The 115,343-nt window shown below is 50.2% G+C and carries 98 protein-coding genes (1 of these 98 running past the window's edge); 34 read left to right on the top strand and 64 right to left on the bottom strand.

Going from position 1 to position 115,343, the window contains the following annotated elements:
• The 7 genes in view from hisD to hisIE are tightly spaced (at most 5 nt apart) and all read left to right on the top strand, a layout consistent with a single transcriptional unit that may run on beyond the window.
• Positions 1-804, top strand: partial view of a histidinol dehydrogenase gene (gene hisD / locus NHG65_RS08100; RefSeq protein WP_499183143.1) — the 3' portion only. The gene continues 504 nt to the left of window position 1, outside the view; only the last 804 of its 1,308 coding nucleotides appear in the window; its start codon lies off the left edge, out of view; its stop codon occupies positions 802-804.
• On the top strand, positions 801-1,889 hold the full coding sequence (gene hisC / locus NHG65_RS08095) for a histidinol-phosphate transaminase (protein ID WP_499183142.1): 1,089 nt from the start codon (positions 801-803) through the stop codon (positions 1,887-1,889). The genes hisD and hisC overlap by 4 nt, the downstream gene beginning before the upstream one ends.
• Entirely contained in the window at positions 1,886-2,953 is a 1,068-nt protein-coding gene (hisB, locus tag NHG65_RS08090) for a bifunctional histidinol-phosphatase/imidazoleglycerol-phosphate dehydratase HisB (protein ID WP_099064155.1), read from the top strand. The genes hisC and hisB overlap by 4 nt, the downstream gene beginning before the upstream one ends.
• Complete coding sequence (hisH, locus tag NHG65_RS08085) at positions 2,953-3,543, top strand: imidazole glycerol phosphate synthase subunit HisH (protein ID WP_099064154.1); 591 nt, start codon at positions 2,953-2,955, stop codon at positions 3,541-3,543. The genes hisB and hisH overlap by 1 nt, the downstream gene beginning before the upstream one ends.
• Positions 3,544-3,548: 5 nt before the next feature.
• Positions 3,549-4,286 carry a 1-(5-phosphoribosyl)-5-[(5-phosphoribosylamino)methylideneamino]imidazole-4-carboxamide isomerase gene (gene hisA / locus NHG65_RS08080; protein ID WP_099064153.1) on the top strand — a complete coding sequence of 246 codons (738 nt, stop codon included), beginning with the start codon at positions 3,549-3,551 and terminating at the stop codon, positions 4,284-4,286.
• Positions 4,268-5,044 carry an imidazole glycerol phosphate synthase subunit HisF gene (gene hisF / locus NHG65_RS08075; protein WP_085115985.1) on the top strand — a complete coding sequence of 259 codons (777 nt, stop codon included), beginning with the start codon at positions 4,268-4,270 and terminating at the stop codon, positions 5,042-5,044. Before hisA ends, hisF begins: the two co-directional genes overlap by 19 nt.
• The gene (hisIE, locus tag NHG65_RS08070) at positions 5,038-5,652 is read left to right on the top strand and encodes a bifunctional phosphoribosyl-AMP cyclohydrolase/phosphoribosyl-ATP diphosphatase HisIE (protein WP_099064152.1); all 615 of its coding nucleotides are present in this window, start codon (positions 5,038-5,040) and stop codon (positions 5,650-5,652) included. The genes hisF and hisIE overlap by 7 nt, the downstream gene beginning before the upstream one ends.
• Positions 5,653-5,726: 74 nt before the next feature.
• On the opposite strand, the gene gnd is transcribed toward hisIE, so the two are convergent.
• The 15 genes from gnd to NHG65_RS07995 all read right to left on the bottom strand — a co-directional run bounded on the left by gnd (position 5,727) and on the right by NHG65_RS07995 (position 29,330).
• Positions 5,727-7,133 (bottom strand): NADP-dependent phosphogluconate dehydrogenase, encoded by a 1,407-nt coding sequence (gnd, locus tag NHG65_RS08065; RefSeq protein WP_085115982.1) that lies wholly within the window; start codon positions 7,131-7,133, stop codon positions 5,727-5,729.
• A 240-nt stretch (positions 7,134-7,373) separates the two neighbouring features.
• A complete protein-coding gene (locus NHG65_RS08060) occupies positions 7,374-10,886 on the bottom strand; it encodes a GT99 family glycosyltransferase N-terminal domain-containing protein (protein ID WP_207975667.1) in 3,513 nt (1,170 codons plus the stop codon).
• Between the two features lie 4 nt (positions 10,887-10,890).
• Positions 10,891-12,210, bottom strand: a complete 1,320-nt coding sequence (locus NHG65_RS08055) for an ABC transporter ATP-binding protein (RefSeq protein ID WP_207975669.1) — start codon at positions 12,208-12,210, stop codon at positions 10,891-10,893.
• Positions 12,200-13,033: an ABC transporter permease gene (locus NHG65_RS08050; protein ID WP_207975671.1), complete on the bottom strand. Its 834-nt coding sequence runs from the start codon at positions 13,031-13,033 to the stop codon at positions 12,200-12,202. Before NHG65_RS08050 ends, NHG65_RS08055 begins: the two co-directional genes overlap by 11 nt.
• Before the next feature lie 106 nt (positions 13,034-13,139).
• On the bottom strand, positions 13,140-13,982 hold the full coding sequence (locus NHG65_RS08045; RefSeq protein WP_207975673.1) for a glycosyltransferase family 2 protein: 843 nt from the start codon (positions 13,980-13,982) through the stop codon (positions 13,140-13,142).
• Positions 13,983-14,152: 170 nt separating this feature from the next.
• Entirely contained in the window at positions 14,153-15,019 is an 867-nt protein-coding gene (rfbD, locus tag NHG65_RS08040; RefSeq protein WP_207975675.1) for a dTDP-4-dehydrorhamnose reductase, read from the bottom strand.
• Positions 15,019-15,552 carry a dTDP-4-dehydrorhamnose 3,5-epimerase gene (gene rfbC / locus NHG65_RS08035; RefSeq protein ID WP_207975677.1) on the bottom strand — a complete coding sequence of 178 codons (534 nt, stop codon included), beginning with the start codon at positions 15,550-15,552 and terminating at the stop codon, positions 15,019-15,021. The genes rfbD and rfbC overlap by 1 nt, the downstream gene beginning before the upstream one ends.
• Positions 15,553-15,950: 398 nt before the next feature.
• On the bottom strand, positions 15,951-16,967 hold the full coding sequence (galE, locus tag NHG65_RS08030) for a UDP-glucose 4-epimerase GalE (RefSeq protein ID WP_207975679.1): 1,017 nt from the start codon (positions 16,965-16,967) through the stop codon (positions 15,951-15,953).
• A 257-nt stretch (positions 16,968-17,224) separates the two neighbouring features.
• Entirely contained in the window at positions 17,225-18,622 is a 1,398-nt protein-coding gene (wcaJ, locus tag NHG65_RS08025; protein WP_207975681.1) for an undecaprenyl-phosphate glucose phosphotransferase, read from the bottom strand.
• Positions 18,623-18,696: 74 nt separating this feature from the next.
• A complete protein-coding gene (cpsG, locus tag NHG65_RS08020) occupies positions 18,697-20,064 on the bottom strand; it encodes a phosphomannomutase CpsG (protein WP_207975683.1) in 1,368 nt (455 codons plus the stop codon).
• 15 nt (positions 20,065-20,079) lie between these two features.
• Positions 20,080-21,504, bottom strand: coding sequence for a mannose-1-phosphate guanylyltransferase/mannose-6-phosphate isomerase (locus NHG65_RS08015; RefSeq protein ID WP_207975685.1), 1,425 nt, complete (start codon positions 21,502-21,504; stop codon positions 20,080-20,082).
• 300 nt (positions 21,505-21,804) lie between these two features.
• Positions 21,805-23,181, bottom strand: coding sequence for a TolC family outer membrane protein (locus NHG65_RS08010; protein ID WP_207975687.1), 1,377 nt, complete (start codon positions 23,179-23,181; stop codon positions 21,805-21,807).
• Between the two features lie 2 nt (positions 23,182-23,183).
• Positions 23,184-24,515 carry an HlyD family type I secretion periplasmic adaptor subunit gene (locus NHG65_RS08005; RefSeq protein WP_207975690.1) on the bottom strand — a complete coding sequence of 444 codons (1,332 nt, stop codon included), beginning with the start codon at positions 24,513-24,515 and terminating at the stop codon, positions 23,184-23,186.
• A 54-nt stretch (positions 24,516-24,569) separates the two neighbouring features.
• Positions 24,570-26,339: a type I secretion system permease/ATPase gene (locus tag NHG65_RS08000; RefSeq protein ID WP_207975692.1), complete on the bottom strand. Its 1,770-nt coding sequence runs from the start codon at positions 26,337-26,339 to the stop codon at positions 24,570-24,572.
• A gap of 384 nt (positions 26,340-26,723) precedes the next feature.
• Complete coding sequence (locus NHG65_RS07995) at positions 26,724-29,330, bottom strand: beta strand repeat-containing protein (protein ID WP_207975694.1); 2,607 nt, start codon at positions 29,328-29,330, stop codon at positions 26,724-26,726.
• A gap of 664 nt (positions 29,331-29,994) precedes the next feature.
• On the opposite strand from NHG65_RS07995, the gene NHG65_RS07990 reads away from it, so the two are divergent.
• Entirely contained in the window at positions 29,995-31,023 is a 1,029-nt protein-coding gene (locus NHG65_RS07990) for a glycosyltransferase family 4 protein (RefSeq protein ID WP_337249667.1), read from the top strand.
• A gap of 40 nt (positions 31,024-31,063) precedes the next feature.
• Here the strand turns inward: NHG65_RS07990 and NHG65_RS07985 are convergent, their stop codons facing one another.
• The 14 genes from NHG65_RS07985 to galU form a co-directional block, all read right to left on the bottom strand.
• A complete protein-coding gene (locus NHG65_RS07985; RefSeq protein WP_207975698.1) occupies positions 31,064-32,068 on the bottom strand; it encodes an acyltransferase family protein in 1,005 nt (334 codons plus the stop codon).
• A gap of 198 nt (positions 32,069-32,266) precedes the next feature.
• The gene (locus tag NHG65_RS07980; protein WP_207976463.1) at positions 32,267-33,409 is read right to left on the bottom strand and encodes a glycosyltransferase family 4 protein; all 1,143 of its coding nucleotides are present in this window, start codon (positions 33,407-33,409) and stop codon (positions 32,267-32,269) included.
• A gap of 24 nt (positions 33,410-33,433) precedes the next feature.
• Positions 33,434-34,624, bottom strand: coding sequence for a cellulase family glycosylhydrolase (locus NHG65_RS07975; RefSeq protein WP_207975700.1), 1,191 nt, complete (start codon positions 34,622-34,624; stop codon positions 33,434-33,436).
• 7 nt (positions 34,625-34,631) lie between these two features.
• Positions 34,632-35,636: a glycosyltransferase family 2 protein gene (locus tag NHG65_RS07970; RefSeq protein ID WP_207975702.1), complete on the bottom strand. Its 1,005-nt coding sequence runs from the start codon at positions 35,634-35,636 to the stop codon at positions 34,632-34,634.
• Entirely contained in the window at positions 35,626-36,588 is a 963-nt protein-coding gene (locus tag NHG65_RS07965; RefSeq protein ID WP_337249668.1) for a polysaccharide pyruvyl transferase family protein, read from the bottom strand. The genes NHG65_RS07970 and NHG65_RS07965 overlap by 11 nt, the downstream gene beginning before the upstream one ends.
• Positions 36,589-36,598: 10 nt before the next feature.
• A complete protein-coding gene (locus tag NHG65_RS07960) occupies positions 36,599-38,056 on the bottom strand; it encodes an MOP flippase family protein (RefSeq protein WP_207975704.1) in 1,458 nt (485 codons plus the stop codon).
• A 4-nt stretch (positions 38,057-38,060) separates the two neighbouring features.
• The gene (locus NHG65_RS07955; protein WP_499183141.1) at positions 38,061-39,050 is read right to left on the bottom strand and encodes a glycosyltransferase family 4 protein; all 990 of its coding nucleotides are present in this window, start codon (positions 39,048-39,050) and stop codon (positions 38,061-38,063) included.
• A 37-nt stretch (positions 39,051-39,087) separates the two neighbouring features.
• Complete coding sequence (locus NHG65_RS07950; RefSeq protein WP_207975708.1) at positions 39,088-40,302, bottom strand: EpsG family protein; 1,215 nt, start codon at positions 40,300-40,302, stop codon at positions 39,088-39,090.
• 116 nt (positions 40,303-40,418) lie between these two features.
• Complete coding sequence (locus NHG65_RS07945) at positions 40,419-41,528, bottom strand: glycosyltransferase (RefSeq protein WP_207975710.1); 1,110 nt, start codon at positions 41,526-41,528, stop codon at positions 40,419-40,421.
• Positions 41,529-41,588: 60 nt separating this feature from the next.
• Positions 41,589-43,784 carry a polysaccharide biosynthesis tyrosine autokinase gene (locus NHG65_RS07940; protein WP_207975712.1) on the bottom strand — a complete coding sequence of 732 codons (2,196 nt, stop codon included), beginning with the start codon at positions 43,782-43,784 and terminating at the stop codon, positions 41,589-41,591.
• A 15-nt stretch (positions 43,785-43,799) separates the two neighbouring features.
• On the bottom strand, positions 43,800-44,234 hold the full coding sequence (locus NHG65_RS07935; RefSeq protein ID WP_198642553.1) for an arsenate reductase/protein-tyrosine-phosphatase family protein: 435 nt from the start codon (positions 44,232-44,234) through the stop codon (positions 43,800-43,802).
• 19 nt (positions 44,235-44,253) lie between these two features.
• Positions 44,254-45,390 carry a polysaccharide export protein gene (locus NHG65_RS07930; protein ID WP_207975714.1) on the bottom strand — a complete coding sequence of 379 codons (1,137 nt, stop codon included), beginning with the start codon at positions 45,388-45,390 and terminating at the stop codon, positions 44,254-44,256.
• A gap of 293 nt (positions 45,391-45,683) precedes the next feature.
• Complete coding sequence (locus NHG65_RS07925; protein ID WP_207975715.1) at positions 45,684-46,577, bottom strand: sugar phosphate nucleotidyltransferase; 894 nt, start codon at positions 46,575-46,577, stop codon at positions 45,684-45,686.
• Between the two features lie 44 nt (positions 46,578-46,621).
• Positions 46,622-47,521 (bottom strand): UTP--glucose-1-phosphate uridylyltransferase GalU, encoded by a 900-nt coding sequence (galU, locus tag NHG65_RS07920; protein ID WP_207975717.1) that lies wholly within the window; start codon positions 47,519-47,521, stop codon positions 46,622-46,624.
• Positions 47,522-48,193: 672 nt separating this feature from the next.
• On the opposite strand from galU, the gene NHG65_RS07915 reads away from it, so the two are divergent.
• A complete protein-coding gene (locus NHG65_RS07915; protein WP_207975720.1) occupies positions 48,194-49,780 on the top strand; it encodes a TerC family protein in 1,587 nt (528 codons plus the stop codon).
• Positions 49,781-49,811: 31 nt separating this feature from the next.
• Here NHG65_RS07915 and dcuC read toward each other — a convergent pair whose 3' ends face one another.
• From dcuC to udk, 4 genes are all read right to left on the bottom strand, one after another.
• Positions 49,812-51,170, bottom strand: a complete 1,359-nt coding sequence (gene dcuC, locus NHG65_RS07910) for an anaerobic C4-dicarboxylate transporter DcuC (RefSeq protein ID WP_207975722.1) — start codon at positions 51,168-51,170, stop codon at positions 49,812-49,814.
• Between the two features lie 195 nt (positions 51,171-51,365).
• The gene (asmA, locus tag NHG65_RS07905) at positions 51,366-53,201 is read right to left on the bottom strand and encodes an outer membrane assembly protein AsmA (protein ID WP_207975724.1); all 1,836 of its coding nucleotides are present in this window, start codon (positions 53,199-53,201) and stop codon (positions 51,366-51,368) included.
• A 44-nt stretch (positions 53,202-53,245) separates the two neighbouring features.
• Positions 53,246-53,827, bottom strand: a complete 582-nt coding sequence (dcd, locus tag NHG65_RS07900) for a dCTP deaminase (RefSeq protein WP_012006010.1) — start codon at positions 53,825-53,827, stop codon at positions 53,246-53,248.
• A gap of 125 nt (positions 53,828-53,952) precedes the next feature.
• A complete protein-coding gene (udk, locus tag NHG65_RS07895; protein WP_012006009.1) occupies positions 53,953-54,594 on the bottom strand; it encodes a uridine kinase in 642 nt (213 codons plus the stop codon).
• Positions 54,595-54,839: 245 nt separating this feature from the next.
• Here udk and NHG65_RS07890 point away from each other — a divergent pair, with 245 nt between their 5' ends.
• On the top strand, positions 54,840-55,469 hold the full coding sequence (locus NHG65_RS07890) for a phosphatase PAP2 family protein (protein ID WP_414070009.1): 630 nt from the start codon (positions 54,840-54,842) through the stop codon (positions 55,467-55,469).
• A 54-nt stretch (positions 55,470-55,523) separates the two neighbouring features.
• Here the strand turns inward: NHG65_RS07890 and apbC are convergent, their stop codons facing one another.
• Positions 55,524-56,636, bottom strand: coding sequence for an iron-sulfur cluster carrier protein ApbC (gene apbC / locus NHG65_RS07885; protein WP_099064119.1), 1,113 nt, complete (start codon positions 56,634-56,636; stop codon positions 55,524-55,526).
• Between the two features lie 159 nt (positions 56,637-56,795).
• Here apbC and metG point away from each other — a divergent pair, with 159 nt between their 5' ends.
• The gene (gene metG, locus NHG65_RS07880; RefSeq protein ID WP_207975734.1) at positions 56,796-58,823 is read left to right on the top strand and encodes a methionine--tRNA ligase; all 2,028 of its coding nucleotides are present in this window, start codon (positions 56,796-56,798) and stop codon (positions 58,821-58,823) included.
• Positions 58,824-58,844: 21 nt separating this feature from the next.
• Here the strand turns inward: metG and NHG65_RS07875 are convergent, their stop codons facing one another.
• Positions 58,845-59,297, bottom strand: coding sequence for an endonuclease domain-containing protein (locus NHG65_RS07875; protein ID WP_318438353.1), 453 nt, complete (start codon positions 59,295-59,297; stop codon positions 58,845-58,847).
• A gap of 235 nt (positions 59,298-59,532) precedes the next feature.
• On the opposite strand from NHG65_RS07875, the gene NHG65_RS07870 reads away from it, so the two are divergent.
• From NHG65_RS07870 to sanA, 6 genes are all read left to right on the top strand, one after another.
• Positions 59,533-60,756: an MFS transporter gene (locus tag NHG65_RS07870; RefSeq protein WP_207975739.1), complete on the top strand. Its 1,224-nt coding sequence runs from the start codon at positions 59,533-59,535 to the stop codon at positions 60,754-60,756.
• 136 nt (positions 60,757-60,892) lie between these two features.
• Entirely contained in the window at positions 60,893-61,300 is a 408-nt protein-coding gene (locus NHG65_RS07865) for a CidA/LrgA family protein (protein WP_099064116.1), read from the top strand.
• Complete coding sequence (locus NHG65_RS07860; protein WP_207975741.1) at positions 61,297-61,992, top strand: CidB/LrgB family autolysis modulator; 696 nt, start codon at positions 61,297-61,299, stop codon at positions 61,990-61,992. The genes NHG65_RS07865 and NHG65_RS07860 overlap by 4 nt, the downstream gene beginning before the upstream one ends.
• A gap of 137 nt (positions 61,993-62,129) precedes the next feature.
• Entirely contained in the window at positions 62,130-63,014 is an 885-nt protein-coding gene (gene cdd / locus NHG65_RS07855) for a cytidine deaminase (RefSeq protein WP_099064114.1), read from the top strand.
• A gap of 221 nt (positions 63,015-63,235) precedes the next feature.
• Positions 63,236-64,933, top strand: a complete 1,698-nt coding sequence (locus NHG65_RS07850) for an NAD-dependent malic enzyme (protein WP_207975743.1) — start codon at positions 63,236-63,238, stop codon at positions 64,931-64,933.
• Positions 64,934-65,103: 170 nt separating this feature from the next.
• Entirely contained in the window at positions 65,104-65,847 is a 744-nt protein-coding gene (sanA, locus tag NHG65_RS07845; RefSeq protein ID WP_085115933.1) for an outer membrane permeability protein SanA, read from the top strand.
• Positions 65,848-66,136: 289 nt separating this feature from the next.
• Here sanA and mglC read toward each other — a convergent pair whose 3' ends face one another.
• The 7 genes from mglC to NHG65_RS07810 all read right to left on the bottom strand — a co-directional run bounded on the left by mglC (position 66,137) and on the right by NHG65_RS07810 (position 74,512).
• Positions 66,137-67,147, bottom strand: coding sequence for a galactose/methyl galactoside ABC transporter permease MglC (mglC, locus tag NHG65_RS07840; protein WP_499183140.1), 1,011 nt, complete (start codon positions 67,145-67,147; stop codon positions 66,137-66,139).
• Positions 67,148-67,158: 11 nt separating this feature from the next.
• Positions 67,159-68,667 carry a galactose/methyl galactoside ABC transporter ATP-binding protein MglA gene (gene mglA / locus NHG65_RS07835; protein ID WP_085115932.1) on the bottom strand — a complete coding sequence of 503 codons (1,509 nt, stop codon included), beginning with the start codon at positions 68,665-68,667 and terminating at the stop codon, positions 67,159-67,161.
• 105 nt (positions 68,668-68,772) lie between these two features.
• Positions 68,773-69,765: a galactose/glucose ABC transporter substrate-binding protein MglB gene (gene mglB / locus NHG65_RS07830; RefSeq protein ID WP_414069898.1), complete on the bottom strand. Its 993-nt coding sequence runs from the start codon at positions 69,763-69,765 to the stop codon at positions 68,773-68,775.
• Positions 69,766-70,021: 256 nt separating this feature from the next.
• Positions 70,022-71,062 carry an HTH-type transcriptional regulator GalS gene (galS, locus tag NHG65_RS07825; RefSeq protein ID WP_499183139.1) on the bottom strand — a complete coding sequence of 347 codons (1,041 nt, stop codon included), beginning with the start codon at positions 71,060-71,062 and terminating at the stop codon, positions 70,022-70,024.
• A 129-nt stretch (positions 71,063-71,191) separates the two neighbouring features.
• Complete coding sequence (gene yeiB / locus NHG65_RS07820; protein WP_499183138.1) at positions 71,192-72,373, bottom strand: DUF418 domain-containing protein YeiB; 1,182 nt, start codon at positions 72,371-72,373, stop codon at positions 71,192-71,194.
• A gap of 68 nt (positions 72,374-72,441) precedes the next feature.
• Positions 72,442-73,107, bottom strand: a complete 666-nt coding sequence (folE, locus tag NHG65_RS07815; protein WP_012005993.1) for a GTP cyclohydrolase I FolE — start codon at positions 73,105-73,107, stop codon at positions 72,442-72,444.
• A gap of 247 nt (positions 73,108-73,354) precedes the next feature.
• The gene (locus tag NHG65_RS07810) at positions 73,355-74,512 is read right to left on the bottom strand and encodes a YbfB/YjiJ family MFS transporter (protein WP_207975745.1); all 1,158 of its coding nucleotides are present in this window, start codon (positions 74,510-74,512) and stop codon (positions 73,355-73,357) included.
• 106 nt (positions 74,513-74,618) lie between these two features.
• Between NHG65_RS07810 and ptrR the strand changes: the two genes are divergently transcribed.
• The 3 genes from ptrR to fghA are packed head-to-tail and all read left to right on the top strand — an operon-like array spanning position 74,619 to position 77,548.
• Positions 74,619-75,536 carry a putrescine utilization regulator PtrR gene (ptrR, locus tag NHG65_RS07805; RefSeq protein ID WP_099064108.1) on the top strand — a complete coding sequence of 306 codons (918 nt, stop codon included), beginning with the start codon at positions 74,619-74,621 and terminating at the stop codon, positions 75,534-75,536.
• 27 nt (positions 75,537-75,563) lie between these two features.
• On the top strand, positions 75,564-76,691 hold the full coding sequence (locus NHG65_RS07800; protein WP_198404463.1) for an S-(hydroxymethyl)glutathione dehydrogenase/class III alcohol dehydrogenase: 1,128 nt from the start codon (positions 75,564-75,566) through the stop codon (positions 76,689-76,691).
• Between the two features lie 14 nt (positions 76,692-76,705).
• Entirely contained in the window at positions 76,706-77,548 is an 843-nt protein-coding gene (fghA, locus tag NHG65_RS07795; protein WP_099064107.1) for an S-formylglutathione hydrolase, read from the top strand.
• Positions 77,549-77,585: 37 nt separating this feature from the next.
• Here the strand turns inward: fghA and NHG65_RS07790 are convergent, their stop codons facing one another.
• The 8 genes from NHG65_RS07790 to NHG65_RS07755 all read right to left on the bottom strand — a co-directional run bounded on the left by NHG65_RS07790 (position 77,586) and on the right by NHG65_RS07755 (position 85,923).
• Positions 77,586-77,900 (bottom strand): CcdB family protein, encoded by a 315-nt coding sequence (locus NHG65_RS07790; RefSeq protein WP_207975747.1) that lies wholly within the window; start codon positions 77,898-77,900, stop codon positions 77,586-77,588.
• A gap of 2 nt (positions 77,901-77,902) precedes the next feature.
• Complete coding sequence (locus NHG65_RS07785) at positions 77,903-78,139, bottom strand: type II toxin-antitoxin system CcdA family antitoxin (protein WP_012005987.1); 237 nt, start codon at positions 78,137-78,139, stop codon at positions 77,903-77,905.
• Between the two features lie 600 nt (positions 78,140-78,739).
• Positions 78,740-79,648 (bottom strand): glutathione ABC transporter permease GsiD, encoded by a 909-nt coding sequence (gsiD, locus tag NHG65_RS07780; protein WP_099064104.1) that lies wholly within the window; start codon positions 79,646-79,648, stop codon positions 78,740-78,742.
• 9 nt (positions 79,649-79,657) lie between these two features.
• Positions 79,658-80,578, bottom strand: coding sequence for a glutathione ABC transporter permease GsiC (gsiC, locus tag NHG65_RS07775; protein WP_099064103.1), 921 nt, complete (start codon positions 80,576-80,578; stop codon positions 79,658-79,660).
• Between the two features lie 50 nt (positions 80,579-80,628).
• Positions 80,629-82,167 (bottom strand): glutathione ABC transporter substrate-binding protein GsiB, encoded by a 1,539-nt coding sequence (gene gsiB / locus NHG65_RS07770; RefSeq protein ID WP_414069900.1) that lies wholly within the window; start codon positions 82,165-82,167, stop codon positions 80,629-80,631.
• Positions 82,168-82,190: 23 nt separating this feature from the next.
• Positions 82,191-84,068, bottom strand: coding sequence for a dipeptide ABC transporter ATP-binding protein (locus NHG65_RS07765; protein WP_414069901.1), 1,878 nt, complete (start codon positions 84,066-84,068; stop codon positions 82,191-82,193).
• A 19-nt stretch (positions 84,069-84,087) separates the two neighbouring features.
• Positions 84,088-85,032, bottom strand: a complete 945-nt coding sequence (locus NHG65_RS07760) for an isoaspartyl peptidase/L-asparaginase family protein (protein ID WP_283602862.1) — start codon at positions 85,030-85,032, stop codon at positions 84,088-84,090.
• A gap of 354 nt (positions 85,033-85,386) precedes the next feature.
• The gene (locus NHG65_RS07755) at positions 85,387-85,923 is read right to left on the bottom strand and encodes a DUF924 family protein (RefSeq protein ID WP_099064099.1); all 537 of its coding nucleotides are present in this window, start codon (positions 85,921-85,923) and stop codon (positions 85,387-85,389) included.
• A 93-nt stretch (positions 85,924-86,016) separates the two neighbouring features.
• Here NHG65_RS07755 and moeA point away from each other — a divergent pair, with 93 nt between their 5' ends.
• Together moeA and moeB are read left to right on the top strand one after the other, a co-directional pair.
• Positions 86,017-87,255 (top strand): molybdopterin molybdotransferase MoeA, encoded by a 1,239-nt coding sequence (gene moeA / locus NHG65_RS07750; protein ID WP_499183137.1) that lies wholly within the window; start codon positions 86,017-86,019, stop codon positions 87,253-87,255.
• A 2-nt stretch (positions 87,256-87,257) separates the two neighbouring features.
• Positions 87,258-88,013 (top strand): molybdopterin-synthase adenylyltransferase MoeB, encoded by a 756-nt coding sequence (moeB, locus tag NHG65_RS07745; protein WP_499183136.1) that lies wholly within the window; start codon positions 87,258-87,260, stop codon positions 88,011-88,013.
• Positions 88,014-88,099: 86 nt separating this feature from the next.
• Here the strand turns inward: moeB and NHG65_RS07740 are convergent, their stop codons facing one another.
• The 3 genes from NHG65_RS07740 to cynR form a co-directional block, all read right to left on the bottom strand.
• Positions 88,100-89,692 (bottom strand): ABC-F family ATPase, encoded by a 1,593-nt coding sequence (locus NHG65_RS07740; RefSeq protein ID WP_099064096.1) that lies wholly within the window; start codon positions 89,690-89,692, stop codon positions 88,100-88,102.
• Between the two features lie 191 nt (positions 89,693-89,883).
• Positions 89,884-90,300 carry an MchS3 family protein gene (mchS3, locus tag NHG65_RS07735; RefSeq protein ID WP_099064095.1) on the bottom strand — a complete coding sequence of 139 codons (417 nt, stop codon included), beginning with the start codon at positions 90,298-90,300 and terminating at the stop codon, positions 89,884-89,886.
• 24 nt (positions 90,301-90,324) lie between these two features.
• The gene (gene cynR, locus NHG65_RS07730; RefSeq protein WP_261427031.1) at positions 90,325-91,227 is read right to left on the bottom strand and encodes a transcriptional regulator CynR; all 903 of its coding nucleotides are present in this window, start codon (positions 91,225-91,227) and stop codon (positions 90,325-90,327) included.
• A 114-nt stretch (positions 91,228-91,341) separates the two neighbouring features.
• Between cynR and NHG65_RS07725 the strand changes: the two genes are divergently transcribed.
• Both NHG65_RS07725 and cynS read left to right on the top strand, forming a co-directional pair.
• Complete coding sequence (locus NHG65_RS07725) at positions 91,342-91,995, top strand: carbonic anhydrase (RefSeq protein WP_499183135.1); 654 nt, start codon at positions 91,342-91,344, stop codon at positions 91,993-91,995.
• 22 nt (positions 91,996-92,017) lie between these two features.
• A complete protein-coding gene (cynS, locus tag NHG65_RS07720; RefSeq protein WP_499183134.1) occupies positions 92,018-92,488 on the top strand; it encodes a cyanase in 471 nt (156 codons plus the stop codon).
• A gap of 59 nt (positions 92,489-92,547) precedes the next feature.
• Here the strand turns inward: cynS and NHG65_RS07715 are convergent, their stop codons facing one another.
• The 3 genes from NHG65_RS07715 to NHG65_RS07705 form a co-directional block, all read right to left on the bottom strand.
• Positions 92,548-93,039 carry a P-loop nucleotide/nucleoside kinase family protein gene (locus NHG65_RS07715; RefSeq protein ID WP_207975759.1) on the bottom strand — a complete coding sequence of 164 codons (492 nt, stop codon included), beginning with the start codon at positions 93,037-93,039 and terminating at the stop codon, positions 92,548-92,550.
• Positions 93,040-93,213: 174 nt separating this feature from the next.
• A complete protein-coding gene (locus tag NHG65_RS07710) occupies positions 93,214-93,561 on the bottom strand; it encodes an antibiotic biosynthesis monooxygenase family protein (protein WP_085115906.1) in 348 nt (115 codons plus the stop codon).
• Complete coding sequence (locus tag NHG65_RS07705; RefSeq protein WP_499183133.1) at positions 93,558-94,622, bottom strand: cytochrome P450; 1,065 nt, start codon at positions 94,620-94,622, stop codon at positions 93,558-93,560. Before NHG65_RS07705 ends, NHG65_RS07710 begins: the two co-directional genes overlap by 4 nt.
• Positions 94,623-94,703: 81 nt before the next feature.
• On the opposite strand from NHG65_RS07705, the gene NHG65_RS07700 reads away from it, so the two are divergent.
• The 4 genes from NHG65_RS07700 (at position 94,704) to NHG65_RS07685 (ending at position 98,239) form a co-directional block, all read left to right on the top strand.
• Positions 94,704-95,387, top strand: coding sequence for an ArsR/SmtB family transcription factor (locus NHG65_RS07700; RefSeq protein WP_099064089.1), 684 nt, complete (start codon positions 94,704-94,706; stop codon positions 95,385-95,387).
• A gap of 63 nt (positions 95,388-95,450) precedes the next feature.
• A complete protein-coding gene (locus tag NHG65_RS07695; protein ID WP_207975763.1) occupies positions 95,451-96,158 on the top strand; it encodes a glutathione S-transferase N-terminal domain-containing protein in 708 nt (235 codons plus the stop codon).
• A gap of 140 nt (positions 96,159-96,298) precedes the next feature.
• Complete coding sequence (gene phoA / locus NHG65_RS07690) at positions 96,299-97,726, top strand: alkaline phosphatase (RefSeq protein WP_099064087.1); 1,428 nt, start codon at positions 96,299-96,301, stop codon at positions 97,724-97,726.
• 129 nt (positions 97,727-97,855) lie between these two features.
• Positions 97,856-98,239, top strand: coding sequence for a hypothetical protein (locus NHG65_RS07685; RefSeq protein ID WP_499183132.1), 384 nt, complete (start codon positions 97,856-97,858; stop codon positions 98,237-98,239).
• A 19-nt stretch (positions 98,240-98,258) separates the two neighbouring features.
• Here NHG65_RS07685 and NHG65_RS07680 read toward each other — a convergent pair whose 3' ends face one another.
• Positions 98,259-98,885, bottom strand: a complete 627-nt coding sequence (locus tag NHG65_RS07680; RefSeq protein WP_262261056.1) for a TetR/AcrR family transcriptional regulator — start codon at positions 98,883-98,885, stop codon at positions 98,259-98,261.
• A 93-nt stretch (positions 98,886-98,978) separates the two neighbouring features.
• Between NHG65_RS07680 and NHG65_RS07675 the strand changes: the two genes are divergently transcribed.
• The 3 genes from NHG65_RS07675 to NHG65_RS07665 all read left to right on the top strand — a co-directional run bounded on the left by NHG65_RS07675 (position 98,979) and on the right by NHG65_RS07665 (position 102,487).
• Positions 98,979-99,818, top strand: coding sequence for an NmrA family NAD(P)-binding protein (locus NHG65_RS07675; protein WP_499183131.1), 840 nt, complete (start codon positions 98,979-98,981; stop codon positions 99,816-99,818).
• Between the two features lie 433 nt (positions 99,819-100,251).
• The gene (mqo, locus tag NHG65_RS07670; protein WP_413502547.1) at positions 100,252-101,829 is read left to right on the top strand and encodes a malate dehydrogenase (quinone); all 1,578 of its coding nucleotides are present in this window, start codon (positions 100,252-100,254) and stop codon (positions 101,827-101,829) included.
• Positions 101,830-102,031: 202 nt separating this feature from the next.
• The gene (locus tag NHG65_RS07665) at positions 102,032-102,487 is read left to right on the top strand and encodes a helix-turn-helix domain-containing protein (RefSeq protein ID WP_099064083.1); all 456 of its coding nucleotides are present in this window, start codon (positions 102,032-102,034) and stop codon (positions 102,485-102,487) included.
• A gap of 87 nt (positions 102,488-102,574) precedes the next feature.
• Here NHG65_RS07665 and NHG65_RS07660 read toward each other — a convergent pair whose 3' ends face one another.
• The 4 genes from NHG65_RS07660 to NHG65_RS07645 are packed head-to-tail and all read right to left on the bottom strand — an operon-like array spanning position 102,575 to position 107,539.
• Positions 102,575-103,648 (bottom strand): fimbrial protein, encoded by a 1,074-nt coding sequence (locus tag NHG65_RS07660; RefSeq protein ID WP_099064082.1) that lies wholly within the window; start codon positions 103,646-103,648, stop codon positions 102,575-102,577.
• An 8-nt stretch (positions 103,649-103,656) separates the two neighbouring features.
• On the bottom strand, positions 103,657-106,221 hold the full coding sequence (locus tag NHG65_RS07655; RefSeq protein WP_499183130.1) for a fimbria/pilus outer membrane usher protein: 2,565 nt from the start codon (positions 106,219-106,221) through the stop codon (positions 103,657-103,659).
• Between the two features lie 42 nt (positions 106,222-106,263).
• Positions 106,264-106,950: a fimbrial biogenesis chaperone gene (locus tag NHG65_RS07650; protein WP_099064080.1), complete on the bottom strand. Its 687-nt coding sequence runs from the start codon at positions 106,948-106,950 to the stop codon at positions 106,264-106,266.
• A 49-nt stretch (positions 106,951-106,999) separates the two neighbouring features.
• Positions 107,000-107,539, bottom strand: a complete 540-nt coding sequence (locus NHG65_RS07645) for a fimbrial protein (protein ID WP_099064187.1) — start codon at positions 107,537-107,539, stop codon at positions 107,000-107,002.
• 515 nt (positions 107,540-108,054) lie between these two features.
• Here NHG65_RS07645 and NHG65_RS07640 point away from each other — a divergent pair.
• The 3 genes from NHG65_RS07640 (at position 108,055) to NHG65_RS07630 (ending at position 111,179) form a co-directional block, all read left to right on the top strand.
• Positions 108,055-108,771 (top strand): EAL domain-containing protein, encoded by a 717-nt coding sequence (locus NHG65_RS07640; protein ID WP_207975772.1) that lies wholly within the window; start codon positions 108,055-108,057, stop codon positions 108,769-108,771.
• Positions 108,772-108,793: 22 nt separating this feature from the next.
• On the top strand, positions 108,794-109,384 hold the full coding sequence (locus tag NHG65_RS07635) for a LuxR family transcriptional regulator (RefSeq protein WP_061807054.1): 591 nt from the start codon (positions 108,794-108,796) through the stop codon (positions 109,382-109,384).
• 172 nt (positions 109,385-109,556) lie between these two features.
• On the top strand, positions 109,557-111,179 hold the full coding sequence (locus tag NHG65_RS07630; RefSeq protein WP_207975774.1) for an FMN-binding glutamate synthase family protein: 1,623 nt from the start codon (positions 109,557-109,559) through the stop codon (positions 111,177-111,179).
• Positions 111,180-111,335: 156 nt separating this feature from the next.
• Here the strand turns inward: NHG65_RS07630 and betA are convergent, their stop codons facing one another.
• From betA to betI, 3 genes are all read right to left on the bottom strand, one after another.
• The gene (gene betA, locus NHG65_RS07625) at positions 111,336-113,003 is read right to left on the bottom strand and encodes a choline dehydrogenase (RefSeq protein WP_112348235.1); all 1,668 of its coding nucleotides are present in this window, start codon (positions 113,001-113,003) and stop codon (positions 111,336-111,338) included.
• A gap of 66 nt (positions 113,004-113,069) precedes the next feature.
• On the bottom strand, positions 113,070-114,542 hold the full coding sequence (betB, locus tag NHG65_RS07620; protein ID WP_499183129.1) for a betaine-aldehyde dehydrogenase: 1,473 nt from the start codon (positions 114,540-114,542) through the stop codon (positions 113,070-113,072).
• 20 nt (positions 114,543-114,562) lie between these two features.
• A complete protein-coding gene (gene betI / locus NHG65_RS07615; protein ID WP_414069916.1) occupies positions 114,563-115,159 on the bottom strand; it encodes a transcriptional regulator BetI in 597 nt (198 codons plus the stop codon).
• Between the last annotated feature and the right edge of the window lie 184 nt (positions 115,160-115,343).

Below are 115,343 nucleotides of genomic sequence, written 5' to 3'. Positions count from 1 at the left end.
GAAATTCTGTATGCCGCGCAACTGTGCGGTGTGAAAGAGGTGTTTCAGGCTGGCGGTGCACAGGCGATTGCCGCCATGGCGTTCGGCACCGACTCTGTACCGCGCGTGGCGAAAATCTTCGGGCCGGGCAATGCCTTTGTCACCGAAGCCAAACGCCAAATCAGCCAACGGCTGGACGGTGCGGCCATCGACATGCCGGCCGGCCCTTCCGAAGTGCTGGTGATCGCCGACGCCGGTGCCACGCCGGCATTCGTCGCCTCGGATCTGCTGTCGCAGGCGGAACACGGCCCGGACTCGCAGGTGATCCTGTTGACACCGGACGCCGCCATGGCACAGGCGGTAGCCGAAGCGGTAGAGCAGCAACTGGCACAGTTGCCACGCGCCGAAACCGCCCGTCAGGCGCTGGCCAGCAGCCGACTGATCGTCGCCAAAGACTTGACCGAATGCGTGGCCATCAGCAACCAGTACGGCCCGGAGCACCTGATCATTCAGACCCGCAATGCCCGTGAGCTGGTCGACAGCATCACCAGTGCCGGTTCGGTGTTTCTTGGCGACTGGTCGCCGGAGTCTGCCGGTGATTATGCGTCCGGCACCAACCACGTGTTGCCGACCTACGGTTATACCGCCACCTGTTCCAGCCTGGGCCTGGCGGATTTCCAAAAGCGCATGACGGTGCAAGAGCTGACGCCGCAGGGCTTTATGAATCTGGCCGCCACCATTGAAACCCTGGCCGCCGCCGAGCAGTTGATTGCCCACAAAAACGCCGTGACCCTGCGCGTTGCCGCCCTGAAGGAGCAAGCATGAGCATTGAAAATCTGGCACGCACCAACGTTCGCGATCTGACCCCTTATCAGTCGGCACGCCGTCTGGGCGGCAACGGCGACGTGTGGCTAAACGCCAACGAATACCCGATTGCCCCCGAGTTCCAACTGACCGCTCAAACCTTTAACCGTTACCCGGAGTGCCAGCCGGCGCTGGTGATCGAACGCTACGCCGATTACGCCGGGGTTAAGAAGGAGCAGGTACTGGTCAGCCGCGGTGCGGACGAAGGAATCGAACTGCTGATCCGCGCATTCTGTGAGCCAGGCAAAGACGCCATCCTGTTCTGCCCGCCGACCTACGGCATGTATGCCGTCAGCGCAGAAACCTTTGGCGTGGAGCGCCGTACCGTGGCGGCCAAACAGGACTGGCAGTTGGATTTACCGGCCATCGCCGACAGCCTGGACAACGTGAAGCTGATTTACGTCTGCAGCCCCAACAACCCGACCGGCAACCTGATCGATGCCAACGACCTGCGCGCCGTGCTCGAAATGGCCAAAGGCAAGGCGATCGTCGTGGTTGACGAGGCCTATATCGAATTCTGCCCGCAGGCAAGCGTAGCCGGCTGGCTGAACGACTACCCGCATCTGGCGGTGCTGCGCACCCTGTCCAAAGCCTTTGCGCTGGCCGGGCTGCGCTGTGGTTTTACCCTCGGTAACGAAGGACTGATCGCCCTGCTGCTGAAGGTGATCGCCCCTTATCCGCTGTCCACCCCGGTCGCCGATATCGCCGCTCAGGCGCTCAGCACCGAAGGGATCCGCGTGATGCGTCAACGGGTTACCGAGATTGCCGCCAACCGCAGTTGGTTGCAGCAGGCGCTGCAAAACTGTGCCTGCGTTGAACAGGTTTTCACCAGTGACAGCAATTACCTGCTGGCACGATTCACTGCTTCCAGTAATGTGTTTAAAACCTTATGGGATCAGGGCATTATCTTAAGAGACCAAAATAAACAACCTGGGTTGTCCGGCTGCCTGCGCATCACCATAGGCACCCGTGACGAATGCCAGCGCGTGGTTGACGCGCTGTCTGCCCTGCCCGGTGCAACCGAGACTCGCCAGGAGCCAATGTGAGCCAGAAATTCCTCTTTATTGACCGTGACGGCACGCTGATTGCTGAACCGCCGGAAGACTTCCAGGTCGATCGCCTGGACAAGCTGGCGCTGGAGCCGGACGTGATCCCTTGCCTGCTGAGTTTGCAGCAAGCGGGTTATCAACTGGTGATGATCACCAATCAGGATGGCCTCGGCACCGCCAGTTTCCCGCAGGAAACCTTCGATCCGCCGCACGACCTGATGATGCAGATCCTCAGTTCTCAGGGCATCCACTTTGAAGATATCCTGATCTGCCCGCACCTGCCGGCGGACAACTGCGACTGCCGCAAGCCGAAGACCGCACTGGTCAAAGGCTATCTGGAGCCCGGCGTGATGGATACCGTTCACAGTTACGTGATCGGCGATCGTCCAACCGATGTGCAACTGGCGGATAACATGGGTATTAAGGGGCTGCGCTATCAGCGCGACACCCTGGGCTGGAAAGAAATTACGCGCCAACTGACCCAGCGCGATCGCCATGCCCAGGTTAACCGCGTGACCAAAGAAACGCAGATCGACGTCAACGTCTGGCTGGATCGCGAAGGCGGCAGCAAGATCAAGACCGGCGTGGGCTTCTTCGATCACATGCTGGATCAGATCGCCACCCACGGCGGCTTCCGCATGGACATCAACGTGAAAGGCGATCTGTATATCGACGATCACCACACGGTGGAAGACACTGGCCTGGCACTGGGCGAAGCGCTGAACAAGGCGCTCGGCGACAAACGCGGCATCGCACGCTTCGGCTTTGTGCTGCCGATGGACGAGTGCCTGGCACGCTGCGCGCTGGATATCTCCGGCCGTCCGCACCTGGAATACAAAGCAGAATTCAACTATCAGCGTGTCGGCGATCTGAGCACCGAAATGGTCGAACACTTCTTCCGTTCGCTGTCCTACACCATGGGCTGCACCCTGCACCTGAAAACCAAGGGTAAAAACGACCACCACCGTGTCGAAAGCCTGTTCAAAGTGTTTGGCCGCACGCTGCGCCAGGCGATCCGCGTTGAGGGCAACACCCTCCCGAGCTCGAAAGGAGTGCTGTGATGGACGTGGTGATTCTGGACACCGGCTGCGCCAACCTCGCCTCTGTCACCTACGCGGTGCAGCGTCTGGGCTATCAGCCGGAGGTAAGCCGTGACCCGGAGATCGTCCTGCGCGCCGACAAGCTGTTCCTGCCGGGCGTTGGCACCGCGCAGGCGGCGATGGACCAGTTGCAACAGCGTGAGCTGATTGAGCTGATCAAGGCCTGTACCCAGCCGGTGCTGGGGATTTGCCTCGGTATGCAGTTGTTGGCCAAGAGCAGTGAAGAGAACGGCGGTATCGATACGCTGGGCATTATCGATACCCCGGTAACCCAGATGACCGACTTCGGCCTGCCGTTGCCGCACATGGGCTGGAATCAGGTATCTGCCCAGGCGGGTCATCACCTGTTCCGCGGCATCGAGGACGGTGCCTACTTCTACTTCGTTCACAGCTATGCGATGCCGATATGCCCAAGCACCATCGCCCAGGCGAACTACGGCGAGCCCTTCACCGCCGCCGTGCAAAAAGACAATTTCTTCGGCGTGCAGTTTCATCCAGAGCGATCTGGCGCGGCCGGTGCGCAACTGTTGAAAAACTTTCTGGAGATGTAGGCAGCATGATTATTCCAGCTTTGGATTTGATCGACGGCACCGTGGTGCGTTTGCATCAGGGCGATTACGGCCAGCAGCGCGACTATGGCAACGATCCGCTGCTGCGCCTGCAGGACTATCAGCAACAGGGTGCTCAGGTATTGCACCTGGTCGATCTGACCGGTGCCAAAGACCCCACCGCGCGCCAGATCCCCCTGCTGCGCAAGCTGCTGGCGGGAGTTAACGTGCCGGTCCAGGTCGGTGGCGGCATTCGCAATGAGCAAGACGTTGTTGCCCTGCTGGAGGCCGGTGCGACCCGCGTGGTGATCGGCTCCACCGCGGTAAAACAGCCGCAGTTGGTACAGGGCTGGTTCGAACGCTACGGCGCCGATGCCATGGTGCTGGCGCTGGACGTGCGCATTGATGTGGACGGCACCAAGCGTGTGGCCATCAGTGGTTGGCAAGAAAACTCGGACGCTACGCTGGAACAGGTGGTGGAGCAATTCCTGCCTTATGGCCTGAAACACGTGCTGTGCACCGACATTTCCCGTGACGGCACGCTGGCCGGTTCCAACGTGGCGCTGTATCAGGAAATCAGCCAACGCTATCCGCAGATCGCCTTCCAGGCGTCTGGCGGCATCGGCAATCTGGATGATATCGCCCAGTTGCGCGGCAGTGGCGTTGAAGGTGTGATTGTGGGGCGTGCCCTGCTGGAAGGTAAGTTTAGCGTTGAGGAGGCGATCGCATGCTGGCAAAACGGATAATCCCGTGCCTGGATGTTAAAGACGGGCAGGTAGTGAAAGGCGTGCAGTTCCGCAACCATGAGATTATCGGCGATATCGTGCCGCTGGCACAGCGCTATGCACAGGAAGGCGCAGACGAACTGGTGTTTTACGATATCACCGCGTCAAGCGATGGTCGGGTGGTAGATAAAAGCTGGGTATCGCGCGTGGCAGAGGTGATCGACATCCCCTTCTGCGTCGCCGGTGGGATTAAAAGCCCGGAAGACGCTAGCCAGATCCTCTCCTTCGGTGCCGACAAGATTTCCATCAACTCCCCGGCGCTGGCAGACCCTACGCTGATTAGCCGCCTGGCGGATCGCTTTGGCGTGCAGTGTATTGTGGTCGGCATTGATACCTGGTTCGACAGTGAAACCGGCAAATATCACGTAAACCAGTACACCGGAGACGAAAGCCGCACCCGAGTCACCCAGTGGGAAACCCTGGATTGGGTGAAAGAAGTGCAAACGCGCGGCGCCGGCGAAATTGTGCTGAACATGATGAATCAGGACGGCGTACGCAACGGTTACGATCTGGAGCAACTGCAGCGAGTGCGTGAAGTGTGCAAGGTACCATTGATCGCCTCCGGCGGCGCGGGCACCATGGAACACTTCCTGGAGGCGTTCCGCGATGCGGACGTCGATGGCGCGCTGGCCGCTTCGGTGTTCCACAAGCAAATCATTAATATCGGCGACCTGAAAAGGTTCTTGTCCGAACAAGGTGTGGAGATCCGCCTGTGTTAACAGAACAGCAAAGAAACCAGCTCGACTGGGAAAAAACTGACCACCTGCTGCCAGTGATCGTCCAGCACGCCGTATCCGGCGAAGTGCTGATGCTCGGCTATATGAACCAGGAAGCGCTGGCCGTCACCGAACAGAGCGGCAAGGTCACCTTTTTCTCACGCACCAAACAGCGCCTGTGGACCAAGGGCGAAAGCTCTGGCCACTTCCTTAACGTGGTTAGCATCACCCCGGACTGCGACAACGACACGCTGTTGATTCTGGCCAATCCAATCGGCCCGACTTGCCACCTGGGTAACACCAGCTGCTTCCACCCGGCCAGCAGCGATTGGGGTTTTCTGTATCAGTTGGAACAACTGCTGGCGGAACGCAAGACGGCCAGTCCCGACAGCTCTTACACCGCCAGCCTGTACGCCAGTGGCACCAAGCGTATCGCACAGAAAGTCGGTGAAGAAGGCGTGGAAACCGCCCTGGCCGCCACGGTGAACGATCGCGAAGAGTTGACCAACGAAGCTTCTGATCTGATTTATCACCTGTTGGTGTTGCTGCAGGATCAGGATTTGGACTTGAGCAAAGTGATTGGCCGGCTGCGCGAACGGCACCAGAAATAACCCTGTTTTACAGGCAATAAAAAAGCCGCCGGGCGTAAACCTCGGCGGCTTTTTTTATACTTCAAACGTTGGGGTTATTCCATCCATTCGGTATGGAATACGCCTTCTTTATCGATACGTTTGTAAGTGTGAGCACCGAAGTAGTCGCGCTGCGCCTGGATCAGGTTGGCAGGCAGAACCGCTGAACGGTAGCTGTCGTAGTAGGCAATCGCCGCAGAGAAGGTCGGCGTAGGGATGCCGTTTTGCACCGCGTAGGACACCACATCACGCAGCGCCTGCTGGTATTCATCAGCAATCTGCTTGAAGTATGGCGCCAGCAACAGGTTGGCAATATCTGCGTCGTGTGCGTAAGCGTCGGTGATTTTCTGCAGGAACTGAGCGCGAATGATACAGCCGGCACGGAAGATCTTGGCGATATCGCCGTAGTGCAGATCCCAGTTGTTTTCTTTGGAAGCCGCTTTCAGCTGAGAGAAGCCCTGTGCATAGGAAACGATTTTACCCAGGTACAGTGCACGACGCACTTTCTCAATGAATTCAGCTTTGTCACCGCTCACTGGAGTCGCTTTAGGACCGGTCAGCACTTTAGACGCGGCAACACGCTGGTCTTTCAGTGAGGACAGGTAACGCGCGAACACCGACTCGGTGATCAACGACAGTGGCTCGCCCAGATCCAGAGAGCTCTGGCTGGTCCATTTGCCGGTGCCTTTGTTGGCTGCTTCGTCCAGGATCACGTCAACCAGGTAGGTACCTTCTTCATCTTTCTTGGTGAAGATATCTTTGGTGATGTCGATCAGGTAGCTGTTCAGTTCGCCCTTGTTCCACTCGGCGAAGGTTTCAGCCAGCTGTTCGTTGCTCAGGTTCAGCGCCTGCTTCAACAGGGAGTAAGCTTCTGCAATCAGCTGCATGTCGCCGTACTCGATGCCGTTGTGCACCATCTTCACGTAGTGACCGGCACCATCAGCACCGATATAGGTCACGCAAGGCTCGCCTTCCGCTACCGCAGCGATTTTTTTCAGGATTGGCGCCACCAGCTCATAAGCTTCTTTCTGGCCACCAGGCATGATTGAAGGGCCTTTCAATGCGCCCTCTTCACCACCGGAAACGCCAGTGCCGATGAAGTTGAAACCTTGGTCAGACAGTTCGCGGTTACGACGGATGGTGTCCTGATAGTAGGTGTTACCACCGTCGATCAGAATGTCACCTTTATCCAGATGCGGAGTCAGGGAAGCAATGGTCTTGTCAGTCGCTTCGCCCGCTTTCACCATCAGCAAAATGCGGCGTGGTTTTTCCAGAGATTCAACAAACTCTTCAACGGTGTAGTGCGGCACCAGGTTTTTACCCGGATTCTCTGCAATAACTTCGTCGGTTTTGTCGCCTGAACGGTTAAAGATCGAAACGGTGTAACCACGGCTTTCGATGTTCAGTGCCAGATTGCGGCCCATTACCGCCATGCCGACAACGCCGATTTGTTGCTTGGACATTGAGGAACTCCTGTCTGAGGATGACCCTGTTAACAACTTTAGCCAACAGGTTTTGTGATGTGGCACACATGTTAACTCAGGATTGAACCGCGTGGGTAGTGATTGGTGCGATAGGTCACATAATGAGTTTCAAGAGATTGAATTGTAGTCTAAAACTTTCAGCTATCTGAGCTCATAAGAAAAAAACCGGCCAGTAGACTGGCCGGTCGTTTTTTACCTATCAACCTGATGAAAGCATCTTTATGAACCGGTAGTTTCGGCCTGTCGCGCCTTGAATACCTTAACCTTCTCAGCCAGCATGAGTTCACTATTGCGTATCATGTCGGTGTATTGTGTATTAACAAAACCCCACAACGTTGAATATTGATCTTCGGCGTAACCCACCATAAATGGCAATGTCGTCACCACAGTCAATCCTGGAGCTGACTCAAGATAGCGATCGATAGTGTTGTTCTGGGAGTCGATGTTTTTCTCATCCCACTGACTGATAAGTTCAATGCCACGGCGGGAATAAATGTTCATTACCATGCTAGTCATGCGGTTGATGTAGACATATTCAATACCGTCTATTTCTTTAACCGCCAGAATGCTGGTGTCTTCGTGTAAATGCGCAATAATGCCGGCAAACACATGCCAATCCCACTCGGTTTCCCGTAAATGCCCGACGATCTTTTCGAGTCGAATGTCAAAATCAGCCGGGAATAGCACGTCATCTTCGCAAATTATTGCCATTTCAGTTTTACGATCGGCCAGTGTCGACAGCATATACTTATAGCTCATGCCGCAGCCAATCCAACCAATACGATGACGTACGCCTTCAATCAACTGAAAGCCATGCGTCGGTTTACTAAGAAATGCCTGTTTACGCACTGGAGTTTCAGTCAGTGACAGACACAACTTCGGAATATCTACCCCATTGTGCGGAATAAAGTCGACACTGTTTTTGTAAACCTGGAAGTCAATCAGATCGTTAGCCAGTAAATAACGTTTGAAGTAGGCGTCAAACTGTGTATCCAAGCGAGAAAAATCAGCTATATCCTGACGACGACGCGTATAGAAGTTGTCATCAGACAACAGACGCTTAATTTTATCAGCCATAGCGTCAATGTCGCCCACCGGTGCAAAATCGATCACGTTAACCAGATTGTCATGATGATGAATATCAGAACTTGTTTCGCTGACAATCGGCGTGCCGAGTGACAGCGTTTCATAGAGTCGCGTAGTCTCCAGCAAGGCATCTTCATAATAATGAATATTGACGATCAATTTCGCACGCTGTACCAATCGGGTCAGATCCTGGCCAAATACCTCTGAGGCAATATGGACATTGAAACGTTGACTTAACTGGCTCAGATAATTTTGTCGACGTTCACAGTTAGGATCGCCATAAAACAAAACATCAATCGGTGTCTCATCTTTAATCGGCTGCAAATTATAACCAGTTTGGCTCAAATGCTCAGCATAGTTATGATAGGACGATACTGGCATGTAGAACAGCTTTTGATATGGCACACCGTGCTGCAACAGATATTCAATATTGGTCAATGAGTAGTCAAAGACCGCAATTGCACGCTCCAGAATGGCAAAGTACTCAGTCGTAAACCAACGAGGGTTAATTGACTGTTCCATTTGGAAAGCCACAAAGTTCTTCGGTAATTCAGGGAACATCTGCGGGCAAATAACGATATGCATTTGTCCGCTGTCGGCAATTGAGGAATAAGCATGGATTATCGTTACCCCTAACCCAATATCGGCCAGCGATTTTTGCACTCGATGAGCCACATACAGAGTGTGTCTGGAAGCGAGAATTACCACATGCTGGGTATCAATATGCGTCAGTGGCATCGGCGCATCTGCGGTATTCTTCGCGGTTCGGCGTAAACTCGACTTCAATTCGGAAAAGCGGCCTTTGGCCACCAGGCCTAAAGCCGTTTTCGCCTTGCGACCCAATGCACGATATGGCTGCGGATGGCTTCGGAACGCGTACCAGACCTTGGCAGTCAAGGAACGGTTACTGGAAAACTTATGCGTAAAGTAGTGGTGAGTAAAGTCGCGTATAACACCAAATTCACCACGAACTACACGACCAACCATCCTCACAGGCATAGTCAACTTCCATGACAAACTATTGCGCATTCGAGCCATTACAGAATACTGCTGTTCTAGAACACCTTCTTTTTGGCTAAGCGCAGAGTGCAACGCATAAATTTCATGCGTTTTGCTCCCAACTTCTGACTGTAGAACTTTGAGTTCTTGTTCCAGTTCTTGGGCGCTCTTATTTTCTTCTACGACTTTCAGTTGCAATAATGCTTCTTCATGTTGTCGCTGTTTTTGCTGCAACGACTTTTGCAGATGCAATAAAGCTTCTTCATGCTGTTGCTGTTTTTGCTGCAACGACTCTTGAAGATCCTGGTTCTCCTCCAACTGCATCCGCAACTGCGTTTTTCTCTGTTGCAATTGGTCTTCCAACAACGCGATCAATTGGTGCTTTTCTTCAATCCTTTGTTTTTGCTCTTCAATAATACGGAAAACCTCTGCACGAACGTCGTTATCACGCTTAACACGGTCAGAGATCAACTCACCGATATCCATCCCTTTCATGCTTGTCAACTCGTCAGCTCCAGCTGAATAAAAGTTCAAGTGGTATCGTACTATATCGATTTCCGCTGGTTCAGACAGACGAAAATGCAAATAGTCCGTATCGAATATCAGATCAAATGGCACGAGATAAGCAAACAGATAGAATGCCATTCTGTTGGCGCACTCAGATTCATCACCCGCTTCATTGATAAAACTGTAAGAACTGTCACCCAAGACTTGCACTTCACTTTTCAGCAACAAACCTTCCAACCCAACACTCGAATTTATTGTCACGATCTTCTGACAACGATTCAGGAACTCAAGGCTATTAGGTGAATGATCAATTTCAGATTGCACATTTTGCAGTTGAAAACGACTGCCGGGGTGAAGTCGAATCAATAAGTTGTCGCTGGAACACAACGTTTGTGCATAGGACAACAATGATAAATTATTAAAACCGTTACTGTAGGCAATAATGTTCGAGTCATCTTCGACCTGCATGACCAACCCAATCTCGAACTCAGCGTCACCCTTCTGCGGCAGTAACGCTTCTGCAAAAAATTGGTGTAGTTCACCCATGGTTAGCTGAACCTTGCAATCTTGCGCCACCTGCAGGTAGCGAGCTTGCGCCTCAGTATTTCCATTAACGCCGCTGAAATCAATATAGCCAGTTCCCAAATACATTGGTGCACGCAGAGGACCAACCTCAAAGTGGAGCACAGGGATCGACAATTCCTTCGCTACATTTTCCAACGACGGGCAGTTGCAGATACTGAGTATCGCCTTAATTCCAAGTTTTTTCTTATCCAGCAATACGCTACGTAACTCAGACTCCAATTCCGGAATGCTCTGCGTTAGGAACGCTTGGAATACTGCCATTGGATTATGGTGGTGTTCATTCAATAACCTAGTAAACAGCTCTTCATCAAGCAGGCTGAATTCATGCTGGTTGAACCTGTCTTGGTCCGGCAGCGTATAGCCCAAATTACGCATCGTAGGCTCATCGAATTCCCAACGCTCTTGTTCGCGCCACTCAAGCGGATCTCGTAGGTAATCACTGCCAGTAATAAAGAGACTTTTTTCCTTCAACGTACTGAGTAGACGATAAAACACCCACAGATAAGGTGCTTTTACACCTCGGAAAGAATAAGGCGGTAAAAAAATAGCCAGCATAGCGTTACTCCTCCTCCAGCAAAATTTTTACCGGAGCATGAATAACACCACCCAACTCGCGCGATGACCAGAACTTCAACCTCATCATCGGGCGACGCTGATCAAGCTCTTCCCGCTCCCCCTTGCCTACCCGCGCCAATCCGCAGTGCACCAAATAGTCACCGGAATTTATCGGCAGCTTGACCTTATATACAATGTGCTGCTCGCCGGGCTTCAGGGTAATAGGAACGCCAGCACCAATATTGCTGTCCCCCCAAATATCCCCCCCTTGCGCCTTGGAAATTGAGACACCAAGTGCGATGTCCTCAATGATCTCTGAAGACAATAGAGTATAGTCAAAAGTCAACTCTTCACCAGCTCGCACCAATGGTTTTTCCGACAATGGAGTGCCATCCGCTTTATAGATCTGCAGATTCTCAATTATTGCCCGCGCGGTGCCAAAACGCTTTTCACCGATTTCAACATTGGTCTGTTCAGATTGAATCGCCTGGAGTGTCGCCACATCTTTGATGGCAGAGCCATCGACATGTTGGCGCTTTTCTTTAGGCGCGGCCTGGGTCAGCAACATGCCTTTTTCATAAGCGAGAACCGCGGCTAATACGTCATGAGTATCTCCGACCAACTGCCCATCGTTCATTACCAAACAGCGATCAGCATACTCCAGAATGCTACCGGTGGAATGGGTGACCATAATAATAGTTACCCCTTGGGCTCGCAGTGCTTCCATACGTTTATAGCATTTATACTGAAATCCGATGTCCCCCACCGCCAGCGCCTCATCGACGATCAGTATCTCTGGCTCAACACAAGCCTGAACGGCAAATGCCAAACGGACATACATCCCGCTGGAGTAAGTTTTTACCGGTTGATCAATAAACTCACCAATATCCGCAAAATCAATAATTTCCTGGAAACGCGCGTCAATTTGCTCACGCGAGAACCCCAAAACGGAGCCATTGAGATAGACGTTGTCACGGCCGGTGAATTCCGGATTAAATCCGGCACCCAGTTCTAACAAAGCAGCAATTCGGCCGTTAACCTGAACCTCACCTGCTGTAGGAGTCAAAGTGCCGCAAATCATCTGCAGCAGGGTTGATTTCCCCGCACCATTACGCCCGATAATTCCAACAGTTTCCCCTTTCTTTATGCTGAAAGAGACATCTCTAAGCGCCCAAAACTCGCGAAAGTAACGTCGAGACTCACGGCGAACAGCTCGCTGCAATTTAGGTGCAAAAAATTGCTTCAGGCGATCGCGTGGACGATCATAAATCTGATAGCATTTGCTTAATCCTTTGACTTCAATTGCAATTTCATTAGAGGACATCGGCAAACCCCTTTCTGGTTTTTTGGAAGAATACATAGCCTAGCCAAGCTACTACAGTTGCAGCCAGCGTATATATCACCAACCCTTGCCAATCAGGAAAACGCCCCCAAATCAATACACTTCGAGCTTGTTCGATAATAAAAGTCAGCGGATTGAGCATGATCCAGATACGATATTTTTCCGGCAGCGCAGTGACTGGGAAGAAGACCGGGGACAAAAACATCATTACCGTGGTAATAATCACTGTCGTCTGACTCACATCACGGATAAACACGCCCAGAGAGGCCAGGATCCAACCTAACCCAAGGCAAAAAATCACTAGTGGCAAAAATACCAGCGGGATAAATACCACTGTCCAATGTAGAAAACCGTTAAAAATGAAAAAGGCGCACAGTAGAACTACCAGGCTAATCAACGTATGGAACAACGCAGCACAAAGACCAATCACTGGCAGAGTTTCCAATGGGAAGACCACCTTTTTGACATAGTTCGTGTTGCCCAAAATAATTTGCGGCGCGCGATTGATCACTTCGGCAAAGAAGCCATGAACTATCATACCGACAAACAAAATAACGGCAAATTGCGTACGGCTCTCATCGCCCCCTACTGACCAGCGGGCTTTAAAAACTACTGAAAATACAAAAGTGTAGACAACCAACATGAACAGAGGATTCAAAAAAGACCAGGCCAACCCCATCGTTGACCCTTTGTACCGACCAACAACTTCTCTCTTGGTCATTTGTAAAATCAGTGACTTGAATCCCCATAATGCGCTTACCAGCGCTAGCGGAGTTAACGGCATTTTTTTATGAGGGTTATTCATTTACCAACCTCCGCGGAGTTATCAGCGACGCACACTATGCGTTCATCATCAACATAAACAAACATAATCAACACCTTAGGTTCAATTTAACGTTTACAGCAAGGCCTTAGTGACCATCACGCGTTGGGGCCATCGGGATCGTTTTTAAATACTTTTGGTTGTAATTGCAGCGATCACTATCAAAAAACCAACCCCACTTGTTAAAGTACAATATGGCTGAATGAATATGATATCGCAATAAAATCAAACTCTTATACGACCCCTTACCGAATGCATGTGTGATTGTCGTTCCCGAAAAATAAACAATATTCGTCAACTTCAAAGCCCGGCGACAAAGATCCACATCCTCCAAATACATAAAATATCGCTCATCGAAGCCGTCCAGCCGGCTCAGTAACTCGGATTTCAGCAACATAAAACAGCCGGAAACCGAAGGGACCGCAAAAATTTTATCGTAGTCAGCCTTCTGTAATTCGTAATCAACATCTATCTTCGCACCCCATTTCGGCAGGAAACGACGGAGGAAAAGATTTGCTGGTGTTGGCAACAGCCTACAACTATATTGAAAGCGACCATCGCTATAACGAATACGTGGGGAGACGAATTGGTGCCCGCTCACGCAGGCAAAATGATGTAACTGTGCCAATGCGCCAACTTCAAAACTGATATCTGGATTACAAATAAGAAAATAATCGCAACTATCGAGATAACGCTTCATGGACAGATTGTGGCCATAGCCAAAACCGCCGTTTACCGCAGAATGGATGTAACTAATCCGCTCATTTCCCAGGGAAGCAGCCCAGTCAGCCCCACCATTGTTGATTAAAACAATTTTGCCAACGCAATGCTCGTTGAGGAGTGAAGTCAGCGTGGCCTCCACTTGCTCATAGCTGTGGTTAAATAAAACGATAGATGCAACTATCTGAAATCTCTCTTTTTCTACAGCCATGCAGTATCTAATTCCTCAACCCTTAATTTATTGCAGTAACTAAAAGCCCTGCAATCAGGGTGGCTATAAGGCTCAATGCCGATCGTGACAAGTGGCAGTGATTTACCTATAAACAGAAATGCTAAAGGGGATAACATTATCCCCTTTAATCTCATCCAATTGAAGGACCACTACTGCGATAATATCTTATGGAGTACAATTTTAAGCTGTTGTTTCCATGGGCTTGGCCTAAGGTTTAAGGCACAGATCTTGTCAGTACTGAGAATCGAGTAAGCAGGCCGAGATGCCGGAGTTGGATACTCATGACTAGCAATAGGATTAACTTTCACTTGGTGCGGATACAGCTCACAAGCTTGTGCTTCCTTGAAAATCGATTGCGCAAAGTCAAACCAGGAAACTGCAGTATCACCACAATAGTGATAGATACCATATGACAGCTGCGGTTTTGAAAGCATTGCAATGATGACAGCCGCAATGTCACCAGCATAAGTTGGACAACCATACTGATCACTCACCACACCAAGTTCAGCTCGTTGAGCCCCTACCCGTAGCATGGTTTTAACAAAGTTATTGCCGTACTCGCTAAAAACCCAAGCCGTTCTGATCACAACAGTTTTAGGGTTAGCTTTCAGTGCCGCAATTTCACCGTCAAGCTTGGTTTGACCATAGATACTTTTAGGTGAGCATGGGGTATGTTCGCAGTAGGGTTCTGAAGCGGTGCCATCAAAAACATAATCGGTTGAAATATGCACGAAGGGAATATCCAGCTTTGCCGCAGCTGCTGCCAAAAAACCTGGCCCATCTACATTAATAGCTTTGGCCTTCTCCGGCTCCGATTCCGCCTTATCCACTGCAGTGTAAGCTGCGGCGTTGACGATGGCTTCCGGCATAAACTGAGCCACTACTGCTGACACAGCAACAGGATCAGTGATATCCAATTGCTGACTGTCGGTTGCCATCAGGATCCAATCAGCAGGAAAGCGGTCGATAAAACAGCGCCCCAATTGCCCTGCTGCACCAGTCAAAAGTACACGCATTAGAAAAGCTCTCTAAATAGTTTTCCCTGCAAATCCTTCGGCGACAGCAGCGGTTCGCTAACTGGCCATTCGACACCGACTTCTGGATCATTCCAAAGCAGACATCCCTCATTACTCGGATCATAGTAATCTGTGCATTTATATTCAAAATCAGCGGAGTCTGAAACTACAACAAAGCCATGAGCCAGACCCGGTGGTACCCAAAGCTGGTTCTTGTTGTCCTCTGACAGATAAACTCCAACCCATTTCTTGAAGGTAGGCGAATCGGGACGGATATCAACAACCACGTCGTAAACCTCACCACGAACACAGCGTACCAATTTACCCTGTGGCTTGGCTGTCTGAAAATGCAATCCGCGCAAAACCCCCTGCGAAGAACGGGAGTGGTTATCTTGTACAAATTCAGCATCAATACCGAGTAGCTCTTGATAGCGACTCTTTCGAAAAGTTTCAATAAAAAAACCGCGGTGATCACCGAAAACCTTGGGTTCAATCAGCTTTACACCTGCGACCTGCGTTTCTATTACTCTCATTAGGAACCTGCTCACAAAAAACTTTAACCCAGAGACCTCGAATTATGCTTAAGAACGCACGTTATCACTGAGTCTACATGTCACCTTTAAGACAATTATGAATGAACCTTAAACAAACTCACGTACATGTGACACAAAATAATATAGGGTCTGCGAAGGCCAGAAAGACTAGCACAATTTGCAAAAACATCCGACATCGTTACGTAAAAAAATACATCATGCATCCCACCACCCTGCGTGACAGATTCATTAACCATATGTTTTTACTTTATTTATTTTAATTCATTGATAATTTCCATACTTAGTCGGCATGTGTGGTTACATTTCATACGATAAAATTTACTAATTACCCGTTAAACCTCGGACTTATCCGCCGTAGTACAGACCCGTTTCTTCAATCAGCGTTGATAGCCCTGCGGGTTATTTTTTTGCCAATTCCAGGTATCACGCATCATTTCATCGATGCCCCTGCTCACCTCCCAACCCAGCTCTTTCTTAGCCAATTTAGCATCGGACCAGAAAGCAGGCAGATCGCCATCACGACGTGGAAGAATCTGATAAGGTATGGGAACACCCGATGCTCTTTCAAAAGCCTGAACCATAGCTAATACGGAGTAACCTATGCCAGCCCCAAGATTGTAAGCTTTAAAACCTTGAATCTGATTCAGATGATCCATTGCTTTCAGATGCCCTTCAGCAAGATCCATAACATGAATATAATCACGCACCCCCGTACCGTCGTCCGTAGGATAATCGCCGCCGAAAATGCCCAGCTTATCCAGTTTGCCAATCGCTACCTGAGAGATATAGGGCAACAGATTGTTCGGGATCCCATTTGGATCTTCACCAATTAATCCAGACTCATGAGCACCTACAGGATTGAAGTAACGCAGGGCAATGATGGAAAACTGAGGCTCAGCCTTGGCAAAGTCCTGCAAAACCTGCTCCACCATCAACTTTGAAGTCCCATATGGGCTGGTAGTTCCACCAATAGGTGTAGTTTCCACATAGGGAACAGGAGAGTTAGCACCATAAACAGTAGCGGAAGAGCTAAAGATAAATTGGTAAACACCTGCACGGCGCATTTCATCCAGTAACACCAGCGTCCCGGCAACATTGTTTTGATAGTACTCAAGTGGCTTGCGAGTTGATTCGCCCACCGCTTTCAGACCGGCAAAATGGATAACCGAATCTATCGAATGAGCTTCAAAAATGCGCTTCAGGCATTCATTATCCTGAATATCCCCCTGGTAAAACGCAGCCGCTTTTCCCGTCAACTTTTCTACACGGTGCAAGGACTCTTCCGAAGAGTTCGACAGGTTATCCAATACCACCACATCCTCACCACGTTCCAGCAAAGCCAGAACGCTATGAGAACCGATGTAACCGGCTCCGCCGGTGACTAAAATGGTCATGTAAGATCCTTATGTAATGTGCACCTGAGCTGCAAATCTTAGAAAGAAACCATAGTAACTGACTGAGCCCAAATGAAAATAAGAATTAAGCTAATACCGCCTCCTTAACTCTATAAAGTCTAAGTAAAACGGGGAAATGGGGGAAGTAATTATCTATGCAAATAACGTAATGGCTAAGACACTTACCCCAGGTAGAATGGCGACTGCTTATACAGTCACCAATAAACATACAAAAAAATAGCAAAATCTGATTATTTTTAATATGCGGATTTGTTTATAAAACCTTTAAAAACAGTTAGGAATATTATTTTAATATCAAGCCAAATACTCCAATCCCGGATATACTCAAGATCATACTCGACACGTTTTTGCATTTTATCCAATGTATCTGTTTCTCCACGCCAGCCGTTAATCTGTGCCCATCCGGTGATCCCTGGCTTAACTTTATGTCTAAGCATATAACCTTCAATAAGGCTTCTATATTGCTCATTATGAGCCACGGCATGTGGTCTAGGCCCGACAATTGACATGCCACCAAGCAGAACATTGAAAAACTGCGGCAACTCATCCAAAGAAGTTCGGCGTAAAAAAGCGCCAACCTTTGTCACCCTCATATCACCTTTTTTCGCTTGTGTAACAACACCATCATTTTCCATAACAGTCATTGAGCGAAACTTCCACACCATTATAGGTTTCCCATCCATACCATACCGTGTTTGTCGAAAAATGACTGGACCATCAGAAGAAAACTTAACGATACCGGCAATTAATAATAACACAGGGGATATAAAAATCAGTATCATGATAGATAGTAAAATATCTTCAACTCTCTTGAAAATTTTATTAACACCATTCAAAGGAGTATCAAATAGAGGAACAACTGGCACGCCATTAACTTCTTCAGACCTTGACTGCAGTATATTAAAAGTAAAAACATCAGGAATGAACATGACAGAGCAAGTGGTATCAGTTAATTGACTGAGGATTTTTTTAAATTTATATTCCTCACTCATTTTCATTGCTATATATACGTAATCTAAGCGCCCCTGTCGAGCATCATCGATCAACTTATCTAGATTTCCAGAATACTTTATCGCACTATCATTATAGCTCGGAACATCATCATAAATTCCCTCAACGACAAAACCCAGCCACGGGTCATCCTGAAAACTCTTTAATAATTTAATACCAACAGGCATTGAACCGGCCACAGCAACCTTTCGTGTATTATACCCATAATTACGCACTAAACCGGCCAAAAATCGAATTGACGAACGACAAAATGTAAAACCAATACAAACAGCGAAATACCAATACAAAAAAACTTCAAATGTGAAGTTAGAGTTAGGCATAAACGAAGTTATTCCAGCAGTAACGATCAGACTTAACGTCCAATTTTTGAGTATCAACCTCAACTCTGTAGAGAATTTACCGCCGCGCCAAGAACGATAAAAGTCAGTTATACCACCAATCATTTGAAATACGACCAGAGCTATGAGCGCCACTAATACATGTTCATAATTGAAGCTATGCCCATTTATTTTACTTGTGATGAACCCGCCCAAGAAAATAATAAAAATATCAGAAAAACGCTGCACCATAGAGATTATTGATGCATTTGCTTTGGAATGCGCTCGCTGATGTTGTATTTTCATAAAAACCACTCTTATTAAAAAGGTGCGTCACACTTTTTTATTTTACCTATAAAATACAGGACGCACATTTTATATTATAAATTCAATAAATTAAGAATTTCCTTAACTTTTTCTTCCATCATAGCTTTATTGTTTCTAGACTCCACATTAAGTCTAACAACAGGCTCAGTGTTTGAAGATCGAAGATTAAAACGCCACTCTGGGAACTCGATGCTTATGCCATCAGTAAAGTCAACCTCACAATTCTGTGAGATATAGTGCTGTTTTACACTTTCAATTGAAGACTCAGGACGTAATAACTTAATATTAATTTCCCCGGAAGATGGGTAAGCTGCAATGCGATCCTGCACCAGTTGTCCCAAGGTATGCCCCTTAACACACACCAATTCAGCCACAAGTAGCCACGGAATCATGCCACTATCGCAATAGGCGAAATCACGGAAATAATGGTGAGCACTCATTTCTCCGCCATAAATAGCATCTTCAGAACGCATCCGTTCCTTAATAAAGGCATGTCCAGTCTTCGACATAACCGGAATCCCTCCAGCTTCACTCACCACATCGATGGTGTTCCAGCTCAGACGAGGATCATGAATAATTTTTGCGCCCGGCTGTTTTTGCAGGAAAGCCTCTGCTAGCAAGCCGACGATATAATATCCCTCAATAAAGTCGCCTTTTTCGTCAAACAGGAAGCAGCGATCAAAATCGCCATCGAATGCAATCCCCATATCCGCACCATGTTTACGCACTGCATTGGCGGTATCTGCACGACATTCTGGTAATAGCGGGTTAGGGATGCCATTCGGGAACATGCCATCCGGTTGATGATGTACTTTGATAAACTCCAATGGAACGTTCAAAGCTTTAAGGGACGCTTCAATGGCATCGATTACATGTCCAGCAGCGCCATTACCAGAGTTGATAACCAACTTCAGTGGCTTAAAGTTTTCCATCTCTACATAGGACAGTACATGTTGAACATAATCAGCTAACACATCCTGACGAACATAGCTTCCGCGTGTAACGGCAACCGCCGGGAACTGGTTTTTCTCTGCCAGTTCCTGAATAGCCCGTAACCCTGTATCTCCACTTATAGGGCGCGAACCTTCACGCACCAACTTCATTCCGTTGTAGTCGATCGGGTTATGGCTGGCCGTCACTTCTACGCCACCATCTGCTTTCAGATGTGAAGTGGCGAAATAGACTTCTTCGGTCCCAGTCATGCCAATGTCAATCACGTCGCTACCGGCATCCTGTAAGCCTTTTGCCAGGGACAACTTCAAGCCCTCGCTGGTTAGGCGCGCATCGCTACCCAACACTACAGTCTTTGGCTTCAGAAACTCGCCATAAGCGCGGCCAATGCGGTAGGCAATATCATCATTCAGCTCTTCACCTAATTTACCGCGGACATCATAAGCTTTAAAACACGTTAACTTTTCCATCACCAAACCCTTTAATTAAACTCTGCCGTACCGATCGTGTAAACGCTCAATATCATCTTCTCCCAGGTAAAAACCAGATCTAACCTCAATAATTTCAAGATCGATTTTCCCTGGATTTTCCAGCGTATGCACACTGCCTGCAGGAATGAATGTAGATTGGTTTTCTGATAAGAAAAACACTTTATCTTCCACATTGACTTTGGCCGTACCGGTGACCACCACCCAATGTTCTGCACGATGAAGATGGCGCTGAACCGATAACCCTTCGCCAGGACGAACAATGATTTTTTTTACCTGGAAGTGTTCGCCCTTATCGATATCACATATTTTTCCCCACGGACGATAGGAGGAAGAATGTTGGCGAAAGTGATGAAGATTGCGTTTTTTTAGCTCTTCAACCACTTTCTTAACGTCCTGCACTCTATCCTTTGTTGAAATCAACAACGCATCGTTGGTATTAATTACTATCAGATCGTCCAAACCGATAGTAGCAACTAACGCGGTATCCGATGAGATATAATTATTGTTTGAATCAATCGAAATAATCTCACCAACGTTCACATTCCCTAAAGCATCTTTTTCGGAGACTTCCCACAGTGATGACCACGAACCCACATCGCTCCAACCGGCATCAATGGGGATCACTACCGCATCATTAGTTTTTTCCATCACCGCATAGTCAATAGAATCACTTGGGCAGTGCTTGAATATTTCTTGATCAACACGGATGAAATTCATATCACGCTGGCTTTCAGCCACTGACTGCTGCGTTGTTATGAAGATCTCTGGGCTAAACTGTTGTAACTCGTTCAAGAATTTGGCTGTTTTAAACATAAACAAGCCACTGTTCCAGCTAAACTCACCACTCGCCAGATATTCAACAGCCTTATCCAGACAAGGTTTCTCCACAAAAGCATCAACTTTGAAACACGCGTTAGAGAGCTCCCTACCACGCTTGATATAACCGTACCCCGTTTCCGGATGCCCAGGAATAATACCGAAAGTCACCAAGTTGTTTTGTGTGGCATGCTGGATAGCTGTTTTTATTGCCGAGTGGAAATTATCCACTTTTTTAATCAAATGATCGGCAGCCAACACCAGCAGTATACTGTCTTCATCTTCCTCTGCAGCTAGATGTGCGGCCAACGCTACAGCAGGAGCAGTGTTACGCCCGACAGGTTCTAAAATAATATTGGTCGCAAGCTGATCAATTTCACGTAGTTGTTCTGCAACCAAGAAACGATGATTTTCATTGCAGATAACCAAAGGTGCCGCGACTTCTACGCCATCCAATCCTGACAAACGTTGCAAAGTTTGTTGCAGCAGGCTAAATCCGCTGCCATCAATAGATAAGAATTGCTTAGGGAACGATTCACGCGACAGTGGCCACAATCGGCTACCAGTGCCACCGGCCATTACCACAGGAATTAGTTTTGACATTCATTAACCCTTTACTCAGTTGTATTTATCATATGAAAGTGCAGCTTACCGCCAACTTACCCACATCAACAAAAGTTACAAAAAACACATAAGATCACACAAAAAGCTGCAAAATTCGAAAGCTACCAAGCGCTCAAATATAAATTGCGAATCAGGTACGCCGAAAATGAAGCTTATCGGGTAGCCAAACAGAATGCGCTATTCTCTGCTAACATAGCGTATTCATGCAAAAAAGAGCAGCTTCGCACTGCTCTTTCAGATTAATACTTAGAGTGAAATGACTATTTGTCGCATTATTGTTCAACGCTTCATGGAAAAATACTGAGCCACCCGTTTTACATCACTTTCATCAAGCGTGCCTGAGTCACTCAGCAGTGTGATCCAGGATTTTATGTAGGTGTATTTGGCCGACGCCAGGTCACGTTGAGCACTGTACAACTGTTGTTCGGCATTCAGCACATCCACGTTGACACGCTGCCCCGCCAGCACACTTTGCCGGGTTGCCGTTACCTGAGTTGTCGCCGACTTCACGGCCAGTTCGTACGCGGCCAGCTTGGCGCGACTGCTGATACAAAGGTTATACTGCTTGCGCAGATCGTTCAGCGTGGTGCCGACCTGTGCATCCATTTCATACATCGCCTGCCCATATCGTGACGCCGCCTGGCGAGTCGATGCCGAAACGCCACCGCCAGCGTAGATCGGCACGCTTACCTGCACACCAATGCTGTCAGTACGATACTTTTGGTTAACCGTGTTATCGCTGCTCGAATCATTCTCCGAGTGCGAAGCATAGAGCTGTACCTGAGGCATAAAGCCGGCACGGTTTCTCTCCACTTCATATTTCGCCGCATCAACGCCGTGGCGTGAAGCTGCCAACATCGGATTATTCTCGATAGCAATTTTTTGCCACTCTTCAAATTTGGAAGGGATCAACGGCGCCACCTGGAATTTACCAGGACGCAACAGCTGTACGTCATCCAGTTGATTGAGTGGTATACCAATAATGACCTCGAGCTCACGCTGAGCCGCATCCAACGCATCACGCGCCTCAATCTCCTGCGCCTCTGCCAGGCTGTAACGCGCCTGAGTCTCAGAAACGTCGGTAATGGTGCCTTCCCCCGCACTCATTAAACGATCGTTCAGCGACAGCTGCTCTTTATAAGCCGCCTTTTGTGCCGAAGCCAATGCGATCTGGTCTTTGGAGTACGCCACCTCAACATAGGCGGAGATCACCCTCACGGCCAGATCGAGATACTTACTGCGGTAACGCTCATCCGACATCAACGTCTGCGCTACGCCGGCCTTGTAGCGTGCATAAGCCTCATAATCGAACAGCGGTTGTGTCAGCGTTACCGAGCTGGAATAGCTGCGATACTGCTGCCGCTTGGTGGTTTCGGTCACGTTGCCAAAGAAATCGCTTTGCGGATACTTTTGCGTTTGCCAGTTTCTTGGCGAGTTCTGGTAATTGAGCGATACCTTCGGCAGCAGCCCCGCCCTGCCGATGTTCTCGTTTTCATCTCCCGCCTCTTTCTCTTTTATAGCCGCCCGGAAGGTCGGATCTTTTTCAAGTGCCAGCGAATATGCGTCTATAATCCCTATCGAATGAACCGGCGCAGCTATCGCAAACAAGAGGGTACTGATAGCAAGGCCAGCAACCTGTCGTTTAAATTGAATCAAAATTATTCCTCGGTTAATGAAGTATGAGCGCGATCCAAAATAGGTTTAAACAGATAACTCAACAGTGAGCGCGAGCCGGTCTTCACAAACACCTCAACAGGCATACCCGGTTTGATGTCTTCGCCACTGAGCAATTTCATGCCCTCAGGAGAAACCGTGACCTGCATTTGGTAGTAGGGTTCGCCATTAGCCTTGTCAACCAAGCGGTCGGCAGAAACCAACGTCACCGTCCCCGGTATTTTCGGGGTCTTGTTTTGGTTGAAGGCGGTAAACATCAAATCCACCGGCAACCCGTCGTACACTTTATCAATCAGCTCTACCTTAAGGCGTGAATCCACCACCAACGTAGCCTGGCTGGGTACAACGTCCATCAGGTGGTCACCCGCTCCCACGACGCCCCCCTGAGTAAAGATATTCAGTCCTACGACTGTGCCATCCACCGGCGAAGTGATGGCGGTGTTACCGAGGTCAAAGTTCGCCATTTCCAACTTGTTTCTAAACTCGCTGGCATCCATCTGAGTCTGTGCCAATTGGGTCCTGACTTCACGCTGATAGTCGGCAAAGCGTTGGTCGATCCGTTGCTGAGACTCCAGTAACTGTTTTTGTACCTGACCAATTCGGCCGACGGTTTCATCGATGCTGCTGTTCACTTCCGCAAACTGACGCTGCACTTCCAGATAGCGGTTACGCGGTAAATAACCGTCAGCCGCCAGTTGCTTCATGCTGTTCATCTGTTCGCGCAGGCTTGAAAGCTGGATTTGCTTGTTGACCCTTGAGTCCTGCAAGCCTTTTAGCTGGAATCGCATGCCGTCCATTGACTGTTTATAACCGTCAACTTCGCTTTGTAATCCCTGGCGACGTGAAGAGAATAACTGTGTTTGCAAAGCGATGATTTCAGCCACCCGCGGCTGAGCCTGGATGGTTTGAAAAACAGGAGAAAAAGTGACTTTACCTAATCCATCACGCTCAGCCAGTAAACGGCCTTCGCTGGCCAGCGTGGTGTAATATTGGTCGCGAAGCGAGTCAACCTGAGCCTGGGCTTGCACCTGACTCAGTTGCACCAGCACCTCACCCGCTTTAACTTTGTCGCCTTCTTTAACCGTAATACTTTTTATGATGCCGCTAGCCGGTGCCTGTACGGTTTTACGGTTGCCAGAAACGGTAACCGAACCTGGTGCCGCGACCCCTTTATCCAAAGGCGCAAATGCGGCCCAGGCGAAGAAGCCAAACAGGCCAATCCCAACCACTAACCACCCCATGCGGGTAAAACGCCGCTCATCCTGTGGGATCTGTTCTGAATACGAGTCTTGCGGCTCGCCAATGTGCGTAGACATACCAACTCCTTTGACTGCAGGCGACGTTTTGACGTCGCCTGGCAAGTTCACAGCTTAATTAATTTGAGTTTTTGGGATATTGCCTTCGTCCGGCTCAGAGTTGACCGCACGTACCGCTTGCTGTGGGGTTTGCGCCTTCTGCTGCGCATTTGCCAGCGCCTGCAGCACCTGCTGCGTTGGGCCAAACGCATTGACGGTACCGTTCACCAACAGCAGCAGCTTGGTGGTCATCGACAACAGGTTGGTTCGATGGGTAATCAGGATCACCGTTTTATTTCGCTGTTTAAGGAACAGAATCGCCTGATTCAGCGCTTTTTCACCGGCATCATCCAGATTGGAGTTGGGTTCATCTAATACGATCAGGGAAGGATCACCATACAACGCTCGTGCCAGGCCAATACGTTGTTTTTGCCCACCAGACAAACCCGCCCCGCCGTTGCCAATGATCGAATCATAACCATTAGGGAATCGCAGGATCAGCTCATGGACACCGGCCAATTTGGCGGCTTCAATCACTTTCTCTGAATCAATATCGTTGAAACGAGCGATATTCTCGGCGATGGTGCCGGCGAACAGTTCGATATCCTGCGGCAAATAGCCAATGTAAGGCCCCAGTTCATCTTTGTTCCATTGGTAAATATCGGCGTTATCAAGCCGCACAATACCTTCACTGACCGGCCAGATACCCACCAACAAACGCGCCAACGTGGATTTACCGGAAGCACTTGGCCCAATAATCCCCAGCACGTCTCCTGGCTGGATCGCGAAGCTGACATTATGCAATACCGCATCACCTTTGGAGCCTGGTGGCGTGGCCGTCACACCCTCGACAGAAATGACACCTTCAGGGCGAGGTAAAGACATGCCCATACCGCGAGGTGGATGTTTATCCAGTAATTTCACCAGGCGTTGATAGGAGAGTTTGGCAGAGCTCCAGCTCTTCCAGACGTTAATCACCTGCTCGATAGGTGCCAGCGTACGCCCCATCAGAATTGAGCCGGCAATCATCATGCCGGGGGTGATATGGCCATCAATCGCCAGCCAACCGCCGAGCCCCAGAACCAACGACTGCAGTGAAAGACGTACGAATTTGGTGATTGAACTAACGGTAGTAGCACGCTCGCTGGCCACGCGTTGGCTATTCAGAAATCTCTGATGTAAGCCAAACCAACGTCGTTTTAGATTAGGTAACATGCCCAACGCTTCGATCACTTCAGCATTACGCAAATTTGTACTCGCCAGACTGCTGGACATGATCGATAGCTTGCTCGCCTCGCCCAGAGGTTTCTTGGAAACCATTTCGTTGACCACGGCCAACGCAACCAGCAGTAGTGACCCTACCAGGGCGAACAACCCTAACCATGGGTTAAACAGGAAAATCACCAGCAGGTAGATCGGGAACCAGGGTGCATCGAAGAATGCAAACAATGCGCTACCGGTCAGGAACTGCCGTACGGTGGTCAAATCACCCAGCATCTGGCCCGCATCGGAGGAACCATTTTTTAGATTGGATTCATAGGCGGCAGTGTAAACACGCGTATTCAAACGCATATCCAACTGACTGCCGATGCGGATAACAACCATGCTACGGACGTACTCCAGCAACGCCATCATGCCGAACATTCCGAGCATAATCAGCGTTAACATCAGCAAGGTTATTTCATTACGTGAAGGAAGCACCCTGTCGTAGACCTGCAACATATAGACAGATGGAACTAACATTAATAAATTGATAAATGCGGTGAATATGCCAACGGTCCAGAAAATTTTACTGCGTGTCCGTATAACATCCGCAATTTCATTACGCGGTATAAATTGATTCACTTTCTGCCCTTACATCATGTGCACTGTCAGTCCAATCCGCATTGATTTCTTCTAAGGAAAATCCTAAAAAAAATAGAAATAAAGAAAATCCTAAAGAAGCCCCCTCAAACATGCTCGAGACTGCAGATACTTTTTTTTAACTATAGGTAGAGAAAGTACAAACCAGCAAGGCGGAACCCAAAAAAAACTCGGGGACTCAACTCCATCAAAATCAGGGAAAACAAAAGGATGAAAGACATGAAAAATACAAGGGGATTATTGAGAGAAAGAATAAGTTAAAGATGATGACACCGATCACAAAATAAAATACGGGGAGGTTAACCTCCCCGTATTATTTAGCAGCTAACAGTTTCAATAGAAACTATTTCGCAGTAAAGCTTACACTCACGCGTAATGCAGAGTATCCAACAGTTGCTGATGATTTTGGCCAGTCAGGTAAACTACACTGTCGGCGATATCCAATGTGTGGTTATTGTTGTTATCAATAATCACATAAGAGCTGGCATTATCACCTGATCCACCGAACACCACAGAGGCCACGCCGACTTTTGCAGTCAACGCGTTACTGCTACCCAGACCAAGAATACCGCCCAACAAGCCGACAACACCATTGGTCAGGCCGCCCACCAAAGTCCCCAGCAGAGCATCCAGAGTGTCAGAAGCACGGGTGCCGTAATCTGCCACCGCAGTACCGGCGGCATCACCAGAGATGGTCAAAGCAGAAGCTGCGTCAACAATTTTATCTTTGGTACTGTCAAAATCAGTGATGGTAACACCAGCCTGAGTGTTACTGGACTTCAACTCATAGGTGTTCACACCGTTGCCACCGGCCAACGTGGTGTTACCCAGAACATTGAAGCTATCTGCAGCGCTGCTACCTTCGACTGTCAATTGGTAACCGTTCAGACCCAAAGTGGTCAGTACTGGTGCCAACAACGCGGTTGTTATCGCACTCAATGGCAGAATATTCAGCAACTGGACAATAATACCGTCACCAGTACCGGCATGGTTAGAGTTCAGGTCCAGGCCACCAGTATTAGCTGATGCGTTAATATCTCGCACATTGCTAAAACCACTGCCTAAAGTCAGATCCAGTAAGTGATCGCCTGTAACAGCAATGTTTTGCACCTGTGAGTTTGTGCCAGTCAGTGACAAAATATTGTCAAAACTACCGGTACCACCAGATGCAATATTCAGCGTGCTCAGCACGGTCGGTAACAATACGCTGCTGCTGCTGTTCAGTGCCAGGGAGCCGGCATTCACATCGGTTGAACTGACGGCATCGAAAGTGACGTTAAAGTGATTAGTGGCATTCTGCAGGAAAGTAATTTCCACGCTGCTTGCCGCCGTCGCATTTCCGGTCACTTCCAACTGCGCGGAGTTACCGCCGGCAGCATTAATAACTTTCACTGCCTCGGCCAAACCAGACAACACAAAACCTTGTGAGCCTATATTAGACGTTGCAGCCTGAACGACGTTGTTGGTCAGGCCGGTAGTGCTGGACTCAGAGACCGCATTGCCAGTTAACACACCAAAGTCAAAGGTATGGTTGGCGGCAGTTGAGCCACTACTTACTGTCCCTTTACCGATGTAACCAGCCAGATCAATTTTCTCAAAGTTGCTGAACTGGGCAGAGTTACTGGTAATAGTCGCAGTGCGGATAATCGCGTTACCGGACATCACCACGTTTTTGGTAATGAAGTTGGCAGAGATGGTATCAATGCCATTCCCCCCGTTAGCCTGCACGTTGGCACTAACGGTATTTGCACCACCAACGACAGCATTCCCCAACCATTTCAGGCTGTCATTACCTTCGCCGAGGTTAAACTTAGCGGTAGCCGTTGCAACGTTCGCCGCCGTGGTCACTAATACATCATCAGCACCTGAGCTGGCATTCAGGATAATGTTACCGTTATTTACGGTAACATCAACACCTGGGTTCACGCCGTTGTCCGACAGGTTTACCGTTGCTGCGCTGGTGCCGTTAATGGTCAGGTTTGCCAGATGATCGGCAAACTTCAGGTTAACAACAGTAGCTGCGTTGGCGTTCAACTGCACATTGGTCAGAACTGCTGTTTCAGCATTGCTGATCTGGTGTGAGCCGCCCGTATTCACTGTTCCGGTAGCATTACCGCCAGCTGCGGTGGTACTCAGTGAAGCCGCAGTCTTGTACAGCAAGCTGGTACCAATATCGAATTCAAATCCGTGCTGCTGGGTAACGGTGGCAGCATCAGTAGCTGTAGAACTTCTCAAGTTATTAATAATAGCCGATGTAATCGCTATCTTATCAGTCAAGCCACTATAGAGTGCTATTTCTTGCGCTGTAGGCTGCTCACCATAGACACCCAAATAAACATGCTTAATAAAATCCTCGCCTGTCAATTGAGCACCTTTTCTCTGGAACTCAACAGAACCAAGTAAGTTTTTTATCAATAGGTCAAACGATTTACCAGGTTGAAGTAAATAACTTGTCCATGAGTCCAAACCCAAAGCATCGATACCTCGATATGGAACAGCGAGATAAACTGATGCAACTTGTTCTTGTGACGCAAGTGCTGATGACCATTGGTCCCATGCAGCCGTACCATAGGATTTAAAAATAATTGGCTCTACATGCGAGTCGAGAGTTAACTGATTTTGTAACGTCCCGGAGTCAAGACCTTGATAATTAAGAAGAGAGTCAATGGCATTAAAAATGGCATCATTCAATGAAGTATTGTTCAGTATTTCCTGTAAATCGTTGGTTGCTGGTGAAGAACCGTAAACCTTTTCATAGATAGATTGCAAAATCTGGACTTCAGATTGAGTACCATAAAGAGCTTGACCAGCAGTGGATGTAAGCAGACTATCTATATATGATTGAAATGTAAGCTGCCCTTTACCTATTTTTAGAGCCGCATCATCAAACGCAACAACACCGGTGTAAGTTTCTTTGCCCAATACGGCATAGAGTATTGAGGCAACTTCCTTCTGGTATACTAGAGAAGCCATAATCGTATCCTTAGGATAAACGTTTAACTAAATAGTTAAAAATCAAACGAAAACATCACGCAAGGTGAGATCCTGTTCTCATTCAATAACAAAAACATGCGAAGCATGCCTGAGTAAGAAAAGTCCATAAAAAAAAAACTGTCAACCCAAAAGAGAAAAATGTCGAAAAAAAAACAAAAAGTAGCATGAAAAAACACACAAAAAAAAATCAAAGACATTAAATCCATTCTTCAACAAAAGAGTGCAGATAGTAGATTAGGCATCAATTTCTAAGCGCGAAAAGTGTAAAGGAGCGCTATAATAGGGATATGTATGCGTAATTAAACTAAGAATCAAGGATACGATCGTCCGCCATGCAAGCAATAATTACCATCAAACAAAATTAATAACAGGCTAATAAATATGCAGAGTAATGCACATGCGTGAAAATTTCTACCAAGACAAATATCCGATACTATTATTTCATGTCGATGATTTGGATTTAAAAATATAGAGTTATAACACATGAATGAAATATCATAAAGACCAAAAAGCGGACCTAAGTGCCTTATATAATAAACAACAAAAAATATAAAAATCCACAGCAAAGACCTTGCCTAAAATTTACAAGATACAATGTGAGATCTTTATGATATATGTTAACGCTCGATTTCTTACACAAGAGATGACAGGTGTACAAAGATTTGCAGAAATGATATCCTTACAGTTAAATAAAAAGATAGATGATATAATATTTCTTTGTCCACCAGGTGTTATCCGAGAGTCAATTGCTAAAGAACTGAATGCAAAACAGATAGGCTGGCGGAACGGGCATCTATGGGAACAATTGGAGCTTCCATTATACTTGGCAAAGCATGGCTTCCCCCTGCTTATAAATCTAGGTAGCACAGGCCCAGTGTTTTATACAAATAAAATAGTCACACATCATGATATAACTTATTTAAAATATCCAGAGAGTTACTCCAAGTCCTTCCTTGTTTTTTACAAAATAATAATTCCACTTATACTTAAGACATCCAAACACCTACTCACTGTAAGTCATTTCTCAAAAAAAGAAATAACAAGGACTTATAACTATCCAGATAAAAAAACATCAGTAATATATAACGCTGCTGGTGAAAACTTCAAACCAAAATGTATATCAAACCCACAAACATATTTACTTGCAGTATCCTCTCATAATTATCATAAAAACCATCATGGAATGATAAATGCGTTCCTTGAAGTATTAAAAAAATCACCTAAAAGTGAAGGTATAAAAATAAAAATAATTGGTCAAACAGCAAAATCATTCTCGAAACAAGGCTCTTGGATGGGAGGTGATACAGAAAATATAGAATTTTTAGGAAGGGTTAGTGATGAGGAGCTAGTTAAGCTTTATCAAAATGCAATGGCTTTCATTTTTCCATCGTTTTATGAAGGGTTTGGAATACCGCCCTTAGAAGCACAATCTTGCGGCTGCCCTGTCATATCATCAAATACTACATCAATGCCTGAAATATTGGCAGAAAGTGTACTCTATTTCGACCCACATGACATAGCAGATATAAGTCGGTCGATAAATAAAATCATAAATGACATAGACTTACGAAAAGAATTAATTGTGAAAGGTTATAGAAATGCAAAGAGATTCTCATGGGAAAAATCGACAAATAATTTAATTAAAGTCATTGAAAAACTTGATAAAAAATGAATTTATCGGGTGCTAAAAAACACCCGCCACAATTAAAAGATCACATTGACTTAACTTTAAGTTTTGTATGTGTCATTTTTCTTAATAGAACATTGACTTTATCGGAGAAAAGCTTCTTCATCAAGAACCCCACGATGAGAATAGAAGAAAAAGCAATGACATAATAAACAGTCAAATTATGGAACCCAATTTTACTCAATAAGACATATGTCCCAGAAAGGACTATGATATGGCAAAGATAAACCTCATACGAGATATCTCCAAGAATCTCAAGCCACTTAATTTTCAAATTATTAATATTAACAAGAGAAACAAATAGGAATACCGATGGAATTCCATCTTTGATAAACCTTGGTAAGGATAATTTATATAACAAAAAATATGTAGCGATAGCAATAACAAGGAAAATAATTGGGTTTACCGAAAGCTTATCTATTTTAAACAACAAGTACAATAATATACCGAAACAAAACTCAAGGGATATACTATCAGTAAGTCCAACTATAAACTCATTTTCACCTTGGTAAAAGGCACCTAAAGTAACAAAAGAAACTATCATAGTGATAGTGCCAATTGAAATAAAATATATATTCTTCAAAAACAAGAATGAAGCAAAAATAGAGTAGAATAAAAACTCGTAACATAGTGTCCATACAACTGGGTTTAAATATTCATATCCTTCTTTTTTTACTGGGATCAATGCAAAAGATTCCCAAAAAAATGTTCCAATAGAATTGCTATTAATAATAGATGGCTTTAATAAATACACAATAACTAGAGGGAAAAGAAATAAATAATGAAGAGGTAGTATCCTTATCGCTCTATTTTTTAAAAAAGACGTAAAATTGTACTCTTTTCTATCACAAACGTACATCATGATAAAACCAGATATTATAAAAAAAATATCAACGCCAATACTTCCTCTAGTGAATGAAAATTCAGTCATACCAACGGAAAATGCTTTCGCAGTTAAATGAGTAAACACAACTGAAATCGCGGCAATCCCTCTTAACCATTGGATTTGATCTATATTATTTTTTTGCATCCACCCCCCTCATTTGCTAATAAATAATTATAACGATGAAAATATGACAGTAATTTTCAACACCATATAAGATTCAGTCATAAAATCATATATCATTTAAGGACATTTAATCATTCCAAAGAAAACTTCCATGAAGTAGTAAAACTGCAATATTACACATCAATTTAATTCACCATCAGAAAACACATCATCATTGGCTTATCTTTCATTTTGGAAAAGATGCCATTTTTCATTAATGTAATCACTAATTTCATTTCTAAATCTGTCATCTGAAAATCTCAAGGCATTACTTCTGCAATTAACAGGTTCAAACACAGCAGAACTTGACTCAAAACCTTCCACGGCTTGTATTAATGAAGCTATATCTTGTTTCTCGAAAAAAACCCCGGTGGGTTTACTGTTACCTATAGGAATTACGGTTTCCAAGGCCCCGCCTCTACCATAAGCAATAACAGGAGTGCCACAAGCCTGAGCCTCAACAGGAGTTATACCAAAGTCCTCTTCAGCAGCAAAAACAAATGCCTTTGCCTTCTCCATATAACTCTTCATAACAGAATTTGTCTGGTAGCCTAGTATTTCAACATTACTGCTGGCCTTTGACTTTATCTTTTTCATTTCTGAACCATCACCGATAACAATTAACTTTTTATCTGGCATACGGCTAAAGGCTTCCACAATAAGATCTATTTTTTTATATGGCACCATCCGTGAAGCCGTAAGGTAAAAATTCTCTTTAACGTCACAAACGTCAAAATTACTTACAGAAACCGGTGGGTAAATCACATCAGCTTGACGTCCATATACTTTTTTTATCCGGCGGGCTATAAAATGAGAATTAGCAATAAAATGATCTACACCATTAGCAGTCCGACAATCCCATATTCTAATCTTATGTAATAACCAACGAACTAGAAAGCCTTTAATACCAGAATCTAAACCTGACTCTTTCAAATACTGATGCTGGAGATCCCAAGCATATCGAATAGGAGAGTGAACATAACTAATATGAAGTTGATTAGGACCAGTAATAACCCCCTTAGCTACTGCATGACTACTTGATAAGACTATATCATGCTTAGAAACATCGAGTTGCTCAATAGCGAATGGCATAAATGGTAAATAGTTTTGATATTTACGTTTAGACAAAGGGAAATTTTGTATCATTGAGGTTATCGCCTTCTTACCCTGAAAATTGCTTCTATCATTATCAGAGAGAAAATCGACTACAGAATATAATGTCGAATCTGGATATAAGTCTACAAACTCCTTAATAACTCGTTCAGCACCGGCATAAGTTACTAGCCAATCAGCTACGATTCCCAAATCATAATCTTTCAAGATGAACCTCTTTACTTTAAATTTATATTACTTTTTTATAGTACATAGCAAATCTTTTGCAGTTACCCTTTCACTGGGACAACTGACCTGCACCACTCCGGTATCACTACTCAAAAAATAACCATTCCAATCTTTACTCGTATTATCCAACCGATTATTTTTTACAGTACTTTGCCTCTTCCCGTTATTTTCCGAAGGTGAATAATTCCTAATAACCTCTCCAAGGACTTTAATTTGTTGAGCCGATTTTTTCTCTTGAAGGTCTTTTTTATAAAATCCGAAGTTATGCTCTTTGTTATCAACATTAGCTCCATCATTTACTAGATCATACCACCACACGCCCTTTATATAGCCAGTTTGCTTAGCTAATATTGAATACTCAATGACCCAATTCGCAGCATCAACTTCGCTAACCCCTCCCTTCCCAAAATATGTAGGATATCCCATTTCAGTAATATATAAAGGTATATCTTTCCCAGCAATATTCTTTATTTGTTCGGAAAACGATGAAATATTCATTATCGCATTTTTTGGAACATTGAGATTTTTATTTGCTAGCATATAAGAATATGGATGCAATGATATACCATCGACATAATTAAGTATTCCATTCTTAATCAAATCAAGCATCCACTTTCTGTCACGATGAACCAAAGGGTTAAGCGAACCCGTTATGATAATAGCATCAGGGTCAGCTTTCCTAATAGCCATTGATGTTTCCTTAACCAGCTTTAGATATATACGATCATCTGGCCTTTTATAATTTTTTGGCACCCCTGCCCCAACCAACCACTCATTCCAAATTTCATAGTACTTAACTTTCCCTTTATAGCGTGAAGCAGTCCAATGAGCATAATCAGCAAATTTTTTTATTTCATAGTCAGAGGTAGGATAGTTCCTATTCGTTATATTTTTATTACCGTAATCTAACACCAGAAGTATATTTACATTTTCCTTAGCAGATTTATTTATAACTTCATCAACCCTTTCCATTTTCCCATTAATTGCGTATTTCCCTGGCACTCTTTCAACCTGATCCCAAGTAAAGTCCTCTCTTATAGAGCTAAAACCAGTACCGCCAACTAATTCTAGGTATTTACCTCCATCACCTTCATAGCTCCTTAAATGTACACCGACCCCTAACTCAAAAGCTGAGCTATGTGTAGACCACATAAATAGTAAGACTAAAAAAAAAGCACCGCATTTTGAGTGAGACATATATCACCTATCTATGAGTTAATTTCCTGAAAATTTTCATGGGAATATTAATAACCTTGTACACTATAAAGTTATTTATTGCTATTTTTCCTAAGGGTGAAGCGAATTTTTCAAATAAAGTTAAAACTCTGCCATTAACTTCATTTGAAAGAGTAATGTTTGAACTCCTTTGAATAGATAGAATATTAATGAGATTTGCTCTAATCCTTTGTAAAAGCGCTTTCTTTGCAGTTAAATTAGAACACGAGGTTACTAATAAGTCCCCCTGTGAGGTTATAGCCTCGACATATCCAATTATATTCTGTTCCGTAAATTGAGACTGCATGATAGAGCCTTTCCTTATTCGTCTCAAAAAGAACACACGACTAGATACATATATTACTTTAGCTTTAAAAAAAAGTTGAGGTGTAAAATCTTCATCCTCATGAATTATTGGCTTGAATTTAAGTGAATTTCTTTGAACGATATCTTTTCTGAAAATATACATCCATGCATTAGGGTAAAACGTATTCTTCTTCGAAAGTTCAATAAAACAGTCTTCACCCGTTTTAAAAGAGCCCTCCACACCTCTAGAGTAGCTAGGGAGTTTCCTCATATTTTTTACATTTTCGCCATCAAAGTCATAAAAAGACTTTGCTGAAAATGCATAAATATCTAGATCGGAACTAACTTTTAGGGCCTGTAAAAATGCCTCAGTGAGTCCCTGAACTAATAAGTCATCAGAGTCGAAATAATATACATATTTACATCTAGCCAAAGACATACCAATATTTCTTGCAATACCCAACCCATTATTATTTGTAGAGTGTATTTCTATAAAATTATATTTTGCAAATTCTAAATTAAGTATTTCAAGTGAACTATCAGTAGAACCATCGTTGACAATTACAATTTGCGCTGGACGCGGATTAAGCGCGATCACTGAATTAATTGCATCTGACAAATAATTTTCAACATTATAAACAGGAATTATTACTGTAAGATCTAAAACATCTACATCTTCATTTTTCATTTGCTATCTCACAACCATCAACATCTTTTGTCCATGCATTATAATATCCCGAGTTTTTACCATAGGAATTATCAATTAACTTAGTTTTCATCCCTAAGAGACATGCGAGAATATGACCATGCATACGTGAAGTTACAATCTCACCATGCATCATAAAATATTCATTCATTCTTTTAACTAAACGATTGGTATAACCATACCAGATCGCATTTACAGGGATAAAGTTGATTTTAAACTTGTTATTTAATAACTCACCATGGTGACATATCTTTAAAATAGCACGATCTATTGCAGTACAAATGTCTTCCCAATCTTCAGCTATAATTTCTTCGGGCATAGTTACTAATTTTGTAGGGATTTCACTTATTTCAATATCCTTTCTCAACATCCAGAGCGTTTCATTTGACACATTAGATATGGACTGCTTAGGAAAGGAATCATATAGAGAATGTGCCATATCGGGACATAAATATGTTTTCTTGCTGAAATAGGAACTTAAGAGATTGAAACTTCGCTCATCTCGACAAAAAATATGTAGATTATTATGTTTTTCAAAAATTTGAGATGAAGCAATCATACTTTCTTTATTTGAGAAATGTACAGTTTGAGGAAGTATAATAATTTTATTTCCGGGATAATTTTCTATTACTCGCTCTCGTAATTTTTGATGTGCTGGATATAAATCACCGAAATTTCCACCACCATGCAAAACAATAATTACGTCGTCTGGAACTTTTTTATAATCATGGAAAAAACGATGGCTACCAAGATCAGAGTACCTTGCAACAACATTATATTCCATATTAGAGAAGAACTTCTCTGCTCCTTTAAGGATTAACAAGTCACCTACATTTAAATGCAAAGGATAATCCAAATAAATTATTTTGCTTTTTTTTGGGACTACCGATGTAATAATTGAGAGATTTTGATTTAACACTTTCATTTTATTCATAGAATACCTATTAAAACCGACCTTTAATAACTTCTTTCAATTCAAGTAGAAGTGGTGAAGATGAAAAAATAATTGTTGTACCGTAAACACAAACTCCAAAAAAAACGGATAGGAATAGCACAGCAGTATTATTTAAATCAAAGAAACTTTCCGTTACAAACTTAAATACCCAAACGAAAATTAGCATCGGAAGTGCGATTTTCAGAGGTACTATTAAACTCAAAAGATATTCTTTGTAACTATCTCCTAATATAGGCTTTATCAAAATAAAGTAGCTAAGAACAGTGTTTATTATCTGAACAATTAAAAAACCAATAGCCACCCCTGTAACACCATAATACAGACCACCGACAAACATTGTCGGAAGAAATAAAATCGTCTTAAAAATATTAAATTTAAAGCTAATATCTACTCGAGCTTTAGCCATTAGCAATGCACCGATCGGATTGCCTACAGAACGTAGCAATCCAACAATGCATAAAATTTGCATTACAGGAGTAATAAACAACCATTTTTCACCAAACATAAATAATACAAAATTTTCCGCAACTATGGTCAATCCGAGTAAAAGAGGGAAGTTTATTATTCCAACCAGGGAAAGCAATTTATAAAAATTAAGTCTCAGTTTTTTAGTATCATCTTGTATTTTTGAAAAAGCAGGAAATAAAACCCTCGTGATAATTGGGTTCAATTTCATTGGAGGTATTACAGTCATATTATAGGCTAAGTTATATCCTCCAACAGCAATAGGACCGAGTAATCTAGCTAGAATTACCGTTGAAATATTCACATTGAAAAAGTTGACTAGATTATCAGCAGTAAGGTAAGCGCCGAACTTTAAATTATCCTTTATTTTATAAATAGAGAATGAAAAAGATGGCCTATACATTTTCATACCATTGATATAAAATAACATGGTTCGTGCTACAGAGTTAACGAGGTATCCCCATACAGCCGATATCGCAAATGGGTAGTATAACGCTATACATATAGTAAACAAGAAACCCAGTAAAAAACTCGTCGTTTCTATTTTCCCAATTATTGAAAATTCTAATTCTTTCTGAAGTAACGCTCTGTACTGTTGTCCGTGCGGAATAAAAATAAATGCGATGGACAAAAGCTCAATTAATTTATCTAAACCAGCTAAATTTAGAAAACTTGATATATTACCACTCAAAGAAAAAAAAACAGAAAAAACAAAAAAACCAATTAAGACATTAACCCAATATAGAGATGTTAACTCATCAGGTGTGATATTTTTCTTTTGAATTATCGAGTTCGATATTCCGAAATCTGAAAGAGTATCAGCCAATGCAATAATGATCATGGCCGCTGAAAGCAAACCGAATTCTTTTGGCTCCATAACCCTGGCTAGAATTGTCATCTGCAATAAACCTAACCCAACAATACATACTGTTGAAAGCGCGGTCCATTTTGCCCCTTGAAATGCCTTAGCTTTTAACCCCATTATTTTACCCAATTAATTTTTTTAATTCTTGGTTAATTTTATTTGTTGTTTTTTCCCATGTAAACTTTTTAGCTTGCTCTAAACCTTTTAATTTCAAACTTTCTGTCACTGACTCAGAACTAACCACTTTTTCCAGAGAGTACACCATTTCATCTATATTACATGGATCTACAAGTAAAGCGGCTCCTCCTGCAACCTCCTTAAGCGAAGTTCCATTAGATGTTATTACAGGAGTACCACACGCCATTGCCTCTATCACTGGGAGACCAAAACCTTCGTATAATGAGGGAAAAAATAACAATGAAGCCCCCTTATATATTGTAGCCAATACATCATCAGAAACTTTCCCTGTGAATATCACATTTCCATCGACTCCATAATCATTAATTTTTTGCATTAATTCATTAGTAGCTTCGCCAGTGAAAAAGTAATTATGTGTTTTCGATAGACCTGACCTAGCATATGCTTGAAGTGCCATTAACTCATTTTTATGCCGCCTACGATTTCCAACTGTCAATATATATGGACGAACCGCCATATAACTATCCACATTAAAGTTAAATGATGGTGATACACCGTTCCCAACGACTATTACCTGATCACTATCTACATGACTCCACTCGCAGATTCGCCCCTTTGAAAATTCAGAAACGGTGAATATTTTTGCTGTTTTTTTACACGCATTTTTTAAAATTGTATTATAGTATATTTTTTTTAATAGTGTTGTATTAGAGGTTACATCTATGTGATTTAAGTCATGTACCGTTATGACACATCGCTCTAAATATTTTAACGGTGAGTTATATCCAGGTGAAAAAAAATATCCCTTGTTCTTACTCAAGTATTTTGTAAGCCTAAAACTATCATATTTATTGGCTGGATCTCCACTTAGTTTTATTTCTTCTAAATTATCTACAGCACCATAGATCTCTCGTGCAAATCGCCCAATACCATGCTCGCCAATCCACCTCCCATCAAAGAGAATCTTTGACATAATACCTCCAAAAATTAATTTAAAAAATTCAATTTAATTACAATGCGTAAATATAATATAAGGCTTCTGTTGAATACCAAGGATAGCTATACCATAAATCAAACCCATCCATTCTTTCGCTATAATACGGCCCCAACGTCACCACCCTAACAATGAAATATAAAACAAGGAGTATCCTATATACATTACTAATCCGATAGAATGCAAAAAACATAAAATACCCTAAAGCAACAGCTGACATAACCAAAAATATTCTTGATGATAGCAATGGAATGGGTAATAAAAACAAGTAAGACATGCATGCTAAGTAAAAGAATTTCTTTATTTTTTCTAAATCGCCGTTTTTTGGTCCAAAAAACCAGAAACCAACAAGCATTACAAACATATATTTTAAAAAGGTATTCCCTGATTCGGTGCTATTCCTATCCGCTATATTATTATAATACTGCAGCTTAGCTGCCAACTCACCGACAACCGGTATATTAAAGAGTATAGACAATTGACTTAACAGTAATGAGAACAATAATCCAAAGAAAAGAAATAGCCCGAGAGTTATAAATTTTTTCTTCCTATTTTCGCTTAAGAATATTTTCAGAACCACATATATTGGAAGCGATGATAAATGCCCTCCTATAGCGAGAATCATTGAAATGATTCCTTTCTTATTTTTCAATCCATAACTTAAGGCAAACAAAAGAAAAGGCGTTGCTATCATTTGCCTCATCAGCTGAGTTGATAATGCAAACATGAAAAAACCGATGCACGAAGCTACACAGAGAGATTTTTTTGTCCCCTCCAATTGATCCAAACCATATTTCTCTAACCATACATAAAAAGTAAAACAACTAAAAAAGGAAACTAGAAAAAACAAAGCCGTTGGCTTTAGTTCACCAAATAGAATTATAGTTATTTTGAAATACAATGAAATTAGAAACTCAATTCCTTGAGAATACTGAGCTATACTTCCCCCCTTTAATAACTCTTGGTAGGCGGAGTAATAATGAGCAAAGTCATCGCTGGTTGATAAAAAATACCCTCGTGATGAGAAAATGATACAACCACAAATTATTGCAAAAATACTCAGATATACTCGCAAATATCTGTTAGCAAAAAACGTTGGAAATATAACAAGAAGGGATAAAGAAAAATAGAATGCAAGTAGCGGCGAAAATAATCCTATTGCAATTGAAAATATAAGTAACATTCCGAATAGCAACTCATATAACTTGAACTCCATTTTATTTATATTCATAAGCCAAACCTTTAGAATTCGATTTATTAATCACTTGAAAACATTGACCAAGTAAACTATCCATACTGTTCATCTTGTCTTTTACTGGTTGTGAATTCTATAATGATAATATAAACTTATTTATTACTTTGATTCTTGTTTATAATAGTGAGCATTTTTTTTGTCTTTTCTTTCCATGACTGATTTTTTACAACGACTAACTGATTTTCCAAAAAAGCACTATCTCGCGCTTTCAAATAGCTATCCAATAATTCATTATAGTTTTTGTACTCATACAAAAATGACACTTCACTTCTATAATCAAGATTTACTCCACGATACAATACATTTAATCCCGAGGCGGCATACTCCCATAATTTCATTGGGCTCCGTCCTCTATTTGCACCTGAATCATTTAAAGGAAGCAAACCAACCTTTGCGGCCCTAAGCTTTACAGCAGTTTCTTTATAACTTATAGGTCCACAGAACTTAAGATTTTTTAATTTTAACTCTAATCGTCTAATCTCATCCTTCAAGGTTGCATCGATAGGACCATATATACTAAATTCATCATCTACAAACGCTCCAGCCAGACATTCTATGGCTTTAATATCAAATCGATAATCTATAGCACCTATATAAACAGCACCATTTTTTACGACATCCTTATCTATAAAGAAAACATCATCATCATATCCGTTATTTATAACCTCAATGCTATCTCTAATAGGATTTTTTAAAGCTAACTCAGCGGCAACTTCTTTCGATGTAGCAATTGTACAATTCGCCTTTTCTAGTAATCGACGCTCATACTCTAAAACCTTGTCTCCTGACATTGAGCTATAGTTATCAGTTGGTCTATAGACAAGGCTTTTAAATTTAAATATGTCGATGTATGGCTCAAAAAAAGGATAGTCACAAATAACCACATCGTAGTTATTTTCTCTGCAATTGTGAGCATTAAATAATAAATTTAACCATTTATTTATTATAATAACAAATATATTTCTCTTCATGGTTATTGGAAGTAAAAACTTTAGTTCTTTAACTTTTATCGCTTCTTCCGTCTGAATTATACCTTGTTTTTTCTTCCCGAATATCTTATGGATAAACGAATACGGTGTCCCTACAAAAGTCACATCATTACCATTCTTTGCCAACTGATTTGCATAATGATGACTACCTATTTTAAAATTAGACACAGCACGAGTGTGACTTATAATTAATACTCTTTTCCCTGATTCCACTTAACCACCTCAATAAATGAATAACTGCCACTATATTTATATAGCGGCAGTCAAAGTCAATCAATTGCTTTTATTGCTATCATAATTATAACCATAATAGTTATAACCATAACCATAATAGCTGCTTGCCTTTTTGACAACACCATTGAGGATGCATCCTTTAACATTTACACCGCTCTGCTCAAAACGCTTGATACTTACGTCAATCTCTTTGACCGTGTTATTTTCAAAACGTGCTACGAGTAAAGTAGTCCCAGCATAGCGCCCAATAATAGCAGCATCAGTTACAGCTAAGATTGGTGGTGTATCTATCATGACAAGGTCATAGTTTTTTGCAGCCCACTCGAGAAGCTCTTGAAATCTTTCATGCATCAGTAGTTCTGCCGGATTCGGTGGAACCTGTCCCCTTGATATGAAATCAAAACCAGCACTCGGAACAACCTTGATTACATTTTCTCTTTTTACCTTTCCAACAAGATAATCAGAAAGCCCACCATCGTTACTGACATCAAATAGTTTGTGGACATAACCTTTTCGCATATCCGCATCTATAAGCAATACTTTTTGACCGCTCTGTGCGATGACAGATGCTAAGTTTGTGCTCACAAATGTTTTACCCGCACTAGGACTTGCACCAGAAATCATTACAGCATTATTTTGTGCTTCCATCATTGCGAAATGCAAACTAGTTCTAAGACCTCGTATTGCCTCAATAGCCAAGTCTGCTGGATTTTCAACAGCTAAAAATGCACCTGACTCATTTATTTTTTTCTGCCCGCTGGTCAAGCGTCTATTTCTTGCTTTATTTAGAGTATTCTTTTGCAACCATTCTGAAACAGGAATGCTTGCATAAACATTAATACCTTGCTCTTCTAATTGCTCTGGAGACTCAATTCCTCTTCGTAGGAATACATTAACCAAGACAACACCGATAGAAACAAACCCACCTAAGAAAACACCAATAATTATGATTAAAAGTTTTTTTGGTTTTACTGGAGTAGGTTCGGTAATTGCCCGATCAATTATTCTGACATTTCCTATTGCACTAGACTTTGCAATATTTAACTCTTGTTGTCTATTGAGAAGCTGCATATATACAGCTCTACCAGAATCAACATCCCTACTTAATCTCAAGACTTCCTGTTGAGTCGCTGGCATTGCTGAAATCTGTTTATTCAACTTTGTTTTTTCTTGTTGTAATGTTTCTCTTTTTTGCATCAAGGCATTGTAAGTCGGGTGATCTTTTGTATAAAGTTGAGAAATCTCCGCCTCTCTAAATGTCAACTCATTTAACTGATTATCAACATTAACGATACGATTTAAGACAGACTGTGCTTCCAAATTTAAATCAACTGAATCTTTTTGTCGACGATAAGCATTTAATTTATCTTCGGCTAAATCAAGTTCTGCACGAACTTTTGGAATCTTTGCATCTAAAAAATCTAGACTTTTAGAATCTTGAGCCGCTTGACGATCGATGTTTTGCTGTAAATAATTTGTACTTATACTGTTTAATATTTTACCAACTAACTGAGGGTCTTCACCAGTTATCGCTAAGCTTAGCATTCCCGTATCTTTACCTTGCTCTTCAACTGTAAATATTTTTTGTAAATTAACAATTGCATCTAATTCAGTTAAAAGCTGAACACTAAACTCAGTGCCTGTAGTAGCATCCAAGCTGTCCACTTTCAACGTGATTCCGTGTTTATTGAAAATATGTCCAACACTACTTTCACCTTCGAAATCATCGCCAATTATCTTAACTTTATTGTCACTTAAAACCAATATAGTTAACTCTGGTGCTTTACTTTCCCCATCAGCTCTAGGAATATATAAATGGCTAATCTTTATATCACCAGGTTTATTTCCTAATAAACGTTCAAAGCCACGACCAAATATCGGAAAGTATTTTTTCTCAGTTACCACTTGCAGGTTTAAATCACTAACGGTTTTCCCCAAAATCATCCTGGATTGTAGCAATGATATTTCTGGTGCAGATTGCGGCTGTCTATCCGGGAGCATTTGACTCAAATTATCTAGAATTGCATTACCCTGTTTTTGCTCAACCTGGATCAAAGCGTTCGCCCTATATACAGGTGTGGAGAAGATGCTATATACAATACTGAGCGTTAAAAAAATGGTAGTAATACCAGTGATTAACCACCGATGGTCTATTATCTCACCTAAAAGCCGACCAAGGTCGAATTCGTCTGATTTATCATTACTGGAATTTTTTGCTATATTCTTGTTTAACATTGTAAGTCCTACTAACTATCGACTTAAGGCTAATGCCCATTTCTGAGCTGATTCATCAAGAAGACCGTATACGAACTCAAAGGCTTCTCGACTCTGGCGATACGGATCAGCTATCTCACGCTGCCCAATCCAATGACCGAATAGCATGGTTTTACCTCTAACCTCCGGTGCCAGACGACAAACAGCCTCGATATGACTTTTTTCCATAACAAGAATAAGATCGAACTCACGACACATTGTAGCCGTAAGCTGCTTCCCTTGATGGCCTTCTAGAGACAGTTCATGCGACGATGCAACTTCTTGCGCTGTAACATCTGCAGGTTTTCCTACCAATGCACCAAGACCTGCAGAAATAACTTTTTTTTCTGGCAAATTTTTCTTCAACAACCGTTCTCCAGTTGGAGAACGGCAGATATTGCCAACACAGACGACTAAAATTGAATTAAACATATCCATACCATTTCTAATACTAAGGCCAATTGCGGATACGAAGTGTCCCTTCGGTAAGGTCATTGAAACCTGAAATTGTTGGTACTAGTTGGCTAATAACCCTATTCCAGCGGACAACAGGTGCTGTAGTCACATAAACAATATCATAAGGCTGAAGATGGAATTCCGTACCCATTACCATTGCTGCAGCATCAGATGCATTTAATTGGTAAATATTTGCCAATTTTTTGCCCTCAGTGCCGCGCAGTGGGCGAATAACAAAAACTCCTGTTGCATCAGAGAAAGATTGGTCCATTCCTTCAGCATTTCCCAAAGCTTCAGTCAAGGTCATACCACTACGATCCATCTTTAGCGTTGTTTGCTTTTTCACTTCACCCATTACGAATACTTTCAAATCATCATTGCGTGGTATGTAAAGAATATCGCTTGGATAAAGTAAGTGATTCTGCGTTAGATCACCTTTCTGCATTAAAGCTTGTAATGAAATGCTTATTTCTTTGCCGTTATGTGTCAAAACAACATTACGCCAATCTGCATTTTCAGATAAACCACCAGCCGAATTGATCGCATCCATTACAGTCATAGGGACATTTGTTATGGGTTGTTGACCTGACTTGATTACTTCTCCAGTAACATATGCCTTTTGGGAGCGAAAAGCAGCGATGCTGACATCTACCTGTGGGCTTTCAATATATTTCGCCAGTCTAGATGCTATATCGCTGCGTACTTCGTTGACTGTTTTACCTGCGACCTTCACTTTGCCGATATACGGATAGAAGATAGTGCCATCCGAGTTTACCCAGTTGCCAGTGTCACTAGCACTACGATACTGACCTGCAGGAGTTGTTAGTTCTGGATGATCCCACACGGTCACCATCAAAACATCGCCAATGCCAATCCGGTACACATAATTTTGTATTTCGCGCTCTAATACAGCATTAGGCTGAGCAGTTAATGGCTTCGGTCGCATCTTTTCAACTAAACTTGGTGTCATCGGATAGACATTCACCAGTTTATCGATATCAAAATCTTCATCCTGCTGTTTTACAACATCTTTCCCACTAACCGAAAGGTGAGTACCCGGTACTATTGTACAACCGCTGATTACACTAATTGATACCAATAGCGGTATCAGTTTCCATTGATTTTTTGCCATCGAATTATCATCACTTTCAAAGTAAAAATGGTTACTGTGCTAAGTCCCATACCTGCCATGGCGCTTTTGCGAGACTAAGCAAAATGCTTTCAGCCCGTCTTCCATGCATATCAAAAAATACGCTCTCATTGAACAAGCGTTGAATCCAAATTTGCTATGCTCGAATGTCTTAATAGTATTATTACACAATTACCCAGTAGAAGAGTATGGCTGTTGCATGTACTTTCACTAAACACGGCTAAAGCCGACCTCCCAACAATTTGATACCGGCAGGTTACCGTTATTTTAAAAGTCTATAATGAAAGTTGCTCAGCCCACTCTCGAAACGCCTTCCCCTGCGTAGGATGACGCAGACCATAGGTGACAAACGCCCGCAGATAGCCCATTTTTTCGCCACAATTGAACGATTCACCCACAAGCTCTGTCGCTTCGACCGGTTTGTGTTTCAACAACTCGGCTATGGCATCTGTCAGTTGGATTCGTCCCCACACGCCTGGCTCTGTTTTTTCCAGAATCGGCCAAATATCGGCAGAGAGGACATAACGCCCTACCGCAGAGTAATTGGATTTCAACTGAACCTCACGACCCGGTTTTTCGATGATCGCAGTCATGCGAGAACTTTCACCAGGTTGCAGCTTGTTTGTTTCACATTCTACCACCGAGTAGTCGTGCAAAACATGCGCATCAGCAGCCTGAACCAGCACCTGACTCAGACCGCTCTGTTCAAAACGAGCAATCATATGCGGCAGGTTGTCTTTTTTCAGATCGGCTTTTGCGTCGTCTAGCAAGACATCTGGCAACAGAACCACAAAAGGTGAGTCCCCTACCAGCGGCTTAGCACAAAGCACGGCATGCCCCAAACCTTTTGGCTGCCCTTGACGAATATGCATCAATGTCACGCCCTTGGGGCAAATAGACTGCACTTCATCAAGCAGTTGGCGCTTAACGCGCGCTTCAAGCATCGCTTCCAGCTCGAATGAAGTATCAAAATGGTTTTCGATTGCATTCTTCGAAGAATGCGTCACCAGAATGATCTCTTTGATCCCTGCTGCGACGCACTCATTAACAATATATTGAATCAACGGCTTATCAACGATCGGCAACATTTCCTTGGGAATTGCCTTGGTTGCCGGCAACATACGCATACCCAGGCCTGCAACAGGAATGACAGCTTTTAACTTGGTCATGGTAATCCTCTTATTACTTGTGATCGTCTTTTCAGCCGCAACTCTTACTTGCTGTTCAGTGCCTGTTTCAGCCACTGGGTGAAGTCTTCGCCTTCGGAGACATGACGCAGACCGTACTGTACGAATGCCTTCATGTAGCCCAGTTTATCACCGCAGTCATGCGATTTTCCGCTCATATGGAAAGCCTCTACGGTTTCTTGCCCCATCAGTGCAGCAATGGCATCGGTCAATTGAATTTCATCACCGGCACCCGGTAAGGTTTTTTCCAGCAGCGGCCAAATATCAGCAGACAGGACATAACGACCGACTACCGCCAGATTTGAAGGTGCATCTTCGCGGGCTGGTTTTTCAACCACCGCAGTCATCGGGGTGCTCTCCCCCGCAGACAACGCAGCACCGCCACAGTCGACAACACCGTATTTCGAGACGTCTTGTTCCGGTACCGGTTCCACCATAATTTGGCTAAAGCCCGTATCGGTGAAACGCTGAATCATTTTGGCCAGGTTATCTTTACGCAGATCGGCAGTAGAGTCATCCAACAACACGTCTGGCAGCAGAACGATAAAAGGATTATCGCCTACCATCGGTTTGGCACATAACACCGCATGGCCCAGGCCTTTAGCCTGACCTTGACGCACTTGCATCACCGTCACATCTGCTGGGCAAATGGTCTGCACTTCTTCCAGTAACTGGCGCTTAACACGCGACTCCAAAACAGCCTCAAGTTCAAAAGAGGTATCAAAGTGGTTCTCAATCGCATTTTTGGAAGAGTGGGTTACCAGAACGATATCTTTAATCCCGGCTGCTACGCATTCATTAACGATGTATTGAATCAGTGGTTTATCGACCACCGGTAACATTTCTTTAGGAATGGCTTTTGTAGCTGGTAACATGCGGGTTCCCAAGCCAGCTACGGGAATTACAGCCTTCAGACGTTTTTGCATGATTTTCATCCACAATCAATAGTTGTAACGTAGCCGAACTCAGCCTAATCCGAAAGGTTATGAAGCCGGAGCGAACCGGTTCAGGCACGCTACCGCCCCTGGCTTTCAGCTACCAATGCACTGTCATCGTTCTTTATGCTGCGACTGCGGGTTCCAATCGCATTGGAATGTAAACTGAGGGCCATACTCTTTTGCTAAGCGATAGTTAGATCACATAAAAAACAAAATAAATACGCCCTTATAACCAAACGATGATACTTGTAAATGTTTATGTGGCTAAGATTCTTATACTATTGCCTTATCGATACAAGCCTAAGATACCTGTTAAGTACCCTTTTCAGAATAAGACTACCCACGGGGGTAAACTGAACAAAGTGTAGCAGGCTATAGTATCCATAACGGTTTGATTTTTAAAAATTATATTTACGCTGTTTATATCAACAGGCGTAAAGCCCCATGCTCCAACAATAGTCACCATTTTAAGAAAATCACTCATTCCACGCGGCTTTACATTCTGAATGCCTCCTGGAGAGATGATTTTTTATGCATCATTTTTGCTTAGCGCTCTCATGCCACAGATACGTTCTCTGTTTTAAAGTTGAATTTTCCCGGCCCAACACCCATCATTCGCTTGCGGGATAAGCCGTCGAACTTACAGGTGAAATTGGGCGTATGGAATGGATCGCAGATCCAACAATTTGGGCCGGCCTGGCCACTCTGGTGGTGCTGGAAATCGTTCTGGGTATAGACAACCTTATCTTTATTGCCATTCTGGCGGAAAAACTACCGAAGCATCAAAGAGATAAAGCCCGCGTCGTGGGTTTATTGCTGGCATTGCTGATGCGTCTGGCGTTATTGGCCTCCATCTCATGGCTGGCGACACTCACTCAGCCCCTATTTTCGGCCGGTGGACACCCCTTCAGTGGCCGCGATCTTATTATGCTGGTTGGCGGGGTCTTCCTGTTGTTCAAAGCCACCATGGAGCTCAACGAGCGGCTGGAGGGTAAAGACGAAGAACAGCAGGGGCAGCGAAAAGGGGCTCGTTTCTGGCCGGTAGTGGCGCAAATCGTGGTACTGGATGCGGTTTTTTCACTCGACTCAGTGATCACCGCCGTCGGTATGGTTGATCACCTGGCAGTAATGATGCTTGCGGTTTGTATTGCCATCGGGTTGATGTTGCTGGCCAGCAAGCCGCTGACGCGCTTCGTCAATGCCCACCCTACGATTGTCATCCTGTGTCTTAGTTTCCTGTTGATGATCGGTTTCAGTTTGGTTGCCGAAGGCTTTGGCTACCACATTCCGAAAGGTTATCTGTACGCCGCCATTGGTTTCTCGGTGATGATTGAAGCCTTGAACCAGCTATCGCAGTTTAACCGCCGTCGTTTCCTGTCGACAGTTCGACCGTTGCGCGAGCGTACTGCAGAGGCAGTCCTGCGCATGCTGAGTGGCAAACATGAAGAAGCGGAGGTAGACAGTCATTCTGCTAACCTGTTGGCCGATAGCGCCAATGAAAGCGGCGATATTTTCAATCAGCAGGAACGCCATATGATAGAGCGCGTGTTGGGCATGGCGCAACGTACGGTGAGCAGCATCATGACCTCCCGCCATGATGTGGAATATCTCGAGCTGAATGATCCGCAGGAAAAGCTGACCCAATTGCTGGAAAAAAATCAGCATACGCGCATTGTGGTGGTAGAAAACAGCGCCAGCGATGAACCGCTCGGTGTCATTCATACCATAGACGTTCTGAAGCAGCAGTTGACCCAGGCCCCACTCGATTTACGCGCGTTGGTACTGCAGCCGCTGATATTCCCCGAACAGTTAACCCTATTAAGTGCTCTGGAGCAATTTCGTCAGGCGCAGACGCATTTTGCCTTTGTGGTAGACGAGTTCGGTTCGGTTGAAGGGATCGTCACGCTAACCGACGTGATGGAAACCATCGCCGGCAACCTGCCGGAAGCCGGCGAGGAAATCGATGCCCGCCATGACATTGTGCAAAATGATGACGGAAGCTGGACGGCCAACGGCTATATGCCGCTGGAAGATTTGGTACTGTACTTGCCGTTACCGTTGGAAGATAAACGTGAATACCACACGCTGGCTGGTTTGCTGATGGAACACAGCCAGCGCATTCCTCAGGAAGGCGAACAGTTGCGGATCGGTGACTACCTGTTTGAACCGCTTGAAGTCAGCAGTCACCGTATTTTGAAGGTGAAGATCACCCCGCTATTGGTTCCAGAACCAGACTACGAGGTTTAAACCGGGGCCGGGCATCTTCGCCCGGCCGCCATTACAAATGTTGGGGAACCAGCAACTCCGTCGCCACAATCACCACGATCAACCCAACAATCACCGGTACCGAAGTGCGTTTTACCACTTCAAACGGTGAGATTTTTGCCATACCGGACACCGCAACCACCACTCCGGAAACCGGCGACAAAGTACGCCCCAGGTTTGACGCTTGCAGCATCGGGATCACCAGATAGGCCGGGTTAACCCCCATCTGTGCCGCCAGTTTGGGAATGAGCTCAACGAAAGCATAGAACGGCGCGTTACCTGAACCAGTAGTCATTGCTGCCAGCATGGTAATCACCACCAATACCAGCATCATGATAATGCCGCCGGTGCCAAACGACTGCGCCAGGCTGATCAGCCCGCTAATAAAACCAACGGTGCTCAGTCCCTGGGCGAATACGCCGGCGGCGACCAACAGCATCACCACGCTGGCAAAGGCGTCCGCCATGCCGCGATAAGCAACCTCCAAGCCACTGAATACCTGTTTGGCGCTGAAGCTACGCAAGAATTCAATCACCGCCGCCAACAACATACAGCCTACCAACACGGTGATGATATGCAGTTCCGGTCCCCATTTGCCGTCAAACACCAATACCCCAAGGATGGGGGTGAAAGGCAGTACGGCATAGAACCCCGGGGCGTGTGTGGTGATTTCACTCACATCCATAATATGGTGCTGTTCGTTGGCCTTCTTGTCGAGGTAGCGCTGCCAGAAGAAATGCGCAATCGCCATGCAAACAATCGCCGCAATCGAGATGGGTAAAGTAGTTTTAAAGGCAAAATCAACCAACGGCATTTCTGCGGCCTTGGCCGCCAGCACCACATCACCCGAGGTCGGTGCCAGAATAATCGCCGCAGGTGAAGCACAAATTGCCGCCGCCGCACCACGGCTGATGCCAACGTTGACCATCAGCGGGAATAGCGTAGCCATCAGCAATACGCCCAGACCGGTGGCAGAGGATACCGCCAGCGACATCAGGCAGGCAACAAAATAGGCCGCCACCATCAGAAGATACGGGGAGTTAATCATCTGCAATGGGCGGGAGGCCAGCTTCACTACCACATCATTAGCGCCAATGTGCGTCATATAAGCCGCAAATCCGCACAGCATCATGATCATCATGCCAAGATCGCCACCACGACTCATCAGCAGAATTTTGACGTACTCAATGATATCGGTCGCGCGCCATCCGGTAGATGTGGCGCTGGCAGGCAACAGGCTTTTGCCCATCACGGCGCTGATGGCCAACAGCAACAGACCACCTACCATCAATACGCCGGTAGCGGAGTAACCCTTGATGATATAGCGGCCAACACCTGCCGCAACGGCAGCCCCAATCAGAAGCTCTATCATATTCCCTCAACTTATCATTATCGTTTTTGACCGTGCCAAAGCGTATAAATCGCTTAACTGCGCACACTCTGCACAAACGCGGCCTAAAGCGTCATGATATCCGTCAAGGTTACGGGAGGAAATTATTGGGAAAGGGAAATACTCTGGCGGGATTTACAAACATGCGGGCCGCTAACCGGCCCGCACCATCCGTAATTAGAGCTTGTCGAGCAACTTTTTAAGATCCTGGCCTTCCCGCGTACTCTGGTTCTTGTCGGCCCACTTGTTCAGCGCATCCTTCGCCCGGTTCTGCAGCGTCTTACGCAAGACCTGATCGACCTGCAATTGATAGTTAAGCTGGTTCCATGGGCCATAAACCCGCAGCGGGATTGGCGTTTTCTGCAACTCCTCGATCAAATCGTCGCGCCCTTTCCAACCGCCGGTGACGCGAACGTTCAGTGCCACATCGCACTGTTTGCCCGGCATATCCACCGTACCGCTTCCGTTCAGGTTCAACAACGGAGAGTCGGCGCCCAGCTCGGTGATTTTTATCGTGCCATGGTTCAGACTGGCTTTGGCCGACAACTGTTTCACCTCGGTATAACGCTGGTAATCGTCCTGTCCGCGCACGCTACTGTCATTACGCGCCACCGCCTGCTGAATCAACTGCTGAATATTCAGACCATGAAGTTGCGCGTCCTGCATCGCCAGTTGAGCCGTACCCTGCCAGCGGTGCTCAAAAGACTGTGACGTAAGACGATCGCCGGTTAAATCCCCTTGCATACTGAACTTACCGGTCATTATTTGCGGCATATCGAACGCCTTCAGAACGGTGCCAAGTTCAACCTGCTTCACCACCGGCTGCATGGAAATTACCGGGCGTTTACCCCGCGCGTCGAGGGAGCCAGGTAAAGCGAAGTCACCGCCCGCTACTTGCCCGGCAAGCGAATGCAACGTTAACAGCCCCTGGAGGTTTTCCGCTTGCGTCGAAAGGTGGGTAATATTCATACCGCGATAAGTCAGTTGATCCACGCTCAAATTAAGTTGAGCGTTAAATTCTCGCAACACCTCAAGATTTTGCTGCGGATCATCCATTTGGCTGGCAATAACCGGTGAAGAAGTCATGTTCTGTGCTTGCGGCACCTGGGAACTACTGGACTGCCAGCCAGTGAAGGCATCAAAATTTACCGCGGCAGATGTCAGGTCAAGTTTATAGGCTGGTATCTCACCGAACTTGACGCTGGCACCACCGATAAAGGTGCTGTCATTGGCACTCAGGCTCAGTTGGCTTAGCGCGACTTGCTGCGGGGTTTGTTGATACACCACCTGGGCACTGCCGTCGCCTTTAATACCCCCGGCCAGTATGTCCGCGCCTTCCAGTTGGTAACTGAACTGGGTGACATTAGCGGCAATTCGTCGCGGATATTGTTGCAGATCGATATCTGCGGCCATGCTGAAAGTCAGATCGCGTTGATTGCGATTCACCCGGCTGGAAAGCTCCATTTGTGCCTGGCGTTTGGCATTCTGTTGCAAGGTGAGGTTAATATCGCGAACGTTAATCTGTTCGTTATTGGCGCGCTGCCAAATCAACAGACTGTCCACCACCCGCAGATTATCGATGTCAAATTTCCACGGCGTGTCTATCGACTCTTCAGAGTGACCTGCGGGCGCGATAGGCGCGTCCGGTTGGTTTTGTTCTTCACTGTCAGGGGTAAGGCGGATGACCGCATTTTTCAGCATCACCTGTTTCACAAACAATTGATGTGACAGCAGTGGCAGCAGTTTGACATCAAGGCGCATATTGTCTGCACTCACCACCGGTGCTTTCGCCCCGGGTGCAGTCAGCGTCATGCGGCCGGACAGAATGCTGAGCTGTGGCCAGATATGCCAACGCAGATCGCCATCCAGCGTCAGATGATAACCACTCTTTTGTTCAACCTTCGTGACCATGTAGGCACGAAAATCATTCGGATTGACCAACAACACCAGCGCAGACATCCCCGCCACCAGCACCACCAGTAAAATCACCAAAGTCGTCAGAAATCTTCTCATGCCATCCTCTTGTCAGCGCCACACCGACCGTGCTTCCAGCGCTGTTAGTCCTTGTCGATTCGGCTGGCGACTGCGCCCTGCTGATCGCGGTATTTTGCATCCTGCCGGCTATTGTAAGGACGTGCTGCCGGCCCGGACAGAGGTTCAAAACTCAGTGCGCCGATCAGCATGCCCGGGCGCAACGCCAATGGCAGCTTACCTGAATTATAGAACTCCAGGACAATTCGGCCCTGCCAACCAGGATCGATACGGTGCGCGGTAACGTGAACCATCAGGCCCAGACGTGCCAGAGAAGAACGACCGTCCAGCCAACCGACCAGATCGTTTGGCAGCGTGACCGACTCCAGCGTGACCGCCAGCGCCAGTTCGCCGGGGTGCAGGAAAAAGGCCTCCCCTTCCGGCAAAACGATTTCATCACTCATCACACGGTCCAGCGCCGCGCTGACCTCATCTTTTGGCCCGCTCAGATCGATAAACGCAGCGGTGTGGCCACGAAACACGCGGAACTGATTGCCTAAACGGACATCCACCGTGGCCCCGTTAATACGCTCAATCGGCGGACGCGGTGAAATCACCAGTTTTTCACAATCCAGCCAGGCTTCTATATCACGGTCGCACAGTCTCATTATTTATCTCCATCAAGGCGTGTCACTAAAACAAAAATTGCCACACAACGGGCGAAAGGTCTACGTCGCAGCGTAAAAAGTTGCCCGCCGGCCGGAAACACCAACTTTCCGGCCATTGAACGGCATTATTCAAAGAACTGGCTGATTTTGGCTTTCAGAATGTCGATCGCAATGCGGTTTTTGCCACCGCGTGGGACGATAATGTCGGCGTATTGTTTGGAAGGATCGATAAACTGCAGGAACATCGGGCGGACGGTTTTCTGGTATTGCGCCATTACCGAATCCATCGAGCGGCCACGCTCATTCACATCGCGCTTCATGCGGCGCATCAGGCAAATGTCCAATGGCGTATCGACAAAGATCGAGAAGTTCATTTCCTGACGCAGACGGATATCCGTCAATAGCAGGATCCCCTCAAGAATAATCACCTTTTTCGGTTCCAGGTGAATGGTCTCTTTCTTCCGCGTGTGCTCGGTGTAACTGTACAAGGGTAACTCTATCGCCTTGCCTGATTTCAACATTTGCAGATGCTGAAACAGCAGGTTGTGGTCCATGGCACTCGGGTGGTCATAGTTTGTCTTGACGCGTTCTTCCATGGTCAAGTGAGTCTGGTCTTTGTAGTAACTGTCTTCAGGAATAACGCCGATATGTTCATCGCCGACCTGATCGCGAAGTTCACGATATAACGTACTGGCGATAAGGCTTTTTCCGGAGGCAGATGCGCCAGCTATACCAATAATGACGCACTGATGCGGCTTGTCAGTCATAAAATTGAAGACCTGATTTCGTAGTGTGAAGGGGGGGAACTAAAACGCGACAATTATAGGGAGTTAGCGGCCATAGCGCCAGCCTATATTGTCGCCGCCGGGCCGCTATCTCAGGTTATTTCACCATAACCAGTGCTTCGCGGTTTTAAGACTATTGCGTCTAGGGCAATCCCACATGACAGGGTAAACTCGGTCGCTTGATGATAATCCTGACAATTGGGATGCATATTTCACCGGAGACTAACGTGCTGGACTGGCATTTTCTGACATTTTTTGGCGACAGCATGTTGCTGTTACCCTGCGCGCTGATTCTTTTTGCCGTATTAGTCGCACCTCACGCTACCCGAACTGCCGGTTGGCAATGGGCGCTACTCTTCGGTTGTGCCGGTGGCATGGTTTGCGTATCCAAACTGGCTTTTATGGGCTGGGGCATTGGCATCAAAAGTTACGACTTTACCGGCTTTAGTGGTCACTCTGCGCTATCAGCCAGTATCTGGCCGGTACTGCTCTGGACGCTAACAGGGCGTTTCTCGCATGCAGTACGCAGTATGGCGCTGGTTGTTGGCCTGGTATTGCCCCTCACTATCGGGTTATCACGACTGGCAATCCATGCACATTCGCCCTCGGAAGTGGTCAGTGGACTGATTCTGGGTTACCTGGCCAGTACGCTGTTCTTGTGGTTACAGCGCGGTAAACCGCGCCCAAATCTCTCCACGCCGCAGATCGTTGTGGCACTGGCTCTGCCGATGGTTCTGATGGGCTTTCGGCAACCGGCACCAACACAGGGCCTGTTAGAACATATTGCCACCGTATTAGCACAAATCGAACGCCCCTATACCCGAGCGGATTTGCATAAGCTGCCCGTTGCTCCATAAACAAAACCCCGGAACTTGTCCGGGGTTTTGTTTTTTAGCCGAGGGCGATTACAGCTACAGCGCGCGGAAAGAAATTTCCGTCGGAATAGCTTCACCCTGCCAATACATCTGCGCGGCAACGCGACCGGCAAGCTGACGATACAACTCAGCAAATTCGCTGTCCGGGCGACTAATCACCGTCGGCTCGCCACGATCCAAATCCTCGCGCAGCGAAATGTGCAGCGGCAGTTGCCCCAGCAGGCGACTGTGATATTTCTTCACCAGCTTCTCAGCCCCGCCGGTGCCGAAAATAGGCTCATGGTGACCGCAGTTACTGCAAATGTGCACACTCATGTTTTCCACGATGCCCAATACCGGCACGTGAACCTTTTCGAACATCACGATGCCCTTGGCGGCATCGAGTAACGCGATATCCTGCGGCGTAGTAACCACCAACGCCCCGGTAACCGGAATGTTCTGCGACAGCGTCAACTGAATATCACCGGTGCCCGGCGGCATATCCAGTACCAGGTAGTCCAGATCCGGCCACAGCGTATCCTGCAACAGTTGCATTAACGCCTTGCTGGCCATTGGGCCGCGCCACACCATGGCGTTGTCGTCGGTCACCAGATAACCAATAGAATTGGTCGCCAGACCGTGCGCCACGATCGGCGCCATGTGCTGGCCGTCCGGCGAGGTTGGGCGTTCATTCTCGGTACCCAGCATATTCGGGATCGACGGGCCGTAGATGTCAGCATCCAAAATACCGACCTTGGCACCTTCAGCGACCAGCGCCAGCGCCAGGTTAACGGCCGTAGTGGATTTGCCCACCCCACCCTTACCGGAACTGATAGCAATAATATTACGCACACCCTTGATGCCGGCCTGATCGTTGGCCCGTTTCAGAGTGGTAATGTCATGCTTCAATTTCCAGTCGATCGCCTCAGCACCGGTCACGCGCAACAGTTCTGCACTGACGGTATCTTTCAGTTCTTCAAAACCACTCTGCCAGGCGAATGGCATGGTCAATTCAATGTGCAACACATGGTCCAACAGCGCGCAATGGTGGATCGCTTTCAGCGCGGTCAGATTATTTTTTAACGTCGGGTGTTCAAAGGCGGCCAGTACACCGGTCACCAGGGCACGCAGAACTTCGGGGTTGGTCTGCTCGGGGGATTTTGTGCTCATCCCGGCTCCTTGATTTTGAATGGATAGCTTCCCGCTAAGCATATCAGAACTGCGGGCCGCTCGGCGCATGTCTGTATAAAGAAACCGCCCTAGCCGTGGCGAGCGCGATCGGGTAACATCGAAGACCCTTTTATTCATTACAGAAACCAAGTTCTCACTATGCCTCAAGTCGCGAAAAAATTATTGGTGACGTGCGCGCTGCCGTACGCAAATGGTTCCATCCATCTCGGCCACATGCTCGAGCACATCCAGGCAGACATCTGGGTTCGTTACCAACGAATGCGCGGCCACGAGGTTCATTTCATTTGTGCGGACGACGCGCACGGCACGCCGATCATGCTGAAAGCTCAGCAGTTGGGCATCAAGCCGGAAGAAATGATTGCGGAAATGAGCCAGGAGCACCAACAGGATTTCGCCGGTTTTGGCATCAGCTATGATAACTATCATTCAACCCATAGCGATGAGAACCGTGAACTGTCGAACCTGATTTACGGTCGCCTGAAAGAAAACGGTTTTATCAAGAACCGGACAATTTCTCAGCTGTACGATCCGGAGAAAGGCATGTTCCTGCCTGACCGCTTCGTCAAAGGCACCTGCCCGAAATGCAAATCGCCGGATCAATACGGCGACAACTGCGAAGTCTGTGGTGCGACCTACAGCCCGACCGAGCTGATCGATCCCAAATCTGTGGTTTCCGGTGCGACGCCGGTGCTGCGTGACTCCGAGCACTTCTTCTTTGATCTGCCGTCGTTCAGCGCAATGCTGCAGGCCTGGACCCGCTCCGGTGCGCTGCAAGAGCAAGTGGCGAACAAAATGCAGGAGTGGTTTGAGTCCGGTCTGCAACAGTGGGATATTTCCCGCGATGCGCCGTACTTCGGCTTTGAAATCCCGGATGCCCCAGGCAAATACTTCTACGTCTGGCTGGATGCGCCAATTGGCTACATGGGGTCATTTAAAAACCTGTGCGACAAACGCGGCGATCTGGACTTTGACGAGTTCTGGCGCAAAGACTCCACCACCGAGCTGTATCACTTTATCGGCAAGGACATCGTTTATTTCCACAGCCTGTTCTGGCCGGCAATGCTGGAAGGCAGTAACTTCCGCAAGCCGACAAACCTGTTCGTACACGGCTACGTGACGGTGAACGGCGCCAAGATGTCCAAATCTCGTGGCACCTTTATCAAGGCGGGCACCTATCTGCAACACCTGGATGCCGACTGCCTGCGTTACTACTACGCCGCCAAACTGTCTTCACGCATTGACGATATCGACCTGAATTTGGAAGATTTCGTACAGCGGGTGAACGCCGACATCGTGAACAAGGTGGTTAACCTGGCTTCGCGCAATGCCGGCTTTATCAGCAAGCGTTTTGGAGGGCAACTGGCCGACAAACTGGCCGATCCTGCGCTGTACCAAACCTTCGTTGACGCAGCACAAAGCATCGCCGATGCCTATGCCAGCCGTGAGTCCGGTCGGGCAATCCGCGAAATCATGGCGCTGGCCGATCTGGCAAACCGCTATGTGGATGAGCAGGCACCGTGGGTAGTGGCCAAGCAAGAAGGCCGTGATGCTGATTTGCAAGCCATCTGTTCAATGGGCATCAATCTGTTCCGTGTACTGATGACCTACCTGAAACCGGTAATGCCATCACTGACTGAACGCACCGAGGCTTTCCTTAACTGTGAGCTGAGCTGGGACAGCATCCAGCAACCGTTGCTGGGCCATCAGGTCAACCCGTTCAAAGCCCTGTTCAACCGTATCGATCTGGACAAGGTGAATGAAATGGTCAGCGCCTCGAAAGAAGACATGGCGGCGGCGAAAGTAGTCACTGGCCCACTGGCGGACGATCCGATTCAGGACACCATCACCTTTGATGATTTCGCCAAGGTTGATATGCGCATTGCGCTGATCGCCAGCGCCGACTTTGTTGAAGGCTCGGACAAGCTGCTGAAGCTGCAGTTGGATCTTGGCGGTGAAACACGTCAGATCTTCTCCGGTATTCGTTCCGCTTATCCGGACCCGAAAGCGCTTGAAGGTCGCCTGACCATCATGGTCGCCAACCTTGCACCACGCAAAATGCGCTTCGGTATCTCTGAAGGCATGGTGATGGCTGCCGGCCCAGGCGGAAAAGAGATCTTCCTGCTCAGCCCGGACAGCGGTGCACAGCCAGGTATGCAGGTGAAATAAGCCTCTTAGTGTCCCCTCACCCTAACCCTCTCCCTTGGGAGAGGGGACCATTATGCGACGCCATCCAGTATTCTGTTCTCCCTGATCTGCCTTCTCCCTCTCCTGGGGGAGAGGGTCGGGGTGAGGGGAACCTTCATCCACCGTCAAATACTGCATAATAATCTCCGCTACACCATCCCAATGATTTAACACTTCATCGTTCCAAAAACGTAACACGCTAAAACCGCGACTCACGAGGAAATGGCTACGTCGAGTATCATAACTGGCCTGACCCATATGCTGCCCCCCATCCAATTCAATAACCAACTTCCGTTGCCAACAAACAAAATCAACAAAATAAGGCCCAACCGGAAACTGGCGACGGAATTTCAAACCATAAAAACGGCGATCCTTTAGTTGTAGCCATACCATTTTTTCCGCATTGCTCATATTGGCTCGTAACCGACGCGATACGGGCGTTGATTTCCTTTCCATAAAGACCTCCGTCTACACAATAACGCCAAGCAAGGCACTGACCTTGAACCCAGTGTCGAACTTGCGCCTTGCCTCCAAAAATTTCGCCATAACGTTGGGGAAACCACGGGCAAATAATCACGGTGTCGGAGGCTACCGACGTAGCCTCTTTTTTTCAGTCTCCCCTTTCTTACGGGCCAAAATAAGCTATCTTATCCATACGGGTTTAATTACTGTATGCATAAACAGGTCTAACATGAAGGGATTCCCACCGCTGATTAACGCATTGCTGGCCAGTTCGCTGGTACTGACCATTGGCCGTGGCGTCACGCTGCCGTTCATTACCATCTATCTCACCGGGCATTTCCACCTGCTGCCGAAAAGCGTCGGCATTATTCTGGGCGCTAGCCTGGCAATTGGCATTTTCGCCAGCCTGTACGGCGGTTATTTAGTCGACAAGTTCAACAAAAACACGTTGATCCTGATTTCTATTCTGCTGTTCGCCCTGAGTTTTTTCGCTATCCCGTGGATCCCGAGACCGGGCGGTATCATCGTGGTATTGGCGATCCTGCATACCGCCTATTCGGTGCTGGGCATCACCATCAAGGCCTGCTTTGCCGACGGGCTGCCGGTTGCCCAGCGCATCAAGGCCTTTTCGATTAATTACACGCTGGTAAACGTTGGCTGGGCGGTGGGCTCATCATTGGGCGTGATGGTGGCAGGCTTGAATCCGTTATTACCGTTTTATCTCTCCGGGGGGTTGGCCTTGCTCACCGTGACGGCGCTGAGTTTTGGCTTGCGCCGACAAGGCACGGCATCGCCTGGAGCGACCGATCTCGCGCCGATCGCAGCGCCCGATTTCCGCCAGACGCTGGCCATCCTGCGTAGCGATCGCCGGCTGATTTACTTTACCCTCGGCAGTACGCTCGGGGCGGTCGTTTTCGGCCAGTTCACCGGCTATTTGTCGCAATACCTGATCCTCGTTTCCAACGCAGAGTTCGCCTATCAGGTCATTGGGGCGGTGATGATCGTCAATGCCTGTATCGTCATTGCCCTGCAGTACCTGCTGAGCCGCGGCATGCGTCAGGAAAACATGCTGCGCTGGCTGGTGTTGGGCACGCTGTTTTTCATTCTCGGGCTGATCGGGTTTAGTCTGGCCGGGCAATCGCTTTGGCTGTGGATCGCGGCGATGGCCATATTTACCCTGGGCGAGATTATTGTGATCCCGGTGGAATACATGTTTATCGACTTTATCGCGCCACAACATCTAAAAGGCAGCTACTACGGGGTACAAAACCTCAGCGCACTGGGCGGTGCCATCAACCCGGTACTCTGCGGTTTTATCCTTAGCTACGCCGCCCCACAAATGATGTTCCTGATGTTGATTGCCGCCGCGTTGTTCAGCCTGTTATTCTTTTTCCTCGGCCATCGCCTGGCGCAAAAACAGCCGCGCAGTGCCGACATTATCTCTACAGAATAAAGGCGCACCGGGCTTAACTGCGGCTGTCAACCTGCCTGACAGGCATGAAAGCCATAGAGAGAATTCATGGTGTGATTTGTGGCGAAGGTCACAGTTTAATTGTATGATGAATGCGTCAGTTAAACGGGATTAAGTTATGGCCAACGTGCTCACACTGTGCTGGAAATACCTGAGGGCAATCGTCCTTATCTACTTTTGCTTGTTTGTCGGCAATGCTATCGCGGCGCTGCTGCCGATCGCCATTCCCGGCAGCATTATCGGCATGTTGCTGCTGTTCGCCCTGCTCTCCACGCAAATTATGCCGGCCAAATGGGTTAAACCCGGCTGCCATCTGCTGATCCGTTATATGGTGCTGTTGTTCGTACCCATCGGCGTTGGCGTGATGAAATACTACGACCAGATCCTCGATCACCTCGGCCCACTGGTGGTCTCCTGCATTGTCAGCACTCTGATGGTGCTGGTGGTGGTGGGCTATACCTCACATTATTTCCACCGGGAGCGCCGCATCGTTGGCAAACCGGATGCGGCGGAGGGCGAAAAATGATCCATGAAATCTGGTGGTCATTGCCGCTGTCGCTGGCGGTCTACTTTGCAGCGCGTAAGCTGGCGCAGTGGCTGAATATGCCACTGCTGAACCCGTTGCTGGTATCGATGGCGGTGATCATTCCCCTGCTGTTACTGACCGGCATCCCTTATGAGCGCTACTTTCAGGGCAGCAAAATCCTTAACGACCTGTTGCAACCGGCCGTGGTGGCGCTGGCCTATCCGCTGTATGAGCAACTGCATCAAATCCGTGCGCGCTGGAAGTCCATTATCGCCGTCTGTTTTATCGGCAGCATGACCGCCATGATCAGCGGCGGCGCCATTGCTTTGTGGATGGGTGCCACGCCGGAAATTGCCGCGTCCATCATGCCGAAGTCGGTCACCACGCCCATCGCCATGGCGGTCGCGGAGTCGCTCGGTGGTATCCCGGCGATCAGCGCCGTCTGCGTGATTTTCGTCGGTATTCTCGGCGCAGTATTCGGGCATACGCTGTTTAAAATATTGAAGATCACCACCCGCTCGGCGCGTGGACTGGCAATGGGCACGGCATCGCATGCGCTGGGCACCGCACGCTGCGCGGAAATGGACTTTCAGGAAGGTGCATTCGGCTCGTTGGCGCTGGTGATTTGCGGCATCATTACCTCATTGCTGGCACCCTTTTTGTTTCCGGTATTGCTGCATTTGTTCGGCTAAAGGGTCTAAAACTTGCGAGACATCTCGCAATTATGGCTTTCATTGCATTGATTTCATCAATAAAGAGATTTGCATCACACTTTATTCACGCAGGGCTGCCTAGAATGTTATCCCGTTAACCTGTAGAGAGAGTTTCTATGCACCCGCGTTTTCAAACCGCTTTCGGCGAACTGCCTGCCTCATTGCAATCCGTCCTGCTGTCTTATATGGATGCGCCTGATTTCCCGGCCATGCTCAAAGCAGAACAGGTGGAGGCGATTAAGCAACGCTGCGGGCTGGATGATGATGCTCTGGCATTCGCTCTGCTGCCACTGGCGGCAGCCTGCTCGTTAGCCCCGATCTCCCAGTTTTACGTCGGTGCCATTGCCCGCGGGCAGAGCGGTAATCTGTATTTTGGCGCCAACATGGAGTTCAGCGGCGCGCCGATGCAACAAACCATTCATGCAGAACAGTGTGCGGTTACCCATGCCTGGCTGCGTGGCGAACCCGCTCTGGTTTCCATCACCGTTAACTACACACCTTGCGGCCACTGCCGCCAGTTTATGAATGAACTGAACAGCGGTAGCGATCTGAAAATCCGTCTGCCCGGTCGTGAGCCGGCAACGCTTGGCGATTATCTGCCGGATGCCTTCGGCCCGAAAGACCTGGATATCGCCACGCTGCTGATGGATCGGGTCGATCACGGCTTCCAACTGGCCCTGACTGACGAACTGGAACAGGCAGCACTGGCTGCCGCCAATCAGAGTCACGCTCCCTACAGCAATGCCCACAGCGGTGTCGCGCTGGAAGCCGAGGACGGCACCATTTACACCGGCCGCTATGCGGAAAACGCCGCTTTCAATCCAAGTCTGCCACCGCTGCAAGCCGCACTGATCCTGATGAACGTTTCCGGCGGCGACTGCCAAAAAGTGAGCCGCGCGGTACTGGCCGAACCCGAAAGCGCCATTCTCACCCAGTGGGACGCGACCCGTGCCACACTGGCTGCCCTGGGCTGCCAAAATGTCAGTCGCATTACTTTCTGATCCTGATCCTGGCGGTGCCGCCCGGCACCGCTGTTAACAGCCCCGCAAGCCGATTACAATGGCATTCACGTCTTAAAACACTTTCTTTAGTTAAATTAGGACTTGATCGTCGATAATTACGCCAATTTACCTCATGATCCGATAACAATTGCTGTACATATTTCCCCGATCTTTTAGGATCACCCTTATAAAGTTATCCGATAAGTTGAAGAGCAAAAGCCATGGAACTTGAATACGAAAGCAAACGCCCTCTCTACATCCCTTATGCTGGCCCGATCCTGCTGGAATTCCCGCTGCTGAACAAAGGCAGTGCCTTCACCGAGGATGAGCGCAGCCATTTCAACCTGCAAGGCTTACTGCCCGATGCGGTGGAAACCATCGAGGAGCAGGCGGAACGCGCCTATCGCCAGTATCAGGATTTTAAAAACGACAGCGATAAGCACATCTACCTGCGTAACATCCAGGACACCAACGAAACTCTGTTCTACCGTCTGCTGGACTCACACCTGAGCGAAATGATGCCGATCATCTACACGCCAACGGTGGGTGAAGCTTGTGAGCACTTCTCTGATATTTATCGCCGGGCGCGTGGGCTGTTTATCTCTTACCCTAACCGCGATCGCATTGACGACATGCTGCAAAACGCCACCAAGCAAAACGTTAAGGTGATTGTCGTCACCGACGGTGAACGTATTCTCGGCCTGGGCGACCAGGGCATTGGCGGCATGGGCATTCCTATCGGTAAACTGTCGCTGTATACCGCCTGCGGTGGCATCAGCCCGGCCTATACCTTACCGGTGGTGCTGGACGTGGGTACCAATAACCCACAGCGCCTGAACGATCCGCTGTACATGGGCTGGCGTCATCCGCGTATTTCCGGTGATGAATACCACGCTTTCGTTGAAGAATTTATCCAGGCGGTGAAACGCCGCTGGCCGAACGTGCTGCTGCAGTTTGAAGATTTCGCTCAGAATAACGCGACCCCACTGCTGAACCGCTACCGTGATGAAATCTGCTGCTTCAACGACGATATTCAGGGCACCGCCGCGGTCACTCTGGGCAGCCTGATTGCCGCCAGCCGCGCTGCTGGCAGCCAATTGCGCGATCAAACCGTCACCTTCCTGGGCGCCGGTTCCGCCGGTTGCGGCATTGCCGAGCAAATTATCGCGCAGATGAAATCCGAAGGTCTTAGCGAAGACGAAGCGCGCGCCCGCGTGTTCATGGTCGACCGTTTTGGTCTGCTGACCGACAAACTGCCTAACCTGCTCGATTTCCAGAGCAAACTGGTGCAGAAGAGCGAAAACCTGACCGCATGGCAAACGTCCAGCGATGCCATCTCGCTGCTGGACGTGGTACGTAACGCCAAGCCAAGCATTTTGATCGGCGTTTCCGGCCAGCCGGGCTTGTTCACCGAAGAACTGATCCGTGAAATGCACAAGCATTGTCCGCGCCCAATCGTGATGCCGCTGTCCAACCCGACTTCACGCGTGGAAGCCCGTCCGGAAGACATCATCAACTGGACCGAAGGCGCTGCGCTGGTCGCTACCGGCAGCCCGTTCGCACCGGTACACTATAAAGATCAGCAGATCCCAATCGCCCAGTGCAACAACTCCTATATCTTCCCGGGTATTGGTCTGGGTGTGTTGGCCTCCGGCGCGACCCGTGTCACGGACGCAATGCTGATGGCCGCCAGCCGTGCGTTGGCCGAATGTTCCCCGCTGGCCACCGATGGGCATGGCGCACTGTTGCCGGATATCGACGATATTCAGGGCGTGTCAAAATGCATCGCGATGGAAGTCGGCAAAGCGGCTCAGTTGCAGGGAATGGCGGTAGTCACCTCTGAAGAAGCGCTGTCAAAAGCCATCGAACACAACTTCTGGCGGCCGCAATACCGCAGCTACAAGCGCACCTCATTCTGATTTGTGCAGATAAGATAATCAGGTCCGGCTTGCCGGGCCTTTTTTATTGGCAAAACCGCCTAAAAATGCGGCGCAATGCATGCCAGAGGCGGGGACAGGCTTGCTTCAACCAGTCAGGTAAAGTAGCCTTGAGCCATCTTTTTTGGCCCCTGTGCGCGTAAGGCAATAACATGTGGAAACGCCTGATAATCAGCCTGTTCGTCATCATTGCACTGCTGATGCTCTCGGCTCTCGCGCTCGATCGCTGGATCAGCTGGAAAACGGCGCCTTTCGTCTATGATGAACTGCAAGGGCTGCCCCATCGCCAGGTCGGCGTGGTACTGGGTACCGCCAAATATTACCGTACCGGCGTGATCAACCAATATTACCGCTACCGTATTCAGGGCGCGATCAACGCCTATAACAGCGGCAAGGTGAAATATCTGCTGCTGAGCGGTGACAATGCCCAGCAAAGCTACAACGAACCTATGACCATGCGCCGCGATTTGATCGCCGCAGGTGTAGCGCCCAGCGATATCGTGCTGGATTACGCCGGATTCCGCACCCTGGATTCGATCGTACGCACCCGTAAAGTGTTCGATACCAATGACTTTATTATTATCACCCAACGCTTCCACTGTGAGCGCGCGCTGTTTATCGCGTTGCATATGGGGATCCAGGCGCAGTGCTACGCAGTACCGTCACCAAAAGATATGATGACAGTGCGTGTACGTGAGATCTTCGCCCGCCTTGGCGCACTGACCGACTTGTATATTCTCAAACGTGAACCGCGCTTCCTCGGCCCGCTGATCCCAATTTCCTCCATGCACACCATCCCGGAAGATGCCCAGGGTTATCCGGCAGTATCACCGGAACAATTGGTCGAGCTGGAGCACAAGCTGGCGGCAGAAAAACAGAAAGCCAAACAGCCTTAATCCCCCTCACTAAAAACAAAAACGGCCAGCATTTGCTGACCGTTTCAGACGGCTGATAAAGTCCGTTATTAGGGAGAGCGTGCCGAAGGGGTCGTAGCGGCTTGCCCGCCGACCAATTTGCCGGGAGCAAATTGGAACGACTTCCAGTCGGCCCGTAGGGTGGGACACATGGACGTGTCCCATAATGGCCCCTCGGTGCGCTAGGCCCGGGTATCTCGGGTTTAAAGACAACTTTGCCATTAAACAAAAACGGCCAGCATTTGCTGACCGTTCCCATTGTAGCGAAGACTTACTTCTTCTTGGCGTACTTCAGTGAATCCAACGCTACCGCGAAGATAATGATGCCGCCCTTGATGATGTACTGCCAGTAAGGGTTAACACCAATGTAGGTCAGGCCGTAGTTGATGACGGTGAAGATGATCACCCCGGTCACCACCCCCAGCACCGTACCTACCCCGCCGGCAAAGGACACTCCGCCCACCACACAGGCCGCAATAGCATCCAGCTCATACATAAAGCCGAGGTTGTTGGTGGCACTGCCGATACGCCCCGCTTCCAGCAAACCGCCGAAGGCATAGAACACACCAGACAGCGCATAAATCATGATCAGGTTCAACGGCACATTGACGCCGGAAACCTTGGCTGCCTCAGGGTTACCACCGATGGCGAAGATATTTTTGCCGAAGCGGGTTTTATTCCACAGGATCCAGACGAAAATAATCGCAATGATGGCGTAGAAGGTAATGTACGACAGCTTAAAGTCGCCAAAGCGCAGGAACCCCTGAGCAAAGGTGGAGAACTTGGGATCAAACCCCGCCACTGGGGATGCGCCAACAGAGTCGTAATACAGCGAGTTAATGCCGTACACGATAATCATGGTACCCAGAGTGGTAATAAACGGCGTCACGTTCAGGTAGGCGATAATCAACCCGTTCACCAGACCGATCACTGCACCCACGGCACACACCAGCAGGATCAACAGCGGGATCGACCAGGTTTCCATGTGCGGAAACACCTTGTTGACGTTGTCCATCGACTGCAACAACGTCGCGGCGATCACCGCGGCCAACCCCACCTGACGCCCGGCGGACAGGTCAGTCCCCTGGGTAACAATCAGCCCCGCCACACCCAGTGCAATAATAATGCGTACTGAAGACTGAGTCAGAATGTTACTCAGGTTCATTAAGCTGAGGAAAGTCGGATCCTGGATAATAATAATTGCCAGCAGCACCAGCAACACTACGTAAATGCCACCTTCCTTGAAATAGGTGAACAAAGTTTTCTTATTCAGCGCGTTCATAATTCTGATCCTTAAAGGTGCAGGGATGCGAGACGTAAAATTTCATTTTGCGAGGTCTGTTTGGTGTTAACGATGCCCGCAACCTGACCATTACTCATCACCAGTATTCTGTCGGTAATTCCCAAAAGCTCCGGCATTTCAGACGAGACAATAATGATCCCCTTGCCCTTCTTCGCCAGTTCGGTCATCAACTGATAAATTTCGAATTTGGCGCCAACGTCAATGCCACGCGTCGGTTCATCCAGCATTAATATTTCCGGCTGGGTCAACAGCCAACGGCCGATGATCACCTTCTGCTGGTTACCGCCGGACAGCGAACCGATATTGGTATGATGACCCGGCGTCTTGACCCGCATGGCGTCGATCACCCATTGGGTATCGCTTTTCATGCGGGCGTTATCCAGCAGGCCGATTTTGTTTTTATAGTTACGGATGTTGGAGATCAGCGAGTTAAAACCGACGTCCAGATAAGCGTAAATCCCGGTGGAGCGGCGCTCCTCCGTCACCAGGGCAAAACCGTGGTTAATCGCTTCATTGGCGCTGTGGTTATTGATCGCCTTGCCGTGCAGCTTGATGGTGCCTGCCACTTTTTCGCGGATGCCGAACAGCGTCTCCAGGATGTCGGTGCGCTTGGCGCCCACCAGCCCGGCAATGCCGAGGATCTCCCCCTGATGCAGATCGAAGGAAATATCGCGAATCGAAGGCTGGCGTAATGAGGTCAGACCCTTCACCTCCAGGATCACCTCGCCCGGCGTATTCTGCCGATCGGGGAAACGCTGGCTGAGCGAACGCCCCACCATCATCGAAATGATCTTGTCCATATCCAGCCCTTCCAGCGGCTGGGTGGCGATCCACTGACCGTCACGCAGGATGGTGATCTCGTCGCACAGTTGGAAGATCTCTTCCATCTTGTGCGAGATATAGACGATGCCGCAACCGCGCTCTTTCAGCTTACGGATAATGGTGAACAGATGATTCACCTCTTTTTCCGTCAGCGAAGAGGTCGGCTCATCCATGATCACAATCTTGGCGTCGTAGGAGAATGCCTTGGCAATTTCGATCATCTGCATTTGCGATACCGATAACGTGCCCACCTTATCCCGTGGGTTAATATCAATATCCAGCTCGTCGAATATCGCCTGGGTGTCCTTCAACATCTTGTCCTGATCGACAAACATGCCCTTGGTCGGATAACGTCCCAACCACATGTTGTCCATCACGGTGCGCTGCAACACCAGATTCAATTCCTGATGCACCATTGAAACGCCGTGTTCCAGCGCCTCTTTAGAGCTTTTGAAATCAATTTCCTGGCCCTGAAAAATAATACTGCCGGCATCTTTTTTATAAATGCCAAACAGGCATTTTAATAATGTCGATTTGCCCGCGCCGTTCTCCCCCATTAATGCATGAATGGAGTGCGGACGAACGCGCAGATTCACATTATCCAATGCCTTGACGCCGGGAAACGACTTACTGATATCAGTCATTTCCAGCAGAAATTCGCGTGGGCTGTCGGCCATAAATACACCTGGCTTATCGGTCTTTTAATATCGTAAATTCCCCCACCCACGGCTTTCCTGGTGTTGGCGGCCGTGGGCGGGGGTCATTGTGGGTTATCTCAGCGTTTATTTCACAAATTGAGACAGGTTGTCTTTATCTACGCCAACGTAAGGAATACGGACCACTTTATTTTCAATCTTATATTTGGTGCCGTCGGCAGCCGGTTTGCCCGCAGCCAGGTTTTTCGCCAGTTCGAAGGTAGCTTTAGCCTGATTGTCAGCATCGTTCAGCACCGTTCCCGCCATCGCGCCGGACTTCACCATCGCCAGAGCTTCTGGCAGTGCATCGACACCGAATACCGGAATGCTGGTTTTGTTATGCGCTTTCAGCGCTTCAACCGCACCCATCGCCATCGCATCGTTGTTGGCGATCACCACTTCAATTTTGTTGGCGTTAGGGCCGGACAACCAGGCATCCATCTTGTCTTTGGCCTGAGCGGTATCCCACATCGCGGTATCCATCTGCAGCGCCTGAGTCTTGATGCCGTTGTCGTTCAGCGTTTTCACCACATAGGTGGTGCGCGCTTCGGCATCCGGGTGACCCGGCTCGCCTTTCAGCAGCACGTACTGGATCTGGCCATCTTTGTTCAGATCCCAGTTCGGGTTAGCCTTCCAGTGTTTCTCGATCAGTTGGCCCTGGATCACCCCTGACTCTTTGGAGTCGGTCCCTACGTAATAGGCTTTGTCATAGCTGTCCAGCGCTTTGCGGGAAGGCTCTTTGTTGTAGAACACGATCGGGATATCGTTTCCGCGCGCCTTATCGATAATCACCGGAGCGGCGGCCGGATCAACCAGGTTGATCGCCAGCGCTTTAACGCCCTTGGCGATCAGCACGTCGATCTGATCGTTTTGTTTGGATTGGTCATTCTGCGAGTCATTCATCAGCAGGGTAACGTCCGGAGAGGCCTTGGCGTCTTTCTCGATTGCCTTGCGTACCACCGACATAAAGTTGTCGTCATATTTATAAATTGTGACGCCAATACGGGTGTCTGCATGTGCTGCGGCGCCAAATATCATGGCTGCGGCCGTCGCGGCCAGGGTGAAAACCTTCTTATTCATTGTGTGTCTCCGGTTTATGTAGGGTCTTGCTCGGTATTAGGCCAAAGGTAACCGGTGGTGAGTGCACAACCGGGCCTGGCAGTTTCCCTGTCATCCGTGAATCATGTTATTCCTGAAAAAGGTGGTGCCAGCGCGAGGTAAAAAACAGCAGCGGCAAGTGCCTTTGCGCTGGAAAACGCCTAGAGCATAGACGGCGCGATGTTAATAATCTGTGAATTTTCTCACAGATTGAAAACGGTTACACAAGATTAAATGTTCAGAGAGTGACCGCTGCCTCACTTTGCCACGGCGCCACAGAATGGCGACGTACCAGGGTAGGCATAAACAAATGACGGGCCTGTGGCTCCAGCCGGCCTGCCGCACCCAGCAGGGCCAGCTCGGTAGCCAGCGTCGCCATGGTAACAATGGGGTAGCGCACCGTGGTGAGCTTGGGGCTGGTATAGCGTGCGATGGGGATATCATCGAACCCCACCAGCGAGAAATGTTGCGGTACTGTGATACCGTTTTCTTTCAGCACCGCCATGGCACCGGCGGCCATGGCGTCATTGTAGGCAAACACCGCGCTCAAATGCAGGTTACGGCCGAGTAACTCGACCATGGCCGCTTCCCCGCCCTGCAGGTCCGGCGAACCATAGGCGCGCCAGTTGTCCGGCGTGATCAGCCCTGCAGCGCCCATGGCCTGCGAGTAACCCTGCTGGCGCAGCGGCCCGTCTTCGATCGGGTGATTGGAGCCCAGATAGCCGATACGCTGATGGCCTTGCGACAGCAGCAAGCGCATCGCCATCTCCGCGCCGCTAACGTTGTCCAGGCCGACGCAGCGGTGCTCATAGCCGGCGATAATGCGGTTGATCAACACCATGCCCGGCACCTGATCGAGAAAGGTCATCAGTTCGGCATCACACAACGTTTTAGCATGAACAATCAAGGCATTACAGCGCTGGCGAATCAGCACCTCGATGGCGTGACGCTCTTTATCCGCCTGGTGATAACTGTTGCCGATCAGCAGATATTTGTGGTGTTGCTGCGCCACGGTGTCTACCGCTTTCACCAACGCACCAAAGAAGGGATCGGAGACATCCATCACCACCACCCCGAGGGTATCGCTGCTCTGCGTGGCCAACGCCTGCGCATTGGCATTGGGCCGATAACCCAGTTCAGCCACCGCCTTCAGCACCTGTTCACGCGTCTCTTTACTGGTCAGGGCGCTGTGATTCAGCACGCGGGAGACGGTCGCTACGGACACGCACGCACGCTTCGCCACGTCGCGAATGGTGGTTGGATGAACAGAGGAGGCCATGAAAGATCCTGAGGTCGGGGTAGTTGACAGTGGCGCTATCCTACCCCGTTTGTCATCCTCCTCTGCGTGAATTACGTCACAGGAAAGAAAACGTTTACATACATTTTTTTAACCTACCTGCGCCAGATCTCAATTCAGCGCTCTTGGCTCAGTCTTGCCGGCGGCCAGATGGGTCAATTTGCGCCACAGCCATTCCACCGGCCCTTGGGTGAAATAACGCAGCCACAGGTTAGAAAACAACAGGTTAGCCAACCAGACCAGTGGAACAAACGCCAACAGCTGCAGGCGGTCAAACTGTTGGTACAGGCCGAAGCGGTAGAACAGCGTGGTGCAGATCAGCGTTTGCAGCAGATAATTGCTCAGCGCCATACGCCCGACCTGCGTCAGCCAATGCCCGATGCGCAGGCGCGACAGCGTCGGCCAGAAACCGTAGCACAGCGCCAGATAGCCCATGGCCTGCAGCGGTGCACCCAGTTCGCGCGGCACCTGCAATAAAAAGCCACTCCAGCGGTAGTCCCAGTGAAGATACCATTGCAACGCCACTGCCGGCAGTTGGATCAGCAATGAAAGCGGTATCAGCCAGGCGGCCTGACGGCGGTAATAACCCGGCGAATAGGTGCCACGCAGCCAACCGCTGCGCATCAGTCCGGCACCAAACAGCATCAGCCCCGCCAACTCCCAACCGTATTGCGCGCCAATCGCCAACAGGCTGGAGGAGAGCAGATCGGTACGGCTACGCCAGGCCTCCATACCGCCCTGCAGCTTCCAGAATTTTTCATACTGCAGTTCCGCCACCCCGGGCTGCCAGAAACCACCCGGTTCACCGTGCGACATAAAGCCCAGTAACAGCAGGACCCCGACACCGATCAGGTATAGCACCACGCCGGTTTTCAACAGTTGATAGGTTTCTTTGGCTTCGCGGATCATTCGCCAGCACACCAACCCGATCAGACCGTAAGCCAGCAGGATGTCACCGTCCCAGAGGAAAATGGCGTGTGCCAGACCAAACAGCACCAGCCACGACAGCCGAGCACGTATCCATCCCTTGCCGCGCCGCAGCAGCATCTGCAGGCCGGCACCAAACAACAAGGCGAACATCGCCAGGAACTTGGCCTGTGCGAAAATATCCAGCAGCGCCCAGGTCCAGGCGTCACGCGATGACGGCAGCCCCAGATAGGCAGGATTCAGGTAGGCCGCCTTCGGCAGGCCAAAGGCGCTGATATTCAGCAGCAGAATGCCAAGGATGGCGATACCGCGCACACAGTCCAGAGTGGCGATGCGCGGCAGCGGTGTGGTCGAAGTGTTGTTCATTATTTTACCGCTGTATTCCGGTCATTAAAAAGGCGCCCGCAGGCGCCTGTTTTTTTATCACTCACACATCACCCCTGGTGATGTCGCACCGCACGCAGAAATTCCTGGCGAGTGTTCTGGCTGGACTTGAACAGCCCACCCAGCGAGGTGGTGGTGGTCGCGCTGGTCGCGTCGCGGATACCGCGCGCCTTAACACAATAATGGACCGCATCGATAGATACCGCCACGTTATTGGTGCCCAGCAGAGTTTGTAATGCCACCAGGATCTGCTGAGTCAAACGCTCCTGCACCTGTGGGCGCTGGGAGAAGAACTGCACGATACGGTTGATCTTCGACAGGCCGATCACCGCATCTTTCGGGATATAGGCCACGGTCGCCTTGCCATCGATGGTGACGAAGTGGTGCTCACAGGTACTGGTCAGGGTAATGTCGCGCACCGTCACCATTTCATCCACCTTCATCTTGTTTTCGATGACGGTGATTTTTGGGAAGTTGGCGTAGTCCAGACCAGAGAAAATCTCATCAACATACATTTTGGCGATGCGGTGTGGGGTTTCCGCCAGGCTATCGTCGGACAGATCGAGATTAAGCAGTTGCATGATTTCCGTCATGTGCTCTTTAATACGGCGCTTGCGCGTCTCGCGATCCAGCACTTCACCACGCAACGGGGTTTCCAGGCCACGCTCTTCGAGCGCCGCGTGAACCAGTACAGCTTCTTTACTTAATGATGTCATTTCATCTCTCCAACGGACTGGAACTCACCCCTCCGGCTGCTTTACCGAGCAGACGGGCGAATTGCATACTCTCCTGACGACAGAAGTTTCCGTCATTAATAACGTGAACCCGGTCAAGATTTTGACCCCACTCTAGAGGAGAGTGAGGGGATTATCCAGTGATTGTGCTTCATCAACAGGTGAAATATTCGCATTTAGCACAATCAGGCCCGCTGCGGCTATTCCACGTTTTTTGTACGGAATTTAATCACAACGGCGTCGGTTTTCTTGCCAACTCACGCGCTGGCGTATTCACCACCAGCAGTCCGGCGACAATCAGGCCAGCCACAGCAACATATAACGCCGGTTCCAACCTATGGGTCAGGGCCGTTGACAGCGCCGACAGCGTAGGGCCAACCAACTGACCTATGGCATAACCCGTAGTCAACAATCCCGCCATATAGCGCGCATGGTTGGGTGCCAGTTCCCTGCCGTGCTGGATCGACAACTGCACCACGCTGAGGAAACCACCACCGGTCAACAATGCCCCCAGCGCCAGTCCGGCCACCCCCGGCACGATTTCCGCGCTCAAGACTCCTAACGCCTGTACCCACAGGGTAATGGCCAGACGGGTTTGGGTGGTCAGCTTGTGGCGGGTCAGGATACCGATAACAATCCCCAGTACCGCCGCCCCACCGAAGATCGGCCAGACAAATTGCGCGAACACGCTGCCGGGAAAACGTGCGGCGGCCATTTGCGACAAAAAGGTGGCCGGCAGAATATAGCCAAAGCCCGCCAGGCTGTAGCTCCACACCAGCCGCTTCAGCGCCGGGGTCAGCAGCAGTGGCTCCGGAGCCACATCCGGACGATGTAATTCACCGGCCTTCGGCAGGTTAATGCTGATTGCACCAATCAATACCAGCGCCAGCACGCCGTACACCAGCCAGGCCTGAGACGCCGTCAGCGCCAGGCTGTGAATGCCAACCGCCAGCATACCGCTGATAAAAATCCCGGCCCCCGGCCCCGCGAAGACCGCCGCACTGAGAGCCGGACGGCCATAATGTGCCAGCCGCTCATTGGTCCAGGCCGCCACCAGCACCATCGCCCAGCCGCTGGCCCAGCCAATCAGGAAACGCACGGCACCGTGCCACCATTCGCCCTGCACCCAGGCAGAAAGCAACGTCAAGATGACCGCGCCCCACACGCCCAGCCACAGCCGACGCTCGACATGCCGACTGGCCCGCATCGCGTCATAAGCACCGCACAGGTAGCCCAGGTAGTTGATGGCCGCCACCAGCCCGGCACCGGTCAGGGTAAACTGGTGCTCAGCAATCATCAGCGGCACCTGCGGGGTAAAGGCGAAGCGGCCAATCCCCATGGCTACGATCAACGCAATAAAGCCGCTCAGGGCAATTCTTAAGGCCATGTAGAGTTTCCAGACTGTTAAAAGAAAGTTGCCAGTATCATGCCGCAGTATTACACTCACAAAAACTGAATAATACTCACCAAGTTCATCACGAAAAGAGAAGATAATGGATCTGACCCAGCTCCGCATGTTCTGTAGCGTCGCCGAAACCGGCTCCGTTGCCCGTGCTGCCGAGCAACTGCACCGCGTACCCTCTAACCTGACCACCCGCCTGCGTCAGCTTGAACAGGAACTGGGCACCGATCTGTTCATTCGCGAAAAACAGCGCCTGCGCCTTTCGCCAATGGGCCATAACTTTCTCTGCTATGCCAACCGTATTCTGGCGCTGAGCGAAGAAGCCATGAGCATCACCCATGCCGGTGAGCCGGCAGGCAACTTCGCTATCGGCTCGATGGAAAGCACCGCCGCCACCCGCTTACCCACTTTACTGGCAGCCTATCACCAGCGCTTCTCACAGGTGTCGCTGTCGCTGACCACCGGTACCTCCGGCGAGATCACCGAACGGGTGCGCGCCGGTACGCTGGCAGCGGCGCTGGTCGACGGGCCGGTGCAATATGACGAACTCAACGGCTGCATCGCCTTCCCCGAGCATATGGTAGTGATCTCCTGCCTCGATCACCTGCCGATCCATAGCGCCAAAGACGCCAAGGGCGAAACGCTGTTTGCCTTCCGCGCCAGTTGTTCTTATCGCCTGCGGCTGGAATCCTGGTTCAAGCGCGAAGGCGTGCTGCCGGGTCAGGTGATGGAAATTCAGTCCTACCACGCCATGCTGGCCTGTGTCGCCAGCGGTGCCGGGCTGGCGATGATCCCGCATTCGGTGCTTAGCCTGCTGCCAGGCCATGAGCGCGTGAAAGTGCATACCCTGCCGGATGACATCGCCCAAACCGCCACCTGGCTGCTGTGGCGACGCGATGCCTTTGGCCCGAACGTGCGTGCCCTGAAAGAATTAATTATTGAACAGGCGGAAACCCTCGCGGTTGAAAATACTGCCTGTGATTTACCAGATGCTATCGACATAGCCTGATTAAAAAATAGACCACTGGAGACTATGATGGAAATGATCAAAACCCGTGCCGCCGTTGCCTGGGGCCCGAACCAGCCGCTGAAAATTGAAGAAGTCGATTTAATGCCACCGCAAAAAGGTGAAGTGCTGGTGCGGATCGTCGCCACCGGCGTCTGCCACACCGATGCCTACACCCTATCCGGTGCCGATCCGGAAGGCGTGTTCCCGGCGATCCTCGGCCATGAAGGCGGTGGCGTGGTGGAAGCCATTGGTGAAGGCGTGACCAGCGTGGAAGTCGGCGATCACGTGATCCCGCTGTACACCCCGGAATGTGGCGAATGCAAATTCTGTAAATCCGGCAAAACCAACCTGTGTCAGGCAATCCGCGCGACCCAGGGCAAGGGACTGATGCCGGACGGCACCACCCGCTTCTACAAAGATGGCCAGCCTATTTTCCACTACATGGGCACTTCCACCTTCTCCGAATACACCGTGGTACCGGAAATCTCACTGGCAAAAATCAGTAAAGAAGCGCCGCTGGAAGAAGTCTGCCTGCTGGGTTGCGGCGTTACCACCGGCATGGGTGCGGTAATCAACACCGCCAAAGTGCAGAAAGGCGATACCGTGGCCATCTTCGGCCTCGGCGGCATCGGCCTGTCGGCGATCATCGGCGCACAGATGGCAGGCGCAGGCCGCATCATCGGCATCGATATCAACACCAGCAAGTTCGACCTGGCACGCAAACTGGGCGCAACCGACCTGATCAACCCGAAAGACTACGATAAGCCGATTCAGGACGTGATCGTCGAACTGACCGACGGCGGCGTTGATTTCTCCTTCGAATGTATCGGCAACGTCAACGTGATGCGTTCGGCGCTGGAGTGCTGTCACAAAGGCTGGGGCGAATCGGTGATTATCGGCGTAGCCGGTGCCGGTCAGGAGATTTCTACCCGTCCGTTCCAACTGGTGACCGGCCGTGTGTGGCGTGGTTCCGCTTTCGGCGGCGTGAAGGGCCGTTCGCAACTGCCAGGCATCGTCCAGCGTTATATGGACGGCGAGTTTGCGCTGAATGACTTTATTACCCACACCATGGGGCTGGAGCAGATTAACGAAGCGTTCGATTTGATGCACGAAGGCAAATCCATCCGTTCCGTTATTCACTTCGACAAAAAATAAGCCAGGAGGCAGAGATGACCTTGTCATTAGAACTTCTCGAAGAGCACCGTATGTTCGGCGGCTGGCAACAGCGTTATCGCCATGCGGCGCAGAGCCTGAATTGCAACATGACTTTCAGCATCTATCTGCCGCCACCGCGCGATGATAACCCGCCGCCGGTGCTGTACTGGCTGTCGGGGCTGACCTGCAATGATGAAAACTTCACGCTGAAGGCCGGTGCGCAGCGTATCGCCGCCGAGCTGGGGCTGGTGCTGGTGATGGCCGACACCAGCCCGCGTGGCGACGATGTGCCCAATGATGAAGGTTACGACCTGGGTCAGGGGGCCGGCTTCTACTTGAATGCCACCCAGGCCCCCTGGGACAAGCACTTTCGCATGTACGACTACATCAGCGATGAGTTGCCGGCGTTGATCCATCAGCATTTCAGCGTCAGCGATCGTCAGTCGATCTTCGGTCACTCAATGGGCGGCCACGGCGCACTGGTGATGGCATTCCGCAATCCGCAGCGTTTCCGTTCGGTGTCGGCGTTCGCGCCCATCGTTAACCCCTGTCAGGTGCCATGGGGGCGTAAAGCCTTCGCCGCCTATTTGGGTAACGACGAAAGCCAATGGCTGCAATATGACAGTTGCCACCTGCTGGCCAACGGCGCGGAAAAAATGCCGGTGCTGGTGGATCAGGGTGATGACGATCAGTTCCTGGCCGATCAACTGCAACCGGCGAAGCTGGCCGAACTGGCCCGCCAGCGCGACTGGCCGCTGACCCTGCGCATCCAGCCGGGTTATGACCACAGCTACTTCACCATCGCCAGCTTTATCGAAGACCACCTGCGCTTCCACGCCGAACATCTGTTCCGCTGATCGAAAAATCTGGGCGGTTACCCCCGCCCGGATTTAATCAAATACCGTCGAGAAGAAAATCTATTGCGGCTTTGACCTCGGTTCGGTATTGGGTAGCATCGCAAAATTCAGCGCCCAAGGTACGAACGGGAATACTGGCCATCTCATGAGTCATAACGGCGTACTCATTGTCATCCACCAGCCTGACCAATGGGATCAAACGTTCCGGGCGAGTGCTACCTGGGTATTTTTCAATGGGCAATAACGGGATCACGACTCGACGATTTAATTGCCCAATGATATCGCTCGTCACATCAAGCAGCAGCGGGTAAACAGTACTTTTCCCTGTATTTGCGTATACCGTAAATTGCATCGCTAAAACGTCCTGTATTCGTCACTGAAACAGCCATGTTCATCATGAAAACGGTTCAGAGCCTCAATGGCCTCTCGGTTATCTTCCTTCCATTTTCTCATCTCATGCTGACGCAATTCGGCATCCAAAGCAGCGTTCAGCGTAGCACTGAGGTTAATACCCGCCTCACGTGCACGGCTCAACAAGCTGCGTTCTACCGTCATGGTAACGCTTTGCGTCGTTCGTTGTTTTACTGGCATCAGTACCTCCCACAATAGCCTTCGTGCAAGCAACACGGCTTATTGAACGGATAGTAACACCAGGGAGCGGTGTTAGCCCATTCAAATGTGCTCCACGCGTCACGCCGAACACCTGTTCCGCTGATAAGCCGTAACCACTTGCGATTGTAAATATCGCAAGTGGTTATTCTTCCCTATAACACACACGGTTAACGCTCTCGGCCAGTGAACCAATAATAAACATCTTCAAACCAGGTTAATAAGGCTTTGGTGCCGATCACTGTAATCACCGCGATTGCAACATCCACATAACTATTACAAGGCTTCATAATTAGCAGTGATGAATACTCGATTAAAGAGAATGAAATAAATATCCACAGGGCTATAATAATGCAGTATTTCATTTACACATCCATGTAAAAAAAATCATAAGAACACTAAGAAAAACAAGGTAACACCACCCCATTGAAAATAAAACAAAAATAACCATTGATTATAATAATATGACTAACACAATGATTAGGTAAACGTATTCGGTGGAATTACCTAATACGTTAAAGTGTTACGGTTAATTAAGCGATTAATATCCCGTATATTAACCGCTATTAATTTAACTTTATTCTATCCCTTTAATTTCGGATCCAGCGCGTCACGCAGCCCGTCGCCCAGCAGGTTGAACGCCAGTACGGTGATAAATATCGCCAGGCTGGGGAAGATCGCCACGTGCGGTGCAATCACCATATCCGCCCGCGCCTCATTGAGCATCGCGCCCCACTCCGGCGTCGGGGGTTGTGCGCCCAGACCGAGGAATGACAGGCTGGCGGCGGTGATGATCGAGGTGCCGATACGCATGGTAAAATACACCACAATCGACGAAATCGTCCCCGGCAGAATATGCCGGAGGATGATGGTCCAGTCGGACGCACCGATGCTGCGCGCCGACTCGATATAAGTCAGGTGCTTCAATACCAGCGTATTGCCGCGCACCAGCCGGGCAAAAGCCGGGATGCTGAAAATCGCGACCGCGATGATCACGTTGGACATACCGCTGCCCATAATCGCCACCACGCCAATCGCCAGCAAAATGCCGGGAAAGGCGAACAGCACGTCACAGATTCGCATGGTGATACGATCCCACCAGCCTTCGTAATAACCGGCCAGCAGCCCCAACAGCGTGCCGATCAGCCCGCCGACCAGCACCGAGAACACCCCGGCGGCCAATGAAATGCGGGTCCCCATAAGAATGCGGCTGAAAATATCCCGGCCAAGCGAATCCACACCCAGCCAGTGCACCAGCGAAGGCCCCTCGTTCAGACGGTCATAATCAAAGTAGTTTTCCGCATCAAACGGCACCAGATAAGGTGCCAACAACGCGGCGACCACCAGCAACAGCACCAGCAGCCCGGCGACCAGGGCCACGCGTTGTTGGCGGAACCGCCGCCAGAACTCATGCCAGGGCGTGCGAACCGCGTTAGGGTTGATCGTCGGCATCGCCTTCAGTGCAGCGTTGCGTCGCCAATACTTAATCATCCAGCGTCCTCATTTGTAGCGTATCGCCGGGTTAATTGCCGCATACAGCAGGTCCACCAACAGGTTAATCAGAATGAACTCCAGTGAGAACAGCAAGACTTCGGCCTGGATCACCGGGTAGTCACGCATCTCCACCGAGTCGACCAGCAGCCTGCCCAGCCCTGGCCAGTTGAACACCTTCTCCACCACGATCGAGCCGCCGAGCAAAAAGCCAAACTGCAATCCCATCATGGTGACGACCGGGATCATCGCGTTACGCAGGCCGTGTTTCACCACCACCACGGTTTCCCGTACGCCCTTGGCGCGCGCGGTACGCATGTAGTCTTCCTGCAGCACTTCGACGAACGAAGCGCGGGTAAAACGCGCCATTACCGCCGCCACCGCCGCTCCCAGCGTGATCGAGGGCAGAATATAGTGCCGCCAGCTGTCGGCCCCCACCGTCGGCAACCAGCCAAGGTTGACGGAGAACACCTGCATCAACAGCATGCCAAGCGCAAAAGCGGGGAATGAGATGCCGGAAACCGCCAACGTCATGCCGAGGCGGTCTGGCCAGCGATTACGCCAGACGGCAGACACCATACCGATGCCCATACCGAAGATCGTCGCCCACAGCATGCTGGTCAGGGTCAGCCACAGGGTCGGCAGAAAGCGCGAGCCAATCTCTTCGCTTACCGGGCGTTTGGAGACCATTGAGGTGCCAAAATCCCCCTGCAGCGCATTGACAAAAAAGTGCACGAACTGCTGTGGCAGCGGCTTGTCGAGCCCCAGATCCTTGCGTACCAGTTGCACCACCGCCTCGTCGGCCTCCGGCCCTGCCGCCAGCCGCGCCGGATCGCCGGGCAACATATGGACGAACAGAAACACCAGCACCGCGACAATCAGCAGCGTCGGGATCAACCCCAGCAGTCGTTTCAGAAAATAATTAAGCATCTCGGGTGAGTCCCCTCACCCCGCCCTCAATGAGAGCGGGGATTGGCGCCTTATTTAAGGTCGGCATTATCAAAGTTGAACGAGGTATCCGGCATTACATAGAAACCACTCAACTGTTTGTTGTTGGCCGACAGCAAACGCTCGGTCGCCAGGAAGATCCACGGCGCATCAGCCCAGATGCGATCCTGCGCGTCCTTGTACAGTTTTTGCTTCTCGCCGCGATCGGTGGTCGCCAGCGCACCGGTCAGATCCTGGTCCACCTGTGGGTTACTGTAGAACGCGGTGTTGAACTGCTTGGGTGGTGCCGCCTGGGTAGAGAACAGCGGCGACAGCGCCCAATCCGCCTCACCGGTTGACGCAGACCAGCCGGTATAGAACATCCGCACGCCGGTGTCTTTCACCCCAACGCTTTCCACCTGTGCCGCACGTTGACCGGCATCCATCGCCGTCACCGTCACTTTCACCCCTACCTGCGCCAACTGCTGCTGGGCAAACTGCAGGACTTTCTGCGCGGTGCTGTGGTTATGCGACGACCACAGGGTGGTGGTGAAGCCGTTCGGGTAGCCTGCTTCCTTCAGCAGTTCGCGCGCCTTGGCCGGATCGTATGGCCATGGCTTATAACGGGTAGCAAAGTCTATCGCCGGCGGCACCGGACCTTCTGCCGGTACCGCGTAGCCGGAGAACGCCACCTTGATCAGCGCATCTTTGTTGATGGCGTAGTTCAGCGCCTGCCGCACTTGCAGATTATCAAACGGCTTCTGGGTGACGTTCAGGCTGATGTAGCGTTGCAGGATCGAAGGGGCCGCCACCAGATCGAGTTTGGCATTGCCTTCCAGCACCTTGGCCTGCTCATAAGGGATCGGGAAAGCAAAGGTCGCTTCGCCGGTCTGCAACATCGCCGCGCGGGTATTGTTATCCACGATCGGCCGCCAGGTGATGCTGTCGAGTTTCGGCAGCCCCGGCTTCCAGTAACCGTCAAACTTCTTCACCTTGACGAAATCGGTCTGGTTCCAGGTCACGAACTGGTAAGGGCCGGTACCGACCGGATGGAAACCAATCTCTTTGCCATACTGCTTCAGCGCCGCCGGGGAAATGATCACCGCCGCTGGGTGCGCCAGGTTATTGATAAACGCCGAGAATGGCGCTTTCAGCACGATCTTGACCGTTGTAGCATCCACCACTTCGGTTTTGTCGATCATCTTGAACAGGTTGTAACGCTTGAGGTGGTTGTCCGGGTTGCTGGCACGATCCAGGTTAACCTTCACCGCTTCGGCGTTAAATTCGCTGCCGTCATGGAATTTCACTCCCGGATGCAGCTTGACGGTGTAAGTCAGGCCGTCTGGGCTCACCTCGTAGCTGTCCGCCAGCACGTTTACCAGCTTCATGTCCTTGTCAAAGCCGAACAGGCCCTGATAGAAGGATTTGGCCACCGCCTGCGACAGCGTGTCGTTGGCGTCATACGGGTCAAGCGTGGTGAAATTGGACGCGACGGCGATCACCGCATCTTTCGCCGCCCAGGCCGGGCCTGCGCCCACCGCCGCCAACAGCACGACGGCCGCTAATGCCTTACGTTTGAATGTGTGCTTCATGGTGCTTGCATCTCCTGAGGTCATTAAAAGGCACCGGCGATCGGATGACGGGCAACAAAGTGCCCGGGGCCAACCTGCACCAGCGGTGCGGTAACGGGTTCATCGCCCAGCGCGCGGATCGGGCTGGGAATTTCATCGACCAGCAGCGGCTGGCGTTGGTGAGCATGGGCCGGATCGGCCACCGGTACTGCTGCCATCAGCTTGCGGGTGTAGGCGTGCTGCGGGTTATCAAACACCGCACGGCGCGGGCCAATCTCGACAATCTGCCCGAGGTACATCACCGCAACGCGATGGCTGATACGCTCCACCACCGCCATATCATGTGAGATAAACAGAAAGGCAATGCCAAATTCACGCTGTAAATCGAGCAACAGGTTGACGATCTGCGCCTGAATCGACACATCGAGCGCCGATACCGATTCATCGGCGATCACCACTTTTGGGTTGAGTGCCAGCGCGCGCGCAATGCAGACTCGCTGTCGTTGCCCGCCAGAGAACTCATGCGGGTAGCGACGTGCGTGTTCGGGTTTCAATCCGACGCGCTCCAGCAGCCAATCGACCCGTTCTTGTGCGGCCTTGCCGCGTGCCACGTTATGCACCAGCAGCGGTTCCATAATCGAGAAGCCGACGGTCAGACGCGGATCGAGCGAGGCATAAGGATCCTGGAAGATAAACTGGATATCCCGCCGCAGATGCTGCAACGCCGGGCCTTTCAACTGATTGATCTGGCGACCGTCAAAGGTAATGGTGCCGCGCTGACTGTCCACCAGCTTCAGCAAGGATCGGCCGGTGGTGGACTTGCCGCAGCCGGACTCCCCCACCAGCCCCAGGGTTTCACCGGGGTAGAGATCGAAACTGACGTTTTCCACCGCGTGTACCCGGCGGGTGACCCGGTTCAGAATGCCGCTGCGCAGATCAAAGCGCGTCACCAAATTCTCCACCCGCAGGATCGGCGCCGCACCGGGCGGCACGGTATCCTGTGGGCCGCCATTGTCCGCCCCGTTCGGCAACGGAAATTTGGCCGGAAAATCTTGTTGTGCCATCGAACCCAGCTTCGGTACCGCTGCCAACAAGGCCTGGGTGTAGGGCTGTTGCGGTGCGGCAAACAGCTCGCGCACCGGTCCCTGCTCCACCCGTTCCCCCTGACGCATCACCAGGACCCGGTCGGCAATCTCCGCGACCACGCCCATGTCGTGGGTGATGAAAATGACCCCCATCTGCATTTCCTGCTGCAACACGCGGATGAGCTGCAGGATCTGCGCCTGAATAGTGACATCCAGTGCGGTGGTCGGTTCGTCGGCAATCAATAATGCCGGTTTACAAGACAGCGCCATGGCGATCATCACCCGTTGGCGCATGCCGCCAGAAAGTTGATGCGGGTAGCGGTTAAGTACGTCTTTGGCTTCGGGAATGCGAACCAGATCGAGCATCTGCAAAGCGGCTTGTTTGGCAGCCCGATGATCCATCGCCTGATGCAGACGCAGGGATTCGGCGATCTGCTCACCCACCGGGAATACCGGATTCAGTGAGGTCATGGGCTCCTGAAAAATCATCGCCATATCGGCACCGCGTACCGTCCGCAGCGTCCCCTGGCGGGCACGGGCCAAATCAAGCACCTCACCGTTGCGCCGACGGAAGGGCATGGCACCGCTGACGATATTGCCACCGCCCTGTTCCACCAGCCGCATCAAGGCCAGCGAGGTGACGGATTTGCCCGAGCCGGATTCGCCGACGATCGCCAGCGTTTCACCGCGATCGACATCGAATGACAGGTTGCGCACCGCATCCAGGGTGTCACCCTGTTGATGAAACTGAATACTGAGATCGCGTACTGAAAGTACGCGCTGTGGCGGCAACCATAGTCCAGCGTCGGCCGTGGGCGGCATCAAGGTATCGGTCATGCACCCTCCTGGTGATCGGTTAGCGATAAATCCCTACGGACGGCGCATCGCCGACATAACCAAACCCGCGGTACATCCCTTCACTGTTAAAAGGCAGCGCCACGTTACCCTGGCTGTCGATGGCGATCATCCCGCCGCTACCGCCCATCGCCAGCAGTTTTTCCATCACTACCCGGTCGCTGGCCTGCTGCAGGCTGAGACCGGCGTATTCCATCAACGCGGAAACGTCATAAGCCGCCACGCCGCGCATGAATATTTCACCGGTGCCGGTGCTGGAGACCGCCACCGTGGCATTATTGGCGTAACAGCCGGCGCCGATTATCGGCGTATCGCCGACCCGACCGGCCTGTTTGTTGGTCATGCCACCGGTCGAGGTCGCCGCCGCCAAATTGCCCAGGGCGTCCAACGCCACCGCACCCACGGTGCCAAACTTACTGTCGGGGTCGATCGGCTCAGCACCGTCGTGATCGAGCAACACTCGTCCCAGCTCCGCCTGAGCGCGGTGCAGTTGGTCAAAACGTGATTGGGTAAAGAAGAAGTCAGGGGCGACCATTTCCAGGCCGTGGGCGGTGGCAAACCTTTCGGCACCCTCGCCGGCGAACAGCACATGCTGGCTGTTTTCCAACACCGCACGCGCAGCCAGTATCGGATTGCGTATCCGGCTGACACCCGCAACGGCACCGGCATCACAGGTGCGTCCGTCCATCACGCAGGCATCCAGTTCATGGGTGCCCTGATGAGTGAACACCGAGCCTTTGCCGGCATTGAATAACGGGCACTCTTCCAGCAACCGCACCGCTTCGGTCACCGCATCCAATGCGCTGCCACCCTGGGCGAGGATCTGCTGACCTGCGGCGACAATGCCGGATAACGCCTGAATATACTCTTGTTCTTTTTCAGCACTCAGCGCCGTACGGGTAATTGCGCCCGCACCGCCGTGAATGGCAATCACTGGTTTGCTCATTTGCCTGACACCCTGTGTTAAACCTGCCAACCCCACACCGTTCCCGGGCTGATAATTAATTATTTTTTCTTTTCCCGACTATATTTAGCCCGACATTCTATGTAAAGCATTAAGTCACTACTCAGCATTTAGCGTAGCTCGCTTAGATTATTTCGCACATTGAAATAGCTTAATGGAATAAAAACAGTCAGTTAGAATAGAGCCAAAACACCGTAAATAACGGTTGGGATTTTTGGTAAAAGCACTGGGCGGATAGACAACTATTATCCGGAGAAATAACCGATATCTCTGTATATTAAGCTGTCACAGGTTCAACCTGCTGTTTTTCAGCAGGCTGAACGCAGATGATAATATTTAGAACCCGGAGCCCGGCAGCAACAGAAATGCTTCTTCTTCCGGGGTTGAGACGCGGCCTAATATCGCATTACGGTGCGGGTAACGGCCAAAACGGTCAATAATGGCTTTATGCCGCAATTCAAACTCCAGCTGATCGCCATTATCCAGTTCGGTATACAACGCCAGCGCCTGCTGATGGATCAGCGCCGACTCCGAGTGCATAAACGGCAGATAGAGAAAACCCCGCTGTTCCCGGCTGAGCTGTTCACACTGCCCGCTGCGCACCGCTTCCTGCGCCAACACCAGCGCCATACAGTCGCTGGCAAATGAACCGGGCGTGCCACGGAACAGATTGCGGCTGAACTGATCGAGCACGATCACCTCCGCCAATCGCCCCTCAATGGTTTCTCGCCAGTGCGCCAGTTCACCGGCAGCGGCGGCCTGCCAAATCTGGCCAAAGCGGGTATGCAGCAGGCGATCAAATTCATCATCCTTTTTGAACCACATTGCCGGTTCGATCTCGTCGAACCAGAAGTCTAATACCTGTCTGTGCATCACGGTCTCCTGTTGTTTACTTCAGCATAGCATCCTTCATAATACCCCCACTTTGCCGAAAATTTCGCGCACCCTGATTACGGAGTTCTCTCAATGGATCATTGCCATACTTCCGATCTCATTTCCCTGGAGCAGGCGCTGGAGAAGATGCTCAGCCAGCTCTCTCCCCTGCAGCAGACCGAATCCATTGCCCTGACCGCCGCCGCCGGCCGTATTACAGCCGCAGCGGTGATTTCCCCTATTGACGTGCCCCCGTTTGCCAATTCGGCGATGGACGGTTACGCCGTGCGCCTCGCCGATTTGCAGGCCAATGCCCCGCTGCCCGTGGCGGGCAAAGCCTTTGCCGGTGCGCCATTCAATGGTGACTGGCCAGCCAACACCTGCGTGCGCATTATGACCGGCGCCCCTATCCCTGTCGGCGCCGAAGCGGTGATCATGCAGGAGCAGGCCGAGGTGAGTGATGCCGGAGTACGCTTCACGGCCGAAGTGCAAGCCGGGCAAAATATCCGTCTGGCGGGGGAAGATATTCGCCTGGGTGCCGGGGTGTTACCCGCTGGCGTCAGGTTGGGCGCGGCACAGTTGCCGTTGCTGGCCTCGCTCGGCGTCGCCGAAGTCCAGGTGATGCGCAAACTGAAAGTCGCGGTGTTCTCCACCGGTGACGAGTTACAACCGGTCGGTCAACCGCTGCAGGCAGGTCAAATCTACGATACCAACCGCTTTGCGGTGCGCCTGATGCTGGAGCAACTGGGCTGCGAGGTGATCGATCTGGGCATTATTCGTGATGACCAAAACGCCCTGCGTGCCGCCTTCGAACAGGCGGACAGCCAGGCCGACGTGGTGATCAGCAGCGGTGGCGTCTCGGTCGGTGAAGCCGACTACACCAAGCAGATGCTGGACGAACTGGGCGAAGTCAGCTTCTGGAAGCTGGCAATCAAACCGGGTAAGCCCTTTGCCTTCGGCAAACTGAAACACGCCTGGTTCTGCGGCCTGCCGGGCAACCCGGTTTCCGCCGCCCTGACCTTCTACCAACTGGTGCAACCGCTGTTGGCAAAGCTGGCCGGTTACAGCGACTGGCAGTTGCCACCGCGTCTGCAAGCGCGCGCATTAACTCCCTTGAAGAAAGCACCGGGCCGTCTCGATTTCCAGCGCGGCGTATTTACCAGCAACGCCCAGGGTGAGTTGGAAGTGAGTAGCACCGGTCATCAGGGCTCGCACGTCTTCAGCTCGTTCAGCCAGGGCAACTGCTTTATCGTGCTGGAGCGCGACCGCGGCTCAGTGGCGGTGGGTGAAATGGTGGACATTGAGCCCTTCAACACCCTACTGAGGAGCTGAACATGCTGCCGGAATTAACCGATGCCGAAGCGCTGCGCTACAACCGCCAGATTATCCTGCGCGGCTTCGACTTCGACGGCCAGGAAAAGCTGAAGGCCGCACGGGTACTGATTGTCGGCCTCGGTGGATTGGGTTGCGCCGCCGCGCCCTATTTGGCTGCGGCGGGCGTCGGTCACCTGACGCTGGTTGATTTCGACACCGTTTCGCTCTCCAACCTGCAACGCCAGATCCTGCACCGCGACGCACGCGTTGGCATGGCGAAAGTGGAATCGGCGCGTATCGAACTGAGCGCCATCAATCCGCATATCCACATTGACGCCGTTGACGGGCAGTTGGACGACTCTCAGATGGCGGCACAGATTGCCGCCTGCGATCTGGTGCTGGACTGTACCGACAACGTAGCAACGCGCGACCTGCTGAATCGCCTGTGCCATGCGCAGCGTAAACCGCTGGTGTCCGGCGCGGCGATCCGTATGGAGGGGCAGCTGAGCGTTTTCACCTACCAGCCTGATGAACCTTGCTACCGTTGCCTGAGTCGGTTATTCGGCGATAACGCCCTGACCTGTGTCGAAGCCGGTGTAATGGCCCCGCTGGTGGGCACCATCGGCACCTTGCAAGCCATGGAGGCCATCAAACTGCTGACGCAATACGGCCAGCCACTCACCGGTAAACTGCTGATGTTTGATGCCATGACGATGCAATTTCGTGAAATGAAGCTGTCGAAAAATCCGCAGTGCGAGGTGTGTGGCGGGGAATAGCAGACACAAAAAAGGCGAGAGTGCTCCCGCCTTCGATTATCACTGGTTATTTTTGCGGGCGCGTATAACGCGCCCCTACCAGAGAGTTAGACGATACCCTGGCTACGCAGATAGTCTTCGTAGTTGCCGGTAAAGTCGATCACCTTGGTCGGTGTCATTTCCAGTACGCGGGTCGCCAGCGAGCTAACGAACTCACGGTCGTGGGAAACGAAGATCAGGGTGCCTTCATACATTTCCAACGCCATGTTCAACGACTCGATGGATTCCATATCCAGGTGGTTGGTTGGTTCATCCATAATCAGGATATTAGGACGCTGCATCATCAGCTTGCCGAATAACATGCGGCCCTTCTCACCCCCTGACAACACCTTCACTTTCTTCTTGATGTCGTCCTGGCTGAACAGCAAACGACCCAGCACGCTGCGAACTGCCTGCTCGTCGTCTTTTTCCTGCTTCCACTGGCTCATCCAATCGAATACCGTCAGGGTGTCATCGAATTCGTATTCGTGATCCTGAGCGTAGTAACCGATCTTGGCGTTTTCAGACCATTTCACGCTGCCGCTGTCCGGTTGAGCATCGCCAACCAACGCTTTCAGCAGGGTCGACTTACCAACACCGTTCGGGCCCAGCACCGCGACTTTCTCGCCCACTTCAACCATCAGGTTGAGTTTGCTGAACAACGGGCCGTTGTCGAAGCCTTTGGTCAGTGCTTCCACTTCCAGCGCGTTACGGAACAGTTTTTTGTCCTGGTCGAAACGGATGAACGGGTTCTGACGGCTTGAAGCCTTCACTTCTTCCAGCTGGATCTTGTCGATCTGGCGGGCACGTGAAGTCGCCTGTTTGGATTTGGAGGCGTTGGCGCTGAAGCGGCTAACGAACGACTGCAGTTCGTTAATCTGTGCCTTTTTCTTGGCGTTATCCGCCATCAGACGTTCACGCGACTGGGTTGCCGCCGTCATGTATTCGTCATAGTTGCCCGGATACACGCGCAGTTCGCCGTAGTCCAAATCCGCCATGTGCGTACACACCATGTTCAGGAAGTGACGGTCGTGCGAAATGATAACCATGGTGCTGTTACGCTCGTTCAGCACCTGCTCCAGCCAGCGAATGGTATCGATGTCCAGGTTGTTGGTTGGTTCGTCGAGCAACAGGATTTCTGGATCGGAGAACAGCGCCTGCGCCAGCAATACGCGCAGTTTGAAGCCCGGTGCGATTTCGCTCATCGGGCCATAATGCTGTTCAACCGGGATGCCTACGCCGAGCAGCAGCTCGCCGGCACGTGCTTCGGCGGTGTAACCGTCCATCTCGCCGTAAGCGACTTCCAGATCGGCCACTTTATAGCCGTCTTCTTCGCTCATTTCGGCCATAGCGTAAATACGGTCACGCTCTTCCTTCACTGCCCACAGCTCATGGTGGCCCATGATGACGGTGTCCAGCACGCTGTATTGCTCAAAAGCGAACTGATCCTGACGCAGTTTACCCAGACGCTCGTTCGGATCGAGGAACACGTTGCCGCCGCTCGATGCCAGGTCGCCGCCCAGGATTTTCATAAAGGTGGATTTGCCGCAGCCGTTAGCCCCGATCAAACCATAGCGGTTACCGCCACCAAATTTAACAGAGATGTTTTCAAACAGCGGCTTACTGCCAAACTGCATAGTAATGTTGTTAGTGCTTAACACAGCGCTCGCTCTTCATATCATTAGGAATGTGATTTGGCGCGCATTATGCCATAACGGGGATAAGAGATCGCGGGAAGTTTCGGTGACAATTTGAGCAATGATGCGCTGGCAGGGGAAGCCAGGCAATACGCGGTGCCATGAGGTCGGATGCAGTAAATCTCATCCGGCGGGTTAAAGGGAGGTTAATATACTCACCAGCACCCATGTTTTAAGATACTGAAATAGATATCTTTAAACTTTTCTTTCCTTAAAACATCCCCTTTCAATACTGAAACTTCTTTATCCCACTCTTGGGTAAACCTGGGTTCGCCATCGTTGTTATTAAGCTTTTTTAAACCACAGGCAGCATAAAGTTTAGCTTCTGGCGTTGCCTGCGGGTTATTGGCAATACGCAAGAAAACGGCCCCCGCATCCTGGTAGGTTAGGATTTTTATTAACTCGGTTTCGCCAACGCTGCCAATGCCAACAAACCCATTCATTCCCAAAGAGAAATTGTTAACCCTGGATAAAACATTCTCTGTCTCTTCACTGCTTTGTTCAGCGGCATAAGCGTTGAGGGAACAGAAAGAAACAACCAGCAAAGTCACAACGCGAAAAATCATTTTCATAAAAGTCTCCCTATTCAACCGGTTTTATACCGGGTTGGAATGTGCCGATGTCCAGTCCTGCTGATGCAAAACCTCTACAAGCGCCCGTGACGCTGCGCTGCGATAGGCATCTTTACGCTGTAGCAATACCGCCCGGCGCGCGGGCATGGCGGCGACAAGTGGCACCACTCGCAACTGCGGATTTGCCTGGGTAATCGCCGCCGGCAGCACCGTGGCAAGCGAGCCACGGCGTACCATCTCAATGATGGCACCAATCGCATTGGCCTCCACCACGACCCGTGGCCGGATCCCCTGCTGCCGGCAATAGTCGTCGATAAACTGACGAGTGGCAAAATCCTCACTCAACAGCGCCAGCGGCTGTTGCTCAAACGCCTGCGCCGTCAAGGGTTCAAACCGTTGGGCCAAAGGGTGATTGCTGCCCACCACCATATTCAGCGACTCGCGAAACAAATCCTCGGCCTCGATATCCGTCAACTGCGCCTGACCGAAAGCAATACCCAGATCCAACCGATCCTCCGCCAACAGCGCCTCAATCCTGTCCTGTGTCATCTCGTGAATACTCAAGGTTACCCCCGGATAACGCCGATAAAAGGCATCAATCACCGGGCCCACCAGATAGGCGGTAAAGGTCGGCGTCATCGCCAACCGCAGGTTGCCACGCTCCAGCGTTGCCACGTCATGGATTGCCCGCGCACCGGCATCCAGATCCTGCAGTGCCAGTTGGGCATAGCGCATCCAGGCAACACCGGCGTCGGTCAGCCGCACCGTTCGGCCACTACGATCAAACAGCGGTGTGCCCAGCGTTTCCTCCAGCTGTTTGATTTGCTGCGACAGCGTTGGCTGCGAGACGTGCAGCGCTTCGGCAGCACGGGTGAAGTTGCCCTGTTCGGCAACGGCCAGAAAATAACGGATATGTCGCAGCAGCATAACGCCTCTATTATTGGTAATTCCTATGGCTACCATTATAAATGGGTCTTAGACCCTATAGCCAGAGCGGCGCATGATGCATCCATCGCTTAACAGCAACCAGATGGAGGCAGTATGAAAGAAGTTATCGAAGGTTTTCTGAAGTTCCAGCGCGAGGCGTTTGTCGAGCGTACGGCCTTGTTCCAGCGGCTGGCTACCCAGCAGAACCCTCGAACCCTGTTTATCTCCTGTTCCGACAGCCGCCTGGTCCCGGAACTGATTACCCAGCGTGAACCGGGCGATCTGTTTGTGATCCGCAATGCCGGCAATATCGTGCCTTCGTTCGGCCCGGAACCCGGTGGCGTATCCGCGTCGGTGGAATATGCCGTCGCCGCGCTCGGGGTTGAAGATATCGTGATTTGCGGGCATTCCGACTGCGGCGCGATGACCGCCATCGCCACCTGCCAGTGCCTGGAACATATGTCCACCGTGGCTAACTGGCTGCGCTATGCCGATTCAGCCAAGGCGGTCAATCAGGCTTATCAGCATGCCACCGAGGCCGGGCGGGTCAGTTCGATGGTGCGCGAGAACGTCATCGCACAGTTAACCAATATCAAAACTCACCCTTCCGTAGCAGTGGCGCTTGAACAAGGGCGATTGAAACTACACGGTTGGGTTTATGACATCGCCAGCGGCGGCATTGAAGCGCTGGATGGCGAAACCCGTCGTTTTATTCCGCTGGCCACGAATCCTGAAGTTACGGCAACCCCTGCCGTAGCCCGTTTTTAATTTCATTCCTTAAGGAAACAATATGACCCAGTCACTGCACTACTCATCCCCACGCGAAACCCTGACCGACACCATTATGATGGCCAAGATCCGCAAAAACCTGACCTTCGAAGCGATTAACCAGGGCACCGGGCTAAGCCTGGCGTTCGTCACCGCCGCCCTGCTGGGCCAGCATCCGCTGCCGGAGCAAGCCGCCCGTGTGGTGGCAGCAAAACTGGATCTGGACGAAGACGCCATTCGCCTGCTGCAAACCATTCCGCTACGCGGCAGCATTCCCGGCGGCGTACCGACCGACCCGACCATTTATCGCTTCTACGAAATGGTGCAAATCTACGGCTCCACGCTGAAAGCCCTGGTGCATGAGCAGTTTGGCGACGGCATCATCAGCGCGATTAACTTCAAACTGGATATCAAAAAAGTGCCGGATCCAGACGGTGGCGAACGTGCGGTGATCACCCTCGACGGTAAATACCTGCCAACCGAGCCTTTCTAATCGACAAATGACAAATAATGAGGCAGCGCCCGAATCAGGGCCTGCCTTATTCCGGATACTCAGGCATACCGGACAATGGTCAAACGCTCCTCTTCAGTAGGGACGACAAAGTACTGAGTGAGCAGATCGAAAGCCTCCTCGCTTAGCGTAAAGGGATGGTCGCCTTGCTCATTTCTGAGTTTTATCCGGCTTTTACATAATGCATCACTGACATCGATAAAATGCAGGCAGTGGCCAACGCCAGCCAACTCGGCTAATTGTCGTGCCCACAGCCGCCGGTCCGGCGTATTCATCGGAAAATCCAGCACCACAGACAGGCCATGACCCAGCAGTTGCACAACATGCTCACTCAACGCCTCGCGTAGCCGGGCTGAGTAGTGAACATAATCCTGCAAAGTCGCCATCTGTTGTCCATACAGCGTTTTCAGCCAGCTATCTTCAACCAGCAACAGCGTTTGAGGTTGCTGCGCAAGGCTGTGCGCTAACGTCGATTTGCCTGAACCGGCTTTACCGCACATCAAATGCAACACGGTAGGGAGATGATTTTTCATGGGTTCCTCCAGGGGATGTTGCCAACAGGAGGGAGTGCTAAACCCGCCTGACTGGCGGGTTTTCGCTTAAAACAGACGCGCTATCCCACCACTCTATGAATGGTGATAATAATCTGCACGAATGAAAAACGATTTCTGTTCATCAGATATCAATAAGATAAACCCCAAGAGTTGTCAATCGACGTGATAACCACGGCTGTCCTGCGGTGCCTGTTCCCGCTGATCCAGCCCGTAGTCGCGTACCACTTCCGCCACACGCAGGCGATACTGCGCCAGCACGCCATGACGGCCACGCGTCTGCGCAGCACGGTGCTTTTCGATATTGCGCCATTGCTGCACCGCCGCTTCATCACGCCAAAAAGAAAGCGACAGCAACCGCTGTGGATCGGCCAGGCTTTGGAAGCGCTCAATGGAAATAAACCCGTCAATCTCCGCCAGCAACGGCTTCAGCTCAGCCGCCAAATCTAGATAGGTTTCACGCTGGCCGTCGGCGGCCTGCAGTTCAAAAATAACGGCGATCATAATAAGCTCCTGTCAGCGGTAAATTCAGGCACACGCGCGTTTTGCGAAGCCCGCCAGCGCACATTGTTCAGCAGTTGCAGATCAATACCCAAGGCGGATAAATGCTCGATACCACAACGCGCGATCATTTTCGCCCAGTCCGCACCCGGACAGCGATGCGCCCCCTCACCGAAAGCAAAACTTTCGTCACCCGTGCACAACAACATCAGGACGCTCTGCCCAGCCAACACCGGGTGGCCGGCAATCTGCGTATCCCGCAAAGCAAAGCGGCGGGTGTTCTGAATCGAGGGGGTGTCGGACAAGACTGTTTCAATCAGTTCCAGCGCGCTTCCCTGGTGGTTGTGCATCAATAACAACGCCTGCCCGATCAGGCCGGCAGTCCCTTCACAAGCCTGAAACATCAAGCCAATGGCATTGGCCATTGCCACCTGACAGTCAAGACCTTGTATCGCACATGAATGCTGCAAACTCAGCCATAACGGGCCACGACAATCTTCCAGGCGTGCCGTTAAACGCTCCACGGCCAGGATCCCCCGCTCTACCTGTTGCTCACTCCCCCCCGGAGCAATGCAGCGGGAAAAAGCCAGAATGTCATCGACTAACTCCGACCACTCATCCGCAGGGACACCCAGCAGTGCAGCAATAACGCACACTGGCAGGGCATAGTTAAAGCGGGTGATCTGCTTTGCGTCCTGCATGGAAGGCATTAACTCTCGCGCCACGCTTAATGCAGTTTGCCGGACCCGGTTTGGGTTAAAGGCAGTTAACGTCTGCAGAATGGCCTCTTTGAGCCTGAGCTGTTGTTCACCCTCCTGCATTCGTACCAGAGCACCGAAAATGGGCTGTGCTGGCGTGTTCAATAAGGCCGCGGGGACAGGTTCAGTTGCAGGACGTACCCCAAAGTCAATATTGTGCAAAACCTCCCGCACCACCACAGGAGAAACGGCTACCCAACTCTGCAAGTCCGCTTGAAATGCCATCGGCGCCATCGGCATATAGTCAGCAAGCGGATCGTCAGAAGTCACGGCAGCAAGCGCACGGGAATAGGGACAAACTGTCATAGTGTTCTCCGTTGAACCGAACCAGTGTGAAAACCCATCCTAGCGCTAGCCTGGCAGCCATACTTCGTCTAATCTCGAAGTATGAATAACATCGATATTGAAGATCGTCTGGCGGCACTGACCGCCGCCATTGCCGACCGCAGCCGGGCGCGCATGCTGTGCCTGCTGATGGATGGCCGTGCCTATACCGCGACCGAACTGAGTGCGGCGGTGGACGTCGCAGCCTCTACCGCCAGCGGGCACCTGGCACGCCTGCAGGAACAACGGCTGATTGTCTGCGTCAAACAGGGCCGCTATCGCTATTTCCGCCTGACCGGGCCGGCGGTGGCCGCCGCGCTGGAAACATTGATGGCGCTGGCCGGCGTTGAAAGGCCGGTAGTAAAAAGCACTACCCCAACCTCATTGCAATTCGCCCGCACCTGTTATGACCATATGGCCGGAGAAGTCGCGGTAAAATTGCATGACCGGTTGCATCAAGTAGCCTGGCTGGAGGGGGATGAAGACTACCGGTTAACGGACGCTGGCCGCACTGCCTTAACCCGGCTGGGCATCGACTGTTCGGCGGCGCTTTCACGGCGGCGCTTCGCCTGTGGCTGTCTGGACTGGAGCGAACGCAAGGCTCACCTTGGCGGCGCTCTGGGTGCCGCGGTGCTCAACGTTTTTATCGATCGCGGCTGGATCCGCCGTCAGCTTGAAACTCGTGAACTGCAGCTCACCGCCACCGGTAAAAAAGCGCTGACAGCACATTTTGGTCTCACGCTTTAACCCTGCGCCGCGTTAGTTTTGCTGCAATACTCAATAGGCAAACCGTCAACCCGAGGATTCTTCATGCTCAGCCAAACCCAATTCCCGATCGTCAAACGCTGGCCCGCACAGCACCCGGAAAGGCTACAGCTTTACTCTCTGCCTACGCCCAACGGCGTAAAAGTATCCATTATGCTGGAAGAAATTGGCCTGGCTTATGAACCGCACCTGATCGATATCGGCAAGAACGAAACCTGGACGCCGGAGTTTCTGTCGCTGAACCCGAACGGCAAGATCCCATCGATCATCGATCCTAATGGCCCCGGCGGTAAACCACTGGCGCTGTTTGAATCCGGCGCTATCTTGCTGTATCTGGCGGAGAAAAGCGGTAAGTTCCTGCCGCAAGATCCCGCTCTACGTTATGAAACCATCCAGTGGGTGTTTTTCCAGATGGCGGCGGTTGGCCCAATGTTTGGCCAGCTCGGCTTCTTCCACCGATTCGCCGGTCGCGAATATGAGGACAAACGTCCGCTGGAACGCTATAAGAATGAATCCAAACGCCTGCTCGGCGTGCTGGAAACCCGGCTTGAAGGCCGTGACTGGATCATGGGTCAGGATTACACCATTGCCGATATTTCACTGCTGGGTTGGGTCCGTAATCTGATCGGCTTCTACGAAGCGCGTGAGCTGGTAGAGTTCGATAGCTTCCCACTGGTGGGGCAATGGCTGGAGCGCGGTCTGGCGCGCCCGGCGGTACAACGCGGCCTGAATATTCCCGCCCGCAGCGAATAATGGATCCCCTGGGATAGCCGCCCGGCTATCCTTTTTCACCATCGGCAGCGTCATAAAACTGTCACACCCCTGCACTACTCTCCTTCGTAACAAATTGATGCCAATTATAATTTTGCATTTCGAAAAGGAGCTTTCCCCCTATGCAACAGTCCCTTTCCCTGATCGCCGGCGCCGTTTTATCCGCGTTATTGTGTTCCACCGCCTTCGCCGATGAAACACCGGTCAATACCGCAGGCCTTTACGAACGTGCAGCACGTGGCAACATCGTTGAACCCGGTGGCGCACGACGTCTGAGTGGCGATCAGACCGCCGCGTTGCAAGCTTCGCTGTCGGACAAAACTGTCAAAAACGTGATTTTGCTGATCGGCGACGGCATGGGCGATTCTGAAATCACCTCGGCGCGCAACTACGCCGAAGGCGCGGGCGGCTATTTTAAAGGTATCGATGCCCTGCCGCTGACCGGCCAATACACCCATTACTCACTGGATAAGAAAACCCACAAACCGAATTACGTGACTGACTCTGCCGCCTCGGCGACCGCATGGTCAAGCGGCGTAAAAACCTATAACGGTGCGCTGGGTGTGGACGTCAACGGTAAAGACCAACCGACGCTGCTGGAAATCGCCAAGGCGGCAGGCAAAGCCACCGGTAACGTCTCTACCGCCGAGCTACAGGACGCCACGCCAGCGGCACAGATTTCCCACGTCACCTCACGTAAATGTTACGGCCCGGAAGAAACCAGTGAAAAATGCGCCACCAACGCGCTGGAAAACGGCGGCCGTGGCTCCATCAGCGAGCAGTTGCTCAAGGCGCGCGCCGACGTCACCTTGGGCGGCGGGGCAAAATCCTTTAATCAGTTAGCAAAAAGTGGCGAATGGCAGGGAAAATCGCTGAAAGACCAGGCAACGGCTCTCGGTTATCAATGGGTCGAAAACCTCGATGCACTGAACGCCGTCAGCGTGGCAAACCAGCAAAAACCGCTGCTCGGGCTGTTTGCCGCCGGTAATATGCCGGTGCGTTGGCAGGGGCCGAAAGCCACTTATCACGGCAATATCGACCAACCGGCGGTAACCTGCGAAAACAACCCGGCACGCACGGCCGATATCCCGACGCTGGCGGTAATGACCGAAAAAGCCATCGACCTGTTGAAAACCAACCAAAACGGCTTCTTCCTGCAGATTGAGGGCGCGTCGATCGACAAACAGGATCATGCGGCCAACCCGTGCGGCCAGTTTGGTGAAACTGTTGACCTGGATGAAGCGGTACAGAAAGCGTTGGCATTCGCCCGCGCCGAGGGTAACACCCTGGTGATTGTTACCGCAGACCACGCCCACTCGAGCCAGATTATCGCCACCGATGCCAAGGCCCCTGGCCTGACACAAACGCTGACCACCAAAGATGGCGCACCGATGACCATCAGCTACGGCAATTCGGAAGAGGATTCACAGGGGCATACCGGCACTCAACTGCGGGTTGCCGCCTACGGCCCACGTGCTGCCAACGTGGTTGGGCTAACCGATCAGACGGATCTGTTCTATACCATGCGTGATGCAATGGCGATTAAGTAAGTTAACAGCCTAATATCCAAACGCCATTCATTGCCGGCACTCAGGGCAATGAATGGCGTTTTTACCCTTTATAAACAGCGGGTAACTGCTATATTGAAGGACTACTTTCGCTTTCGAGAAGGACTCCTCATGGCGTTACTCCGTTTGATTATTCTTTCCGGCTCGCTGTTTTTTGCGACCTCTACCCTGGCCGCCTCCCCGGTGCAGATGCGCTTTGATTCTGCCTGTGATTTCAGCAAGCTAAACATCATTCTCAAAGACCCGATTAATCCCGACAACGTACAGTTGAATGTCGAACTGCAACCGCAGGCGGCACAACGGCTGGCAGCAACCACGACCGGCAACAACATCGGCAAAACATTAGTGACTGTGATCAACGGCATCCCAGTGAACAGCGCTACGCTACGCAGTGAACTGAAGGTGACCGCACTTAGTATCGTGACCGATGGCCCAACGGCGCAAAAACTATTCCCCAGCCTGTTGAATAAACCCTGTGGATCCAAGCAAAAATAAAGAGTGAACCAGGCTGCCTCTAGCCATCTGCCAGCATCCTGGCCGCCATTTGCTTATAACTCGCCACCAGTTCCCGGCCCTCATCGGGGCCGGTACTGACCGCCAGCCGCATGGTCGCTTCCCCCAAATGCATCAGCAAGAAAGCCGCATTCTCCACCACCGCCGGATCTGACTGCGGCCGTAACCGACGTATTGCCGCCGCCAGTAACGCGCCGTTTAACCGGCTTTCCGCCACCTCTTCCTCGCGCAGCGTTTTGTTGGCCTGCGTCGCCGCCCAGATATCCCGCATGACCGGCTCAGCCATAAACAAGGCGTAATATTCGTCGATCAGGCAGTTAAATGCTTCGATCAACTGCGGTAACGTCCGCACCTGAATTAAGCCTTGCTCGATGCATTCACGCGCTTCCTGGTTATAACCTTGCGCCAGCACCCGCACGATGGCGGTTTTATCCGGAAAGTACTGGTACAGCGCCCCAATAGAAATACCCGCATTTTGCGCCACTTCACTCATCCGCATCGCGTCACTGCCCTGCTGGGCTATCAGCGCCGTTGCGCAATCCAGGATCAGCTTCACCTTCTCGCGGCTTCGTGTCTGGCTGGGTTTACGCCGCAGGGCGGGCGTTTTTTTTTGCTTATCAATCATCATGTCTCGTCCTTTGAACAAAAACCGCCTTGACAATAATACGAGGGTTTATCATATTTACAAAACATGAGTAACACTCACATTTGGAGCGGCATCATGAACAACAACGAACAGGGTTCACCCATTCTGGTTTTAGGCGCTACCGGAAAAACCGGCAGCCGTGTGGCAGCACGTTTGCAACAGCTTGGCATAGCGGTGCGGGCCGGACATCGTGGTGCCGCCATCCCCTTCGACTGGCAAGACAGCAACACCTGGCAACCGGCCTTACAGGATGTGCAAAAACTTTATCTCAGCTTTCAACCCGACCTGGCAGTACCGGGTGCCACCGAAATCGTTAAACGTTTTTGCCGGCAAGCGGTAAATGGCGGCGTACAAAAGATAGTCCTGCTCAGCGGGCGCGGTGAGGACGAGGCCCGTCAGGCGGAAGAAGTGGTTGAACTCAGTGGTGCAGACTGGACGATATTGCGCGCCAGTTGGTTTATGCAAAACTTCAGCGAGAGTTTTATTCTTGATGAATTGCTAAACGGCGCAGTCTATTTGCCACCGGGCGAGATCCCCGAGCCTTTTATTGATGCGAATGATATTGCCGATGTTGCGGTTGCCGCCCTCACCCAACCCGGCCACAGCAATACGCATTATGAATTGACCGGCCCGCGTCTGATGACCTTTGAACAGGCTATTGGCGAGATTGCCGCCGCCGCCGGGCGTGAGATCCACTATCAGCAGGTGCCGGTGGCAGATTACGTCGGATACCTGCGCGAGGCACAATTGCCGGCGGAAATGGTCACGTTGCTGGAATATCTATTCAGCACCGTGTTGGACGGACGCAACGCCTCACTGACCGAGGACGTTCAACGCAGTCTCGGGCGTGCCCCGCGAGATTTCAGTACTTACATCGCCGACACCCTCCCCAGCGGAGTTTGGCAAGCGCGTTAACCGGCTAATGGCTGCCCTGCCCGGCGGCCATTTTCTTTTTGTTACCGGCTGTCATTTGCAATTGTTCCATAAATATTGTGTGATAGCTGAATATCGTTTAAATCAGCGGCAATTAAACCCTGTTAATAAAGCGGTTATATTTGAATATAAATAAACATGAATTATTCCTGCCTTTAATCCGCTTTTTTTAATTACAAAAGTAGTTTTTAACAATATTGCAAACAATAATATCCCCTCAGTAACCAGAGTTGAACAATCTGTCCCCAGGCAGCCTGTAATAATCCACTTTTCGTTAAAAAAATGGTTAACAAAAAGACATTATCACTGCTATTCGGCTTTGCCGGGCGGGTTAGTTTCACCTATTCCCAGGGTAGCTCCCAATAAATTCTTTCACCTGCAATGAGTAGAATTTACACACAAGAGATTTGAATTAATGAGAAAATTACTCGTCCTGATTTTCTGTCTGAACCTGTTTGGCGTCACGCAACAGGCCGCAGCAGAAGAGAATAAGACCGTTGATGTGGTTCTGATCGGGGGTGGCATCATGAGCGCCACGCTGGGGACTTATCTGCACGAGCTGGAGCCAAACTGGTCCATCGACATGTATGAACGCATGAATGGCGTAGCGGAAGAAAGTTCCAACGGCTGGAATAACGCCGGTACCGGTCACTCAGCCTTCGCCGAAATGAACTACACCCCAGAAAAAGAAGACGGCAGCATCGATATCAGTAAAGCCGTGGTGGTGAACGAGTCTTTTGAAATCTCTCGTCAATTCTGGTCTTATCAGGTTAAAAATAACGTCCTGAAAGATCCAAAATCCTTTATTAATAGCGTACCGCACATGAGCTTTGTCTGGGGTGACGATAACGTCAACTTCCTGCGCAAACGCTATGCGGCACTGCAGCACAGCACCCTGTTCCGTGGTATGGAGTACTCTGAAGACGCCAACCAGATTAAACAGTGGGCACCGCTAGTGATGGACGGTCGCGATCCAACGCAAAAAATTGCCGCCACCCGCATGCCGCTGGGCACCGACGTGAACTTTGGCGTGATCACCCACCAACTGGTGGATACCTTGACCAAAAATCCAAACTTCAAGCTGAACCTGAGCCATGAAGTACGCGATATCAAACGTAACGCCGACAACACCTGGCGCGTGACCGTGGCCGATCTGAACCGTGACGGCAAAGAAACCAGCGTTAATGCCAAGTTCGTGTTTATCGGCGCGGGCGGTGCCTCTCTGACACTGCTGCAGAAATCCGGCATTCCTGAAGCCGAGGGCTATGGCGCCTTCCCGGTCGGCGGTCAGTTCCTGGTCACCACCAACCCGGAAATCGCTAACCAGCACCTGGCCAAGGTTTATGGCCTGGCCAGCGTAGGTTCACCGCCGATGTCGGTTCCGCACCTGGATACCCGTATGCTGGATGGCAAACGTGTCTTGCTGTTCGGGCCGTTCGCCACCTTCTCCGGCAAGTTCCTGAAAAACGGTTCACTGTTCGATCTGCTGCATTCCCTGAGCACCTCCAACCTGATGCCAATGACGCATGTCGGGCTGGATAACTTCGACCTGGTGAAATACCTGGTGGGTCAGTTGATGATGAACGACGACGACCGTTTCGCCGCGCTGAAAGAGTATTTCCCTGAAGCCAAACAGGCAGACTGGAAGCTGTGGACCGCCGGCCAACGCGTGCAGATCATCAAGAAAGACGATGACAAAGGCGGCTTGCTGCAGTTCGGTACCGAAGTGGTCAGCGCCAAAGATGGCAGCATTTCCGCCCTGCTGGGCGCATCACCGGGCGCATCTACTGCCGCGCCGATTATGCTGCACCTGATGGAAACCGTGTTCAAAGATAAAGTGGCGACGCCGGAATGGCAGAGCAAACTGAAAGAGATCATTCCGTCGTACGGCCACAAGCTGAATGGCGATATTGAAATGACCAACAAGATCCGTGGCTATACCAGCAGCGTGTTGCAGTTGAACTATATCGAAGTGAAGCCGGAAACCAACTGATAGCCCTTTTCCCACTCGCTTCAAGGCCGCCTCGTGCGGCCTTTTTCATTTCTCCGCGACGGTAACAGCACTTTTAGCCACCTTTAGCACCCTAGTTAACACTTGCGTAACCCGGTGCTCCGGCCTATTATCAAAGAACTAACTTGGATAATTGCTCTTACCTACACTGACCTGAATGTCGTACTGCGGGAGAACTTAAACAATGGATCGCGTCAATATCATTCACGATTTGCTGGACTGGATTGAAAATCATCTGGATCAACCGTTGCTGTTAGACAACGTAGCGGCAAAGTCAGGCTACTCCAAATGGCATCTGCAAAGGATGTTCCGCAGTACCACTGGTCATGCGCTGGGCAGCTATATCCGCGAGCGTCGCCTGTCGCAGGCGGCACAGGCGTTGCGTTCGAGCCCACGCCCTATTCTCGATATCGCTCTGCAGTTCCACTTTGATTCCCAGCCATCATTTTCACGCGCGTTTAAAAAACAGTTCGGTAAAACGCCGGCGGTGTATCGCCGCACCACGCGCTGGGATGTGGCAGAAATGCGCCCGCAGGCGATCGAGCCATTGAAAGGGCATCGCCACGAGTCACCGGGCGTGCATCTGTGGTATGCGGGCAAATGTCTGGACGGCAAATGTGGTAATTGGATGGGACAATAGCGCCCCTCTCAGAATAGCAAAATGCCGCCCCTTTTAAGCACCGTGCTGGTGTTTTAAAAGGGGCGGCATTCTTTATTGCGGTAATGCTTATTTGAACGTGACGTCTACGTTAGCCGTGGCGTTAAACACCCCAGGCGTTGGATTGTTTGTCAGCCATTTCAGGTTAGCGATGAAGGTTTCCGACACTTCGTTCTGCTTGTCCTGCAATACCCCGCCAAAGTCTACGTTGGTCTGCAGAGGGATCGGCTTTTTGCTGGTGTCGCGTTGCTGGGTCAGGAAGATCGCTACACCGGGCTTGGTGGTTGGTAGAATCTGCGTGTTATCCGACGGATCGGCATTGGTGCTGCTAAAACTGGCCTGCAGCGACTGCCCCGCACATTCACCGCCGCTCAACGTGGCTTTGATTGCAAACGGAACCTGTTTAGCAACAGTACCGTTTTTGGCACTGGAGGTACTCAGCACACCAAAATCGACGCTGGCACCATTATTCGCTAACACGCTGATCTGCGGGTTACACTGGATCACGCGGATCTTGTCCAGCCCTTTAATATAGGCGTTAAAGTTACTGTCTTTGGTCGCATTCAGCCCCAACTCACCGTCAATCTGGAACAATGAAGCCCGTGCCAATGGCGCAAAATTGCCCGCAGGGGGTTTAACGCCAGTGGCTTTGATATATACCGAATAACTGGCAGTTACCGCCTGAGGGTCAGCTTTCCTTCTGTTGCTACCCGGCTTGGTACCCGGACCCAGATCAGGGCCGGTTGGCCGGTTGGAACTTTGCTTCTTGTTAATCGCGTCATAGTCCTGCCCGTTGATCGATACCCCGATCTCTAGGGATGGATCCAATCCACCGAAGGAGTTCCGCGGGTTCCAGTAAATATAAGCGTGTTCGCCCTTTGGGTAACCATCGGTATCCCAGCAGGTAAAGGTCGAGGTAAAGTTCTGCGAACGCCAGATTAGATTGCCTTTAACGAAATCACTCGCGGCCAAAACAATCGCTCGTCCAACGTCAATATCCTGTGTGACGCTACCGGTTGGGTTGCTGGAACCGGTCGAGTTACCGAACCGGCACTGCATTGCGGCTGCCTGCTGCGCCATCGCCAACCCTGCCAATGCCACCAGTGACAGAAGTGTATTTCGTCCGAATTTGCTTAAGTTCATGGTGCACCTTACAGTTTTTGGCATTGCAGAGTCAGTTCCTGATATCCCATACCAGTTTGTTGATTACCCACGCTGGCCGGGATCGGCAGTACACACTGCTGATCGGCTTTCGGGCCCCATTTAATGGTCAGTTTTTCACCTGGCTTCACACCAGAAACATAGGTATCGCCATTCAGACCCACGGTCCCGCTGTTGCGGCCATCTTCATTGAACACGCCGGCACCGATGGCGGGATAGTTGTTATCCCCGAGTTGAGCATGAATCAACAGACTGACCCCTTTGAAAGTGTCAAAGGTCACCTTGACCACCGACTTCTCGGTTGGCACCACTTGTTTACTGGCAATAGGCACATCCAGGCCTGGGCCGAAATCTTCAGTGCGTAACGCAACATAGTTGAAGCGGTATGGGTTTGCCGATGGCACTACGGCATAACCGAAACGGTCAATCGTCACGCCCGGTTGGTTTTCCAGACGTACGCCTTTGGCGTCCTTGGCTTCAACCAACAAAATGGTGTTCTGCAGCGGTTGCGTTAAGGTTGCTCCGCCGGAATGCACCAGCAGACCACCCGACAAACCTACCCCAGCTTGACGATAATTAGAGCTATACGCGTAACTGCCATCAATGTTACCCACACTGCTGCTGTAACCGAGGTTCAGGTTACTGCTCTGACCGGAAGATTGCGTGTGGCCGGTAGAGACCGAGTAGTTCATACGACGGTCGTCCAGCATGGTGCCGCTGATACCGGTGGAATAGCTGTCGCCACTTTGCTTGCTGTGTGCCGCACTGAAGTTGGCCGTGGTCGAATTATTGTTCTGACCCCAATCCAGTGGCATAGAAACGGTAAAGTTTACGCTGCGATCGGAATAGCCGTACTGTCCGCGAGTATCCTGGACATAGACGCCGTAAGAAATGCGTTTATAACCGTCGTTATAACCTAACTGAACGGTGCGATCGTTACCCGATACGCCCCAATAGTTCTGATGGCTAACGTTGGCATAAAGGCTGGCACCCGCCCACAGCTGCTGGCTGAGGGACAGTTCAACACGCTCGCGTTTGTTGCCGTAACGGGCGGTATAGCGAGTACGCTTCTGGTTGTTACTCCAGGAAGGTTGGCCAGGTTTCAGATCGTTAGGATCCCAATAGTCATTGGCGTAGACCCCATTGCGCCAGCGGTTACGTTCTTCGACTGCATCACCCAAATCGTAATAGCCAGAGGTCGCATAGCGGTAACCCGCCAACTGGAAATTGGTACCCATCTGGTTCAAAGATTTGGAATATAGGAAGCGGAAGCTCTGACCCTGCTTGCGATCGCCGTTAGCCAGTTCGGTATCTGAAATAGACCCATCTACCGACACTGCCCCCCAGGAACCCAGGCTTTTACCTATACCCAGCGCGGCGGAGCGGTAATGCTCAGCCATAACGACCCCGCCAAAAGGCGTCAGGCCATAGTTTAAGCCACGTGCCAACGTACCCTGAATCAAATTAGGCTGATAACCGCCGTTACCGTTATGGTATTTACCGGCAGTCAGCTGGAAGTTCCAAATGCCTTCACGCAGCATATTAGCCACGGAGGAATAAGCCACGCTGAAACTTTTATGTGAACCGTCGGCTTCGTTAACTGTGACGTTCAGGTCACCGTTATTGGTATGTGGATAAACATCATGGATCTCAAAAGGCCCCGGAGCCACGTTAGTACTGTAGATAACATAGCCGTTCTGGCGGATCTCTACTCGGGCGTTGGTCGCAGCAATACCGCGAACAACCGGCGCATAACCGCGCAGGCTGTCTGGCAACATATCGTCCACGCTGGACAATTGAACACCGCGGAACTGGAAACTGTTGAACACGTTATTATTGGTACTGGCCTGCCCCATGATCAGACGGCTGCGCCATGGCGCAATATCCGTTTCTGCCCAGGAAGAGATGTTGGTCCAGTTGGAGCTGCTGCCACTCTGTTTATCCAGGGTGGAGTTGTTACGAAGGCGCCATCTTCCGAGATTGACGCCACTGTTCAACGCCAGGAAGGTGTATTCGCTGTCATCGGCATCATCACGGCTATAACTGTTCTTGTTATAATTGAAAGTATAGTTGGCGAACAGTGCATTAATGCCTTCGTCATACATGCTGGACGGGATAGCACCTCTGGCGCTGAGTTCCATCATGGTCTGCGGTACGGAGATATTGATCTGCTGCACCCCCGCATCATAGCTGACGGTGGCATCTTTGATCACCGCCGGTAAATCAACACAGCTACCCGCTGGCAGAGTTTGCGGCAGTTTGATGCCGTAGTTCAGCAGATCTTCAACTTTAAGACAGGGCTGAGAAGCAGCCTGTCCCTTGGCCTGACGAAAAGTAATATCTTTATGATCAACCTGGTTCAGGTTGACATAAATATCAAATGGGTAGACGCCCGGCTGCAAAGCATCACCCTGAGCAACAGCTTCAGCATTGCTCAGGTTTTCATTGCCGTGAACAAACGACATATTAAAGTCTGCCAGCGCCGCCTCACTCCATAACATCGGCGCACCGGCGGCAATAATTGCGATCCGGATGAACTTTGTCAGCCGCGTCATTCCGCATGCTACTTTCCGTTGATATACCATTCCCTGTCTCTCTTATTGTACTGGAACGTCCTTGACTTCCGTTCTACCGCCAAAATCGTTGATATAACTGAAGGAAATCTTATTATTAACGTTAGCGCCCGCGGGGATATCAATCGACAGGCGATCGCCTGGATTCACCATATTGGCGTCCACATCCACGGTTTTTCCCGCGCTATTTTTCAAATGCAGGGCCCCAAAAGTAATATGCAGAGGGCCATCGTTAATCGCCTGCAAACGTGAACCTTCACGCTGCCAACGCAATTTTTGCACCTGCTCATCCAACGTGGTTTTCAACGTCGTCGGGCGGTAAAAAAGTTTGATTCGGGTACGTACCGCAACCTGAAGCACATTTTCCAGCTTCGGGGCCGGTGGTATTTCCTGCACGTTAATCCACAGCAGAGTTTCTTTATCCTGCGGGAAGCCATTGCCGGAATAGATAAAACGCAAGATTGCCGTTTTTGCACCATCCAATTTCAGGATCGGGGGAACAACCACAATAGGCAGATTCTTAGGTACCTGATTCCTGTCACCAGTATCCAGCCAGGTCTGCACCATATAGGCTTCAGCAGCATCATTATGGATTGGCAGAGAGGCAGATTTATCAGTGCCGTTATAGATTACGCGGGTGGCATCAACCTGGATCCCGGCGTAGCTGCTAAAAGTGCCCAGCATCAGCAGAGCAGCAAAGAACTTTTTCATCGGTTTCCTCTACGGGCCATCCTTGGCCGTCAATATCCTAAAAGGTCGATTATTTGTATTCGATGGTGAACGGGCTGGTAGCGTTAGCCAGACCAGCAGTCACAGCACTGAATGAACGGTAGCGAGCTTGCAGGTTGAAGGTCGCTTTACCTGATGCATCAACGGTAACTTTAGCAACGTCATCTTTGATGTTAGAGCCATCGCCGATAGCGAAAGGCTTGTTGTTGTTATCGGTGATTTCGATGCCCACGCCAGTTGCCGCAGTACCGGTACCGCCAACGTTGCTTACGGACAGCAGGTCTGGGTTGCCGGCAACGGTGTTACCGTCGAAACGCAGGCTGTAATCGCCAGCATCACATTTATCCAGAGAGATCTGGAAAGCTTTAGATGCAGATTTATCACCGATATTTGCAAAAGCAGAAGTTGGGTAAGTACCCAGGTAAACTTCTTTATTTTGAGTATCGCTAGTTACTTCGCAAGTAGACTGTTTGATTTCACCGGTGAACTTAACGGTGCCATTTGCTGCCATTGCGTTGGAAGCAGTTACAGACAATACCAGCGCGGCCAAAGGCAATAATACTTTTTTCATTTCCAGCTCCATAGAAAAACAATAAAATAATCGATTCAGTGACAGATGAATATATACCGACCCGGCACTGAGCATACACTCAGCGATAGCACTCCTTGCTTAAAAGGAATGTTGCCTCGATGAACCCATTGCCGGACGAAATATAGACTAAGCGTATTCTTATTGTTAAATCGTTTAAAACATTCATAACCCCCCTCTTGATAGGAATAAACTATCAACAAATACCTATCGATCGATGTTGACGATTCAATCGAATAGGAATAATCTGTGATTTAGAAAGGCATGCAGTTGGAGATTTTGCCTTAAGGCTTGATTAACAGCACATTATTCCGTTTATTAACATTTTATTACATTCTGAACGGTTTAGACTTCGCGACAAATTGCGCATTTAAGGGTCTGTAAGCGGCATTGCTCATCTTGGCTGCATCAAATAAGATATTTACCTATAAACAGACTGATTTTATTTTATTTTCGTTATAAAACAGACGTTTGTATATCAATCAAGGGATTGAGGAATGCGCAGTTCTTTTAGAGAGCAAAATAACGGAATTAATTATGTTTTCCAGCCTATGTTCGCAAAATCTGGACAATTGCTGGCCGTTGAGTGCCTGTCACGATTCACTTTTAATAGTGAATATGCGCATTTTTCTCCTGAACAATTCTTTCGCACTGCCGATAGCGCCACTCGGATTGAGATTCTGTTAGATCAAGTCAGTCTGATAGAGAAATATAACCACTGGTTTCGCGACAATCAGGTGATAGCCACATTAAATGTGGACGACCATTCTCTGAGATCTTTGGCCAATAGCCATTTTGCAGAAAGAATCAGTGCTACTCGCTGTATTCATTTCGAAATCAGTGAGAACTCAACCCGACTGGTAAAAGATCGCGTCCATGGCGATCCCTCACTGAAGAGCTATTCATTTTGGCTCGATGATTTTGGTTCTGGCTACGCGGGTTTTTCTGCGTTGTATAACAGCCAGTTCCGCTTCGTTAAACTCGACCGTTTTTTATTGTGGGACTTTATGAAAAAGTCCGGCGGTGACGGTTTAATGCGCGCTTTATTGCGTTTTTTTCACCTTAATCATTACAAGGTGATTATCGAAGGGGTAGAAACTCCCGAACATAAAAGATGGCTGGACGAAATGCCATATTACGCACTGCAGGGAAAGCTGTGGAAGGAATCCGACATCAAGGATTTGAACTCGCTTCTTACAGCTGAATACTTTTAACTCATTATGGGTGTTTGCCATTATGTCTAAAAACAATGTCCTTGTGATTAGTGAGTGTAAGTACAGCTATGTCGGCCTTTCGGTATTACTGAAAAAACATTACGGTAAGTACGATATCAGACTGTTCTCGGATTTCATGCACGGCGGAGCCAAGGCGGAGAAAATAATTAAGCACGACATCGCCCTGATCTTCACCTCACAAAATCTGGAGCAAAGCGTCAACGTCATTGAAAGCCTGGTGTCTTTACATCAGCAATACAACTCAAAAACACGCCTGCTGGTGTTTTATGACGACGAGCGCGTAGTAAAGTTATTATCGATCCTGGGGATTTCCGTTGAATTGGTCTCGACGCGCATTCCACTTTATTCGCTACAGGAAAAAATACAAAACCTGTTGGAAAGCAAAGAGCCCGGCGGGATAAAAATGCAGAAAACCCGGGAACTCAGCCCGGCGGAAAGTGACGTTATTTTCAATTTGTTGCGTGGCGACAGCCTGCTGCATATTGCCCAAAAGCGCGGCACTCATCCCAAAACCATTTTCTCTCAGAAATACAGTGCGATGAAAAAACTGCGTTTGCGCAGCATGAGCACTATCTTCGTCGCCAGCAAGTAAACCTTCAGGCCGCCGCCCGGCGGCCTTTCCCCTTGGCAACGTTAAAATAATGTAACAATGAACGATAAAGCAGTAACAGCCACATAACACTTCTGCCTGTTGGTTAGGATCCAGCCACGGAAATTTTCCGTGAGCCATGTCGTCTGGATCAAAAAAAACATCAGGAGATGTTATGAAGTCATCTTTATTCAGCCGTTATACCTGTCTTGTGTTGAGTCTCTTGCTGACACTGGTGTCATTGGCACTATTGCCGCACCAGCCCTGGTTTTGGCTGCCAACGATCATTTTTGGTGGTCTGAGCGCACTGGGTATTTACGATCTGACCCAACAGCGCCACGCTATCTGCCGTAACTACCCGATCATCGGCCGTCTGCGCTTTTTCTTCGAATTTATCCGCCCGGAAATACGCCAGTATTTATTGGAAGAAGATAACGCGCAGATCCCGTTCTCACGCACCCAACGCACGCTGGTTTATCGTCGTGCCAAAAACGAGATGGGTGACAAACCGTTCGGCACCCAGTTGGATGTTTATCAAACCGGCTATGAATGCATCGGCCATTCCATGCGCCCAGTGGAGGTGTCCGACCCGACCAGTTTTCGCGTGGCGATCGGCGGCCCAGGCTGCAGCCAGCCCTACTCCGCCTCTATTTTCAACATCTCCGCCATGAGTTTCGGCGCCCTGTCGGCCAACGCTATTCGTGCTCTCAACCTGGGTGCAGCGAAAGGTAATTTCTACCACGACACCGGTGAAGGCAGTATTAGCCGCTATCACCGAGAGAACGGCGGTGACCTGGTGTGGGAACTGGGCAGTGGTTATTTTGGCTGCCGTACCGCCGACGGCCATTTTGATCCGCAGCGCTTTGCCGAACAGGCTAAAAACCCGCAGGTCAAAATGATTGAAATCAAACTCAGTCAGGGTGCCAAGCCGGGCCATGGCGGCATTCTGCCGGCTAAAAAAGTGGATGCGGAAATTGCCGCGACGCGCGGCGTCCCAGAAGGGGTCGACTGTATTTCTCCAGCCTCGCACAGTGCCTTCAGCACCCCGGTGGAAATGATGCACTTCATTCAGCAGCTACGCGAACTCTCCGGCGGAAAACCCGTGGGTTTCAAGCTGTGTATCGGCCACCCATGGGAGTTTGTCGCCATCGTCAAAGCCATGCTGCAAACCCAAATATTGCCGGACTTTATCGTGGTGGACGGTAAGGAAGGTGGGACGGGTGCCGCGCCACTTGAGCTGTCCAACTATATGGGCATGCCGCTGCGCGAAGGATTACTGTTTGTGCATAACACCCTGGTCGGCTGCGGGTTGCGTGACAAGGTCAAAGTCGGTGCCAGTGGCAAAATCATCAGCGCCTTCGACATCGCCAGCGTATTGGTACTGGGTGCCGATTGGGTGAACTCCGCACGCGGCTTTATGTTCGCCGTCGGCTGCATTCAGTCACAGAGTTGCCACACCAATCACTGCCCAACCGGTGTTGCCACTCAGGATCCGCTACGACAAAAAGCGCTGGTGGTACCGAACAAAGCGGAGCGCGTTTATCATTTCCACCAGAATACGGTAAAAGCGCTGGCGGAAATGTTGGCGGCAGCCGGGGTCAGTCGTCCGGAACAGCTGACCTCGCACCATATGCTGCGCCGCATTACCTCAACGGAAATCAAGGTCTACGCCGACATCTACTACTATCTGGAACCCGGCGCACTGCTGAAACAAGAGATCGAAAGCGATTTCTATGCGCGCATGTGGCGCATGGCAACACCCAACAGTTTCGATCAGGCGATCGCCCTGCCGGCTTGAGCGGGACAAATATATTGTCCCCTACTGAAGTGGGATGACACATTTACAGCTTGAAAGATGACGGGGATAGATTGTCCCCTCGCCTCAGGGAAGGACTTTGGAGAGGGGTTGCTTGCTACGGCAGCCCTGCCCCTTAGCGGCGAGAGGACATGTGGGTTACGCCTTGCGCGCCGGGGCGTCACCGGCCACGTAATATTCGGCGGTGCTGCGCGGCAGCGGCGTGCGCTGGCGGATACGATCGGCGATTTTCTCGGCGATCATGATGGTGGTAGCATTCAGGTTACCGGTAATGATCAACGGCATAATGGAGGCGTCCACCACCCGCAGCCCTTCCATACCGTGCACCCGGCCCTGCCCATCCACCACTGCCATCTCGTCTTCGCCCATTTTGCATGAGCAGGAAGGATGGAAGGCGGTTTCGGCATGCTCACGCACAAAGGCATCCAACTGTTCGTCGGTCTGGACTTCCGGCCCAGGACTGATTTCACGCCCCCGGTACTCATCCAGCGCTGGCTGCGCCATGATTTCACGCGTGATACGGATGGCATCGCGGAACTCTTGCCAGTCCTGCTCTGTCGCCATGTAGTTGAACAGAATGCTCGGATGCTGGCGCGGATCTTTGGATTTAACCTGCACCCGGCCGCGGCTCGGCGAGCGCATCGAACCGACGTGAGCCTGAAAACCGTGCTCTTTAACCGCATTGCTGCCGTTGTAGTTAATCGCCACCGGCAGGAAATGATACTGAATGTTCGGCCAGGCGAACTCTTCACGGCTGCGGATAAAGCCACCGGCTTCAAACTGGTTGCTGGCGCCAATGCCGCTGCCGTTGAACAGCCATTCCGCGCCAATTTTTGGTTGGTTAAACCATTGCAGCGCCGGGTATAACGAAACCGGTTTTTTACAGGCGTACTGTAAGTACATTTCCAGGTGGTCCTGCAGGTTCTCACCCACGCCCGGCAGATCGTGCACCAGCTCAATGTCCAGACGGTTCAGCAGCGAGGCCGGACCCACGCCAGAGCGCTGCAAAATCTGAGGTGACGCGATCGCCCCGGCGCACAGCAGCACTTCCCGGCGCGCACGCGCACTGGTGATCTCCTTGGCCTCACCCTGCAAGTAATCAACACCCACCGCCCGCTTGCCGTCGAAACGGATGCGGTCGGTCAGCGCATGGGTCACAATCTTCAAATTAGGGCGGGAACGCGCCTGATCCAGATAACCACGGGCGGTGCTGGCACGACGACCTTTCGGCGTGACGGTACGGTCCATCGGGCCGAAGCCTTCCTGCTGGTAACCATTAAGGTCATCGGTACGCGGATAACCCGCCTGCACGCCAGCCTCCACCATCGCGTGGAATAACTCGTTATTACCGGCCTTCGGCGTGGTCACGCTGACCGGACCCTCGCCGCCGTGGAAATCATTCGGCCCGATGTCGCGAGTTTCCGCCTTGCGGAAATACGGCAGACAATCCAGGTAGCTCCAGTCTTCCAGACCCGGTGCCTTCGCCCAGTTGTCGAAATCCATCGCGTTACCGCGGATGTAGCACATGCCATTTATTAGCGATGAACCGCCCAGCCCCTTACCACGACCACATTCCATGCGACGGTTGTCCATGTGCGGCTCAGGGTCGGTTTCATAGGCCCAGTTGTAACGGCGACCCTGCAGCGGGAATGCCAACGCAGCGGGCATCTGAGTGCGAAAATCCATCCGATAGTCCGGGCCGCCAGCTTCCAGCAGCAGCACGCTGACGTCAGCGTCTTCGGTCAAACGGGTGGCTAATACGTTACCGGCAGAGCCGGCCCCGATAATGATGTAATCGTATTCCATCGATTATCTCCTAATAGGCAATGCGCCTGACGCGAACGCGCCAGGCGAAAGAAAAAGCGGGGATAGTTAAAATACGGAGGCGTATTCGCCCAGCTCGACCTGCACTGATTTGATCTGGGTGTAGTGCTCCAGCGTCATCAGGCCATTTTCGCGACCGACGCCAGACTGCTTGTAGCCGCCGACCGGCATTTCCGCCGCCGACTCGCCCCAGGTGTTAATCCAGCAGATGCCGGCTTCCAGTTGGTGGATCACCCGGTGGGCGCGGGTCAGATCGTTAGTGACGACCCCGGCAGCCAGGCCAAAGGTAGTATCGTTGGCGCGACGTATCACTTCTTCTTCGCTGTGATAGCTGAGGATGCTCATCACCGGCCCGAAGATCTCTTCACGAACGATTTCCATCTCGTCACGGCAATCGGTAAATACCGTCGGAGCCACATAAGCGCCCTTGGCAAATTCACCGGTCGTCACACGCTCACCGCCGCACAGCAGACGCGCGCCGCTGTCCTTACCGCTTTCGATAAAGCGCAGCACCGACTCCATGTGCGCGAAGCTGACCAGCGGGCCAAAATTGGTTTGCGGATCGCTAGGATCACCCAGACGAATGCGGTTTACCCGCTCGAGAATTTTGGCTTCGAATTGCGCCTGCAGCGCTGCCGGTACAAACACGCGGGTACCGTTGGTGCACACCTGGCCGGAGCTGTAGAAATTGGCCATCATGGCAATATCGGCGGCGCGATCCAGGTCGGCGTCATCAAAGATGATCAGCGGCGATTTACCGCCCAGTTCCATGGTGACTTCTTTCAGCGTCGAGCCGGAGGCGTTAGCCATCACTTTTTTGCCGGTTTTCACGCCGCCGGTGAACGACACCTTGGCGATGCCCGGATGATCGGTCAGGTACTGACCGACTTCTGCACCACTGCCGGTGACCACATTGAACACGCCGTCCGGCAGGCCGGCTTCGGTGTAGATCTCGGCCAGCTTCAGCGCCGTCAAAGAAGTCACTTCGCTCGGTTTGAAGATCATGGCATTGCCCGCGGCCAGCGCTGGCGCAGACTTCCACAAGGCAATTTGAATCGGGTAGTTCCAGGCACCGATACCGGCCACCACGCCCAGCGGCTCGCGGCGGGTATAAACAAAAGAAGTGTCGCGCAGCGGGATCTGCTGCCCTTCGATCGCCGGGATCAGGCCAGCGTAATATTCCAGCACGTCGGCACCGGTGACAATATCTACCGCCGTGGTTTCCGACATCGCCTTGCCGGTATCCAGCGTTTCCAGCGCGGCCAGTTCGTCGTTGCGCTCACGCAGAATATCCACCGCACGACGCAGGATACGAGAACGCGCCATCGCCGTCATCGCCGCCCATACCTTCTGTCCACTGGCTGCGCTGGCAACCGCACGGTTGACGTCTTCAGCGCTGGCGGACTGGATCTCGGCAAGCACTTCGCCATTCGCCGGGTTCACTGCGTTGAAGGTTTTTCCATCGGTACTGTCTACATAGGCACCATTAATATAGAGCTTCTGTAAGCCAAAACGGGACATAGGTTCTCCTTGGGTTGTCCTCAGGGTGGCGTGTGCCCCCGGAGTTGAAACGTAATGTAATCGGTAGTGAGCGCAATCGCCTGTGCCTGATTAAACGCCGCACCGCGCAACGCGCTGCGTAACCACAGACCGTCGATCAATGCCGCCAGCCCTTTGGCCGCCAGCCGTGCCTGCGCCTTCGGCAGTTCGCGGCTAAATTCAGCGCACAGGTTGGAATACAAACGACGACCGTTCACCTGTTGCAACCGGTTAAGCTGCGGTTGGTGCAGGCTGCTGGCCCAAAAAGCCAACCAGGTTTTCATCGCCGCGCTGTTGATCTGACTGTCGTCGAAATTACCAGCGACGATCGCCTGCAGCCGTGATGCCGGGCTGTGGTCGCTCAACGCCTGTAACCGCAACCTCACAGCCTCGCCCAAATGGCTAATCAAATAGCGCATTGTGGCTTCCAGCAGGCCGTTCTTATCCTTGAAATAGTGGCTGATAATGCCGTTGGAAACGCCCGCCCGTCGCGCTATCTGCGCAATGGTGGCGTCATGCATTCCAACTTCATTGACTGCGGCCAGCGTGGCATCTATCAACTGCTGCCTTCTGATCGGCTGCATTCCTACCTTTGGCATAATTCGACTCTCACAAAACCGACTTCGGCCTCGTCTCAGCGGCGGGATTTCACCGTCTTTCCGCCTGCTGAACTTGGTCTTCATGGCAACTATTAAACTTTTTTTTGATTGAACGTTCAATAAAAATTGCATATATTTTATTACCGCTTGGTTACAAATATGTACTTTTCGGTTGTGGAACTGG

Origin of the sequence: Serratia myotis (genome assembly GCF_027474885.1) — a bacterium.
Classification (GTDB): Bacteria; Pseudomonadota; Gammaproteobacteria; order Enterobacterales; family Enterobacteriaceae; genus Serratia; species Serratia proteamaculans.
This window is presented reverse-complemented; position numbering and strand designations above follow the sequence as displayed.

Coding starts and splice junctions, on each gene's coding strand:
- NHG65_RS07990 (WP_337249667.1), top strand. CDS start 29,995: ATGACAGGTGTACAAAGATTTGCAGAAATGATATCCTTACAGTTAAAT.
- NHG65_RS07865 (WP_099064116.1), top strand. CDS start 60,893: ATGGCCAACGTGCTCACACTGTGCTGGAAATACCTGAGGGCAATCGTC.
- ptrR (WP_099064108.1), top strand. CDS start 74,619: ATGGATCTGACCCAGCTCCGCATGTTCTGTAGCGTCGCCGAAACCGGC.
- NHG65_RS07660 (WP_099064082.1), bottom strand. CDS start 103,648: ATGAACTTAAGCAAATTCGGACGAAATACACTTCTGTCACTGGTGGCA.
- hisC (WP_499183142.1), top strand. CDS start 801: ATGAGCATTGAAAATCTGGCACGCACCAACGTTCGCGATCTGACCCCT.
- NHG65_RS08055 (WP_207975669.1), bottom strand. CDS start 12,210: ATGTCCTCTAATGAAATTGCAATTGAAGTCAAAGGATTAAGCAAATGC.
- NHG65_RS07935 (WP_198642553.1), bottom strand. CDS start 44,234: ATGTTTAATTCAATTTTAGTCGTCTGTGTTGGCAATATCTGCCGTTCT.
- NHG65_RS07640 (WP_207975772.1), top strand. CDS start 108,055: ATGCGCAGTTCTTTTAGAGAGCAAAATAACGGAATTAATTATGTTTTC.
- cpsG (WP_207975683.1), bottom strand. CDS start 20,064: ATGGAAAAGTTAACGTGTTTTAAAGCTTATGATGTCCGCGGTAAATTA.
- NHG65_RS07685 (WP_499183132.1), top strand. CDS start 97,856: ATGGCGTTACTCCGTTTGATTATTCTTTCCGGCTCGCTGTTTTTTGCG.
- dcd (WP_012006010.1), bottom strand. CDS start 53,827: ATGAGACTGTGCGACCGTGATATAGAAGCCTGGCTGGATTGTGAAAAA.
- moeA (WP_499183137.1), top strand. CDS start 86,017: ATGGATCATTGCCATACTTCCGATCTCATTTCCCTGGAGCAGGCGCTG.
- NHG65_RS08015 (WP_207975685.1), bottom strand. CDS start 21,504: ATGTCAAAACTAATTCCTGTGGTAATGGCCGGTGGCACTGGTAGCCGA.
- hisA (WP_099064153.1), top strand. CDS start 3,549: ATGATTATTCCAGCTTTGGATTTGATCGACGGCACCGTGGTGCGTTTG.
- NHG65_RS07870 (WP_207975739.1), top strand. CDS start 59,533: ATGAAGGGATTCCCACCGCTGATTAACGCATTGCTGGCCAGTTCGCTG.
- mchS3 (WP_099064095.1), bottom strand. CDS start 90,300: ATGAAAATGATTTTTCGCGTTGTGACTTTGCTGGTTGTTTCTTTCTGT.
- rfbD (WP_207975675.1), bottom strand. CDS start 15,019: ATGCGTGTACTTTTGACTGGTGCAGCAGGGCAATTGGGGCGCTGTTTT.
- NHG65_RS07810 (WP_207975745.1), bottom strand. CDS start 74,512: ATGGCCTTAAGAATTGCCCTGAGCGGCTTTATTGCGTTGATCGTAGCC.
- NHG65_RS07995 (WP_207975694.1), bottom strand. CDS start 29,330: ATGGCTTCTCTAGTATACCAGAAGGAAGTTGCCTCAATACTCTATGCC.
- apbC (WP_099064119.1), bottom strand. CDS start 56,636: ATGAGCACAAAATCCCCCGAGCAGACCAACCCCGAAGTTCTGCGTGCC.
- NHG65_RS07695 (WP_207975763.1), top strand. CDS start 95,451: ATGCTCAGCCAAACCCAATTCCCGATCGTCAAACGCTGGCCCGCACAG.
- mglB (WP_414069898.1), bottom strand. CDS start 69,765: ATGAATAAGAAGGTTTTCACCCTGGCCGCGACGGCCGCAGCCATGATA.
- NHG65_RS07850 (WP_207975743.1), top strand. CDS start 63,236: ATGGAACTTGAATACGAAAGCAAACGCCCTCTCTACATCCCTTATGCT.
- rfbC (WP_207975677.1), bottom strand. CDS start 15,552: ATGAGAGTAATAGAAACGCAGGTCGCAGGTGTAAAGCTGATTGAACCC.
- mqo (WP_413502547.1), top strand. CDS start 100,252: ATGAGAAAATTACTCGTCCTGATTTTCTGTCTGAACCTGTTTGGCGTC.
- NHG65_RS07655 (WP_499183130.1), bottom strand. CDS start 106,221: ATGACGCGGCTGACAAAGTTCATCCGGATCGCAATTATTGCCGCCGGT.
- NHG65_RS07915 (WP_207975720.1), top strand. CDS start 48,194: ATGGAATGGATCGCAGATCCAACAATTTGGGCCGGCCTGGCCACTCTG.
- NHG65_RS07665 (WP_099064083.1), top strand. CDS start 102,032: ATGGATCGCGTCAATATCATTCACGATTTGCTGGACTGGATTGAAAAT.
- NHG65_RS07635 (WP_061807054.1), top strand. CDS start 108,794: ATGTCTAAAAACAATGTCCTTGTGATTAGTGAGTGTAAGTACAGCTAT.
- galE (WP_207975679.1), bottom strand. CDS start 16,967: ATGACCATTTTAGTCACCGGCGGAGCCGGTTACATCGGTTCTCATAGC.
- NHG65_RS07630 (WP_207975774.1), top strand. CDS start 109,557: ATGAAGTCATCTTTATTCAGCCGTTATACCTGTCTTGTGTTGAGTCTC.
- NHG65_RS08050 (WP_207975671.1), bottom strand. CDS start 13,033: ATGAATAACCCTCATAAAAAAATGCCGTTAACTCCGCTAGCGCTGGTA.
- NHG65_RS08005 (WP_207975690.1), bottom strand. CDS start 24,515: ATGTCTACGCACATTGGCGAGCCGCAAGACTCGTATTCAGAACAGATC.
- yeiB (WP_499183138.1), bottom strand. CDS start 72,373: ATGAACAACACTTCGACCACACCGCTGCCGCGCATCGCCACTCTGGAC.
- NHG65_RS07725 (WP_499183135.1), top strand. CDS start 91,342: ATGAAAGAAGTTATCGAAGGTTTTCTGAAGTTCCAGCGCGAGGCGTTT.
- fghA (WP_099064107.1), top strand. CDS start 76,706: ATGACCTTGTCATTAGAACTTCTCGAAGAGCACCGTATGTTCGGCGGC.
- NHG65_RS07760 (WP_283602862.1), bottom strand. CDS start 85,032: ATGAGCAAACCAGTGATTGCCATTCACGGCGGTGCGGGCGCAATTACC.
- hisH (WP_099064154.1), top strand. CDS start 2,953: ATGGACGTGGTGATTCTGGACACCGGCTGCGCCAACCTCGCCTCTGTC.
- gsiD (WP_099064104.1), bottom strand. CDS start 79,648: ATGATTAAGTATTGGCGACGCAACGCTGCACTGAAGGCGATGCCGACG.
- NHG65_RS07985 (WP_207975698.1), bottom strand. CDS start 32,068: ATGCAAAAAAATAATATAGATCAAATCCAATGGTTAAGAGGGATTGCC.
- cynS (WP_499183134.1), top strand. CDS start 92,018: ATGACCCAGTCACTGCACTACTCATCCCCACGCGAAACCCTGACCGAC.
- NHG65_RS07925 (WP_207975715.1), bottom strand. CDS start 46,577: ATGACCAAGTTAAAAGCTGTCATTCCTGTTGCAGGCCTGGGTATGCGT.
- NHG65_RS07705 (WP_499183133.1), bottom strand. CDS start 94,622: ATGACAGTTTGTCCCTATTCCCGTGCGCTTGCTGCCGTGACTTCTGAC.
- NHG65_RS07965 (WP_337249668.1), bottom strand. CDS start 36,588: ATGAATAAAATGAAAGTGTTAAATCAAAATCTCTCAATTATTACATCG.
- metG (WP_207975734.1), top strand. CDS start 56,796: ATGCCTCAAGTCGCGAAAAAATTATTGGTGACGTGCGCGCTGCCGTAC.
- mglA (WP_085115932.1), bottom strand. CDS start 68,667: ATGGCCGACAGCCCACGCGAATTTCTGCTGGAAATGACTGATATCAGT.
- mglC (WP_499183140.1), bottom strand. CDS start 67,147: ATGAACGCGCTGAATAAGAAAACTTTGTTCACCTATTTCAAGGAAGGT.
- NHG65_RS07930 (WP_207975714.1), bottom strand. CDS start 45,390: ATGGCAAAAAATCAATGGAAACTGATACCGCTATTGGTATCAATTAGT.
- NHG65_RS08045 (WP_207975673.1), bottom strand. CDS start 13,982: ATGGCTGTAGAAAAAGAGAGATTTCAGATAGTTGCATCTATCGTTTTA.
- NHG65_RS07755 (WP_099064099.1), bottom strand. CDS start 85,923: ATGCACAGACAGGTATTAGACTTCTGGTTCGACGAGATCGAACCGGCA.
- NHG65_RS07675 (WP_499183131.1), top strand. CDS start 98,979: ATGAACAACAACGAACAGGGTTCACCCATTCTGGTTTTAGGCGCTACC.
- NHG65_RS07715 (WP_207975759.1), bottom strand. CDS start 93,039: ATGAAAAATCATCTCCCTACCGTGTTGCATTTGATGTGCGGTAAAGCC.
- NHG65_RS07960 (WP_207975704.1), bottom strand. CDS start 38,056: ATGGGGTTAAAAGCTAAGGCATTTCAAGGGGCAAAATGGACCGCGCTT.
- betI (WP_414069916.1), bottom strand. CDS start 115,159: ATGCCAAAGGTAGGAATGCAGCCGATCAGAAGGCAGCAGTTGATAGAT.
- betB (WP_499183129.1), bottom strand. CDS start 114,542: ATGTCCCGTTTTGGCTTACAGAAGCTCTATATTAATGGTGCCTATGTA.
- NHG65_RS07975 (WP_207975700.1), bottom strand. CDS start 34,624: ATGTCTCACTCAAAATGCGGTGCTTTTTTTTTAGTCTTACTATTTATG.
- NHG65_RS07800 (WP_198404463.1), top strand. CDS start 75,564: ATGGAAATGATCAAAACCCGTGCCGCCGTTGCCTGGGGCCCGAACCAG.
- NHG65_RS07875 (WP_318438353.1), bottom strand. CDS start 59,297: ATGGAAAGGAAATCAACGCCCGTATCGCGTCGGTTACGAGCCAATATG.
- cdd (WP_099064114.1), top strand. CDS start 62,130: ATGCACCCGCGTTTTCAAACCGCTTTCGGCGAACTGCCTGCCTCATTG.
- cynR (WP_261427031.1), bottom strand. CDS start 91,227: ATGCTGCTGCGACATATCCGTTATTTTCTGGCCGTTGCCGAACAGGGC.
- hisF (WP_085115985.1), top strand. CDS start 4,268: ATGCTGGCAAAACGGATAATCCCGTGCCTGGATGTTAAAGACGGGCAG.
- NHG65_RS07860 (WP_207975741.1), top strand. CDS start 61,297: ATGATCCATGAAATCTGGTGGTCATTGCCGCTGTCGCTGGCGGTCTAC.
- NHG65_RS07650 (WP_099064080.1), bottom strand. CDS start 106,950: ATGAAAAAGTTCTTTGCTGCTCTGCTGATGCTGGGCACTTTTAGCAGC.
- gnd (WP_085115982.1), bottom strand. CDS start 7,133: ATGTCCAAGCAACAAATCGGCGTTGTCGGCATGGCGGTAATGGGCCGC.
- gsiC (WP_099064103.1), bottom strand. CDS start 80,578: ATGCTTAATTATTTTCTGAAACGACTGCTGGGGTTGATCCCGACGCTG.
- udk (WP_012006009.1), bottom strand. CDS start 54,594: ATGACTGACAAGCCGCATCAGTGCGTCATTATTGGTATAGCTGGCGCA.
- NHG65_RS07700 (WP_099064089.1), top strand. CDS start 94,704: ATGAATAACATCGATATTGAAGATCGTCTGGCGGCACTGACCGCCGCC.
- phoA (WP_099064087.1), top strand. CDS start 96,299: ATGCAACAGTCCCTTTCCCTGATCGCCGGCGCCGTTTTATCCGCGTTA.
- moeB (WP_499183136.1), top strand. CDS start 87,258: ATGCTGCCGGAATTAACCGATGCCGAAGCGCTGCGCTACAACCGCCAG.
- NHG65_RS07785 (WP_012005987.1), bottom strand. CDS start 78,139: ATGCCAGTAAAACAACGAACGACGCAAAGCGTTACCATGACGGTAGAA.
- NHG65_RS07955 (WP_499183141.1), bottom strand. CDS start 39,050: ATGTCAAAGATTCTCTTTGATGGGAGGTGGATTGGCGAGCATGGTATT.
- galS (WP_499183139.1), bottom strand. CDS start 71,062: ATGGCCTCCTCTGTTCATCCAACCACCATTCGCGACGTGGCGAAGCGT.
- NHG65_RS07680 (WP_262261056.1), bottom strand. CDS start 98,885: ATGATGATTGATAAGCAAAAAAAAACGCCCGCCCTGCGGCGTAAACCC.
- gsiB (WP_414069900.1), bottom strand. CDS start 82,167: ATGAAGCACACATTCAAACGTAAGGCATTAGCGGCCGTCGTGCTGTTG.
- NHG65_RS07950 (WP_207975708.1), bottom strand. CDS start 40,302: ATGAATATAAATAAAATGGAGTTCAAGTTATATGAGTTGCTATTCGGA.
- sanA (WP_085115933.1), top strand. CDS start 65,104: ATGTGGAAACGCCTGATAATCAGCCTGTTCGTCATCATTGCACTGCTG.
- NHG65_RS07970 (WP_207975702.1), bottom strand. CDS start 35,636: ATGAAAAATGAAGATGTAGATGTTTTAGATCTTACAGTAATAATTCCT.
- dcuC (WP_207975722.1), bottom strand. CDS start 51,170: ATGATAGAGCTTCTGATTGGGGCTGCCGTTGCGGCAGGTGTTGGCCGC.
- wcaJ (WP_207975681.1), bottom strand. CDS start 18,622: ATGAAAATACAACATCAGCGAGCGCATTCCAAAGCAAATGCATCAATA.
- NHG65_RS07940 (WP_207975712.1), bottom strand. CDS start 43,784: ATGTTAAACAAGAATATAGCAAAAAATTCCAGTAATGATAAATCAGAC.
- NHG65_RS07765 (WP_414069901.1), bottom strand. CDS start 84,068: ATGACCGATACCTTGATGCCGCCCACGGCCGACGCTGGACTATGGTTG.
- NHG65_RS07645 (WP_099064187.1), bottom strand. CDS start 107,539: ATGAAAAAAGTATTATTGCCTTTGGCCGCGCTGGTATTGTCTGTAACT.
- betA (WP_112348235.1), bottom strand. CDS start 113,003: ATGGAATACGATTACATCATTATCGGGGCCGGCTCTGCCGGTAACGTA.
- NHG65_RS08060 (WP_207975667.1), bottom strand. CDS start 10,886: ATGCTGGCTATTTTTTTACCGCCTTATTCTTTCCGAGGTGTAAAAGCA.
- NHG65_RS07710 (WP_085115906.1), bottom strand. CDS start 93,561: ATGATCGCCGTTATTTTTGAACTGCAGGCCGCCGACGGCCAGCGTGAA.
- galU (WP_207975717.1), bottom strand. CDS start 47,521: ATGCAAAAACGTCTGAAGGCTGTAATTCCCGTAGCTGGCTTGGGAACC.
- asmA (WP_207975724.1), bottom strand. CDS start 53,201: ATGAGAAGATTTCTGACGACTTTGGTGATTTTACTGGTGGTGCTGGTG.
- NHG65_RS07790 (WP_207975747.1), bottom strand. CDS start 77,900: ATGCAATTTACGGTATACGCAAATACAGGGAAAAGTACTGTTTACCCG.
- folE (WP_012005993.1), bottom strand. CDS start 73,107: ATGACATCATTAAGTAAAGAAGCTGTACTGGTTCACGCGGCGCTCGAA.